At 66.5% G+C, this 112,460-nt stretch carries 104 protein-coding genes, 1 tRNA gene and 2 riboswitches (2 of these 107 only partly in view); of the genes, 71 read left to right on the forward strand and 34 right to left on the reverse strand.

Annotated features, from left to right (window positions below):
• From MA09_RS04845 to MA09_RS23590, 5 genes are all read left to right on the forward strand, one after another.
• Positions 1 to 868: the 3' end of a CHASE domain-containing protein gene (locus MA09_RS04845; protein ID WP_051933180.1), read on the forward strand. Its footprint begins 2,186 nt before the window's first position; 868 of the gene's 3,054 nt are visible here — the last part of the coding sequence; the start codon falls outside the window, past its left edge; its stop codon occupies positions 866 to 868.
• Positions 869 to 973: 105 nt separating this feature from the next.
• Positions 974 to 4,429, forward strand: coding sequence for an exodeoxyribonuclease V subunit gamma (gene recC / locus MA09_RS04850; protein WP_036245875.1), 3,456 nt, complete (start codon positions 974 to 976; stop codon positions 4,427 to 4,429).
• Positions 4,426 to 8,091: an exodeoxyribonuclease V subunit beta gene (recB, locus tag MA09_RS04855; protein WP_036245878.1), complete on the forward strand. Its 3,666-nt coding sequence runs from the start codon at positions 4,426 to 4,428 to the stop codon at positions 8,089 to 8,091. Before recC ends, recB begins: the two co-directional genes overlap by 4 nt.
• Before the next feature lie 4 nt (positions 8,092 to 8,095).
• Complete coding sequence (recD, locus tag MA09_RS04860; RefSeq protein WP_036245879.1) at positions 8,096 to 10,066, forward strand: exodeoxyribonuclease V subunit alpha; 1,971 nt, start codon at positions 8,096 to 8,098, stop codon at positions 10,064 to 10,066.
• Between the two features lie 264 nt (positions 10,067 to 10,330).
• On the forward strand, positions 10,331 to 11,446 hold the full coding sequence (locus MA09_RS23590; protein ID WP_051933181.1) for an RDD family protein: 1,116 nt from the start codon (positions 10,331 to 10,333) through the stop codon (positions 11,444 to 11,446).
• Positions 11,447 to 11,518: 72 nt separating this feature from the next.
• Here MA09_RS23590 and MA09_RS04870 read toward each other — a convergent pair whose 3' ends face one another.
• Positions 11,519 to 12,460, reverse strand: a complete 942-nt coding sequence (locus MA09_RS04870; RefSeq protein WP_036245880.1) for a serine hydrolase — start codon at positions 12,458 to 12,460, stop codon at positions 11,519 to 11,521.
• Between the two features lie 334 nt (positions 12,461 to 12,794).
• Positions 12,795 to 13,814 (reverse strand): sulfate ABC transporter substrate-binding protein, encoded by a 1,020-nt coding sequence (locus tag MA09_RS04875; RefSeq protein WP_036245882.1) that lies wholly within the window; start codon positions 13,812 to 13,814, stop codon positions 12,795 to 12,797.
• A gap of 228 nt (positions 13,815 to 14,042) precedes the next feature.
• Between MA09_RS04875 and MA09_RS04880 the strand changes: the two genes are divergently transcribed.
• The 4 genes from MA09_RS04880 to MA09_RS04895 all read left to right on the forward strand — a co-directional run bounded on the left by MA09_RS04880 (position 14,043) and on the right by MA09_RS04895 (position 16,278).
• The gene (locus MA09_RS04880; protein ID WP_036245883.1) at positions 14,043 to 14,579 is read left to right on the forward strand and encodes a GNAT family N-acetyltransferase; all 537 of its coding nucleotides are present in this window, start codon (positions 14,043 to 14,045) and stop codon (positions 14,577 to 14,579) included.
• A gap of 170 nt (positions 14,580 to 14,749) precedes the next feature.
• Entirely contained in the window at positions 14,750 to 15,385 is a 636-nt protein-coding gene (locus tag MA09_RS04885; protein WP_036245885.1) for a DUF882 domain-containing protein, read from the forward strand.
• Between the two features lie 144 nt (positions 15,386 to 15,529).
• Positions 15,530 to 15,814 (forward strand): DUF378 domain-containing protein, encoded by a 285-nt coding sequence (locus MA09_RS04890; protein ID WP_229440562.1) that lies wholly within the window; start codon positions 15,530 to 15,532, stop codon positions 15,812 to 15,814.
• 5 nt (positions 15,815 to 15,819) lie between these two features.
• The gene (locus tag MA09_RS04895) at positions 15,820 to 16,278 is read left to right on the forward strand and encodes a metallophosphoesterase family protein (RefSeq protein ID WP_036245887.1); all 459 of its coding nucleotides are present in this window, start codon (positions 15,820 to 15,822) and stop codon (positions 16,276 to 16,278) included.
• A 64-nt stretch (positions 16,279 to 16,342) separates the two neighbouring features.
• On the opposite strand, the gene MA09_RS04900 is transcribed toward MA09_RS04895, so the two are convergent.
• Positions 16,343 to 18,070 carry a glycoside hydrolase family 16 protein gene (locus MA09_RS04900; protein ID WP_051933182.1) on the reverse strand — a complete coding sequence of 576 codons (1,728 nt, stop codon included), beginning with the start codon at positions 18,068 to 18,070 and terminating at the stop codon, positions 16,343 to 16,345.
• Here MA09_RS04900 and MA09_RS04905 point away from each other — a divergent pair.
• The 4 genes from MA09_RS04905 to MA09_RS04920 all read left to right on the forward strand — a co-directional run bounded on the left by MA09_RS04905 (position 18,049) and on the right by MA09_RS04920 (position 20,765).
• Positions 18,049 to 18,741 (forward strand): bifunctional 2-polyprenyl-6-hydroxyphenol methylase/3-demethylubiquinol 3-O-methyltransferase UbiG, encoded by a 693-nt coding sequence (locus MA09_RS04905; RefSeq protein WP_036246164.1) that lies wholly within the window; start codon positions 18,049 to 18,051, stop codon positions 18,739 to 18,741. The genes MA09_RS04900 and MA09_RS04905 overlap by 22 nt on opposite strands.
• Before the next feature lie 33 nt (positions 18,742 to 18,774).
• Positions 18,775 to 19,179 (forward strand): hypothetical protein, encoded by a 405-nt coding sequence (locus MA09_RS04910; protein ID WP_036245888.1) that lies wholly within the window; start codon positions 18,775 to 18,777, stop codon positions 19,177 to 19,179.
• Positions 19,180 to 19,273: 94 nt separating this feature from the next.
• A complete protein-coding gene (locus tag MA09_RS04915; RefSeq protein WP_036245889.1) occupies positions 19,274 to 20,083 on the forward strand; it encodes a transporter substrate-binding domain-containing protein in 810 nt (269 codons plus the stop codon).
• 16 nt (positions 20,084 to 20,099) lie between these two features.
• Complete coding sequence (locus MA09_RS04920; protein WP_036245891.1) at positions 20,100 to 20,765, forward strand: amino acid ABC transporter permease; 666 nt, start codon at positions 20,100 to 20,102, stop codon at positions 20,763 to 20,765.
• A gap of 13 nt (positions 20,766 to 20,778) precedes the next feature.
• Here the strand turns inward: MA09_RS04920 and MA09_RS04925 are convergent, their stop codons facing one another.
• The 5 genes from MA09_RS04925 to MA09_RS04945 form a co-directional block, all read right to left on the reverse strand.
• Positions 20,779 to 21,201: a hypothetical protein gene (locus MA09_RS04925; protein WP_036245892.1), complete on the reverse strand. Its 423-nt coding sequence runs from the start codon at positions 21,199 to 21,201 to the stop codon at positions 20,779 to 20,781.
• 232 nt (positions 21,202 to 21,433) lie between these two features.
• Positions 21,434 to 21,700: a hypothetical protein gene (locus tag MA09_RS25010; RefSeq protein ID WP_036245893.1), complete on the reverse strand. Its 267-nt coding sequence runs from the start codon at positions 21,698 to 21,700 to the stop codon at positions 21,434 to 21,436.
• Between the two features lie 125 nt (positions 21,701 to 21,825).
• A complete protein-coding gene (locus MA09_RS04935; protein ID WP_036245894.1) occupies positions 21,826 to 22,014 on the reverse strand; it encodes a hypothetical protein in 189 nt (62 codons plus the stop codon).
• An 83-nt stretch (positions 22,015 to 22,097) separates the two neighbouring features.
• Complete coding sequence (locus MA09_RS04940; RefSeq protein ID WP_036245896.1) at positions 22,098 to 23,045, reverse strand: alpha/beta hydrolase; 948 nt, start codon at positions 23,043 to 23,045, stop codon at positions 22,098 to 22,100.
• A gap of 10 nt (positions 23,046 to 23,055) precedes the next feature.
• A complete protein-coding gene (locus MA09_RS04945) occupies positions 23,056 to 24,732 on the reverse strand; it encodes an electron transfer flavoprotein-ubiquinone oxidoreductase (RefSeq protein WP_200883031.1) in 1,677 nt (558 codons plus the stop codon).
• Positions 24,733 to 24,899: 167 nt separating this feature from the next.
• Between MA09_RS04945 and MA09_RS04950 the strand changes: the two genes are divergently transcribed.
• The 23 genes from MA09_RS04950 (at position 24,900) to MA09_RS05060 (ending at position 44,419) form a co-directional block, all read left to right on the forward strand.
• Positions 24,900 to 25,676, forward strand: coding sequence for an SDR family oxidoreductase (locus tag MA09_RS04950; RefSeq protein ID WP_036245901.1), 777 nt, complete (start codon positions 24,900 to 24,902; stop codon positions 25,674 to 25,676).
• A 75-nt stretch (positions 25,677 to 25,751) separates the two neighbouring features.
• The gene (locus MA09_RS04955; RefSeq protein WP_373887836.1) at positions 25,752 to 26,153 is read left to right on the forward strand and encodes an acyl-CoA thioesterase; all 402 of its coding nucleotides are present in this window, start codon (positions 25,752 to 25,754) and stop codon (positions 26,151 to 26,153) included.
• Positions 26,154 to 26,530: 377 nt separating this feature from the next.
• Positions 26,531 to 27,280: a beta-ketoacyl synthase chain length factor gene (locus MA09_RS04960; RefSeq protein ID WP_036245904.1), complete on the forward strand. Its 750-nt coding sequence runs from the start codon at positions 26,531 to 26,533 to the stop codon at positions 27,278 to 27,280.
• Entirely contained in the window at positions 27,270 to 28,043 is a 774-nt protein-coding gene (locus tag MA09_RS04965) for a 1-acyl-sn-glycerol-3-phosphate acyltransferase (protein ID WP_036245905.1), read from the forward strand. The genes MA09_RS04960 and MA09_RS04965 overlap by 11 nt, the downstream gene beginning before the upstream one ends.
• On the forward strand, positions 28,036 to 28,290 hold the full coding sequence (locus MA09_RS04970; RefSeq protein WP_036245906.1) for a phosphopantetheine-binding protein: 255 nt from the start codon (positions 28,036 to 28,038) through the stop codon (positions 28,288 to 28,290). The genes MA09_RS04965 and MA09_RS04970 overlap by 8 nt, the downstream gene beginning before the upstream one ends.
• A gap of 31 nt (positions 28,291 to 28,321) precedes the next feature.
• The gene (locus MA09_RS04975) at positions 28,322 to 28,576 is read left to right on the forward strand and encodes an acyl carrier protein (RefSeq protein ID WP_051933206.1); all 255 of its coding nucleotides are present in this window, start codon (positions 28,322 to 28,324) and stop codon (positions 28,574 to 28,576) included.
• Between the two features lie 4 nt (positions 28,577 to 28,580).
• Complete coding sequence (locus MA09_RS04980; protein ID WP_036245908.1) at positions 28,581 to 29,126, forward strand: membrane protein; 546 nt, start codon at positions 28,581 to 28,583, stop codon at positions 29,124 to 29,126.
• Positions 29,119 to 30,825, forward strand: coding sequence for an AMP-binding protein (locus MA09_RS04985; protein ID WP_036245910.1), 1,707 nt, complete (start codon positions 29,119 to 29,121; stop codon positions 30,823 to 30,825). The genes MA09_RS04980 and MA09_RS04985 overlap by 8 nt, the downstream gene beginning before the upstream one ends.
• The gene (locus MA09_RS04990) at positions 30,819 to 31,895 is read left to right on the forward strand and encodes a class I SAM-dependent methyltransferase (RefSeq protein WP_036245912.1); all 1,077 of its coding nucleotides are present in this window, start codon (positions 30,819 to 30,821) and stop codon (positions 31,893 to 31,895) included. The genes MA09_RS04985 and MA09_RS04990 overlap by 7 nt, the downstream gene beginning before the upstream one ends.
• 1 nt (position 31,896) lies before the next feature.
• A complete protein-coding gene (locus tag MA09_RS04995; RefSeq protein ID WP_036245914.1) occupies positions 31,897 to 32,652 on the forward strand; it encodes a glycosyltransferase family 2 protein in 756 nt (251 codons plus the stop codon).
• Positions 32,652 to 33,599, forward strand: a complete 948-nt coding sequence (locus tag MA09_RS05000) for an acyltransferase (protein WP_036246166.1) — start codon at positions 32,652 to 32,654, stop codon at positions 33,597 to 33,599. Before MA09_RS04995 ends, MA09_RS05000 begins: the two co-directional genes overlap by 1 nt.
• The gene (gene hutH, locus MA09_RS05005; RefSeq protein ID WP_036245915.1) at positions 33,586 to 35,145 is read left to right on the forward strand and encodes a histidine ammonia-lyase; all 1,560 of its coding nucleotides are present in this window, start codon (positions 33,586 to 33,588) and stop codon (positions 35,143 to 35,145) included. Before MA09_RS05000 ends, hutH begins: the two co-directional genes overlap by 14 nt.
• On the forward strand, positions 35,138 to 35,572 hold the full coding sequence (locus MA09_RS05010; protein ID WP_036245916.1) for a thioesterase family protein: 435 nt from the start codon (positions 35,138 to 35,140) through the stop codon (positions 35,570 to 35,572). The genes hutH and MA09_RS05010 overlap by 8 nt, the downstream gene beginning before the upstream one ends.
• Complete coding sequence (locus MA09_RS05015) at positions 35,569 to 36,171, forward strand: outer membrane lipoprotein carrier protein LolA (protein WP_036245917.1); 603 nt, start codon at positions 35,569 to 35,571, stop codon at positions 36,169 to 36,171. The genes MA09_RS05010 and MA09_RS05015 overlap by 4 nt, the downstream gene beginning before the upstream one ends.
• The gene (locus MA09_RS05020) at positions 36,168 to 38,534 is read left to right on the forward strand and encodes an MMPL family transporter (RefSeq protein WP_036245918.1); all 2,367 of its coding nucleotides are present in this window, start codon (positions 36,168 to 36,170) and stop codon (positions 38,532 to 38,534) included. Before MA09_RS05015 ends, MA09_RS05020 begins: the two co-directional genes overlap by 4 nt.
• Complete coding sequence (locus MA09_RS05025) at positions 38,512 to 39,063, forward strand: DUF3261 domain-containing protein (RefSeq protein ID WP_036245920.1); 552 nt, start codon at positions 38,512 to 38,514, stop codon at positions 39,061 to 39,063. The genes MA09_RS05020 and MA09_RS05025 overlap by 23 nt, the downstream gene beginning before the upstream one ends.
• 1 nt (position 39,064) lies before the next feature.
• The gene (locus tag MA09_RS05030; RefSeq protein ID WP_036245922.1) at positions 39,065 to 40,252 is read left to right on the forward strand and encodes a beta-ketoacyl-ACP synthase; all 1,188 of its coding nucleotides are present in this window, start codon (positions 39,065 to 39,067) and stop codon (positions 40,250 to 40,252) included.
• Positions 40,249 to 40,734, forward strand: coding sequence for a hotdog family protein (locus MA09_RS05035; RefSeq protein ID WP_036245924.1), 486 nt, complete (start codon positions 40,249 to 40,251; stop codon positions 40,732 to 40,734). Before MA09_RS05030 ends, MA09_RS05035 begins: the two co-directional genes overlap by 4 nt.
• Positions 40,731 to 41,465, forward strand: a complete 735-nt coding sequence (gene fabG / locus MA09_RS05040; RefSeq protein ID WP_036245925.1) for a 3-oxoacyl-ACP reductase FabG — start codon at positions 40,731 to 40,733, stop codon at positions 41,463 to 41,465. The genes MA09_RS05035 and fabG overlap by 4 nt, the downstream gene beginning before the upstream one ends.
• A complete protein-coding gene (locus tag MA09_RS05045) occupies positions 41,462 to 42,706 on the forward strand; it encodes a beta-ketoacyl-ACP synthase (protein WP_036245926.1) in 1,245 nt (414 codons plus the stop codon). Before fabG ends, MA09_RS05045 begins: the two co-directional genes overlap by 4 nt.
• An 11-nt stretch (positions 42,707 to 42,717) precedes the next feature.
• Positions 42,718 to 43,317, forward strand: coding sequence for a hypothetical protein (locus MA09_RS05050; protein ID WP_051933184.1), 600 nt, complete (start codon positions 42,718 to 42,720; stop codon positions 43,315 to 43,317).
• Between the two features lie 30 nt (positions 43,318 to 43,347).
• Positions 43,348 to 43,794, forward strand: coding sequence for a heavy metal-binding domain-containing protein (locus MA09_RS05055; RefSeq protein ID WP_036245927.1), 447 nt, complete (start codon positions 43,348 to 43,350; stop codon positions 43,792 to 43,794).
• A 31-nt stretch (positions 43,795 to 43,825) separates the two neighbouring features.
• Entirely contained in the window at positions 43,826 to 44,419 is a 594-nt protein-coding gene (locus MA09_RS05060) for a 4'-phosphopantetheinyl transferase superfamily protein (RefSeq protein WP_229440564.1), read from the forward strand.
• Between the two features lie 10 nt (positions 44,420 to 44,429).
• Here MA09_RS05060 and MA09_RS05065 read toward each other — a convergent pair whose 3' ends face one another.
• Positions 44,430 to 45,026, reverse strand: a complete 597-nt coding sequence (locus MA09_RS05065) for a LuxR C-terminal-related transcriptional regulator (protein WP_051933186.1) — start codon at positions 45,024 to 45,026, stop codon at positions 44,430 to 44,432.
• 114 nt (positions 45,027 to 45,140) lie between these two features.
• Between MA09_RS05065 and MA09_RS05070 the strand changes: the two genes are divergently transcribed.
• Together MA09_RS05070 and MA09_RS05075 are read left to right on the forward strand one after the other, a co-directional pair.
• Positions 45,141 to 45,839 (forward strand): CoA transferase subunit A, encoded by a 699-nt coding sequence (locus MA09_RS05070; RefSeq protein WP_036206847.1) that lies wholly within the window; start codon positions 45,141 to 45,143, stop codon positions 45,837 to 45,839.
• Between the two features lie 20 nt (positions 45,840 to 45,859).
• The gene (locus MA09_RS05075; RefSeq protein WP_081897427.1) at positions 45,860 to 46,510 is read left to right on the forward strand and encodes a 3-oxoacid CoA-transferase subunit B; all 651 of its coding nucleotides are present in this window, start codon (positions 45,860 to 45,862) and stop codon (positions 46,508 to 46,510) included.
• A 162-nt stretch (positions 46,511 to 46,672) separates the two neighbouring features.
• Here the strand turns inward: MA09_RS05075 and MA09_RS05080 are convergent, their stop codons facing one another.
• The 7 genes from MA09_RS05080 to MA09_RS05105 form a co-directional block, all read right to left on the reverse strand.
• Positions 46,673 to 47,929, reverse strand: a complete 1,257-nt coding sequence (locus MA09_RS05080; RefSeq protein WP_036245930.1) for a TonB family protein — start codon at positions 47,927 to 47,929, stop codon at positions 46,673 to 46,675.
• Positions 47,926 to 48,345, reverse strand: a complete 420-nt coding sequence (locus MA09_RS05085; protein WP_051933187.1) for a BlaI/MecI/CopY family transcriptional regulator — start codon at positions 48,343 to 48,345, stop codon at positions 47,926 to 47,928. The genes MA09_RS05080 and MA09_RS05085 overlap by 4 nt, the downstream gene beginning before the upstream one ends.
• Positions 48,346 to 48,495: 150 nt before the next feature.
• Complete coding sequence (locus MA09_RS05090; protein WP_036245931.1) at positions 48,496 to 49,818, reverse strand: dicarboxylate/amino acid:cation symporter; 1,323 nt, start codon at positions 49,816 to 49,818, stop codon at positions 48,496 to 48,498.
• A gap of 200 nt (positions 49,819 to 50,018) precedes the next feature.
• Complete coding sequence (locus MA09_RS25220; RefSeq protein ID WP_307183170.1) at positions 50,019 to 50,225, reverse strand: amidohydrolase family protein; 207 nt, start codon at positions 50,223 to 50,225, stop codon at positions 50,019 to 50,021.
• A complete protein-coding gene (locus MA09_RS05095) occupies positions 50,126 to 50,602 on the reverse strand; it encodes a hypothetical protein (RefSeq protein WP_036245932.1) in 477 nt (158 codons plus the stop codon). Before MA09_RS05095 ends, MA09_RS25220 begins: the two co-directional genes overlap by 100 nt.
• A gap of 178 nt (positions 50,603 to 50,780) precedes the next feature.
• On the reverse strand, positions 50,781 to 51,161 hold the full coding sequence (locus MA09_RS05100) for a hypothetical protein (protein ID WP_036245933.1): 381 nt from the start codon (positions 51,159 to 51,161) through the stop codon (positions 50,781 to 50,783).
• 8 nt (positions 51,162 to 51,169) lie between these two features.
• A complete protein-coding gene (locus MA09_RS05105) occupies positions 51,170 to 51,964 on the reverse strand; it encodes a 3-hydroxybutyrate dehydrogenase (RefSeq protein ID WP_036245934.1) in 795 nt (264 codons plus the stop codon).
• Between the two features lie 138 nt (positions 51,965 to 52,102).
• Between MA09_RS05105 and MA09_RS05110 the strand changes: the two genes are divergently transcribed.
• The 7 genes from MA09_RS05110 to MA09_RS05140 all read left to right on the forward strand — a co-directional run bounded on the left by MA09_RS05110 (position 52,103) and on the right by MA09_RS05140 (position 59,963).
• Positions 52,103 to 52,984: an alpha/beta fold hydrolase gene (locus MA09_RS05110; protein ID WP_036245935.1), complete on the forward strand. Its 882-nt coding sequence runs from the start codon at positions 52,103 to 52,105 to the stop codon at positions 52,982 to 52,984.
• A 31-nt stretch (positions 52,985 to 53,015) separates the two neighbouring features.
• Positions 53,016 to 53,366 carry a RidA family protein gene (locus MA09_RS05115; protein WP_036245938.1) on the forward strand — a complete coding sequence of 117 codons (351 nt, stop codon included), beginning with the start codon at positions 53,016 to 53,018 and terminating at the stop codon, positions 53,364 to 53,366.
• A gap of 20 nt (positions 53,367 to 53,386) precedes the next feature.
• Positions 53,387 to 55,627 carry a bifunctional (p)ppGpp synthetase/guanosine-3',5'-bis(diphosphate) 3'-pyrophosphohydrolase gene (locus MA09_RS05120; protein ID WP_036245940.1) on the forward strand — a complete coding sequence of 747 codons (2,241 nt, stop codon included), beginning with the start codon at positions 53,387 to 53,389 and terminating at the stop codon, positions 55,625 to 55,627.
• Between the two features lie 78 nt (positions 55,628 to 55,705).
• Complete coding sequence (locus tag MA09_RS05125) at positions 55,706 to 56,512, forward strand: ABC transporter permease (RefSeq protein WP_036246172.1); 807 nt, start codon at positions 55,706 to 55,708, stop codon at positions 56,510 to 56,512.
• Positions 56,513 to 56,545: 33 nt separating this feature from the next.
• Positions 56,546 to 57,478, forward strand: coding sequence for an MlaD family protein (locus tag MA09_RS05130; protein ID WP_036245941.1), 933 nt, complete (start codon positions 56,546 to 56,548; stop codon positions 57,476 to 57,478).
• On the forward strand, positions 57,475 to 58,107 hold the full coding sequence (locus tag MA09_RS05135) for a hypothetical protein (RefSeq protein WP_036245943.1): 633 nt from the start codon (positions 57,475 to 57,477) through the stop codon (positions 58,105 to 58,107). The genes MA09_RS05130 and MA09_RS05135 overlap by 4 nt, the downstream gene beginning before the upstream one ends.
• Positions 58,108 to 58,205: 98 nt before the next feature.
• Positions 58,206 to 59,963, forward strand: coding sequence for a galactose oxidase early set domain-containing protein (locus MA09_RS05140; protein ID WP_229440566.1), 1,758 nt, complete (start codon positions 58,206 to 58,208; stop codon positions 59,961 to 59,963).
• A 12-nt stretch (positions 59,964 to 59,975) separates the two neighbouring features.
• Here the strand turns inward: MA09_RS05140 and MA09_RS05145 are convergent, their stop codons facing one another.
• Positions 59,976 to 60,929, reverse strand: coding sequence for an NAD(P)/FAD-dependent oxidoreductase (locus MA09_RS05145; protein ID WP_036245944.1), 954 nt, complete (start codon positions 60,927 to 60,929; stop codon positions 59,976 to 59,978).
• Positions 60,930 to 61,032: 103 nt separating this feature from the next.
• Positions 61,033 to 61,962 (reverse strand): cation diffusion facilitator family transporter, encoded by a 930-nt coding sequence (locus tag MA09_RS05150; protein WP_036245946.1) that lies wholly within the window; start codon positions 61,960 to 61,962, stop codon positions 61,033 to 61,035.
• Between the two features lie 132 nt (positions 61,963 to 62,094).
• Here MA09_RS05150 and MA09_RS05155 point away from each other — a divergent pair.
• From MA09_RS05155 to MA09_RS05205, 11 genes are all read left to right on the forward strand, one after another.
• Positions 62,095 to 62,171, forward strand: a tRNA-Val gene (locus tag MA09_RS05155).
• Between the two features lie 262 nt (positions 62,172 to 62,433).
• Positions 62,434 to 64,344 carry a threonine--tRNA ligase gene (gene thrS / locus MA09_RS05160; protein ID WP_036246174.1) on the forward strand — a complete coding sequence of 637 codons (1,911 nt, stop codon included), beginning with the start codon at positions 62,434 to 62,436 and terminating at the stop codon, positions 64,342 to 64,344.
• Positions 64,345 to 64,392: 48 nt separating this feature from the next.
• Entirely contained in the window at positions 64,393 to 64,914 is a 522-nt protein-coding gene (gene infC / locus MA09_RS05165; protein ID WP_081897428.1) for a translation initiation factor IF-3, read from the forward strand.
• A gap of 303 nt (positions 64,915 to 65,217) precedes the next feature.
• Positions 65,218 to 65,415 (forward strand): 50S ribosomal protein L35, encoded by a 198-nt coding sequence (gene rpmI, locus MA09_RS05170; protein ID WP_026354218.1) that lies wholly within the window; start codon positions 65,218 to 65,220, stop codon positions 65,413 to 65,415.
• 30 nt (positions 65,416 to 65,445) lie between these two features.
• A complete protein-coding gene (gene rplT, locus MA09_RS05175) occupies positions 65,446 to 65,805 on the forward strand; it encodes a 50S ribosomal protein L20 (protein ID WP_027865360.1) in 360 nt (119 codons plus the stop codon).
• A 129-nt stretch (positions 65,806 to 65,934) separates the two neighbouring features.
• Positions 65,935 to 66,966: a phenylalanine--tRNA ligase subunit alpha gene (gene pheS, locus MA09_RS05180; protein ID WP_036245949.1), complete on the forward strand. Its 1,032-nt coding sequence runs from the start codon at positions 65,935 to 65,937 to the stop codon at positions 66,964 to 66,966.
• 69 nt (positions 66,967 to 67,035) lie between these two features.
• Positions 67,036 to 69,462, forward strand: a complete 2,427-nt coding sequence (pheT, locus tag MA09_RS05185; RefSeq protein ID WP_036245950.1) for a phenylalanine--tRNA ligase subunit beta — start codon at positions 67,036 to 67,038, stop codon at positions 69,460 to 69,462.
• A gap of 157 nt (positions 69,463 to 69,619) precedes the next feature.
• The gene (locus tag MA09_RS05190) at positions 69,620 to 69,964 is read left to right on the forward strand and encodes an integration host factor subunit alpha (protein ID WP_036246175.1); all 345 of its coding nucleotides are present in this window, start codon (positions 69,620 to 69,622) and stop codon (positions 69,962 to 69,964) included.
• A 13-nt stretch (positions 69,965 to 69,977) separates the two neighbouring features.
• Positions 69,978 to 70,385 (forward strand): MerR family transcriptional regulator, encoded by a 408-nt coding sequence (locus tag MA09_RS05195; protein ID WP_036245951.1) that lies wholly within the window; start codon positions 69,978 to 69,980, stop codon positions 70,383 to 70,385.
• A 263-nt stretch (positions 70,386 to 70,648) separates the two neighbouring features.
• A complete protein-coding gene (locus tag MA09_RS05200) occupies positions 70,649 to 71,281 on the forward strand; it encodes a response regulator transcription factor (RefSeq protein WP_027865355.1) in 633 nt (210 codons plus the stop codon).
• A gap of 315 nt (positions 71,282 to 71,596) precedes the next feature.
• Positions 71,597 to 73,120, forward strand: a complete 1,524-nt coding sequence (locus MA09_RS05205; RefSeq protein WP_081897429.1) for a CHASE3 domain-containing protein — start codon at positions 71,597 to 71,599, stop codon at positions 73,118 to 73,120.
• A gap of 67 nt (positions 73,121 to 73,187) precedes the next feature.
• On the opposite strand, the gene MA09_RS05210 is transcribed toward MA09_RS05205, so the two are convergent.
• On the reverse strand, positions 73,188 to 73,988 hold the full coding sequence (locus MA09_RS05210) for a Crp/Fnr family transcriptional regulator (RefSeq protein WP_036245952.1): 801 nt from the start codon (positions 73,986 to 73,988) through the stop codon (positions 73,188 to 73,190).
• A 269-nt stretch (positions 73,989 to 74,257) separates the two neighbouring features.
• On the opposite strand from MA09_RS05210, the gene MA09_RS05215 reads away from it, so the two are divergent.
• Both MA09_RS05215 and MA09_RS05220 read left to right on the forward strand, forming a co-directional pair.
• The gene (locus MA09_RS05215; RefSeq protein ID WP_036245955.1) at positions 74,258 to 74,941 is read left to right on the forward strand and encodes a response regulator transcription factor; all 684 of its coding nucleotides are present in this window, start codon (positions 74,258 to 74,260) and stop codon (positions 74,939 to 74,941) included.
• A gap of 18 nt (positions 74,942 to 74,959) precedes the next feature.
• A complete protein-coding gene (locus MA09_RS05220) occupies positions 74,960 to 76,321 on the forward strand; it encodes a sensor histidine kinase (protein WP_036245957.1) in 1,362 nt (453 codons plus the stop codon).
• Positions 76,322 to 76,426: 105 nt separating this feature from the next.
• Here MA09_RS05220 and MA09_RS23595 read toward each other — a convergent pair whose 3' ends face one another.
• The 7 genes from MA09_RS23595 to MA09_RS25225 form a co-directional block, all read right to left on the reverse strand.
• Positions 76,427 to 76,846 (reverse strand): hypothetical protein, encoded by a 420-nt coding sequence (locus MA09_RS23595; RefSeq protein WP_152594568.1) that lies wholly within the window; start codon positions 76,844 to 76,846, stop codon positions 76,427 to 76,429.
• A gap of 90 nt (positions 76,847 to 76,936) precedes the next feature.
• Positions 76,937 to 80,260 (reverse strand): pilus assembly protein, encoded by a 3,324-nt coding sequence (locus MA09_RS23600; RefSeq protein ID WP_051933189.1) that lies wholly within the window; start codon positions 80,258 to 80,260, stop codon positions 76,937 to 76,939.
• A 31-nt stretch (positions 80,261 to 80,291) separates the two neighbouring features.
• Positions 80,292 to 80,867 carry a PilX N-terminal domain-containing pilus assembly protein gene (locus MA09_RS05235; protein ID WP_036245958.1) on the reverse strand — a complete coding sequence of 192 codons (576 nt, stop codon included), beginning with the start codon at positions 80,865 to 80,867 and terminating at the stop codon, positions 80,292 to 80,294.
• Positions 80,864 to 81,934 (reverse strand): PilW family protein, encoded by a 1,071-nt coding sequence (locus MA09_RS05240; RefSeq protein ID WP_036245959.1) that lies wholly within the window; start codon positions 81,932 to 81,934, stop codon positions 80,864 to 80,866. The genes MA09_RS05235 and MA09_RS05240 overlap by 4 nt, the downstream gene beginning before the upstream one ends.
• 29 nt (positions 81,935 to 81,963) lie before the next feature.
• Positions 81,964 to 82,563 carry a type IV pilus modification protein PilV gene (locus tag MA09_RS05245; protein WP_229440567.1) on the reverse strand — a complete coding sequence of 200 codons (600 nt, stop codon included), beginning with the start codon at positions 82,561 to 82,563 and terminating at the stop codon, positions 81,964 to 81,966.
• A 4-nt stretch (positions 82,564 to 82,567) separates the two neighbouring features.
• On the reverse strand, positions 82,568 to 83,029 hold the full coding sequence (locus MA09_RS05250; RefSeq protein WP_036245961.1) for a GspH/FimT family pseudopilin: 462 nt from the start codon (positions 83,027 to 83,029) through the stop codon (positions 82,568 to 82,570).
• Positions 83,023 to 83,424, reverse strand: a complete 402-nt coding sequence (locus MA09_RS25225; protein WP_036245963.1) for a type IV pilin protein — start codon at positions 83,422 to 83,424, stop codon at positions 83,023 to 83,025. Before MA09_RS25225 ends, MA09_RS05250 begins: the two co-directional genes overlap by 7 nt.
• Before the next feature lie 231 nt (positions 83,425 to 83,655).
• Between MA09_RS25225 and MA09_RS05260 the strand changes: the two genes are divergently transcribed.
• On the forward strand, positions 83,656 to 85,314 hold the full coding sequence (locus MA09_RS05260; protein ID WP_036246180.1) for a peptide chain release factor 3: 1,659 nt from the start codon (positions 83,656 to 83,658) through the stop codon (positions 85,312 to 85,314).
• Between the two features lie 72 nt (positions 85,315 to 85,386).
• On the opposite strand, the gene MA09_RS05265 is transcribed toward MA09_RS05260, so the two are convergent.
• A complete protein-coding gene (locus MA09_RS05265; RefSeq protein WP_036245966.1) occupies positions 85,387 to 86,088 on the reverse strand; it encodes an outer membrane beta-barrel protein in 702 nt (233 codons plus the stop codon).
• A 287-nt stretch (positions 86,089 to 86,375) separates the two neighbouring features.
• On the opposite strand from MA09_RS05265, the gene MA09_RS05270 reads away from it, so the two are divergent.
• On the forward strand, positions 86,376 to 88,058 hold the full coding sequence (locus MA09_RS05270; RefSeq protein WP_036245967.1) for a methyl-accepting chemotaxis protein: 1,683 nt from the start codon (positions 86,376 to 86,378) through the stop codon (positions 88,056 to 88,058).
• A gap of 25 nt (positions 88,059 to 88,083) precedes the next feature.
• Here MA09_RS05270 and gcvP read toward each other — a convergent pair whose 3' ends face one another.
• From gcvP to gcvT, 3 genes are all read right to left on the reverse strand, one after another.
• Positions 88,084 to 90,966 (reverse strand): aminomethyl-transferring glycine dehydrogenase, encoded by a 2,883-nt coding sequence (gene gcvP / locus MA09_RS05275; protein ID WP_036245969.1) that lies wholly within the window; start codon positions 90,964 to 90,966, stop codon positions 88,084 to 88,086.
• 129 nt (positions 90,967 to 91,095) lie between these two features.
• Positions 91,096 to 91,476, reverse strand: a complete 381-nt coding sequence (gene gcvH / locus MA09_RS05280) for a glycine cleavage system protein GcvH (protein WP_027865340.1) — start codon at positions 91,474 to 91,476, stop codon at positions 91,096 to 91,098.
• A gap of 157 nt (positions 91,477 to 91,633) precedes the next feature.
• On the reverse strand, positions 91,634 to 92,764 hold the full coding sequence (gcvT, locus tag MA09_RS05285; RefSeq protein ID WP_036245972.1) for a glycine cleavage system aminomethyltransferase GcvT: 1,131 nt from the start codon (positions 92,762 to 92,764) through the stop codon (positions 91,634 to 91,636).
• Positions 92,765 to 92,812: 48 nt separating this feature from the next.
• Positions 92,813 to 92,912, reverse strand: a riboswitch (glycine riboswitch).
• A gap of 19 nt (positions 92,913 to 92,931) precedes the next feature.
• Positions 92,932 to 93,017, reverse strand: a riboswitch (glycine riboswitch).
• A 166-nt stretch (positions 93,018 to 93,183) separates the two neighbouring features.
• On the opposite strand from gcvT, the gene MA09_RS05290 reads away from it, so the two are divergent.
• The gene (locus MA09_RS05290; protein WP_036245974.1) at positions 93,184 to 93,759 is read left to right on the forward strand and encodes an ATP-dependent Clp protease proteolytic subunit; all 576 of its coding nucleotides are present in this window, start codon (positions 93,184 to 93,186) and stop codon (positions 93,757 to 93,759) included.
• A 76-nt stretch (positions 93,760 to 93,835) separates the two neighbouring features.
• On the opposite strand, the gene MA09_RS05295 is transcribed toward MA09_RS05290, so the two are convergent.
• Positions 93,836 to 94,027 (reverse strand): hypothetical protein, encoded by a 192-nt coding sequence (locus MA09_RS05295; RefSeq protein WP_036245977.1) that lies wholly within the window; start codon positions 94,025 to 94,027, stop codon positions 93,836 to 93,838.
• Positions 94,028 to 94,316: 289 nt separating this feature from the next.
• On the opposite strand from MA09_RS05295, the gene MA09_RS05300 reads away from it, so the two are divergent.
• From MA09_RS05300 to MA09_RS05330, 7 genes are all read left to right on the forward strand, one after another.
• Positions 94,317 to 96,560, forward strand: a complete 2,244-nt coding sequence (locus MA09_RS05300; protein ID WP_036245978.1) for a DUF1631 family protein — start codon at positions 94,317 to 94,319, stop codon at positions 96,558 to 96,560.
• 131 nt (positions 96,561 to 96,691) lie between these two features.
• Positions 96,692 to 100,216 (forward strand): chromosome segregation protein SMC, encoded by a 3,525-nt coding sequence (gene smc / locus MA09_RS05305; RefSeq protein ID WP_036245980.1) that lies wholly within the window; start codon positions 96,692 to 96,694, stop codon positions 100,214 to 100,216.
• The gene (locus MA09_RS05310) at positions 100,213 to 101,409 is read left to right on the forward strand and encodes a cell division protein ZipA C-terminal FtsZ-binding domain-containing protein (protein ID WP_036245982.1); all 1,197 of its coding nucleotides are present in this window, start codon (positions 100,213 to 100,215) and stop codon (positions 101,407 to 101,409) included. Before smc ends, MA09_RS05310 begins: the two co-directional genes overlap by 4 nt.
• A 38-nt stretch (positions 101,410 to 101,447) precedes the next feature.
• On the forward strand, positions 101,448 to 103,754 hold the full coding sequence (gene ligA / locus MA09_RS05315; RefSeq protein WP_051933191.1) for an NAD-dependent DNA ligase LigA: 2,307 nt from the start codon (positions 101,448 to 101,450) through the stop codon (positions 103,752 to 103,754).
• 19 nt (positions 103,755 to 103,773) lie between these two features.
• The gene (gene galU / locus MA09_RS05320) at positions 103,774 to 104,667 is read left to right on the forward strand and encodes a UTP--glucose-1-phosphate uridylyltransferase GalU (protein WP_036245986.1); all 894 of its coding nucleotides are present in this window, start codon (positions 103,774 to 103,776) and stop codon (positions 104,665 to 104,667) included.
• Positions 104,664 to 105,206: a peptide deformylase gene (gene def / locus MA09_RS05325; RefSeq protein ID WP_036245988.1), complete on the forward strand. Its 543-nt coding sequence runs from the start codon at positions 104,664 to 104,666 to the stop codon at positions 105,204 to 105,206. The genes galU and def overlap by 4 nt, the downstream gene beginning before the upstream one ends.
• Positions 105,206 to 105,685 (forward strand): hypothetical protein, encoded by a 480-nt coding sequence (locus MA09_RS05330; protein WP_051933192.1) that lies wholly within the window; start codon positions 105,206 to 105,208, stop codon positions 105,683 to 105,685. Before def ends, MA09_RS05330 begins: the two co-directional genes overlap by 1 nt.
• A gap of 95 nt (positions 105,686 to 105,780) precedes the next feature.
• On the opposite strand, the gene MA09_RS05335 is transcribed toward MA09_RS05330, so the two are convergent.
• The gene (locus MA09_RS05335; RefSeq protein WP_036245992.1) at positions 105,781 to 107,550 is read right to left on the reverse strand and encodes a DUF885 family protein; all 1,770 of its coding nucleotides are present in this window, start codon (positions 107,548 to 107,550) and stop codon (positions 105,781 to 105,783) included.
• Positions 107,551 to 107,626: 76 nt separating this feature from the next.
• Here MA09_RS05335 and MA09_RS05340 point away from each other — a divergent pair, with 76 nt between their 5' ends.
• From MA09_RS05340 to MA09_RS05350, 3 genes are read left to right on the forward strand one after another with little or no spacing between them, the layout of a single operon-like run.
• Complete coding sequence (locus MA09_RS05340) at positions 107,627 to 108,187, forward strand: hypothetical protein (protein WP_229440568.1); 561 nt, start codon at positions 107,627 to 107,629, stop codon at positions 108,185 to 108,187.
• Positions 108,188 to 109,657, forward strand: a complete 1,470-nt coding sequence (locus MA09_RS05345) for an ATPase domain-containing protein (RefSeq protein ID WP_036245999.1) — start codon at positions 108,188 to 108,190, stop codon at positions 109,655 to 109,657.
• A 56-nt stretch (positions 109,658 to 109,713) separates the two neighbouring features.
• Positions 109,714 to 111,072, forward strand: coding sequence for an ATP-binding protein (locus tag MA09_RS05350; RefSeq protein WP_152594569.1), 1,359 nt, complete (start codon positions 109,714 to 109,716; stop codon positions 111,070 to 111,072).
• A 12-nt stretch (positions 111,073 to 111,084) separates the two neighbouring features.
• Here the strand turns inward: MA09_RS05350 and MA09_RS05355 are convergent, their stop codons facing one another.
• Both MA09_RS05355 and MA09_RS05360 read right to left on the reverse strand, forming a co-directional pair.
• Positions 111,085 to 112,296, reverse strand: a complete 1,212-nt coding sequence (locus MA09_RS05355; protein WP_036246001.1) for a pyridoxal phosphate-dependent aminotransferase — start codon at positions 112,294 to 112,296, stop codon at positions 111,085 to 111,087.
• 163 nt (positions 112,297 to 112,459) lie between these two features.
• Position 112,460, reverse strand: a 1-nt sliver of a protein-coding gene (locus tag MA09_RS05360; protein ID WP_229440569.1) for a peptide MFS transporter. Its footprint extends 1,514 nt past the window's final position; just 1 of its 1,515 coding nucleotides falls inside the window; the start codon falls outside the window, past its right edge; its stop codon straddles the right edge of the window (only 1 of its three bases is visible, at position 112,460).

Below are 112,460 nucleotides of genomic sequence, written 5' to 3' on the forward strand. Positions count from 1 at the left end.
GAACCTTGCCCTGGAAGAGGGGACCGCCGGAGGCAGTGCCGGCCTGGGTGCGGCGCCGCTGCCGGCGGCGGCGCGCGCCGCGCGCCTGGACGGTTGCACCGTGCTGCTGGTGGAGGACAACGAATTCAACCAGCAGGTCGGTCGCGAGCTCCTGCAGCAGGCCGGCGCCGAGGTGAGCGTGGCCGGCAACGGGCTCGAGGCGCTGGAGGCGATGCGGCGCCGGCGCTTCGACTGCGTCCTGATGGACGTGCAGATGCCGGTCATGGACGGACTGGAAGCGACGCGCCGCATCCGCCAGGATGCGCAGCTGCGCGACACCCTGGTGATCGCGATGACCGCCAATGCCGGGGTGGAAGACCGCGCGCGCTGCCTGCAGGCCGGCATGGACGAATTCCTGAGCAAGCCGGTGGTGCCCGAGCTGCTGGCCGCGACCATCGCGCGCTGCCTCGGCCGCAGCACGGCGGCGGCGCCCGCGCCGGTTCTCGACCCGGCGCCCGCTATCCACCTGGCGCCGGGTGCCGGCGCGGTCGATTTCGATACCCTGGCCGCCAGTTTCGGCGGCGACCGCGAACGGATGCGCACATTCGCCTTCCTGTTCGTGTCGACGGCGCGTGACGCGCTGGCCGAGATCGACGCGGCGCTGGAGCGTGGCGACATGGCGGCGGTGGCGGCAGTGGCGCACCGTGCCAAGTCGTCGGCGCGGACGGTTGGCGCCGGCGGCTTCGGCGCCCTGTGCGAGGAGATCGAGGGCCAGGCCGCGCGTCCGGCGCAGTCCAGGGCGCTGGCGGCGCGCCTGCGTGCCCAGCTGGCACGGGTCGAGCGCCAGGTCGCTGCCCGCCTCGGCGTGCGCGCCCAGGACCGCCAATAACGCTGTATTTTTGGACATTGTTAGAAGGCTACTGAGCCTCGCCAAGCCTTCCGTGAGGCGGCCAAAACGGGTATGCTTTGCCCCTTGAGCAACCCAACCGTTCCAATGTCCGCCCCGATCACCCCCGGCTTGTTAATTTTGCACGGCAACCAGATGGAATTGCTGCGCAGCGCCATGTTCGACTGGCTGCGCGGGCACCCGCTCGGGCCGCTGGAGCAGGAGATCATCCTGGTGCAGTCGAATGGGGTGGCCGAGTGGCTCAAGATCGCCCTGGCCGAGGAAATGGGCGTGTGCGCCGCCACCCGCGTGGCGCTGCCGGCGCGCTTCCTGTGGGAAGCCTACCGCGGCATGCTGGGGCGGGAGCGCGTGCCCACCCGTGCGCCTTTCGACAAGGACCCGCTCACCTGGCGCCTGATGCGCCTGCTGCCCGACCTGGTGCAGGACGCCAGCTACGCCCCGCTCATGCAATTCCTCGGTGACGGTTGCCCCGAGCGGCGCCTGCAGCTGGCCGAGCGCCTGGCGGACCTCTACGACCAGTACCAGGTCTACCGCGCCGACTGGCTGGCCGATTGGGAAGCCGGGCGCGACCAGCTGCGGCGCGCCGTCGGCGACCCGGTGCCGCTCGGTCCCGACCTGAAATGGCAGGCCTGCCTGTGGCGTGAAATCCACGCCAGCTTGCCCCAGGAGCAGCGCCTCAGCGGCCGCGCCAGCATCCACCAGCAGTTCCTGCACGCCGTCGAATCGGGGCGCGAGCCAGTGTCGCGCCTGCCGCGCCGTGTGATCCTGTTCGGCATGTCGACCCTGCCTTACCAGACCCTGCAGGCCATCGCGGCGCTGTCACGCCACACCCAGGTGCTGTTCGCGGTGCCGAACCCCTGCCGCTTCTACTGGGGCGACATCATCGAGGGACGCGAGCTGCTCAAGGCCGCACGCCGGCGTCAGCAGCCGCGCGACGGCGTGGAGCTGGCCAGCGTGCCGGTCGAGGAACTGCACCTGCACAGCCATCCGCTGCTGGCCAGCTGGGGCCGGCAGGGGCGCGACTTCGTGCGCATGCTCGACGAATTCGACCAGGGCGAAGGATCGCGCTACGCCCAGTTTGGTAACAGCCTGCGCGTCGACCTGTTCGACGAATCCGAGGGCGAAACCCTGCTGGAGCAGGTGCAGGCCGCGGTGCGCGACCTGCTGCCGCCCGGCGAGCATCCGCAGGTCCCGCCGCCGCGCGAAGACCGCTCTATCGAATTCCACATCACCCACAGCGTCCAGCGCGAAGTCGAGGTGCTGCACGACCAGCTGCTGTCCTGGTTCGCCCATGACCCGAGCCTGCGCCCGCGCGACGTGGTGGTGATGGTGCCCGACATCGACGTGTTCTCGGCGGCGATCCACGCAGTGTTCGACCAGCACCGCCGCAGCGACCCGCGCCACATCCCCTTCGAGATCGGCGACGTGCGCGACCGCAGCGTGAATCCGCTGCTGGTGGCGCTCGAATGGCTGCTGCGCCTGCCGCAGCAGCGCTGCCGCCAGAGCGAGGTGCGCGACCTGCTCGACGTCCCTGCCGTGGCGGGCCGTTTCGGCCTGGATGCCGAAGACCTGCCCATCCTGGGCCGCTGGATCGAGGGCTCGGGCGTACGCTGGGGCCTGGACCGCGAGCACCGCGCCGGGCTCGGCCTGGCCTCGGTGGGGGAACAGAACGCCTGGATCTTCGGCGTGCGCCGCATGCTGCTCGGCTATGCGAGCGGCGCGGGCGCCAGCTTTGGCGACATCGAACCCTATGCCGAGGTGGGCGGCCTGGATGCCGCGCTGGCCGGCTCGCTGGCCCAGTTCATCGAGAGCCTGCTCCATTGGCGCGCCGAGTTGGTGCAGTCGCGTACTCCGGCGGAGTGGGGCGAGGCGGCGCGCGGCCTGCTGGCTGCCTTCTTCCATCCCGGTGACGAGCAGGACCGCCTGACCCTGGCGCAGTTGAACGAAGCGCTGCAGTGCTGGCTCGAGACCGTCGACTCCGCAGAATTCAGCGACCCGGTGCCGCTGGCGGTGGTGCGCGAGTCCTGGCTCGCCCAGCTCGACCAGCCGACCCTGAACCACCAGTTCGTGTCGGGCGGCGTGACCTTCTGCACCCTGATGCCGATGCGCGCCGTGCCCTTCCGCGTGGTCTGCCTGCTCGGCATGAACGACGGCGATTTCCCGCGCCGCACCAGCCAGGCCGACTTCGACCTGCTGGCGCTGCCCGGCATGGCGCGCCCGGGCGACCGTTCGCGCCGCGACGACGACCGCTACCTGATGCTGGAAGCCCTGCTGTCGGCGCGCGACAAGCTGTACGTGAGCTGGGTCGGCCGCAACGTGCGCGACAACAGCGAGCAGCCGGCCTCGGTGCTGGTGGCCCAGCTGCGCGACTACCTGAAGAACGGCTGGAACCTCGACCTGTCGGAACGCACGGTCGAACATGCGCTGCAGCCCTTCAGCCGCCGCTATTTCGAGCGCGGCGGCCTGCTGACCTATGCCGGCGAATGGCGCACCGCCCACGGGCAGGGGGAGGCCGAGGCATCCGATGCGGTCGAGGCCTTGCCGCCCTACGAGATGGAACAGGGTTTCGTGCTCAAGCTGGGCGAGCTGGCGGCCTTCCTGCGCCAGCCGGCGCGCTACTTCTTCCGGCGCCGCCTGGGCGTGGTGTTCGCCGACGCCGCCGTCGTGGGCGAGGACGAGGAGCCGTTCTCGCTCGATGCGCTCGAGCGCTATTTCATCGAGGACCAGCTGCTCGACGACGGCGGACCGGCGGAAGGACATCATGGAACGAGTACTGCGGATGTACGGGCGGCCCTCAACGCCCGCGCCGAACGGCTGGTGCGCGAAGGGGTGCTGCCGATCGGCTTGATGGGGCGCCAGTGGCAACAGGAATTGGTCGACGACCTGGTGCCGGTGCGCACTGCCTGGCTGCAGCTGGGCGCGCGCTTTCCGCACAATGCACCGAAGCGCGCCGTGAGCCTGGGCCTGGACGGGGGACACAATGAGGGCGTGGTGCTGGACGACTGGATCGACCAGCTGCGCACCGACGGCGTCGAGACCGCCTGGTTGATGCAGGTGTCCTCGAAAGTGCTGGACCGGGAGGGGCGCCCCCGCGGCGACAAGCTGATCGGCGCCTGGCTGCGCCAGCTGGCGGCCGCCGCTGCCGGCGCGCCGGTGGCCGGCCACCTCGTGGCCCGCGACGCCATTCTCACCATGCCGGCCCTGAATCCGACGGAGGCGGCGGCCGCGCTGCACGACCTGGCGACGCTGTGGCGCACCAACCTCGACCGCCCGCTGGGCGTGGCCTGCAAGACCGCGTTGGCGCTGCTGCAGGAGGGCGCCGTCGAAGCAGATGCGCGCCTGGTCTACGACGGTAGCTATGAACTCTCCGGCGAAGTCGAGGAGCTGTGCCTGGCGCGCCTGTGGCCCGACTTTGCGGCCCTGGTGGCGGCCGGCGACTGGCCGCACGTGGCGCGCGACCTGTACGGCCCGCTGGCCGAGTGGCTGGAGACCAGTGTGCAGGTCGCGCCCTTGAACCCGGACGTGACGGGGGAGGCGGCATGAGCCAGTACCTCGAACCCCTGGTGTTCCCGCTGCACGGTTCGCGCCTGATCGAGGCTTCGGCCGGCACCGGCAAGACCTGGACCATCGCCGCGCTCTACCTGCGCCTGGTCCTCGGCCACGGAGGCGATGCCGCTTTCGCCCGCCCGCTGCTGCCGAGCGAGATCCTGGTGATGACCTTCACCCGCGCCGCCACGCGCGAGCTGGCCAACCGCGTGCGCGAGCGCCTGGTGGAAGCGGCCGCCTATTTCCGCGGCCAGCTGGATATCAATGATCCTTACCTGCGCGAGCTGGCGGATGCCTATCCGACGGAAGCCGAGCGCAGTGTCGCCGCGCACCGCCTGGTGCTGGCCGCCGAAACGATGGACGAGGCGGCGATCTTCACCATCGACGCCTGGTGCCAGCGCATGCTGCGCGAGCATGCTTTCGACTCCGGCAGCCTGTTCGACGAAGAACTGGTCAGCGACGAGCGTGCCCTGTTCGAGGACGCCGCCCACGATTACTGGCGCCAGCACATCTACCCCCTGGGCGCCAATGCGCTGGCGTCGGTGCGCGAATGCTGGAAGGACGTCGAGGCCCTGAAGAGCGGCGTGCGCGAGCTGGTGACGCGTACCCATCTGCTGGGAGAATGCGCCCCCGAAGCGCTCGGCACGCTGGTGGCGCGGGTGCAGGCGGCGCTGCGCGCCGAGCTGGCCGGCCTGAAGGAAGGCTGGGCAGCGCGCGCCGACGAGATGGAAAGCTGGATCGCCGGACACCGCGAGCGCAACCCGAAGTGTTTCAACGGCAACAAGATGCGCGCCGATTCCCTGGTCAAGTGGTTCGAGGCGCTGCGCGCCTGGGCCGATGACCCGGCGCGGGTGCTGCCCGACCTGAACGACACGGCCTGGCGCCGCCTGTGCCCGGACGGCATCGTCGACGCCTTCAGCAAGGACTTCGCTGCGGAGGTGCCGGCCTGCTTCGGCTTCACCGCGCCGCTGAAGGAAGCCCTGGCGCGCCTGCAGCCGCTGTCGCATGCGCTGCTTCGCCACGCCGCCAGCCACATTGCAGCCCGCATACGCGAGCTGAAGGCGCGCAACCGCCAGTTCGGCTTTGCCGACATGCTCGAGCGCCTGAAGGATGCGCTGGAGGGCCGGAATGGCAATGCGGGCCAGGCCCTGCGCCAGCGCATCGTGCAGCAGTTCCCGGTGGCGATGGTCGACGAATTCCAGGACACCTCCCCCGACCAGTACCGCATCTTCGACCTGCTGTACCGGGTGGCGGACAACGACCCGGAGCGGGGCCTGTTCCTGATCGGCGACCCGAAGCAGTCGATCTACGGCTTCCGCGGCGCCGACATCCACAGTTACCTGGCGGCCCGCCGCGCCACTGCGGGCCGCCACTACCAGCTGGGGGTCAACTACCGGTCCACGAGCCAGCTGGTGGAGGCGGTGAACCAGCTGTTCCGCCACGCCGAAGGAGATGGCGAGCATGCCGGCTACCCGGCGGGCGCCTTCCGCTTCCGCCGCGGCGAGGACAATCCGCTGCCCTTCGAACCGGTGCAGGCCAAGGGCCACCGCGAGCGCCTGGTCGGCGCCGATGGCCCGCAGCACGCGATGTCGGTGTGCTGCGCCGGCCCGATGAACCAGGAGGAGTACCGCGCGTACTTTGCCCACCACTGCGCCGAGCATATCGTGGGCCTGCTGGGCGACGAGCGCGTCGGCTTCTCGGACGGCGAGCGTTTCCGCCGCCTGATGCCGGCCGATATCGCCATCCTGGTGCGCGACCGGCGCGAAGCGAGCGCGGTGCGCCGCGCGCTGGTGGAGCGCAAGGTGGCGAGCGTCTATCTGTCCGACAAGGATTCGGTGGTCGAGAGCGAGGAAGCGGCCGACGTGCTGCGCTGGTTGTATGCGGTCGCCAATCCCCTCGACGGCGTGCTTGCGCGCGCTGCTTTCGCCACCCGCACCGCCGGCCTGCCGCTGGGCGAGCTGGCCAGGCTCTCGTCCGACGAAGTGGCCTGGGAAGCGCGCGTCGAGCAGCTGAAGAACCTGCACGGCGCCTGGCAGCGCCAGGGCGTGCTGGCGATGCTGCGCCGCTTCGTGCACGAGCTGGGCTTGCCGGCGCGCCTGCTGCGCCAGCCGGGCGGCGAGCGGCGCCTGACCAACCTGCTGCACCTGGCCGAGCTGCTGCAGGAAGCGAGCAGCCAGCTGGAAGGCGAGCAGGCCCTGATCCGCTGGCTTGCCGAGCAGCTCGAGGGCCTGGGCGAGGGTGGCGACGAACGCGTGCTGCGCCTGGAAAGCGATGCCGAGCTGGTGAAGGTGGTCACGGTCCACAAGTCGAAGGGCCTGGAATACCCGCTGGTCTACCTGCCGTTCGCGGTCAGCGCGCGCCGGACCGACCGCCGCAACCGCGCCTTCTTCGAGTTCGTCGACATGGACGGCTCGCGCCGCCTCGACCTGGCCATGGGCGAGGAGTCCTTGGCGGCGGTCGACCGCGCCCGCCTGGAGGAAGACCTGCGCCTGCTCTACGTCGCCCTGACCCGTGCACGCCATTACCTGTGGCTGGGCGCGGCGCCGGTCAGCGGCCGAAGCAAGAATGAGAACCGCCTGCACGAGTCGGCCCTCGGCTACCTGCTCGGCGGCGGCGAGAAGATCGAGGCCGAACTGCTGCGCGAGCGGCTGGAGCGCCTGCGTGGCGGCGTCGAGGGCATCGTGCTGCACGACCTCACGCAAGCGCAAGGGCAGGGGTTGGAAACGACGCTGCTGGCGCGCGAAGACGTGCGTCCGGACCTGCTGGCGGCCCCGCGCTATGAAGCTTCGTTCGAGCGTGACTGGTCGATCGGCTCCTTTACTTCGCTGGTGCGCCATGCCGTTGCAGTGGCTGCGCCACCGCCTGCGCCAATGCGCGCCCAGGAAGAAACCCTGCTCGAAGAAGCGCCGCAGGTCGTCACGCCGCCGCGCATCGAGGACGCCCCCTGGCACCGCTTCCCGCGCGGTTCGGTGCCGGGCAACTTCATGCACGAGCAGCTCGAATGGATGGCCCAGGAGGGCTTCCACCGCGCCGACGAGCCGGAATTCATGCTGCGACTTGGCCAGCGCATCGAGCGCGCCGGCTGGGGCAACCGCCTGGACGATGCCCTGGCCTGGCTGCACGCGGTCGTCACCACGACGCTGCCGCCTCTGGGGGCGGCCCTGGGCGACCTGCGGGATCCTGTACCCGAACTGGAATTCTGGTTCCCGAGCGAGCGCCTCGACGTGGTGCAGCTCGACCGCCTGTGCCGCGCGCGCATCATGAAGGGCCTGGACCGGCCGACCCTGCCGGAACGGACCCTGCACGGGATGCTCAAGGGCTTCGCCGACCTGGTATTCGAACACGACGGGCGCTACTGGGTGCTCGACTACAAGACCAATGCGCTGGGACCGGGCGACGCCGCCTATACCCAGGCCGCGATGGAACTGGGCATGGCGGACCACCGCTACGACATCCAGGCCACCATCTACATGCTGGCGCTGCACCGCTTGTTGAAGAGCCGCCTGGGCGATGCCTACGAGCCGCGCCGCCAGCTGGGCGGTGCCGTGTTCCTGTTCCTGCGCGGGATCGCGAACGGGGACACGCGCGGGTGCTGCGTGCTGGGTCCGGACCTGGAACTGCTGGGCGGACTGGAAGCATTGCTGGACAAGGGGGACTGAGGGCATGGCCAAGCATGAAGCGACGAAGTCGGAGGCGAACCTTGCGCTGCTGTGGAGCGAGTTGGCGCGCCTGAGCGAAACAGGCGAATTGCGGCGTCTGTCCTACGCTTTCGCCCGCTTCATCGCCTCGCTCGGGGCCGCAACGCCCCCGCTGGTGCTGGCCTCGAGCGTGCTGTCCGAACTGGAAGGGCAGGGGCACAGCTGCCTGCTCCTGTCCGACCTGGCCGCCGGCCCGGCAGCAATGCTCGGCTGGGAAGACGAGCAATGGAAGCTGCTGGCGCGCGCCGCCGGGCCCCTGCCCAGGACCGCCCAGGGCTGGGCCCAGCAGCTGGCAGCTTGCCAGCAGGTGTGGGACGTGAGCGCCTTCGACTACGACCAGCCGCTGGTGCTGGATGGCGACCGCCTCTACCTGCGCCGCTACTGGCGCGACGAGATGCTGGTGGCCCAGGCCGTGCGCGAGCGCGCGACCAAGCGCCGCGCGGTGAACGAGGAAGAAGTGCGCGGCTGGCTGGACATGCTGTTCGCCCAGCAAAACGAGCGGACGCTGGAGGGGCCGGATTGGCAGAAGCTGGCCTGCGCCATCGCCCTGCGCGGCTCGGTGGCCATCATCACCGGCGGCCCCGGCACGGGCAAGACCTATACCGTGGCGCGCCTGCTGGCGCTGCTGTTCGCTACCGCTCCGGAAGCCGGCAGCCAGCGCATCGCCCTGGCGGCGCCGACCGGCAAGGCGGCGGCGCGCCTGAAGCAGTCGATCGACAAGGCGCTGAACGAACTGGCCGACAAGGTGGGCTCGCAATTGCCGCTGCGCGAGCTGACGCTGCGCATGGGCGCCGCGCGCACCCTGCACAGCCTGCTGGGCGCGCGTCCCGATACCCGCGCCTTTGCACACCACCGCGGCAACCCGCTCGACGTCGACGTCCTGATCGTCGACGAAGCCTCGATGGTGCACCTGGAGATGATGGCTTCGCTGCTGGACGCGCTGCCGCCGACGGCCACCCTGATCCTGCTGGGCGACAAGGACCAACTGGCCTCGGTGGAGGCGGGCGCCGTGCTCGGCGACCTGTGCCACAACGCCGGCGCCGGCGGCTACACCGGTGCCACCTGCGACTACGTGCTCGCATCCAGCGGCGAGGTCTTGCCGGCGGAATTCCTGGGCGACGCCGGCGCGCTGGCCCAGCAGACCGTGATGCTACGCCACAGCCGCCGCTTCGGCGGCCCGATCGGCCAGCTGGCGCTGGCGGTGAACGCCGGCGACGCCGTGCGCGCCGAAGCGGTGCTGCGCGCGGGGGAGGCGGGCGTGCGCTGGATCGAGAATGCGCAACAGCAGCACGTGCTGCAGCTGGCGCAGTCCGGCTACGGTTCTTACCTCGACGTGTTGAATACCGGCCCCAAGGCCGGATTGAACACGGATCATGAAGAATGGGTGCGCCAGGTGCTGCAGCGTTTCGAATCGTTCCGCATCCTGTGCGCGGTGCGTGACGGCGAATGGGGCGTGGCCGGCCTGAACGAAGCGGTGGCCAGGCGCCTGGCCCAGGCGGGACTGCTGTGCCCGAACGGCGAATGGTATGTCGGCCGCCCCGTCATGGTGACCCGCAACGACTACGCTTCCTTCGTCTACAACGGCGACATCGGCCTCACGCTGCCCGACCCGGCGCGCCCCGGTACCCTGCGCGTGTACTTCCTCGAAGGCGACACCGTCCGCAGCGTACTGGCGACCCGCCTGCGCAATGTCGAGACGGCGTTTGCGATGACCGTCCACAAGTCGCAGGGTTCGGAATTCCGCCACACCGTGCTGGCGCTGCCGCGCGAGCGCGGCGCCGTCCTCACCCGCGAGCTGGTCTACACCGGCATCACGCGCGCCAGCGAGATGTTCACGCTGGTGTCGCCGCCGGGCGCCGTAATGGCCGAAGCGATCGCCCAGCGCACCCACCGCACCAGCGGCTTGCGCGGCATGATTGCACCGACCTCGCGCTGAGCCCGGATTCGGCGGCCAAGCGCTCGCTTGTGCCGTCAGTGTTGCCGCCAGCCCATGCAAGTGCTTCGTGTCGCGAGGCCGCGACTCCGGCTTTGACCGAGCCCAAGGATGGCGCGCGGCTGCCCGAGCTTCGTCGAACTCAACCGTGATTACGCGGTCTTACTCACGTACAAGAACAAAGACCCAGCCGCATTTATCGTGTAATTTTTCGTGTAACCACGCACCTTTTCTTCACTGAAGGCGTCAACCACGCCCGGCGCGATCATGCAGCCACTCGACCAGCAGACGATATTGTTCTGTTCCACGCCCGGCAGGGTGGCGCGCCCTCCTGCTGCTTGTTCCGACCTGCCCGCCTTCCCGCTGGCCGGCGCCTGGTCCCGCTGGTTCGCCCGCACCTTCGACGTCTGGTGGCAGAGCGCGCTGGTGGCGCTCGTGCTCGGCTACGGCATCAGTCTTGTCTCGCCAGCCTTCGTGCGCTGGTTGGAGACCCCCTTCGGCTGGAAGCTGTTCGGCCTGGCATGCATCCCCGGTGGCCTGCTGCTCGACGCGGCCCTGCAGGCGGTGGCGGGCAATACGCCGGGCAAGGCGCTGCTGGGCCTGCGTCTCATCACGCCCGACGGCCGCGCGCCCCGATTCGGCGAACTGGTCCGGCGCAACATGAAGATCTGGCGCGACGGTCTCGCGCTCGGCCTGCCGCTCATCAGCCTGGTCACCATGGCGCGCCAGGGCCTGCGGCTGCGCAAGGGTCTGCAGGCCAGCTACGACAAGAACGATTTCCTGGTCAGCGCGAGCCCCAAAGGCTGGCTGGCGAAAAGCGTGTTCGGGACCGCCTTCGCCGGCCTGTTTGGCGCCATCCTCATCCTGGACAGTATGGACCGGCAAGACAGCCGCGAGGCGAGCGCCATGCTGGAAGCGCCCTCCAGCGTCTGGACCAACCCGGCCACCGGACGGATGGCGCGCATCGGAGCGCAATGGAAACTCGAGGTCCGCGCAGGTGCCGACGGCACGGTGCAGCACCTGTTCACCCAGCACAGCGGCCACGCGACGGTACTGTTTGCCCACGAGCAGACGGGGGGCAGGGCCCTGCGCCAGGACGCCCAGGCGCTGGCCGACCGGCTGGCCGACCGCTTCGAACTGGCGGACAGTTACTTCGCCGAATTTCGCGGCCGGCCTTCCTGGGTCGGCAGGGGGCTGCACAAGAAGGGACCGGAGCGGGTGCAGTTGCGTATCGTCGAGGTCGACGGCAAGGCCTGGCGAGTAGTAGCGATGCAGTCTCCGCCGGCCGCCTATACCGACGACCTGGTGCAGGAGCTGAGCGGCGCGCTGTGGGACACCGTCACGCCGGCGCCCGGGCCGGAACTGGCCCAGCGCAGCCAGTGAACCTGTCCTCCAGAAAACAAAAGGGGCCCCGCGGCCCCTTTTACCTGTCTGCCCCTTGAGAGCGTGGGTCGATTACTTCTTGCGGCGCTTCGGCACCACCTTCACCTTGCCGCGCTTCTTGACCGCCTTGATCTTCCCCTTGCCGGCAGTCGCCTTGACGCTGGCACGGCTGGACGACGCCTTGTAGCGCGGTGCGCCGCTGGATGCCTTTGCCATGGAGACCGGCTCGTCGCCGGTGATGAAGCGGCGGATGTTCAGTGCATCCAGGATACGCGCCGACGAGGCGCTGGCGTTGAGCAGCACCATGGTGGCGTTCTTGCCGCCGGCCTTGATGTTCATGATCAGGCAGCGGCCCGCTTCCTGGATATAGCCGGTCTTCGACAGGCCGATGTCCCAGCCTTGCGCGCCGACAAGGCGGTTGGTGTTGCGGTATTCGACTTCACGGCCGTTGATGTTGATCAGTTCTTTCGACTCCGTGGACATGCGCGTGATCTCGGGATACTTGCTCGAGGCGGCTGCCATCTTGACCAGGTCGCCTGCGGTCGAGCGGTTGCGTGGCGACAGTCCGGTCGGCTCTTCGATCACGGTCTGCGTCATGCCCAGCGCCGCGATCTTCTGGCGCACCGCCAGCTTGAAGCCGGGCATACCGCCCGGATAGGTGCGCGCCAGCGCATGGGCCGCGCGGTTGTCCGAGGACATCAGGGCCAGTTGCAGCACGTCGCGGCGCGAAATCAGGGCGCCTACCGGCACGCGCGAGCTGCTGTGCTTGAAGGTATCGACGTCGCTGCGGTCGATCTCGATCAGCTCGTCCAGGTCCTGCCTGGCATCGAGCACGACCATCGCGGTCATCAGCTTGGTCAGCGAGGCGATCGGGGCGACGCGATCCGCATTCTTTTCCAGCAAAATCTTGCCGGTGTCATCTTCTACCACGAGCACCGATTGCGAGCCGAACGGCACGGCGAAAGCCGCAGCCGAAAACGACATCAATACGGTGGCGAACAATTTTTTTAACATTGTCGGGTTCAGGAATAGGTTGTGTTGACCGGGAGGCGCGGCCTTTGCTAGGCGCGCAGTCAACAAGCAATGAGTAATCTAGCCGTGGAGCAACTACAGCAATTGGAAGATAGCATCAAGCATGAGGCATGTCTATGGCACACAAGCAAAAATGACCTTGTGAACCGGAATTTAGTTGCAGTTTAACCCTCCAGTTAACACAGCGTCCATGACACAGACCAGAACCGCCACGTATTCCGGGCGGGTAAGCCTCTGCAAGGACGGATGCAGGAACGACAAAGCCCTGCGCGAGGCAGGGCTTCGGCACGATCCCGCAATGCGGGACGTGGTTGGCTTACTTCGGCTGGTAGATCTTGTCGAACTCGCCGCCGTCGTTGAAGTGGACTTCCTGGGCCTTGCGCCAGCCACCGAACAGCTCGTCCACGGTGAACAGCTGGATCGGCTTGTAGTTGGCTGCATACTTCTTCATCACTGCATCCGAACGCACACGCAGGTAGTGCTTGGCGCCGATTTCCTGTCCGGCCGGCGAGTACAGGAAGTTCAGGTAGGCCGTTGCTTCCTTGCGCTGGTTGCGGCGGTCGACCACCTTGTCGACCACGGCCACCGGCGACTCGGCCAGGATCGAGGTGCTCGGGTAGACCACCTCGAAGTTGTCGCCAAATTCCTTGCGCACCATGCTCACTTCGTTTTCGAAGGTCACCAGCACATCGCCGATCTGGCGCTGGGTGAAGGTGGTGGTCGCGGCGCGGCCGCCTGCATCGAGGATCGGCACGTTCTTGAAGATGCGGCCGACCAGGTCGCGCGCCTGCGCGTCGTTGCCGCCTTTCTTGAGCACCGAGCCCCAGGCCGCCAGGTAGGTATAACGGCCGTTGCCGGCGGTCTTCGGGTTCGGGATGATCACCTGCACGCCCGGGCGTGCCAGGTCTTCCCAGTTGGCGATCTTCTTCGGATTGCCCTTGCGCACCAGGTAGACCATGGTCGAGTAGTAGGGCGCCGCATTGTTCGGGAACTTCTTGGCCCAGTCCTTGACCACCAGGCCACGGTCGGCCAGCATGTCGATGTCGTTGGCCTGGTTCATGGTCACGACCGAGGCTTCCAGGCCGTCGGCGACCGCGCGCGCCTGCTTGCTCGAGCCGCCATGCGACTGCTTGATGGTAACAAGCTGGCCCGTCTGCTGCTTGTAGGCCGCGATGAAGGCCGGGTTGATGTCTTTGTACAGCTCGCGCGCCACGTCGTAGGAGACGTTCAGCAGCTCGGTCGTGGCGGCGCTGGCCGACAGCGGCAGCGCGGCGCCCAGCGACAGGGCGAGGATCAGGCGGCGGAGCGACGAAATGCGCGAGGAGGTCAGGGTCATATGGGCTGGTCTTTCAGAATCTTGTGGTGACAGGATGCATCATCCGCACATTCTTCAAAATACGGAACAATAGTTTTGTCATATGCTTAGTACTGCAGAGCAGGCCTTGCGCTGCCGCGGGGCGGATACGGATGACCGCAGCAAGGTCAGCGTCTTTCGGTGTATAGTCGTGCCCAGCCATTGCGCCACAAGCGCGGTCTGATCGTTTTTTATGCATAGTGATGTTTGATGTCCACGCGTTTTGACATTCGCAAGGCGGTACCCGGTGATGCTTCCGCCGCCTGCGCCCTGCTGCGCCGCTCGATCGAGATCGGTTGCAAGGCCGACCACCAGGACCAGCCGGCCGTGCTGGAAGCCTGGCTCGGCAACAAGACCGCAGCCAACGTCGCCACCTGGTTCTCCAACTCCAGCAACCACGCCCTGGTCGCCGAGCGGGTCGACGGCAACCGTGGCGAACTGCTGGGCCTGTGCCTGTTGACCCAAGCCGGCAAGCTTGCACTGTGCTATGTGTCGCCGGAAGCGCTGCGCAGCGGCGTCGGCCGCGCACTGATTGCCGCGGCCGAGGAACAGGCACGTGCCTGGAGCATCAAGAAACTGCACCTGCACAGCCCGGCGAGCGCCAGCGCCTTCTTCGAGGGCCAGGGCTATGTCAACGCCGGCAAGGACAAGTCCTGCTGGGGCCTCGAGTGCGACCTGCTGTGGAAGCAGCTCGATGCTGCCCGCGACGCCGGCGCCCGCAAACGCTTTTGCAACTGCAACGGCTGAGTACGCTGTGCAGGCTCGGTGCCTCCCACCCAATATCATTGCGCCTGGGCCCGGGCCGCGCGTGCCATCCGAGGCTTGCGCTCCCTGCAACAATCTTGACGAACTCTTCTTTTGTCCAGGGGAAGCTTGCGATATAGTAGGCGCCTCGATTCTGGCTGAGTTCGTTTGCTATGGCTTCACGTAGAAATTTCCTGCAACAAAGTGCCCGGCTGTGCGCCTTGGGCGCCCTCGGTTCCCCAATGCTTGCCCCGGGCACAGCCGTCGCCCAGGCCACCGACCTGGAACCGCCGCCCGACCTGTTCGACGCCCAGTTGCTCGACATCGATTTCTGGATCAAGCCGCGTACCCTGTCGCTGGTGCGCCCGCAGAGCGGTGAGCGCGCCAAGGTGCTGTACTGGAAGGATGGCGAAGTCATCGATTCCGCCTACCAGGAACTGTGCCATATCCTGCGCGACGTGAACGGCCGCGCGTCGATGCCGATCGACCCCAAGCTGTTCGAAATCCTGTGGGGCACCCAGGCCTTCATCGCCCGCTACGGCATGACCCAGCCGCTCGAGATCCTGTCCGGCTACCGTACCGAGGCATCGAACAAACGCCTGGTCGAGGAGGGCGTCCCGGCCGCGCGCAAGTCCCTGCACACGGTCGGCAAGGCGGCCGACATCCGCATCGCCAGCCTGAACGAGGAAGTGCTGGGAGGCCTGATCCGCAGCTTCCGCCAGGGCGGCGTCGGCTACTACTACCGTTCCGGCCCGAAAGGCGGCTGGATCCACGCCGATACCGGACTCAACCGCACCTGGAAGGGCTGATTCCGCCCTTTCCGCTACGCGCCTCGCGTGGCGCGTATCCGTGCGAACGCACCATCGAACTTCAGCTAATATGGGTCGTCATTGGCCAGGGCGGCCGCCCTGGTCTATCGGTGTCGCTTTTCCAAGGAGGCAATGATGGCAACGATGAACACTCCAACGATGGACCGCAGGACGATGGGCGAACGGCGCACTTCGATGCGTACGCATGGGCGTTCCGCCATGTCCGCACTCGACTACCTGGCGATGGCGCTCCTGATCATCGGCGGCCTGAACTGGGCGATGGTCGGCCTGTTCGACGTCGACATGGTCGCCACCATCTTCGGCCCGGGCAGCCCGGCGACCCGCATCGTCTACGTGGTCGTGGGCCTGGCGGCGCTGTACTCGATCTACACCACTGCCAAGATGGCAGGCAGCAAGCGTTCGACCTGAGCGGCATGCGCGTCGGGCTGATTTCCGACACGCACGGGTTGCTGCGCCCGGAGGCGCTCGACTTCCTCCGGGGCAGCGACCATATCATCCATGCCGGGGACATCACCGGTCCCGACATCCTTCCTCCGCTGGCGGCGATCGCGCCGCTGACCGTCGTGCGCGGCAACAACGACCGCGGCGCCTGGGCCCGCGACATCCCCGAGACCGCAGTCCTGCGGCTGGGACCTGTCGCGATCTACGTCATCCACGACCTCAAGGAATTGCCGCTCGATCCGGCGCGCGAGGGCGTGCGCGTCGTCGTCTCCGGCCATTCGCACAAGCCGGCGAGGAGCGAACGTGGCGGCGTGTTGTACGTGAACCCGGGCAGTGCGGGGCGCCGGCGTTTCACGCTGCCGATCTCGGTCGGCGAACTGCTGGTCGACGGCGACCGGGTCACGGCCCGCCTGGTGACGCTCGACGTGTAGTAAAAAACTCCCGGGCTGCGCCATGTGGCCCGGGAAAACCTCGCTTGAACCCCTTACTTCATCCTCATTTCATCGTGTAGCTCTGCCACGCAGTATCCACCGCGTAGTTCCGCGCCGTATCCCAGTAGGTGAAGTTGTAGCGCACCACGTCACCGATCTTCAGGCCGCCGGCGATGTAGGTGTTGGTGCTGCCGTCCAAGCGCATGCGCACGTTCTGCTGGGCGCCGTTGTTGACGGTGTAGTGGACGTCCGCCCAGCTGCCGGTATTGGTGTTGAACTGCAGCGTCGTGCTTGATGGCTGGTTGACCCAGGTCGGGCCGGTCGGCGTGGTCGGGGGCGGGGTGGTGGTCCCCGCATCCCAGACGATGTCGTCGATCGCGAACTGGAAGCTCGAGGCCGGCAAGCGATTCGAATCGCTCGATATCATGAACATGTCGAGCAGCGACTGCGCCGCCACCTTGCTGCCCAGCAGGGTCGACACCGGAATCGATGCCTGGGCCCACTCGCCATTGCGCACCAGCCCGTGGGTCGTGGTGTTGGCCGGGAAGTTGACCCAGTTCTGGTTGGTGTAGGTGTCGCCCACGCCGATGTTGAAGGAGACATTGGCCGGGATCTTGATGCGGAAGCGCAGCGTTCCGTTGCGATAGTTCGACAGGTCGCGTGCCTGGCGCGCCTGCACGCCGCCGCCGAACCACTGTCCCGGCGCCGTGTAGTTCCAGGCGATCACGTTGCTGCCCTCGTATGGCGCGGTATTGCCGGCGCCTGTCGAGGCGCCGTTCCACAGGAAGATGTCGGAGCTGGTGCCGGCCACCAGCTTGCTGTTCACTGCCGTACTGTCGGTGAAGACGCCGAACTTGCCGGCCACCTCCGGCACGGTCTGGTTCCCGAGCTTGACCTGGCCCTTGCCGTCCATCTGGTAGACGCGCACATAGTCGACGTACATGGTGCCCGGCAGCGGAGCCGTGACCTGGCCGGGGTGGGCAGCATCGGTGAAGTTGCCGCCGACGGCGAGGTTCAACAGCAGGTAGAAGGGCGCCTGCAGGGCGGTCGAGTTGACCGGCAGCGGCGCGTCGTACATGTTGCGCTCGACACCATTGTCGACGGTCGTGAAGCGCATCTGGCTCTCGTCCCAGTACAGGCGGTAGGTGACGAAGCGGTTCGCCAGCGAGGTGCTCGGGATGTACCAGTTCCTGGTCTGCCACGCGGTCGAGGCGGCGCAGCTTTCGTTGCCCGGCACGCAGGCGGCCTGCTGGTAGGTGATGACGTTCGAGCCGGTGAAGTGGTTGGCGGAAGGCGCACCCGAGGCGGCGCGGCTTGATGCCTTGTGGCCCATCTCCATGATGTCGATTTCACCGTTGCGCGGCCAGGTCTGCGGACTCACGCCCAGCATCCAGGCGGCGGGCCACAGGCCGGTGGCGACGTTCGGCGTGGCCATGCGCACTTCGATCATACCGTACTGGACCTGCACCTTGCCCTTGGTGTCGACCTTTCCGGAGGTGAAGACCTTGCTGCCCACGGTCTGCGATCGCGCCCGGATCGCCAGCGCACGGGTGCCGGACTCGAAGGGCACGTTGACGATCGAGAGGTTGTTGGGGCTATAGTACTGCAGCTCGGCATTGCCGTAGCCGCACAGGTTGATCTGGCAGCCGTTACCGTCCGAAGCGGTCCACACGCCCGTGTTCAGGCTGGTGCCGTTGAGCGGGCCTTGATCTTTCGCAAACCCCTGCGACGCGCTCGTCTGGGCGATAATGCGGCGAACCGAGGAGCCCCATGCCAGCACAGTCCGACGCATCGATCATCGATTCCTGGTCGCGCAACGCCGATCCCTGGACCGCCGCCGTGCGGGGCGGCGAGATCGCATCGCGCGTCTTGGTGACGAACGCCGCGATCGTGGAGGCAGTCAGGGCGTACGCGCCGCGCACCGGCCTCGACCTCGGTTGCGGAGAAGGCTGGCTGGTGCGCGCCCTCCCCGAGGTATCGATGGTCGGCGTCGACGCGGTCGCCGGCCTGGTCGAGCGGGCGAGGGCGGCCGGTGGCGGCGAGTTCCGGCAGCTGAGCTACGAAGAGGTCGCCGCCGGCGCCCTGCAGCTGGCCGTGGACGTGGCAGTCTGCAACTTCTCCCTGATCGGCGACGAGGCCGTGCGCGGCCTGTTCCGCGCCGCGCCGACCTACCTGCGGCCGGGCGGGCACCTGGTCGTGCAGACCGTCCACCCGCTGATGGCATGCGGTGACGCACCCTATTCCGACGGCTGGCGCGACGGCAGCTGGGCCGGCTTCAGCAGCGCCTTCGCCGATGCCGCGCCCTGGTACTTCCGTACGGTCTCGAGTTGGCTGGCCCTGTTCGAAGAGCACGGCCTGCGCGTGGTCGAGATGCGCGAGCCGCTCCACCCCCGCAGCGGCAAGCCTGCCTCGCTGATCCTGGCCGGCCGGCGGGATGAAGGCAGGCAGGCAGGAATCCCGTAAAATGCGGGCTCGTTCCGCTTTTGCCTGCATTACATGAACCTGCCACCCGATACGCCGCAGCCGCGCTTCCGCCCCCGTCCCTGGACCGCCCTGGAAACCCCGCAGGACGTCGAACTCTGGATCGACGAGCACAACCGCGCCCTGCAGGAACTGGTGAAGCCGACCGAAAGCGGCGTCGGCATCTGCTTCACGCTGGCCGAAGGCGGCGACGTCTATATGCAGACCACCGGCGATGCCGTGATCCTCGACGTCGAAGCGGAGGCCGACTGGATCGCACCCTTGATCGTGGCCGCCACCGGCGCCGAGCCGCCGCGCGGCCAGGTCTGGGTACTCCCGGACGACAAACTGGTGCAGCTGATCCTCGGCCTCTCCACGCTGGTCGCCAGCACCACCCTCGTGGTCGGCCATCCCTTCGGATCGCGCGGCCGCAGGTTCTGAGGACCGACCGGCCCCACAATGCTTCCCGCCGGCACAGCTTTGGGGTAAAGTCGGCGGATTATAAAGTCAGCTCAACCTGGACGGAGACGATTTGATGGGCAAGCATTCGCATTTCGTGGCACGCCGTGCCGTACTCGGCCTGGCGCTCGTGGCGTCGCTGTCGGCCCTCGCGCCGGCCCACGCCGCCGACCTGCTCACGGAGACGAAGGCGCGCGGCACCCTGCGCATCGCCATGGAAGGCACCTACCCGCCCTTCAACTTCAAGGACCCGAAGACCGGACAGCTCTCCGGCTACGACGTCGACGTCGCGCGCCTGGTCGCGGGCAAGCTGGGCTTGAAACCGGAATTCGTCACCACCGAATGGGCCGCCATCCTGGCCGGCCTCGCGGCCGGCAAGTACGACGTCATCGTCAGCCAGGTGGGCATCACGGCCAAGCGCGAGCAGGCTTTCGATTTCTCGCGTCCGTATACCTACTCCTTTCCCCAGCTCATCGTGCGCAAGAATGACCGCGCCATCTATACCACCCTGAATGACCTCAAGGGCAAGAAGGTCGGGGTGGGGCAGGGCAGCGTGTTCGAGCAGCAGGTCAAGGCGGTCACGGGCGTCGAGGTGAAAAGCTATCCTGCTGCGCCGGAGAACCTGCAGGACCTGGCCTTCGGGCGTATCGACGCGGCGCTCAACGACAGCCTGATGGTGGCTTACCTGCTGAAGCATTCGCCGCTGCCGATCAAGGCCGGCGCCCGGGTCGGCGCGCCCGAGCGCATGGGCATCCCCTTCCGCAAGGGTAATCCCCAGTTCAAGGCCGCGGTGGACAAGATCCTGGCGGACGCTGCGGCCGACGGCACCCTGAAGGCGATGTCGCTCACCTGGTTCGGCACCGACGCCAGCCGCCCGGCCCAGTAAAGGCGTGCCCCTCGACATGGTGGACCTGATCGCGCTGCTGCGCGAAGCGGCGCCGACCCTGCTCACGGGTGCGAGTTACACCCTGTTGTTTGCAGTGGCATCGATGATGGGCGGGCTGGCGATCGGCGTGCCGGTGGCGCTGATGCGCATTGCGCCCTGGGCCGTCGTGCGCCTGCCGGCGAGCCTGTACGTGAGCCTCATGCGCGGCACGCCGCTCCTGGTGCAGATCTTCGTCATCTATTACGGCTTGCCGAGTGTCGGTATCGAATTCACGCCGGTGACGGCGGGCGTGCTGGCGCTGTCGCTGAACGCGGGTGCCTACCTGTCCGAGAGCCTGCGCGGGGCGATCCGCGCCGTCAGCGAAGGGCAGTGGCGCGCGAGCTTCAGCCTGGGACTGGGTTACTGGCAGACCCTGCACCATATCATCATGCCGCAAGCGCTGCGTATTGCTGTGCCCTCGATGAGCAACACGCTCATCAGCCTGATCAAGGATACTTCGCTGGTGTCGGTGATCACCATGACCGAGCTGATGCTGGCAACCAAGGAAGTGATCGCGGTGACCTTCCAGCCGCTGCCGCTGTACATCGCGGCGGCCTGCATCTACTGGGCATTGAGCCTGTTCTTCGAGGCGATCCAGCGCCGCGCGGAGCGGCGTCTGAACAGAGCACATGTGACGCGCTGAACGCGAGCAGCGCTTAGCGCTTGCCTTGCTGGCCGCCGCCCTCGTTGCCGCCGCCCTGGTCGTTTTGCTGGTTGAAGGCCTCGGCTGCCTGCTGGGCGCTTTCGTTCTGGTTCTGGCCGCTCAAGTCGTCCAGTGCCGGGGTGCCGCCGGAGGCGTGCTGGCCGCTTCCCTGCTGGCCGGACTGCTGGCTGCCGCCTCCCTCCGACTGCATGCTGCCCTGGTCGATGCTGCCCATCTGCTGTTGTCCCGCCTCCTGCTGGCCGGCCTGCTGTCCATCCTGGCCCTGCGCGACGTCCTGCTGCTGGCCGGATTGCTGGCTGCCCTGGTCGCCCGACTGCTGGCCCTGGCCATTGGTGGCCGCCAGGTCCTTCAGCGGATCATTGACGGTATTGTCCGGCGTGGATTGCTTCTGCTCGTTTTGTTGATTGCCACTCATGTTCGTCTCCTCGATGTGGGAAGTGAGAACATCATCTTAGTCTTCCTGGTGGTAGCCGCAAGCGGCATCCGTACGGTGCGGGCGCAGGAGCGGTCGGACGCGGTCGCCGTGCGGAAACACCAAGCAAAAGCAGGGCGCAAAGAAGACGCGCACCGCGGCAAGCCAGGCTCGCGTCGGTGCGCGTCGTGCGAGGTAAGGGACGCTGCTGCGCCCGGGTTGAACGATTGCGGTGTTACTGGCTTCCTTGTCCCGACTGCTTGTTACCTGCTTGCTGCTGGTCCTGCTGTTGTCCCGCCTGCTGGCTGCCGCCCTGAACCGATTGCTGGTTGCCCTGCAGTTGGTCGGACTGCATGCTGTCCTGCTGCTGCCCCGGATGCATGTTGCTCGACTGTTGCATGCCACCCTGGGCAATCTCGCCGCTCGCGGTGTTGATGGTGAGGTCGTCCACGTCATCGTCGTGGCGCGGCCCCTTGATACCATGTCCTTTGTTTTCACCCATGCCAAGCTCCTTGTGAGAGTGTCGATGGCTCGATGATAGACCTCTCGCAGGCAGGGACAATCGGAATCGGGAAGGGGCTGTCGTAGGACAGCCCGTACAAAGTCATCCGTAGAAAAGGGAAGGGGCTAGCGTGTGTCCTGCTGTTGCGACTGCTCGCCGGACTGTTGCGAGTCCTGGTTCCGGTCGGACTGCGGCTTGCCTGGCCGGCTGCGCTCCAGCCGTTCGCGCTGGCGGTCGACGTCGAAGTCGTCCAGTTGCACGTCGGTCAGGCTCCTCCCGGTAGGATTCGCGTCGTTCACCTTGTTGTCAGCCATGACAGCCTCCTTGCGTCAGATGTGGTGGAAGCCCCATCTTAGGCCGATTGTCCTGGGAGGGGCGCTCGGGCGCCCTGGCGTGCTTAACGGCTGTTCGGCGCGATGCCGAGCCCGCGGAGGAACTCGCGCGCCGCTTCGTAGGCCGCGACCTGCTGCTCGGCCGGGAAACCGCCATGTCCACCACCCTTCACGGTGTACAGCACGTTCTTCACGCCGGCCTTGTCGAGCGCCGTCTTGAGGCGCACGCCATGGGCGTACGGCACCAGCGGATCGGCGTCGCCATGGATCGTGAACACGGGTGGCCCGCCCGGGCGTACGTAGCTCAGTGGCGACAGCGCACGCGCCAGCTGCTCGCGCCCCTGCATGCTGCCGAACCAGGCCACCGCATAGGAGCGCACGTTCGGTCCCTGCAGCATCTCGGCGACGTCGGTGATCCCGAACCAGTTGACCACGGCGGCCACCTTCGGCGCCGGGTTCTGATACGGTCCAGCCCAGGTGACCCCATTCGCCGCACACTGGTTGGTGAAGGACGAATCCGATGGGATCATCGCCGTGGTGAGCGCCAGGTGGCCGCCCGCCGACTGCCCGGTGGTGACCACCTTCGCCAGGTCGAAGTTGTACTTCTTCGCATTGCGTCCCACCCACTGCAGCGCGCACAGCGTGTCCTCGACCGCGGCGGGGGCCGGCGCGGTATCGGCCAGCCGGTAGCTCACGTTCACCACCGCAAAGCCCATCTGCACCCAGGGCAGCGCCGCCATGGCGGAGCCTTCGCGGTTGCCGGCCACCCAGCCGCCGCCGTGGAAGCGCAGCACCACCGGCTGCGGCGGACCGCTGCGGTCGTCGGGGAGGAAGACGTCGAGCTTGAGCTCCTGCCCGCTCGCCTTCAGGTAGGTGACGTTGGCATCGATCCCGTGCAGATGATCGAGCATGACCGCCGTACGGAAGCCTTCGTCGCTAGCTGCGGCGGCGAACGGCACGGCGAGCGCACAGCCGAACAGGGCGGCGCGCAGACGCGAAGCCAGGTTTCGCATTCCGGCCCTCTTACATGTTCGGGTAGTTCGGGCCGCCGCCGCCTTCCGGCGTCACCCAGACGATGTTCTGGGTCGGATCCTTGATGTCGCAGGTCTTGCAGTGCACGCAGTTCTGCGCGTTGATCTGCAGGCGGTCCTTGCCGTCGTCGTTCTTGACGTACTCATACACGCCCGCCGGGCAGTAGCGCTGCTCGGGACCCGCGTACTTGGCCAGGTTGACGTCCACCGGGATGCTCGGGTTCTTCAGCGTCAGGTGGATCGGCTGGTCTTCGGCATGGTTGGTGTTCGAGATGAACACCGAGGACAGGCGATCGAAGGTCAGCTTGCCGTCCGGCTTCGGATACGCGATCGGCTGGAACTGCGAGGCAGGGCGCAACGCTTCGTGGTCGGCATGCTTGTGGTGCAGCGTCCAGGGCGCCTTGCCGCGGAAGACCATCTGGTCGATGCCGGTCATGATGGTGCCGATGTACAGACCCTTGCTCATCCATGGCTTGAAGTTGCGGGCGACGTGCAGCTCTTCGTGCAGCCAGGACTGTTCGAAAGCCGCAGGATAGGACACCAGTTCGTCGTGCTGGCGGCCTTCGCCGAGCGCGGCAAACGCGCTTTCCGCGGCCAGCATGCCGGTCTTGATCGCGGCATGGCTGCCCTTGATGCGGCTGGTGTTCAGGAAGCCGGCGTCGCAGCCGATCAGGGCGCCCCCCGGGAACACGGTCTTCGGCAGGGACTGCAGGCCGCCTGCGGTGATGGCGCGCGCGCCATACGAGATGCGCTTGCCGCCTTCGAAGAAGTGACGGATCGCCGGATGCGTTTTGTAGCGCTGGAATTCCTCGTAAGGCGACAGGTAGGGGTTCTGGTAGGCCAGGCCCACCACGAAGCCCACCGCCACCTGGTTGTTCTCCAGGTGGTACAGGAAGGAGCCGCCGTAGGTGCTGTTATCCAGCGGCCAGCCGGCGGTGTGGATCACCAGGCCCGGCTTGTGCTTGCTGGGATCGATCTCCCACAGTTCCTTGATGCCGATGCCGTAGGTCTGCGGGTCCTTGCCCTTGTTCAGGTCATATTTGGCCATCAGCTGCCTGCCGAGGTGGCCGCGCGAGCCTTCCGCGAACAGGGTGTACTTGGCGTGCAGCTCCATGCCCAGCTGGAAGTCCGACCCCGGCTCGCCGTCGCGCTTGACGCCCATGTTGCCGGTGGCGACACCCTTGACCGAGCCGTCGTCGTTGTACAGCACTTCGGCGGCCGGGAAGCCCGGGAAGATCTCGACGCCCAGGCTTTCCGCCTGCTGGCCCAGCCAGCGCACCACGTTGGCCAGCGAGATCACATAGTTGCCGTGGTTGGTCAGCATCTTCGGGACCATGAAGTTCGGGGTCCTGATCGCCTTGGCCTCGGTGAGGAACAGCACCTGGTCCTCGGTGACCGGGGTGTGCAGCGGCGCGCCTTTTTCCTTCCAGTCCGGGATCAGCTCGTTCAGGGCGATCGGGTCCATGACCGCGCCGGACAGGATGTGGGCCCCCAGCTCGCCGCCTTTCTCGAGCACGCAGACCGAGACCTCTTGTCCCTTTTCTGCCGCCAGCTGCTTGAGGCGGATCGCCGCCGACAGGCCCGCCGGGCCGCCGCCGACGATGACCACGTCGTACTCCATCGCTTCACGCGGTCCGTATTGTTCGAGGATGTTGGTTGGCTCAGTCATATGGTTATTTTAATAAGAATGAAAAATTTAAGCACGAGTGTGCGCTTTTTTGCCGCCGATTGCAACGTTGGGCGCCATTTTACGGACATTATTAGATGCGGCAATCTAATACTGATGATTTGTGTAATCATGGTGCCTTCACAACCGGACTGGGGAAGGGGAGCCGCGTGGGCATCGAAGTCAATTACGAAGGAAAAATCGCCATGGTCACCGGCGCGTCGAGCGGCCTTGGTGCGCGTTTCGCGAAGGCGCTGGCCGGGGCCGGGGCGCAGGTGGTGCTGGCGTCGCGCCGGGTCGAGCGGCTCAAGGAGCTGCGCGCCGAGATCGAGGCCGACGGCGGCGCCGCGCACGTGGTGCGGCTGGACGTCACCGACCTGGGGTCGATCAAGGCGGCCATCGCGCACGCCGAGACCGAGGCAGGCCCGATCGATATCCTGGTGAACAATTCGGGCGTCTCGAATACCCAGCGCCTGCTCGACGTCACCGAGGACGACTACAACTACATCATGGACACCAACCTGCGCGGCGCCTTTTTTGTTGCGCAGCAGGCGGCCAAGCGCATGATCCAGCGCGTCAAGGGCGACCCGCGCAAGCAGCACCGCATCGTCAACATCGCCTCGGTGGCGGGCCTGCGGGTGCTGCCGCAGATCGGCGTGTACTGCATGAGCAAAGCCGGCGTGGTGCAGATGACCAAGGCGATGGCCGTGGAGTGGGGCAAGTACGGCATCAACGTCAACGCCATCTGCCCCGGCTACATCGCCACCGAGATGAACGAGGACTACTTCGACAGCGAGCAGGGACGCAAGCTGATCGACATGCTGCCCCGCAAGCGCACGGGCAGGCCGGAAGACCTCGACGGGCTCCTGCTGCTGCTGGCGGCGGACGAGGCCCATTTCATCAACGGCGCCGTGATCACGGCCGACGACGGCATGACGGCGCAGTAAGCAGTACAGGTTCAGCAACAAGCAATCAAGGAAGCAATGAGCAACAAGCAGTTCGTGCCTCGCTTAGTCCATACAATGCGCATGCCCATCCGTTGGGGCGACATGGATGCGATGGGTCACGTCGACGACACCGTCTATTTCCGCTACATCGAATCGGCCCGCATCGCGTGGCTGGAACAAGGCGGGGCGCTGCCGGACCCGGCCGCGTCGACCGAGGGGCCGGTCATCGTCAATGCCTACTGCAGTTTTCTGAAGCAGCTGACCTATCCGGGCGAGATCGAAGTCAGCACCTACGTCGGCCTCCCGGGGCGCTCCAGCATCGAAGTCACGCACGAGATCCGGCTGGTCGGCCCGGACGGCCAGGCCGGCGCCTTGCACGCCGAGGGCGGCGCCAAGGTCGTGTGGATCGACTTCAAGGCAGAGAAATCTAGGCCGCTGCCGGATCGCCTGAGGGCACTGCTGCCACCGGCAGAATAGTGCCGTAGTTGCAATAGCACGAAAGTCCCGGTGCAAGGCCGGGATCCACAGGCAGCAGTCGGATGAATACGCTGCTTCCAAGCGCCCATGCGGCGGGGCGATTCGTGTAGTCCAGCTCCTACATTTTATTTTCTGTTGAGCTCGCTCACGGACAGGGCAATTTCTGGGATTGTCGTGACATTCCGAGAGATTTCCCCCTGCCGTCCTGTGGCATCATCGCCGCCTCGTCGATTTTTGGTCACAAAACCAGTGTGGGAGCTGTTGCAAATCAGTCGAGATTTGTAAGACCGGTCCTACGGAAGAAAATCGAGCGATTATAATTTCCATTCAATTTTCCAGAGCGCAAGATCGTGCGCTTCACATCTTTAGAGCGAGTCATGGTCGAGTCAGAGGTCGTATTTTCCATCGCGCGTCATGCCGCGTGGGCGCCCGGCCTGGGCAGCTCGCAACGTTGGGCGGAGTGGGCGTGCGCGCCCTGGACCCTGGTCCCGGGCGAGGAACCGAAGGTGGCCGCAATGCCGGCCATGCTGCGCCGCCGTGCCGGCTTCCTGGGCCGCATGGCGCTGGAAGTGGCCTTCGAGTGCCTGGGCGAGCGGCGCGACGTGCCGACCGTGTTCTGCTCGCGTCATGGAGAGGTGGCGCGAGCGGTGGAACTGCTCGGCGACCTCGCCCACGGCGAGCCCCTGTCCCCGACTGCCTTCGGCCTGGCCGTGCATAACGCCAGCGCCGGCCTGTTCTCGATCGCGCGCAGCGACCGCGCCAACCACGTGGCCCTGGCTGCCGGCAGTGCCACCATCGAACATGCGGTCATCGACGCCTGCGGCCAGCTCGCGGATGGCGCCCCGATGGTGCTGCTGGTCGCCTGCGACACCGTGCTGCCCGAGCCCCTGCGCCAGTTCGAGGACTGCGACGAGCAGCCCTTCGCTTTCGCCTGGGTCATGGTGTCCGCCGGCGCGGGTCCGGACACGCTGCGCCTTTCCTGGCGCGCCCGCGGCGATCATGCAGATGCCGGGGCCTCGCGCCTGCCCGGTGGGCTCGACCTGCTGCGTTTCCAGCATGGCACCCAGGCCTCCCTAGTGCGCGACGCCGGCGGCAAGCGCTGGACCTGGAGCCGCCATGCTGGCTAGACTCGACCATGCCTGGCGCGTGCTCGCCACGGGCCTGAGTTTCGCCTTGTTCGGCATCGGCGGCCTGTTCCTGCGCGTGATCGCATTTCCGCTGCTGGCCCTGTGCATCCGCGCTCCGGAAGCGCGCAAGCGCGCCGCCCGCGCGACGATCCGTGCCAGCTTCCGCGCTTTCGTGGGCATCATGCGCGGGCTCGGCGTGCTGCGCTATGAAGTGCGCGGGCTAGACAAGCTCGAGCGCAAGGGCCAGCTGATCCTGGCGAATCACCCAACCCTGATCGATACCGTGTTCCTGATCGCCTTCGTGCCGAATGCCGACTGCATCGTCAAGGGCGCACTGTGGAACAACCCGTTCACGCGCGGCCCGGTGCGCGCTGCCGGCTACATCTGCAACGACCGCGGCCCCGAGCTGATCGACGACTGCATCGCTTCGCTACGCGCGGGCGGCAACCTGATCATTTTCCCGGAAGGGACCCGCTCCCCGCGCAGCGGCACGCCAGAACTCAAGCGCGGCGCGGCGAACGTCGCGGTGCGCGGCGCGCGTCCGATCACGCCGGTGCTCATCCGCTGCGAACCGCCGACCCTGGGCAAGGGCGACAAATGGTGGCACGTCCCGCCGCGCCAGGCGCATTTCCGGATCGAGGTCCGGGACGACATCGGCGTGGACAGCTATCGGAGCGACGACATGAGCGAGGTCGTGGCCGCCCGCCGCCTCACCAAATACCTGCAACAGTTCTTTATGAAAGAAGGCCAGCACCATGCTTGAACAGGAAGTGAAAGCACTGATCATCGACGTCCTGCAGCTCGAGGACCTCACTCCGGAAGACATCGACAGCGAAGCACCGCTGTTCGTGGAGGGCCTGGGGCTCGACTCGATCGACGCGCTCGAGATCGGCGTGGCGCTGCAGAAGCGCTACGGCATCACCCTGGCGGCCGAGTCCCAGGAAACCCGCCGCCATTTCGCCTCGGTGCGCGCACTGGCCGCGATGATCGAAACGAACCGCAAAAAGTAAGGAAGGAATGGCCATGGTAAGCATCAACGACATGAACCGCGACGAACTGTTCACCTGGGTCGCCGACCTGCTGGCGGAGATGTTCGAGCTCGACCGCGCCTCCCTGAGCCCGGCGTCCAACCTGTACGCCGACCTCGACATCGACAGCATCGACGCCGTCGACCTGGCCGTGAAGCTCAAGCAGATGACCGGCAAGCGCCTGCAGCCGGAAGTGTTCAAGACCATCCGCACCATCGAGGACGTGGTGGTCGCGCTCGCCGGCCTGGCCGAAGAGCAGGCGGCCTGACCCGGTGTTCTGGAACGTCCTGGCCGCCGCGTTGACGCTGGCCTATCCTCTGGCGATCTGGCTCGGCCAAGATAGCGTCGAACCGCGCTGGCTGGCGGGACTGCTGCTGCTGGCGGCGGCAACGCGCGTGCCGATGATGCGGGGGAGCAGCGCGGCGCGCTGGACCGCGGGCGGCGCCCTGGTGCTGGTGGCGCTGGCCGTGGCGTCGAACGCCGTGCTGCCGCTCAAGCTTTACCCGGTACTGGTCAATGGCGCGCTGCTGGCCGTCTTCGGCGCCAGCCTGGTGTCCGGCATGCCGGTGGCCGAGCGCCTGGCGCGCCTGCGCGAGCCTGTCCTGCCCCCGGAAGGCGTCGCCTATACGCGGCGCGTGACCCTGGCCTGGTGCGTGTTCTTCGTCTTGAACGGCGCGCTTGCCCTGGGCACTGCGCTGTTCGCAACCGACGCGGTCTGGTCGCTGTACAACGGCGTGATCGCCTACATCCTGATGGCTCTGATGTTCGGCGGGGAATACCTGCTGCGCATGCGTTTCAAGCGGCTGCACCATGCCTGATTTGTTCTACTCGATCGCCACCCGCTCTCCCGAGGCCTTGGCCGGCTGGCGCGACGGCAAGCCCGTCATGCATCGCGCGCTGCTGGCGCGCGTGCGCGCCTGGACTGCGCTCGGCCATCGTACGCCCGCCACACAGGTGGCGCTGTACCACGAGGACAGCCTCGAGTTCGCAGGCAGCCTGCTGGGTGCCTGGCTGTCGGGGAAGACCGTGTGGCTCGGCGCCGACGTCCTGTCCGCCACCTGCACGGCGCTCGACGCCCGGGTCGGTGCCTTCTGGGGCCAGTTTCCGGCGCAGCATGCGCCACAGTCTCCCGGCATCGGCGACGACTGGCAGGGCGAATGGGCGCCGCCGGCGCCGGACTTTCCCGCGCTGGTCGTGTTCACCTCGGGCAGCACCGGCGCGCCGGTGCCGATTCCGAAGCGTCTGTCGCAGCTGACCAGCGAAATCGCGGCGCTGGAAGTCCAGTTCGGGTATGGCCTGGGGGCCGCCGCCATCGTCTCGACCGTCTCGCACCAGCACATCTACGGCCTGCTGTTCCGTGTCCTGTGGCCGTTGGCCCAGGGCCGTCCCGTGCACGCGGCGCGTCACGAATTCCCCGAAACCCTGGCGCCGGCGCTGGCCGAGCGACCCTGCGTGCTGCTGGCAAGCCCGGCCCACCTGAAACGCCTGCCGGAGCACCTCGACTGGCGCGGCGCGGTGCGCCAGCTGCGCGCCGTGTTCTCGTCCGGCGGCATGCTCGAGCAGGAGGCCTCGGAGCATGCCGGCGCGCTGCTGGGGCAGGCGCCGATCGAAGTCTACGGCAGCTCGGAGACCGGCGGCGTTGCCTGGCGCCGGCGCCCTCTGGGGGAAGTCTGGCAAGCGCTGCCGGGGGTACAGTGGCGCCTCGGCGCCGATGGCCTGCTCGAAGTGCAGTCGGACCATGCCGGCCCGGATGGCTGGCAGCGTCTGGCCGACCGCGCCGAAGCCGGCCGCGGCGGCTTCCTGCTGCGCGGACGCGCCGACCGTATCGTCAAGATCGAGGAAAAGCGGATCTCGCTCGACGCCATCGAGGCCGCGCTGCTCGCCGGCGGCCTGGCGAGCGAAGCCAGGGTGGTGCCGGTGCCCGCGCCGGGGCGCCAGGTGCTGGCCGCCTTCGTCGTGCCCAGCGAAGCAGGGCAGGCGGTGCTTGGCGGGGAGGGGCGCAGTGCCCTCAGCCGGCGCCTGCGCACGCTGCTCGCCGACGGCATCGAGGCGGTCGCCCTGCCGCGCCGTTGGCGCTATCTGGACCACATGCCGGTGAATGCGCAGGGAAAGACCACCCAGGCGGCCCTGCTGGCCCTGCTGGACGAGCGTCCGCGCTACCCGCAATTGCGCCTGGTGGAGCAGGCGCAGGAACAGGCTGCTTCACGCGTACTGCTGGAACTGCGCGTGCCGGCAAACCTGCTGTACTTCGACGGCCACTTCAGCGTCGCCCCGGTGCTGCCGGGCGTGGTGCAGGTGGACTGGGCGATCCATTATGGCCGCCAGTATTTCGGCCTCGGACCTTCCTTCGGCGGCATCCATGCGCTCAAGTTCCAGCAGATGATCCGGCCGGAACAGCCGGTACGGCTGGAATTGGTGCACGACAGTGCCAAGGGCCAGCTCCAGTTCCGCTACTTCTCGGACGCCGGCGCCCATGCCAGCGGCCGCATCCTTCTGACCCAGACCCGAGCATGCTGAACAAAAAATTCTCGCCGCAGCGCCAGAGCGCTTTCGACGCCCGCTTCGAAGCCCAGAAGATCGCATTTGCCCCAGTCGTGTTCCAGTGCGTGCGCTTCGCCTGGAAGCGCGGCATGCTGCAGGCGATCGCGGATGCCGGCGGTACCGGCCTGACGGTGGAGCAGCTCGCGGCCGAAGGCCGCTGGACGCCCTACGTGCTGAAGGTGGTGCTGGAGACATGCCTGTCCGCCGGGGTCGTGTACCTGGAGGAGGGGCGCTATGTGCTGGACAAGACCGGCTTCGTCATCCTGACCGACCCGATCACCCAGGTGAACATCGACTTCAACCACGACGTCTGCTACCAGGCGCTGTTCGAGCTCGAACACACGCTGGACGCCGAAAAGCCGCTCGGCCTGAAGGTGTTCGGCGACTGGCCGACGCTGTACCAGGGCTTGTCGCAGCTGCCCGAACCGGCGCGCACCAGCTGGCTCGCCTTCGACCACTATTACTCCGACACCTCCTTTCCGGAGATCATGCCGGACGTGTTCGCGAGCGCGCCGCGCCGCCTGATGGACATCGGCGCCAATACCGGTAAGTTCAGCCTGGCCGCGCTGGCGGCCAACGAGCGCGTCGTCCTGCACCTGGTCGACCTGCCGGGCCAGCTGGCGGTGGCCGAGGAAAACCTGCGCCGGGCCGGCCTGCGCGAGCGCGCCAGCCTGCACCCTACGGACCTGCTCGACGAGGGCGCCGCACTGCCGGGCGACATGGACCTGGTCTGGATGAGCCAGTTCCTGAGCTGTTTCTCGGAAAGGGCGATCGCCGGCATCTTCCGGCGCGTGGCCGAGGCGCTGGCGCCGCGCGGCCAGGTGCTGGTGCTCGACACCTTCTGGGACCGCCAGCGCTACGACATCGCCGCCTATTGCCTGATCAATACCTCGCCATACTTCAATGTCATGGCAAGCGGCAACAGCAAGGTGTACGAAAGTGCGGACTATATCCGCCTGGCCGAGACCGCGGGATTGAGGCTGGTCACCGCGCGCGACGGCATCGGCTACTGCCATTCGCTGCTGCGCTTCGAGAAGGCGGCATGACGTGAAGTCCGCCGTATTCCAACCCTGCGTCGTCATCCCGGTCTACAACCACGAGCACGCCATCGCCAAGGTACTGGACGGCGTGCTTGCCCACGGGCTGCCCTGTATCCTGGTGGACGACGGCTCCTCGCCGGCCTGCGCCGCCGTGCTCGATGCCTTGGCCGCAGCGCACCGCGACCGCGTGGTGCTGGAGCGCCATGCCGTCAACCAGGGCAAGGGCGGGGCGGTCCTGAGCGGCTTCAGGCGCGCCGCGCGCGACGGCTACAGCCACGTGCTGCAGGTCGACGCCGATGGCCAGCACAGCGTTGCCGACATCCCGCGCTTTCTCGAGGCCGCACGTGCCCGGCCGCAGGCGGTGGTCGCCGGCTGCCCGATGTACGACGAGTCGGTGCCGGCGCTGCGCCTGTATGCGCGCTACCTGACCCACGTGTGGGTCTGGATCAATACGCTGTCGCTGGCGATCCGCGATTCGATGTGCGGCTTCCGCGTCTATCCGGTGGCGCCCGTGCTGGCGCTGGCCGCGCGCCGCCGCCTCGGGCTGCGCATGAATTTCGACATCGAGATCCTGGTGCGCCTGTACTGGGACGGCGTGGAGATCGTCAACCTGCCCACGCGGGTCGGCTACCCGGAAGACGGGGTGTCGCACTTCAAGGCCTGGACCGACAACTTCCTGATCACGCGCCTGCACGTGGCCCTGTTCTTCGGCATGCTGCCGCGCATTCCTGCGCTGCTGGTCCGCTCCCGGCGCACGAGATGATGCAGGCGAGCCCTCCCACCGACACCCGCCACTGGGCGGCCATCAACGAAGCGAGCTTCGTGGCCGGCATGCGCCTGCTGTTCTGGGTCTGCCGGGTGTTCGGCCGCTGGCCCTTTCGCGTGCTGCTGGTGCCTGTGCTGTTCTGGTACGTGGCAAGCCAGGGCCGTGCGCGCCGTGTTTCCGGCGACTACCTGCGCCGCATCGGCCTGCCTGCCGGTTTCTTCGGCGTGCTGCGCCATTTCCAGGCGTTTGCCGAGTCCATCCTCGACAAGATGCTGCTCTGGGGTGGCCTGTTCGATTTTTCGCGCGTGCAGGTGGTCGGGGCCGAGCCGCTCTGGCAGCGCATCCGCGAAGGCAAGGGCGCACTGCTGGTCTGCGCCCACCTCGGCAACCTGGACCTGTGCCGCGCGCTGTCGCTGCGTACCCCGGGCTTGAGGATCACGGTGCTGGTGCACACGCGCCACGCCCAGGCCTTCAACAACATGCTGGCCAAACTCGATCCGCGCAGCCAGCTCAACCTGATGCAGGTGACCGAGATGACGCCGGCAATGGCGATGCAACTGTCCGAGCGCATCGGGCGGGGTGAGTTCGTCGTTATCGCCGGTGACCGCGTGCCCGTGTCGAGCGCCGGGCGTGTGGCATGCGCGCCTTTCCTGGGCCAGCCGGCCGCGTTCCCCGTCGGTCCCTACGTGATGGCCTCGGTGCTCGGCTGCCCACTGTACACCATGTTTGCCACCCGCGAAGGTGAAGGCTATGCGCTCCGGTTCGAACGCCTGCGCGAGCAGGTGCGCCTGCCGCGGCGCGGGCGCGACGCGCTGCTTGCCGAACTCGTGGGCGAGTACGCTGCGCGCCTCGAACACCACGCCCGCCGCTCGCCCCTCGAGTGGTTCAACTTCTACGATTTTTGGCATCTACCCGATTCGGAACGTCCCCATGCAGCTCACTGACCTCAAGACTCCCCGGCGCACCGTGCGCTTCGACCGCGAGCGCCTGGCGCTGGAAGACATCGTCGCCATCGCGCGCGGCGCGGCACGCCCCGCACTGTCGGATGACCCGCAATTTCGCGCCGCGATCACGAAAGGCGCCGATTTCCTCGACCGCCTGCTGCGCGAGGACGGCACCATCTACGGCGTCACCACGGGCTACGGCGACTCCTGCACGGTGGCGGTGCCGCTCGACCTGGTGACCGAGCTGCCGCACCACCTTTACACCTACCACGGTTGCGGCCTTGGCGCATACCTGGATCCGACGCAGACCCGCGCCGTGATGGCGGCGCGCCTGGCTTCGCTGTCGAAAGGCTTCTCTGGGGTGAGCGTCGGCCTGCTGGAACAGATCGTGCGCCTGTTCGACGCCGGCCTGCTGCCGCTCATCCCGAGCGAGGGATCGGTTGGCGCCAGCGGCGACCTCACCCCGCTGTCCTACCTGGCGGCAGTGCTGTGCGGCGAGCGCGAAGTGCTGCGCGACGGCGTGCCGGTTGCGGCGGCGCAGGCGCTGCGTGATGCTGGCATCACGCCGCTGCGCCTGCGGCCGAAGGAAGGGCTGGCGATCATGAACGGCACCGCCGTCATGACCGGCCTGGCCTGCCTGGCCTGGGACCGCGCCGACTACCTCGCGCGCCTGGTCACCCGCATCACCGCGCTGGCCTCGTTTGCGCTGGACGGCAACGACCACCATTTCGACGAGACCCTGTTCTCGGTCAAGCCGCACGCTGGCATGCAGGGGGTGGCAAGCTGGCTGCGCCAGGACCTGGAGTATGCCGGCCAACTGGAACGCAACGGCAAGCGCCTGCAGGACCGCTACTCGATCCGTTGCGCCCCGCACGTGATCGGCGTGCTGGCTGACGCGCTGCCGTTTTTCCGTACCGCGATCGAGAATGAACTGAACAGCGCCAACGACAACCCGATCATCGACGCCGAGGGCGAACGCGTGCTGCATGGCGGCCATTTCTACGGCGGCCACATCGCCTTCGCGATGGACGGCATGAAGAATGCCGTGGCGAACCTGGCCGACCTGCTCGACCGCCAGATGGCGCTGCTGGTGGATGCGCGCTACAACGCCGGCCTGCCCGCCAACCTGTCCGGGATGCAGGGCCGGCGTGCCGCGATCAGCCACGGTCTGAAGGCGCTGCAGATCAGCGCCTCGGCCTGGACTGCCGAAGCCCTCAAGCTCACGATGCCGGCCTCGGTGTTCTCGCGCTCGACTGAATGCCACAACCAGGACAAGGTCAGCATGGGCACGATCGCCGCGCGCGACTGCCTGCGGGTGCTGGAGCTGACCGAGCAGGTCGCAGCAAGCCTCCTGATCACGGTGCGCCAGGGCGTGTGGCTGCGCCAGCGCGTGGACCCGGCCAAGCCGCTGCCGGCGCCGCTGGCGCGCATGCTCGCGCTGCTCGGCCAGGACGTGGCGCCGGTAGAAGAGGACCGCCGCCTCGACCCGGACCTGAAGCTCCTGCTGGGCCGTATCCGCGACCAGGCCTGGAGCCTGTATGCGTAGAGTGAAGGCGCCCAGCCGATGGTGGGCCGAGGTCGAGCACCAGGTGCAGTTCTTCGACCTCGACCCGATGCAGATCGTCTGGCACGGCAACTACGTCAAGTACCTCGAGGTGGCGCGCTGCGCGCTGCTCGACAGCATCGGCTACAACTACGAGCAGATGCGCGACTCGGGCTATATGTGGCCGATCATCGAGATGAACCTGCGCTACGCCGGTCCCGCCGCCTTCGGCCAGCGCCTGCTGCTGCGCGCCGAGATCGTCGAGTGGGAGAACCGCCTGCGTATCGACTACGTCATCAGCGACGCGGAAAGCGGCAGGCGCCTCAACAAGGCCACCACCACCCAGGTCGCGGTCGACCTCAAGTCCGGCGAGATGTGCTTCGTCTCGCCGGCCATCCTGTTCGAGAAGCTCGGAGTGAATGCAACGTGAAACGCATCCTGGCATCCCTGATCCTTGCCGCCGCCGGCGCATGCGCCCAGGCGGCAGCCCCGCTCGCCCAGATCCAGTCCATGTTGGCCAAGCCGGAGCAGCTGTGCGGACGTTTCGAGCAGACCAAGCAGCTGGCCGGCATGAAGAAGCCGCTGGTCTCCAGCGGACGCTTCTGCGTCGTCGCCGGCAAGGGCGTGCTGTGGCGCACCCTGAAACCTTTCCCGAACACGCTGCGCCTGAAGCGCGACGAGATCGTCCATATGCAGGGTTCCCGGGTCTCGATGCGCCTCGAGGCCAGCCAGGAGCCGACCGTGCGCACGATCAACGGCGTACTGTTCGCGCTGCTGGGCGGCGACCTGGGCCAGCTGGAAAGCCTGTTCGAAGTGGACGGCAGCGTGGCGGGCGACTCCTGGCGCGTTGCGCTAAAGGCGCGCAATCCCGCGGTGGTGCGCACCGTTGGGGCGATCTCGCTCGAAGGCGGCGCCTACGTGCGCAGCATCCGCATGGTCGACGAGGGCGGTGACCGTACCGAAATCGTCTTCAGCGAGCTGAAGACCGGCGCCCAGGCCGTCCTGCCTGAAGAAACGGCCTTGATGTGAACGCGCAGCGCCGCCTCGCCCTTGTCTGGGCACTGATCGTCTGCCTGCTGGTCGGGCACAATGCCTGGCTGTGGCTGGGCAAGCGCATCGTGCCCGGTACCGATATCCTGGCCCTGCTGCCGGCGGACGAGCGCGACCCGGTGCTGCAGCAATCCTTCAGCCATATGGTCGACAGCGCCCAGCAGCGCGTGGTGGTGCTGGTCGGCGCCGCGAAATGGGATGAAGCCGTGCGCGCCGCCCACGCGTATCGGTCCGCGCTGGCGCCGCATGCCGGCCTCCTGGCGCCGGATGCCCCGGGCGAAGAAGCACAGGCGGGCTGGCTGGCGAGCCTGCTGCCGCATGCGACCCTGCTGGTAGGAGGCGCCGACGAAGGTCGATTACGCGAGCAGCCACCCCGCTTCTGGGTCGACAAGGCACTGGCCGGCTTGTACAGCGCCTTCTCAGGCCCCAGGCTGGGCGCTTTCCGCGACGACCCCTTCGGCCTGTTCGCCGGCTGGGCGCAGGAGCGCGCCGGCGAAACCCCGGTGCGACCGCGCGACGGCCAGCTGTTCGTGGCAGGCGAGGGACGTGAATACGTGCTGCTGACCTACACCTTGCATGAGCCGGCATTCTCGCTGGCGGCGCAGGAGGCGGTGGTGCCGCTGCTGGAGCGCGCCACGCTTGAAGCGCGCCGTGCCGTGCCCGCAGTGGAAGTGATCAAGGCCGGCGTCGTGCTGCACGCGGCGGCGGCCGGCCGCCAGGCCAGCCGCGAGATCCGCACCATCGGCGTCGGCTCGATGATCGGCATCGTCCTGCTCACCTGGCTGACCTTTCGCTCGGTCAAACCGATCGCGCTTACCCTGACGGCAATCGGCATCGGCTTCCTGGGCGCGCTGTCGGCGTGCTGGCTGCTGTTCGGCCAAATCCATCTGCTGACGCTCGTGTTCGGCGCCAGCCTGATCGGCGTGGCCCAGGACTACGGCATCTATTTTCTTTGTCACCGCCTGGGAGCCGATCGGGCGCTCGATTCCCAACGCCTGATGCGGCGCCTGCTGCCCGGCCTCGGCCTGACCCTGCTGGCGGCCGTGATCGGCTACATGGGCCTGGCGCTGACGCCGTTCCCGGGCCTGCGCCACATGGCGGTGTTCTCCGGCCTGGGCCTGGTGTTCGCCTGGCTTACCGTGGTGTGCTGGTTCCCGGCGCTGGTCCACGGCCGCAGCCTGCGCTCCGGATGGCTGGCGGGGCGCTACCGCGGCATGGTGGCGCGCTGGCCGCGCGCGTCGAGCGGCATCGTGTCGCTGCTGGTGGTAGCGCTGCTGGGCGGCTTTGCGGTGCTGGGCTGCGCGCGCCTGCAGGTCAACGACGACATCCGCTCGCTGCAATCCTCGCCGCCCGAACTGGTACGCGACCAGATCAGGCTGGGCAAGCTGCTCGACGCCCCGAGCCCGGTGCAATACTACCTGGTGCGCGGCGCGACCAGCGAAGACGTCTTGCAGCGGGAGGAAGCGCTCAAGCGCCGCCTCGACCCGCTGGTGACCCAGGGCGACATCGCCGGTTACCAGGCACTGTCGAACTGGGTGCCGTCCAGCCAGGCCCAGGCCGCGCGCCTGAAGCTGGTCGAGGACCAGCTGCTGGGCGCGCACGGCGCGCTGGCGGTGCTGGCGCAGGAGATCGGCGAAGACCCGTCCTGGACTGCGGCCACGGCCACCCACCTGCGCGCCCTCGCTGCACCGATGACGCTCAATGCCTTTCTGCAGACGCCGGCCAGCGAACCCTGGCGCCACCTGTGGCTGGGCGAGGTGGAAGGAGTCCATGCAAGCATCGTCGGTCTGCGCGGTATGCGCTATGCGTCGATCCCGGCGCTCGCACAGGCGGCCGAGGGGCTGGAGGGCGTGCAGTGGGTCGACAAGGTCGGCGGCATCTCCGCGCTGCTGGGGCGCTACCGCGCCGACATGGGCTGGGTGGTGCTGGGCGCGTACGCGGTGGTGTTTACGGTGCTGCTGCCGCGCTACCGCGGCCGCACCTGGCGCGTGCTGGCCCCGACCGCGGCCGCTACCGTGCTGACCCTGGCGCTGCTGGGCTTTGCCGGCCAGAGCCTGCAGCTGTTCCACGTGCTGGCCCTGATGCTGCTGTTGGGGGTAGGCGTCGACTACGGCATCTTCCTGCAGGAAGAGTCGGAACACGACGCGGACGCGCCCTGGCTGGCCGTGGGCCTGTCGGCGGCCAGCACCATCCTGTCCTTCGGCCTGCTGGCCCTGAGCGGCACGCCGGCGCTGCAGGCTTTCGGCCTAACCATGCTGGCCGGGACCGCGCTGGTCTGGCTGGTCGCTCCCTGCTTCATCGTGACAAAGGAAGAAATCGATGCGTCGCCTGTCCTGGTTTAAACGCGGCGCCATCATGTGCGCCCTGATGCTTACGGCTTGCGCGGCGACGCCGCCCGCGCCCGCGCGCCTCGGCCTGCGCCTGGCGCCGTCCGCGCTGGGCGAGACCATCAGCCTGCAGCAGCACTTGAGCGTCGAGCGCGACGGCAAGACCAATGACCTCGACGCCGCCCTCGAGGTGGATGCCAGTCGCATCAGCCTGGTCGGCCTGGCGCTCGGCATGCGGGTGCTGAGCCTGGACTTCGACGGCCGCGAGCTGAGCGAATGGCGCCATCCGATGCTCCCAAGCCAGGTGCGCGCCGCCGACGTGCTCGAGGACCTGCAGCTGACCCTGTGGCCGGTGGACCGGATCGCCGAGGCCTTGCCCAGCGGCTGGCAGATCGAGGAGCAGGGCCTGCGCCGCACGCTGCGCCGCGAGGGCGTAGTGGTGGCGACCATCGATTACAGCGGCACGCCGCGCTGGCACGGCACCGCCGTGCTGGACAACCTGCGCTACAAATACCGGCTGACCGTGGTGTCGGCCAGCGAATGAGATGACTACCCTGTACCTGAACGAATGCGCACTGGTCTGCGCACTGGGCGACGACCTGGCCATGGTCCGGCGCCGCCTCTTGCTCGATGCCGAAAGCGGCCTCGAACTGTCGGACGCCTGCTCGCCGGGCCGGTTGCTGCCGCTCGGCCGCGTCAAGACCGCCTTGCCACCCCTCGACCACCTGCCGCTGCCCTTGCGCAGTCGTAACAACGGGCTGGCGCTGGCCGCACTGGTCCGGATCCGTCCGGCGGTGGAGAGTGCCATCGCCCGCTACGGCGCCCACCGCGTCGGAGTCATCGTCGGCACCAGCACCTCGGGCGTGGGCGAGACCGAAGCGGCGCTGGCGGCGAAACATGCGACGGACGCGTTGCCGGCCGGCTTCCACTACGGCCAGCAGGAGATGGGTTCGCCGGCCGAGCTGCTGGCGCGCGAACTGGGCGCCCTTGGGCCGGCCTACGTGCATTCGAGCGCCTGTTCGTCGAGCGCCAAGGCGCTGGCCAGCGCCGCGCGCCTGATCCGCATGGACCTGTGCGACGCCGTCCTGGCCGGCGGAGTGGATACCCTGTGCGGTTTCACCGTGGCCGGTTTCGGCGCGCTGGAATCGGTCAGCAGCGTGCCCTGCAATCCCCTCGGCGCGAGCCGCAATGGCATCAACATCGGGGAGGGCGCCGCGCTCTTCCTGATCACCCGCGAGCCGGCCGCGGTGGCGCTGTGCGGCTGGGGCGAGTCCTCCGACGGCTACCACATGTCGGCGCCCGATCCGGAAGGCGGCGGCGCCCGCATCGCCATGCGCGAAGCCCTCGCGCGCGCCGGGATCAAACCGGACCAGGTGGACTACATCAACCTGCACGGCACCGCTACCGTCCAGAACGATGCCATGGAATCGCGCGCGGTGGAAGCGCTGTTCGGCGCCGGGGTCGCCGTCAGCTCGACCAAGCCTTTTACCGGCCACACGCTGGGCGCGGCCGGCGCCGTCGAGGCGGCATTCTGCTGGCTCGCGATGCAGGACGATAACCCGGAAGGGCTGCTGCCGCCGCACCTGTGGGGCGGCGATCCGGATCCGGCCTTGCCGCGACTGAACGTGGCGGAGAAGGGCGCGCGCCTGGGCCGCCCGATACGCCATGCGCTCAGCAATTCCTTCGCGTTCGGCGGTTCCAACGCGAGCCTAGTGTTCGGGAGGGTGCGATGAATCAGATGGTCCAGCCGAAGCGGTTGCTCCGGCCCGACATCCACAGCCTGGTGCCGCACGGCGGCGCCATGTCGCTGCTCGGCCGCTTTGTGGAAGCCGATGCCGAGACACTCACCGCCGAGGTCGACATCACCCCTGAGAGCATGTTCTGCGCCGACGGCCAGGTGGGCGCCTGGGTTGGGGTCGAGTACATGGCGCAGGCGGTGGCCGCCCATGCCGGCTGGTGCGCGCGGCAGCGCGGCGAGCCGGTGCGGGTCGGCTTCCTGCTCGGCGCGCGCAAGTATGCCTGCAGCGTGCCTGCTTTCCCGGTCGGCCGCGTGCTGCGGATCCACGTTCGCCACGCCCTGCAGGGCGAGAACGGCCTGGGTGCATTCGACTGCCGCATCGAAGACGCCGGCAGCGGCATGGAAGTGGCCACGGCCACCATTACCGTGTTCCAGCCCGATCATGTTGAAGAGTTCTTGCAACGGAGTTCCGTATGAGGTGTATCCAGAAAAGCGTGCTGGTGACGGGTTCGTCGCGCGGCATCGGCAAAGCCATCGCGCTGCGTATCGCGCGCGACGGCTACGGGGTGGTCGTGCACTGCCGTAGCCGGCGCGACGAGGCCGACGCCGTCGCCGCGCAAATCATCGAAGCGGGCGGGGCGGCGCGCGTGCTCCAGTTCGATATCGGCGAGCGCGAAGCGACGGCCGCCGCCCTCGCGGCCGACATCGAGCAGCACGGCTGCTATTATGGCGTGGTCTGCAACGCCGGCGTGGCGCGCGATACTGCCTTCCCGGCGATGACGGGCGAGGAATGGGACCAGGTACTGGGCACCAACCTGGACGGCTTCTTCAACGTCCTCAACCCGCTGGTGATGCCGATGGTCCAGCGCCGCAAGCCGGGCCGCATCGTCACCGTGGCGTCGGTCTCCGGCCTGGTCGGCAACCGCGGGCAGGTGAACTACAGCGCGGCCAAGGCCGGCATCATCGGCGCCACCAAGGCGCTGGCGCTGGAACTGGCCAAGCGCGACATCACCGTCAACTGCGTTGCGCCCGGCCTGATCGAGACCGAGATGATCGCCGACGTGCCGATGGAAGAGGCGCTGAAACTGGTGCCGGCGCGCCGCGTCGGCCGTCCGGAAGAAGTGGCGGCGGCGGTCAGCTACCTGATGTCCGAGGACGCAGGCTACGTCACCCGCCAGGTCCTCTCCGTGAACGGAGGCCTGGCATGAGGGGTAATACGAAACGGCGCGTCGTCGTCACGGGCATGGGCGGCATCAGCCCGCTCGGCAACGACTGGACCGCCATCCGCGCCCGCCTGGGCGATTACCGCAACGCCGTCGTGCGCATGGACGACTGGTCCAGCTACGAGGGCCTGAACACCCAGCTCGGTGCGCCGGCCGCGCCTTTCGAGCTCTCAAACCGCTACGACCGCAAGTCCACCCGCAGCATGGGCCGCGTGGCGCTGCTGGCGACCCGCGCCACCGAGCTGGCCCTGCAGGACGCCGGCCTGCTCGAGCATCCGCTGCTCAAGAGCGGGCAGATGGGCGTGTCCTTCGGCTCCTCGGCCGGCACCACCAGCGCGATCGGCGATTTCGGCCGCATGATCGAGGAGCGCACCACGCGCGGCATCAACGCGACTACCTACATCAAGATGATGGCCCATACGGCGCCGGTGAACATCGGCGTGTTCTTCGGCCTGACGGGACGAGTGATCACCACCTCGTCGGCCTGCACCTCGGGCAGTCAGGGCATCGGCTACGCCTTTGAGGCAATCCAGAGCGGCAAGCAGCTGGCGATGATCGCCGGCGGCGCCGAGGAGCTGTGCGCCACCGAGGCCGCGGTGTTCGACACCCTGTTCGCCACCAGCGTGCGCAACGACAGCCCGCAGGCTACCCCGTCGCCCTTCGATCGCAAGCGCGACGGCCTGGTGATCGGCGAGGGCGCCGGCTGCCTGATCCTGGAAGAGCGCGAGCATGCCCTGGCACGCGGCGCCGCCGTCTACGCGGAGCTGGTGGGCTTCGGCACCAATAGCGACGGCAGCCACGTGACCCAGCCGAACTCCGCCACCATGGGCCAGGCGATGGCGCTGGCGCTCGACGATGCCGGCCTTGCGCCGGAAGCGATCGGCTACGTCAACGCGCACGGCACTGCAACCCAGCAGGGCGACGTGGCCGAGACCCGGGCGACGTCCTCTTTGTTCGGCAGCCGCGTGCCGTTCAGCTCCCTCAAGAGCTACATGGGCCATACCCTCGGCGCCTGCGGCGCGCTGGAAGCCTGGATCAGCATCGAGATGATGCGCGAAGGCTGGTTCGCGCCGACCCTGAACCTGAACGAAGTCGATCCGGAATGCGGATCGCTGGACTACATCCGCGGCGAAGGGCGCCGGCTCGACTGCGAGTACGTCATGTCGAACAATTTCGCTTTTGGCGGCATCAACACGTCGCTGATTTTCAAACGGCACCGTCCCTGACAGGAGAAAACATGAACAAAGACATAAACAAGCAGCGCCGTGTATTGCTGGCCGTCTCGATCGCCGCCGTCCTTCCCTTGATGAGTGCCTGCGCCACCAGGATCAAGGCCTCGACTTCCCACAATCCGGCGCCGAGCGAGGCCTTCTCGTCCTATGGCCGGATCGTCCTCAAACCGGTGGCGTTCGCGCCGGGCTACAAGGGCGACCCGGGCGCGCTGGCGAAGATCGCGGGCAACCTCGACAAGAACCTGGGCGCGTCGGTACAGCAGTGGAACCGCGCGCGCGACAACGGCCGCACCCTGACGATCGAGCCGATCGTCGAGGAGATGTCGTTCAAGAGCAGCACCAAGCGCGTGTTTCTCGGGCCGCTGGCCGGCAGTTCGGGCGTGCTGTTACGCGTGAGCTTCCGTGACCAGTCGGGCAAGGTCATCGCGACGCCGGAGTTCTTCCAGCGCGCCAGCGCCATGAGCGGCGGCTTCACCCTGGGCGCGCAGGACAACCTGATGCTGACCCGCGTCTCGAAGCTGGCCAGCGACTACATCATCGCGAACTACAGCAAGGCGGTCGGCGGACCGACCGGCGCCGACGCCGCCGCGATCGCCGCGAACTGAAGGCTTTCAACCACCAAGAGGGATAAGAAAATGAAGAAACTGCTCCTGACGATCGCCGTGAGCGCGGCCGCCATCTCCGCCATCGCCCCCGCCCAGGCGCGCGACACCAAGCACATGCTGCCGATCGCCAACGCCATGGCCGCCAACGATGCCAAGAACCGCCTCGGGGACACCGTGCAGTTCTACTTCGGCGACCAGAAGACCCCGCCCATCCTCGAGCGCCTCGGCACGGACAAGACCAGCCAGAAGACCAACTCCTTCGGCAAGTCGGCCGAAACCGCCTGCAACTGGGCCTTCCTGTCGGCCATGCTGCGCCTGCAGGAGCGCGCACGCGAACTGGGCGCGAACGCCGTCGTCAACATCGTCAGCAACTACAAGAACGTGGAACATGCGAGCGCGACCGAGTTCGAATGCCACGACGGGGCGATGATGACCGGCGTCGCGCTCAAGGGCGAGTTCGTCAAGATCAAGCAGTAACACCGGCATGGCGGCAGCGTGCGGCACCCTCGTGTGGCTGACGGAGACGGGTACATTACCGGACGACGCGCTCGCCGCTCACGTGTCCTGGCTGGGCGAGGGCGAACGGCGGCGCCATACGGGGTTCGTACGCGCCGAGCGGCGCCGCCAGTTCCTGGCCGGACGGGTCCTGCTGCGGCTGGCGCTGGGCCGCTTGCTCGGCGTCGCGCCGGCCGGGATCCTGCTGCACGAACGGCCGGGCCAGGCGCCTGTGTTGACGTCTCCGACTGCTTCCGCGGTCGGGTTCAGCATCTCGCACACCGGTCCCTGGGTCGCCTGCGCCGCCAGCACGGAGACGGCGCTCGGGCTCGACATCGAGCGGATCGATCCGCAGCGCGACTTGCTGGCGCTGGCGGAGCAGGCATTCGGGCCGGACGAGGTCGAGCGCTTGCGCGCCCATGGCACGCAAGAACGTTTGCCTCTTTTCTATCGCATGTGGTGCGAGCAGGAAGCCCGCATCAAGCTCGGCGCGCCTGTCGGCGCCATGGTCGCTTTCGAACGTGCAGGCTTGTCGGGGGCACTGGCGTGCGCCGCGACGCTGGCGGCGATGCCGGAGATCGAGTTCGTCAGCCTGGATTCTCCCTGACTGCCTGCGCTCAGCGCGCCCCCACCAGCTTGTGCACCAGCTCCGACGAGGTCGAGGCCGCAAATTTGCGCATCAGGCTGGCCCGGTGCATCTCCACCGTACGCGGGCTCAGGTCGGTCTCGCGCGCAATCATCTTGCTGGTCTTGCCTTCGACCAGCAGGGCGGCGATCTCCCGCTCTCTCGGGGTGAGCTCGGCCGACACCGGCCGCTTCTCGCTCACATCCTCGAAGGTCCAGACGCCCGCACCCAAGGGTTGCGCCGGATCGAGCGCGCGTCCGGTCACGTGGCACCAGAACAGCTCGCCGTCCGCGCGGCGCATGATGCGCTCGTCCGAATAGCGTCCCTTGGCGTTCATGATCGGCACGATACGGTCGCCGGTGCGCAGGAACTCGTCCATGGTCGGGTAGAGTACGCTGAAGGACTGGCCGTTCAAGTCCCCCTCGGCGTAGCCGAACATCGCCGCCAGCGCCCGGTTGCAGGACTGGATCACGCGGTCGGACGACACGCACATCCCCACCGGCGCATGCTGGAATATCATCTCGTAATCGATGGAAGCGATTGGCGGCGCGGCTGGCTTCACTTGACTTGGATCGACTGCTCGGCTCATGGACGGGGCGGCCCGTATTTCTACGGTATTGTTATTCAGTACAGCGTATTTTATGCTGAGACTCTACTCTGTAGTACAGAAGAGCTTTTCGCTTAACCTATAAAAGGGACGGGTATGAACAAAGTGTATCCTGATGCGAAGTCGGCGCTCGCCGGCATCGTTGCAGACGGCCAGACCATCGCCGTGGGCGGCTTCGGCCTGTGCGGCATTCCGGAAGCGCTGATCGCAGCGCTGCGCGATTCCGGCGTCAAGAACCTGACGGCCATTTCGAACAATGCGGGCGTGGACGGTTTCGGCCTGGGCCAGCTGCTGGAAACCCGCCAGATCAAGAAGATGATCTCATCCTATGTCGGCGAAAACAAGGAGTTCGCACGCCAGTTCCTGGCCGGCGAACTCGAACTCGAATTCACCCCGCAGGGCACGCTGGCCGAGAAGCTGCGCGCCGGTGGCGCCGGCATCCCGGCATTCTACACCAAGACCGGCTACGGCACCATCGTCGCCGAGGGCAAGGAAACCCGCGAGTTCGACGGCGAGCACTACGTGATGGAGCGTTCGCTGCTGCCCGACGTCTCATTGGTGAAGGCCTGGAAGGCCGACAAGGCAGGCAATCTTCTGTACCGCAAGACCGCGCGCAACTTCAATCCGAACGTCGCTACCGCCGGCAAGATCTGCATCGTGGAAGTCGAGGAGCTGGTCGAGATCGGCGAGATCGATCCGGACCAGGTACACACCCCGAGCATCTTCGTGCACCGCATCGTCCACAACCCGACGCCGGAAAAGCGCATCGAACAGCGCACCGTGCGCGCCAACTAAAGAATCACCGGAGACAGAACATGGCTTGGACTCGTGATGAAATGGCCGCGCGCGCGGCGAAGGAACTGCAGGACGGTTTCTATGTGAACCTGGGCATCGGCCTGCCGACCCTGATGGCGAACTACGTCCCGAACGATATCGAGGTCTTCCTGCAGTCGGAAAACGGCTTGCTGGGCATCGGCCCCTTCCCGACGGAAGAGGAGGTCGACGCCGACCTGATCAACGCCGGCAAGCAGACCGTGACGGCGCTGCCCGGCGCCGCCTACTTCAGCTCGGCCGATTCCTTCGGCATGATCCGCGGCGGCAAGATCAACCTGGCGATCCTGGGCGCGATGCAGGTGTCCGAGCGCGGCGACCTGGCCAACTGGATGATTCCGGGCAAAATGGTCAAGGGCATGGGCGGCGCGATGGACCTGGTGGCCGGCGTCAAGCGCGTGGTGGTCGTGATGGAGCACGTCGCCACCGCCAAGGACGGCACCACTTCGCACAAGATCCTGAAGAAGTGCGACCTGCCGCTGACCGGCGTGGGCGTGGTGGACCGCATCATCACCGACCTGGGCGTCATGGACGTCCTTGAGACCGGCCTCAAGCTGGTGGAGCTGGCGCCGGGCGTGACCAAGGAGCAGGTGCTGAGCGCGACCGGCTGCGAGCTGGACGTGTCGGCGGTGTAAGGCAAACGGGCGGCTTGCGCCGCCCGTCGACAGGCAGGCCCGGCCGCGCGAGCGCCCGGGCTTGTTTTCAATCCGGCTTTGGCAAAAAAAACCGCTGCGACGGCGTCCCGTCCAGCGGCTCCGATCCAGGCCCGCAACCTTGCGGGCCTTCGCCTTGTTTCCCTACTCGAGCGTCCAGACGTACTGCACGGCGGTCCAGGCCTCGACCGGCTTGCCTTTGGAGGTGGCCGGCTTGAAACGGCATTTTGTCAAGGCAGTGTGCGCGGATTCGTCGAGCGCCACATGGCCGGACGATTTCGTGACTTTCGAGTCCTTCACCGTGCCGTCCTTGGCAACCAGGAAGCCGAGGGTGACGGTGCCGGTATGCTGCTGCTTGATCGACTCCGCCGGGTACTCGGGCCTCTTGCAGGTTTCGAAGTTGGCGATGGCCTCGGTATCCTTCGTGGCCGGCTTGGTGGGTGCCGCGTGGGCGAAGCTTGCGGCGCCTATGACCAGTCCCAGTACGGGTATGGCCGCCTTCCAGTTCAACGCTTGCGTATCGGGACGAACCAGTCGTTTGATGCGTGACATAAGATCTCCTCCGTTGGCCGCCTGGGCCAGGTGGTGGGTTGAGAACTGGAGTTTTTCCAGTTCGGATAGGGCCAGGGCCAGGCGCCGCGGTTCGCCCAGTTGCCGTGCCGCGAAATCATCGGCGATCTGTTCCCGTTCGACGCGGATGCGTCCCGAGATCCACCAGACCGCCGGGTGGTAGAAGAGCAGGGTCTCGACCAGGTTCTGGCCGAGGTTGACGAGGTAGTCGTGGCGCTTGATGTGGGCCAGTTCGTGGGCCAGCAGCGCTTCCAGCAGGTGGGCGGGCATGCCCGACACCAACGATGCCGGCACCAGCACGACGGGGCGCCACCAGCCGGCCGTGACCGGGCTGCCGAGCCGTTCCACGACGCGCAGGCGCACCGTACGGCCGACGCCGAACGCTGCCGCCATGTGTTCGATGCGCGCCTGCCAGGCCGGATCGGCGCGTTCGTGTGCGGCGGCGCGGCCGATCCACAGCAATCCCGCAACCATGCGCAGGGCCATCGCGGCGGCGCACACGGCCCAGGTGCCCACGATCCAGCCCAACTGGTCGGCGAGCAGGGCGCCCCAGCCCTCGTCGACGGGCGAGTCGGCCACCAGTCCGGCGGCGAACAGCACCATCGCGTCGCCGCCGGAGCCACTGCCGTCATGCAGGCGCAGCGCGAGTTCAAGGGCAGGCCAGGCCAGGCACAGGAACAGGCCGGTACAGGCGACCAGGTAGCGCGACTCGGGCCGCGCGTTGCGCAGCACGGTCAAGAGCACGGCGGTGGCGCAGCCGATCAGGGCTCCCTGCCACAGGAAGTGGACCAGGGTCCAGCCGACGCTGGCGACGATGTCGGCGGCGCTCATTTCTTCGCTCCTGGTTTGTCCTCCGGCTGGTCCGCAGGTTTGTCTTCCTTGAGGAGCTCTTCGATCTCTTCCCGTTCCTTCCTGGAGATGCCGGTCTTGAGCGCGGCGAGCACCAAGGCCTTGGCCGAACCGGCGAAGGCGCGCTGCATCAGATCCTTCAACAGATTGGTCTCGACCGAGTCCTGGGCGTGGGCCGGTGCATAGACGTGCGAGCGTTCGCTTTCGTCGCGCACCAGCAGGCCCTTGCCGTGCATGATCTGCATCAGGCGCAGCACGGTGGCGTAGGTGACGTCCGGCTTGGTTTTCTGCATTTCCTGGTGCACCTGCTTGGCGGTGCCGGAGGCCATCGGCCACAGGACTTGCAGGAGTTCGAGTTCGGCCGGAGTCGGCTTGGGGGTATCGGGTTTGCGCGGCATGAGCGTCCTCATTGGTTGATGAGGCCTAGAATAGTCTGTCTAGACACGAGTGTCTACAGTTTTCTGCGACCGCGCCTGCTTTATGCCGGCAGGGTAGGCGCGAAAAAAAACCGCGTCGGGAGACGCGGTTCGGGGTTGGCGCAGCTCGGTTCAGGCTGCTTTTGCCGCCACCGGCACTGGTACCGGTACCGGCTCCAGGTCCTTCTCGCCTTCGACAGGCACCCGGCCGTTCAGGACGTCGTCCATGCGCTGGGTGTCGAGTTCCTTCTCCCACTTCGACACCACCACGGTGGCCACGCCGTTGCCGACGAAGTTGGTCAGCGCGCGGGCTTCGCTCATGAAGCGGTCGATGCCCAGGATCAGGGCCATGCCGGCCACCGGGATGGTCGGGACCACGGCGAGGGTCGCGGCCAGGGTGATGAAGCCGGCGCCGGTGATGCCCGATGCGCCCTTCGAGGTCAGCATCGCCACCGCCAGGATCGTCAGTTCCTGCATCAGGGTCAGCTCGGTGTTGGTCGCCTGGGCCACGAACAGGGCCGCCATCGTCATGTAGATGTTGGTGCCGTCGAGGTTGAACGAGTAGCCGGTCGGGACCACCAGGCCGACCACGGGCTTGGAGCAGCCGAGGCGTTCCAGCTTGCGCATCAGGGCGGGCAAGGCGCTTTCCGACGAGCTGGTGCCGAGCACGATCAGCAGTTCTTCCTTGATGTACTTGATGAAGCGGAAGATCGAGAAGCCGGTGATCTTGGCGATGAAGCCCAGCACCACGACTACGAACAGGAAGCAGGTCAGGTAGAACGAGCCCATCAGCTTGGCCAGCGGCAGCAGCGAATCCAGGCCGTATTTACCGATGGTAAAGGCCATCGCACCGAAGGCGCCGATCGGAGCGACCTTCATGATGATGTTCACCACGCCGAAGATCACGTGCGAGAAGTCCTCGATGAACTTCGTCACAGGACGGCCGCGCTCGCCCATCATCGACAGCGCGAAGCCGAACAGCAGCGCGATCAGCAGCACCTGCAGGATGTCGCCCTTGGCGAAGGCATCGACGAAAGTGGTCGGGATGATGTTCATCACGAAGTCGATGGTGCTCTGGTTCTGGGCCTTGGACGTGTACTGGGCGATCGAGGAAGCGTCGAGCTGGCTGGCATCGACATTGAAGCCGGCGCCCGGCTTGAGCCAGTTGGCGACCACCAGGCCGATGGCCAGGGCGAAGGTCGAAACGACTTCGAAGTAGATCAGGGCCTTGCCGCCGACGCGGCCGATCTTCTTCATGTCCTGCATGCCGGCGATACCGGCGACGACGGTACAGAAGATCACCGGAGCGATGATCATCTTGATGAGTTTGATGAAGCCGTCTCCCAAGGGCTTCATCTTCGCACCCAGTTCAGGGTAGAACACCCCCAGCAGCACGCCAAGCACGATGGCGAACAGCACCTGGACATACAGGACTTTATAGAATGGCTTTTTCATGGCAAGGCTTCATGGAGAAGTTTGTGGTGTTGCCATCATCGTGGAAGCGTGCCGCCTTATCTATTGTGGATATCCGCAGGCCTTATATCTTGTGCGCGGATATGTTGATCCTGTATCGGGTGATATTTCTGGAACGCCCCCCTCTCGCCACTCGCCTTCGAACCCCCGGCGAAGCCGGTAATAATGTGACCTTCAGGGGATCACTGCCTGAACACTTTCCCAGCTTTCATCACGAACGTCACCTTCGACGCGGCGTCCTTGGTCGGATACCCATCGACCGCCACTATATCCGCCAGCATCCCCGCCTTCAGCTGGCCAAGGTCCTTCGAATGCCCGAGAATCTCTGCCGCCAGCACGGTCGCCGAGCGCATCGCCTCCATCGGCGACATTCCGAGCGTACCATCCATTCCCGTTCGCGTGCATTGGTCCCGTGCGCGAACACACCCACGTCGCTGCCGTTGCCGATCGTGACCCCCAGCCTGTGCGCCAGTTGGAAGGCGCGGTGCGCCTGCTGCATGGCAGGCGTCGGCACACCGCCACGCACATGCTTCTGGAAGTATTCGCCGGTCGCCGGCTGTGCGCCGTAAGGGATCTCCATGTCCGGGCGGTAGCTCTTCTCGGCCGGGCCGTAGCTGTAGCTGGCCACGATGGCCTTGGTGGCGATGAACAGGCGCGGGCCTGGCGCCACGCCTTCGTCGATGGTGCGCTTGATGCCGACGTCGGCGTAGTCCGCGCCTTCGGTGCCGAGGTCGCGCAGGGTGGTAAAGCAGCCTTCCTTGCGCACGTCCGCTTCCTGACGAGCGCTGCTGGTCGTTTTGCTTGTTTGCTGCGCTCATCTGCATAGTGGCCCGGCGACGCCTGCAGCGACGACGCCCCAGCAACTGGCCCTTTAACGACAGCGGGCCGTCGGGAGCCCGGTCACGCGCTCCAGCACGCGGAATGCTGTTCCGCCAGGATCGGCATCAACCCTCCAGGTCCCCCAGCGACTGCTCGATCCCCAGCTGCACGTCGCGCAGAAATGCACCACCCTGCTCGGACAGCGCAATCCCCGGCACAGCCAGCTCCACCAGGCACACCAGCGCCTGCCGGAACCAGTCCATGTCGGTACCCATCAGGGGCAGGGCGTGGGCGTCGTTCAGGTAGTGCACCGCCCGCGTCAACAGATTCGGATCGCGCCCGGCGCGCGCCACGCCGGGTGCAAAATCGACCACTTCGCGGAAGAAGCGGTCCGCCAGCGTCTCCAGGATGTCGTTCGAGACCTGCGGCTGGCCGGCGGCGAGTACGACGCGGGCCAGCTCGAGGCAGGCATCCCGCAGTGCCTGTTCGTCGAGACGCTGTGTCATGTCGTCCTTTACTGTGCGGCCCAGCCGCCGTCCATGTTCCAGGCCACGCCGCGCACCTGGTCGGCGGCAGGCGAGCAGAAGAACACCGCCAGCGCGCCCAGTTCCGCCGGGGTCACGAACTCGCCCGAAGGCTGTTTTTCGGCCAGCAGCGCCTTCTTGGCCTGCTCGTTGGAGAGGCCGTCGCGCGCGGCGCGGTCGTCCACCTGCTTCTGCACCAGCGGGGTCAGCACCCAGCCCGGGCAGATCGCGTTGCAAGTCACGCCGGTCGCCGCCAGCTCGAGCGCCGTCACCTTGGTGAAGCCCACCAGGCCGTGCTTGGCCGCGACGTAGGCCGACTTCCCGGCCGAGCCCACCAGGCCGTGTACCGAAGCCAGGTTGATGACGCGGCCCCAATTCTTCTGCTTCATGCCCGGCAAGGCCAGGCGGGTGGTGTGAAAGGCCGAGGTCAGGTTAATGGCGATGATCGCGTCCCACTTCTCGGGCGGGAACGCGTCCACGGTGGCCACGTGCTGGATGCCGGCATTGTTGACCAGGATGTCGACGCCGCCGAACTTGTCGGTGGCGAATTTCATCATCGCCTCGATTTCAAGCGGCTTGCTCATGTCGGCGTTGTGGTAGGCCGTCTGCACGCCGAACTCGGCGCCGACCTCCAGGTAGAGCTTCTCGATCTGCTGGGCGTCGCCGAAGCCGTTGAACACGATGTTGGCGCCCTGTTCCGCCAGCGAGCGGGCGATACCCAGGCCGATGCCCGAGGTCGATCCGGTGACGAGTGCCGTTTTGCCGCTGAGCATATTGGATTTCATTGCGTCCTCTAGTTTTGTGGGTGAGTTTGTAGGCGAGCGGGTTGCTTCCTCAGAATTGGTAGAATTCTAATGGCAATGCCAAGTAAAATGGCGCGTTGCAAAAGGAAACCGGTCAATATTGTCATGACGGAGTGCGGGATGAGCGAAGCCAGATTAAAAAGCGTGCAGTGCAGTTCGCCCGCCGGCCTGCACCGCATGGCCTACAAGGAGTGGGGCGACCCGCTCAACCCCAAGGTGCTGGTCTGCGTGCACGGCGTTACCCGGGTGGCCGACGACTTCGACCACCTGGCGCGCGCCCTGTGCGACGAATACCGTGTGGTCTGCCCGGACGTGGTCGGCCGCGGCAGATCGAGCCGCCTGCGCGATCCAGAGTACTACACGGTGCCGCAGTATGTCGCCGACATGGTCACGCTGATCGCCCGCGTCACCCAGGACGATTCACTTGGGGTGCACTGGTTCGGCACCTCGATGGGCGGCCTGATCGGCATGATGCTGGCCTCGCTCGAGGACTCGCCGGTGCGCCGGCTGGTCATCAACGATATCGGTCCGGTGCTGGACGGGGGCGCGATCGCCCGCATCGGCGAGTACATCGGGCAGGACATCCGCTTCCCCGACTTCGAGACCGGCGCGGCCTATGTGAAAGCCGTGTCGATGTCCTTCGGTCCGCATACCGACGAGGAATGGCACAAGCTGGCGAACGACGTGCTGCGCCAGGAGCCGAGCGGCCAGTGGGTGCGCCACTACGACCTCGGCCTGGCCCAGCCCTTCCGCGCCATCACGCCTGAGCGCGCGGCCGGCGACGAAGCGCAGCTGTGGTCGGCCTGGGATGCGATCCGCTGCCCGACCCTGTTGGTGCGCGGCGAGCAGTCCGACCTGCTGTCGCGCGACACGGCCCTTGAAATGTGCACGCGCGGGCCGAAACCGCGGCTGGTCGAGATCCCGGGCGTGGGCCATGCGCCCACCTTCGTGCGGCTTGAGCAGATCGCGATTGCACGAGAATTTTTAGTCGGCGAAGCCTGAGGCTTCCGCCAAGTTTTATAAGAAAGTAGCTATGGAAATCAAACGTCACCACGTAGGCAAGCGCCTGTCCGAAATCGCCATCCACAACGGCACCATCTACCTGGCCGGCCAGATCGCCGAAGACACCACCCAGGGCATCGAAGGCCAGATGCGCGAGGTGCTGGGCCACGTCGACCGCCTGCTGAACGAAGCCGGCAGCGACAAGTCCTGCATCCTGATGTGCCAGATCTTTATCTCGGACATGGCCCATTTCGCCGGCATGAACAGCGTCTGGGACGAGTGGGTGCCGCAGGGCCACACCCCGCCGCGCGCCACCGTCGAGGCCAAGCTGGCCAATCCCGCATGCCTGGTCGAGGTCTGCATCACCGCCGCACTGCGCTGATACGGAACCCCACGAGCGAGATGGTATCCAGCGTTTTACTCGGTGACGCCAGCACCCGGCTGGCTCAGGGACTCGGCGTGGAAGACTGCGCACGGGTCCAGACGGCGCTCGACTACGCCAGCAGCATGTATGGCGAGCGCACGGCCGGCACGGGCCAGAACGCGTTCGAGTTCTCGCTCGGCGTGGCCGGGACGCTGTCGGTCCTGCGGACCGACGCCGAGACCCGCATCGCCGGCCTGCTGTTCGAGCTGGCGATGATGGACCCGGCGGTGGCCGGCTCGCTCGAGGAACGCTTCGGCAAGGAAGTATCAAGCCTGGTCCAGGGCGTGTACCAGCTGATCCGCCTGCGCGACCTCACGGCCGGCAAAGAACAGATTGGCAGTGGGAAGAACGCCGCCCAGCAGGCCGCCGCCCAGGTCGAGACCCTGCGCAAGATGCTGCTGGCGATGGCCTCGGACATGCGCGTGGTGCTGATGCGCCTGGCCTCCTGCGCCGCGACCTTGCGCTATTTCGCCGAGCAGAAGCGCTTCGACGAGGTCACCCGCGCCTATGGCCGCGAGGTGCTCGACTTCTATGCGCCGCTGGCCAACCGGCTCGGCGTCTGGCAGCTCAAGTGGGAGCTGGAGGACCTGTCCTTCCGCTTCATCGAGCCGGATACCTACAAGCAGATCGCCAGGATGCTCGAAGAGAAGCGCATGCAGCGCGAAGGCTTCGTGCAGTCTTCGATCGACCGCCTGGAAAAGGAGCTGCGCGACGCCGGCATCAAGGCCGAGGTGTCGGGGCGGCCGAAACACATTTTCAGCATCTGGAACAAGATGCGCGGCAAGGAGCTCGATTTCTCCTCGCTGTACGACGTGCGCGCCTTCCGCGTGATCGTGGAAGACGTCAAGACCTGCTATACGGTGCTCGGCATCGTCCACAACATCTGGACGCCGATCCCGAAGGAATTCGACGACTACATCTCGCGCCCCAAGCCGAACGGCTACCAGTCGCTGCACACGGTCGTCACCGCCGAGGACGGGCGGCCGCTCGAAGTGCAGATCCGCACCCAGGAGATGCACAACTTCGCCGAGTACGGCATCGCCGCGCACTGGCGCTACAAGGAAGAGGGCGGGTCGAACTTCAAGAGCCAGAAGTACGACGAGAAGATCGCCTGGCTGCGCCAGCTGCTGGCCTGGAAGAGCGACGTGGCCGACGTGGTCGCCGGCCAGGAAGACCTGCAGAAGGAATGGGTCGAGAAGCTCAAGGCCGCCACCCTGGACGACCGCATCTTCGTCCTGACCCCGCAGGCGCGCGTGCTGGAACTGCCGCAGGGCGCGACCCCGATCGATTTCGCCTATCACCTGCACAGCGAGGTCGGGCACCGCTGCCGCGGCGCCAAGATCGACGGCGTGATGGTGCCGCTCAACACGCCGCTGAAGAACGGCCAGACCTGCGAGATCATCACCGCCAAGGGCCCGGCGGGCAGCGCGGGACCGTCGCGCGACTGGCTCAGCCCGGGCTATACGGTCAGCAGCCGTACGCGCTCCAAGATCCGCGCGTGGTTCCATGCGCAGGAGCAGGCCGAGACCCTGGCGCAGGGGCGCGCGCTGGTCGAAAAATCGCTGCAGCGCGAGGGCAAGACGGCGGTCAATCTGGAAGCGCTGGCGCACAAGCTGGGTTTCGCCAAGGTCGACGAGCTGTTCATCCAGGTCGGCAAGGAGAAGTTCAGCCTGCGCCACGTGGAGGCGGCCCTGCATGACGAAGTGGACGCACCGCCCCTGGTCGACGAGGCGGTGGTCAACAAGAGCCGCGCCTCGAGCGTGGAGCAGGGCGCCAAGTCGGGCGTGCTGGTGGTCGGCACCGAAGGCCTGATGACCATGCTGGCCAAGTGCTGCAAGCCGGCGCCGCCAGACCCGATCTGCGGTTTCGTCACGCGCGGCAAGGGTGTCTCGATCCACCGCCTGAGCTGCAAGAACTTCGCCGAGATGCGCGCCAAGGCGCCGGAACGGGTGATCCAGACCGAGTGGGGCTCGGCCGGGCTGGAGACGGTGTATCCGGTCGACCTGTTCATCCTCGCCATGGACCGCCAGGGCCTGCTGCGCGATATCTCGGACGTGTTCATGCGCGAGAAGATCAATGTGATCGGCGTGAACACGCAAAGCAGCAAGGGCCAGGCGCGCATGGTGTTTACGGCCGAGATCGGCTCGACCGCACAGCTGAACAAGGCGCTGGGAGCGATCGCGGAGGTAAAGGGCGTGATGGAGGCGCGCCGCCAATGAGGGCGTGGGCGGTGCCGTCGGTATCGATTTGATTCAAAAACCGAGCATATCCATAAAAATTTGTATCATATCGACACCATGCGCCGAACCCTCCACCTCTATGCGAACCCGCGCCTGTGGGGCCTCGCTGTCGCCCGCTACCTGCGCAGCTGGTGGTACATGGTGCACCTGGGCGCGATCGCCGTCGTGATGGCCCTGTCTCCCTCGACCTATAACCGGGCCAACCGCCTGGCGGCCGCGCGCCACATCTACGCCAGCACCTGGCAGGTGCTCCCCGGATTCTCCCTGGCCTCGGCCCTGATCAGCCTGGTCATCATCCGCATCGTGCTGGTCACGGCCAAGAGCTACGGACTGTCGCACTTCGCGCTCGAAATGGTGGTGCGGGTGCTGGTCCTCGAGCTGATTCCCCTGTCTGCCGCGATGTTCGTCGCCCTGCGCGCCAGCATGGCCTTCGACGCTTCGGCCCTCGGGCTGGCGCGTGCCGGCCTGTCGCGGCAGGCCGCGAACGACGAAGCCCTGCGCCGGATGCGCCGCGACATGGTGCCGCAGCTGCTGGCCAACTCGGTGGCCGTGACGAGCCTGGCCATGGTCACCAGCACCATCGTGCTGGTGCTGGCCTACCTGAACGTGTATGGCCTGCTGCCCTGGGGGATCGAGGATTACACCCGTACCGTCGGCCGCGTGTTCTCGCCCACGGTGACGATCGGCTTCGTGCTCAAGACCGTGTTCTTCGGCCTGGCCGTGGCCCTGATCCCGACCGCCGCCATCCTCGAGCTGCAGCGCTATCCGCGCCGCGTCAGTTCCACCGTGCAGCCGGGCGCGCTGCGCCTGCTGTTCGTGCTGCTGGTGATCGAGGCCGCCTCGCTTGCCCTGAAATACATCTAAGTACATCTAACCATCGGATAAACCCAGAACACCATGACCGAACCCTTGCCGGACGAACCGAAACACGTCGAACTCAAGGCGATGATCCTGCTGGTGGCGATCGGCATCCTGGTCGTCTCCTTCATCGGCTACGTGATGCACGCGCGCGGCGTGTTCGAGCCGACCCAGCGCCTGGTCCTGGAAACCGACGATTCCTCGGGCGTCATCCCCGGCATGGACATGACTTTCGCCGGCTTCCCGATCGGGCGCGTCAGCCAGGTCGAGCTCTCGCCCGAGGGCAAGGTGCGCATTCTTGTGGACGTGCAGAGCAAGGACGCCAAGTGGCTGCGCACCTCGAGCGTGTTTACGCTGGAGTCGAGCATCGTCGGCGAAACCCGCCTGCGCGCCTTCACCGGCCTGCTGAACGATCCGCCGCTGCCGCCCGGCGCGGTGCGCTCGGTCCTGCGCGGCGACGTCTCCGCCGAGATCCCGCGCATGGTCGCCACCGCGCGCTCGCTGCTCGAGAACCTGGAAAGCATGACCTCCGTCGGCTCGGACATCAACGCCAGCCTGGCCAACATCAACACCCTCACCGAGCGCATGTCGGGGCCGGCCGGCGTACTGGGCGGCGTGATGGGCGGCGACGCCGAAGCGCGCAAGCTGCGCGAAGCGCTGGACCGCATCAACTCCCTGCTGGGCAAGACCGAGCAGCGCGTCTACGGCAAGGACGGGGTCATGGACGATGCCCAGGCCGCCGTGCGCCAGCTGCACGTGGTGCTGACCGACGCCTCCGCCACGCTCAGGAAGGTGGATGCGGTGCTGGTCGAGGCCCAGGCCGTCGGCGCCAATGCGCGCGTGGCCACCCAGGACCTGGGCGCGCTGCGCGGCGAAGTCGACGCCAGCCTGCGCAAGGTGAACCGCCTGGTGGACGAGATCAACCGCAAGTGGCCTTTCGCCCGCAGCAACCAGGAGATCAAGCTGCCATGAGAATTCCAGCCTTCCTCGCGGTCGCCTTGCTTGCAGCCTGCGCCAGTAAACCCCTGCCGCCCGACTGGCAGGCCGATGCCAAGGGCGCCCTCGACGGTTCGGTCGATGACTACCTCAAGGGCCACACGGCAGCCGCCGATGCGGGATTCCGTACCGCGCGGCTGGCGACCACCGCCACCGGCCGGCCCGACTACGTGGCCCAGGTCGAGCTGGTGCGCTGCGCCGCCCGTGTGGCCAGCCTCGACTTCGACGACTGCCCCGGCTATGCGGCGCTGGCGGGCGAAGCCACGCCGGAACAGCGCGCCTACGCCGACTATCTCTACGGCCGTTGGCAGGGCCTGGATGCGGCCCGGTTGCCCGAGCAGCACCGTCCCGTGCTCGCCACGGGGCAGGTCTCAGGGGTGGCCGATCCGCTGGCGCGCCTGGTTGCCGCCGGGGCCGCCTTCAAGGCCGGGCGCATCACGCCGGGAGGCATCACGCAAGCGATCGACACCGCGTCGAGCCAGGGCTGGCGCCGTCCATTGCTGGCCTGGCTCGACGTGCAGGCGCAGCGGGCCGAAGCGGCAGGCGATGCGCAGGAAGTCCAGCGCATCCGGCGCCGCATTGCGCTGGCCTCCGGACAGGGCTAGGATGGTCCGCAGTGCAGCGCAACCGGGTTGCGCATGACGCTGCTGCGTGGCCCGAGCTGGCTGTTCCTACCATCTGGAAGGAAACAGGAGCCACGATCATGTCAAGTTTTACCAGGTCTTCACTCTGCTGGCTTGCGGCGGGCCCGACTGCAGTGGCGCTTACTGCGGGACTGCCCGCATGGGCGCAGCATGCCGCCGGCAATCACCACGGCCACGAGGCGGCAGCCGCCGCATCCGACAACGCCTGCAACAACCCCTCGGTTGAGGCGGCACTGAGAAACAAGGAAGCAGCGCTGCTGGGCGCCCGCCATGCCGATGAGCATGCACGGGCGCGCAGCCGCAAATGCCGCGTCGCGGCCGGCCGCGACAGCGTCGGAAAGCCCGATCCGGCGACGCTGGCCAAGGCCAGGTCGCAGCCTGCCAGCGCGGTCGGGCAGTGGAGCGCGCCGATCCGGGTGCCGGTCGTCGGGGTGACGGCCGTGCTGCTCCATACCGGCAAGGTGCTGTTCTGGTCCTACGACCCGGCCAGCTACTACGTGGTCAGCCAGTCCAACCGGGGCGTGGCCTACTTGTGGGATCCGGCGACGCACACGGGCCAGTCGATCGCGCCGCCCGAGAATATCTGGTGCGGCGGCCAGACCATCCTTGCCGACGGCCGCGTCTATGTGGCGGGCGGCAACCTGCGCTACCCGGACCCGCACGCGCCGTCCGGCACGACCGGCTGGCAGGGCGCCTTTACCAGTTACACCTTCAATCCCGCCAACAACCGCTGGGTCGCCCAGCCGAACATGTCGGTGGGACGCTGGTATCCGACCACCACCAAGCTGGTCGACAACCGTGTCGTAATCACCAGCGGCTTCGACCAGACCGGCAGCAACACGCTCACGCCCAAGGTAAGCCTGTTCACGCCGCATGCCGATCCGAACGGGGTGGGCACGATGAGCGAAATCAGCCCGCACGATCCTAGCGGCTTCTATCCTTTCCAGTTCGTACTGCCCGACGGCCAGATGCTGCAGGCCGGTCCGGGCTCGGGCAATTCGTATCTCTTGCAGCCGGGTGCATGGACCTGGAACAGGTATCCGACCCTCCTGGCGGCCCACTTCGGTTACGGCAACGGCATTTCGTACACCGATGCGTCGGGGACGACGCTCAGGCAAACGGTAATGCTTGCCGGCGGCACCCAGGGATCGGCCGTCACCAGCGACAACGAATACATGGATGGCTTCAACCCGGCTGCCGGATGGCGCAAGTTCCCGAACTGGCTGCATGCGCGCCGCAACGGCCACACCGTGATCCTGGCCGACGGCACGCTGTTCACGATGGGAGGCAATGCCAGCGGCGCCGACCTGTATGACCAACCGGTGTTCCACGCCGAGCTCTACGCCCGCCAGCCGACCGACGTGGGCGGCAGCTGGGCCGCCGCCGCACCGCACACCATCCAGGCCGCCTACCATTCGAGCGGGATTTTGCTGCCGGACGGGCGCGTACTGCTCACCTCCGACGACCTCGGCCCGGCCGCGCACAACCAGGTCCAGATCTACTCTCCGCCTTACCTGTTCAAGAGCCAGCGGCCACGCATCACCAATGCGCCCGCCACCGTGGCGCCCGGGCAGACCTTCACGCTCGGCACCGATACCGGCAATATTTCCGCGGTCATGCTGATTGCGCCCGGGGCGACCACGCACGCCAATGACATGCACCAACGCGCCGTGCGGCTCCGGCAGAACGGGAAAGGCAGCAGCCTGAGCGTGACGCTGCCTGCGCAAGCCGGCCTGATTCCGCCAGGCTACTACATGCTGTTTGCGGTCGACGGCAAGGGCGTGCCGTCGGTGGCGCGCTTCGTGCGGGTGACCTAGGCGGCCAAGGCCTCACGCGACCGGCGCCAGCGCCGGCCGCAGCGCCCAGGGCAGCATGTTGTGGATGGTCGTGGCGGCCAGCGCAGCCTGTCCGGTCGCCACCGCGATCTGGTTCAGCCCGTGGGTGACGTCGCCCACCGCGAACAGCCCCGCGACGGAGGTGCGGCAGTGGTCGTCCACCAGCAGCTTGGCGCACTCCACGGTTTCGGCGCCTAGGCTTTTCGCCAGGTCGGAGCGCGCGTTCTCGCCCAGCATCGGGTAGAACACGTCGCAAGGGTAGTCCTCGCCATCCTTGGTGTGCAGGATCGGCTTCATGTCCTCGCTCATCGTCACGCCGACCAGCGGCGACTCGATCAGGCGCACCCCCGCAGCGGCCAGGCGCTGGCGATCCTCGTCGTTCAGCGCCGATTCCGGCCCGCGCTCGAACAGCAGCACGTCGGCGCTGAAGGTGCGCATGAACAGGGCGTGGCCGACCGGGTTGGCCTCGGAGGTCACCACGCCGATGCGCTTGTCGATCACGTCCCAGCCGTCGCACACCGGGCACAGGCGCACCGCGCCGCAGCGCACCGCCTCGTCCCAGCGCTCGATCGGCATGCCGGCATCGGCCACGCCGGTGGCCAGCAGGACCGTCAGTGCGCGGATCTGGCAGGGCTCGCCGCCATCGAGCGGCACATAGTCGCCAATGAAGACGCCGTCTTCCAGCCGCAGGTCGCGGATCTCGCCCTGCATCACGCTGCCGCCGTAGTTGGCCAATTGGGCGCGCAGGTTCTCGAGGAGCTGCACGCCGTTGATCCCTTCGGTAAAGCCGGGATAGTTGTGCGAGACGGGAATCCACGAGAGGCGGCTGTTGCCTTTGTCGACCAGGGCGATGTGCCGGGTGAAGCGGCGCAGGTAGATACCTGCGGTCAGGCCCGCCGGGCCGCCGCCGATGATGAGGGTGTCGAATACGGTGGTTGAACAGTCCATGGGCCGATTATGCTGATCCGGCACCGCCCCGGATATCAGCGTGCGGGCCTGCCGCGGGTAAGAGGCCGCTTACAACAAGAGCGGCCAGGCAACTAGTCCGTCATCAGAGCGACTTGCCGCCGGCGGCTTCCGGCTGCAGCGTCACGTGGTCGATCCCGTGCTTGGCGCGCAGCATGGCGCGCACGTCCGCCAGCACGGCCGGCCAGCGCTCGAGGCTGACGATTTCCAGGTGGCCGATCAGAGCGGGGTGGCCGGGCGACATGTCCCACACGTGCAGGTCGTGGACGTCGAGCACGCCGTCGACCGCCTTCAGGTCGGCGCCGACTTCCAGGTAGTCGATCTCGTGCGGCACGCCTTCCATCAGGAAGTGATAGGACTCGCGCAGGATGCCGCTCGTCGAACGCAGGATCAGGAGCGCCACGAAGATCGACAGGATCGGGTCGACAGGTACCCAGCCGGTGAAGTAAATGATGGCGCCGGAGGCGATCGCGGCGATCGAGCCGAGCAGGTCGCCCATCACGTTCACCAGGGCCGCGCGGGTGTTGATGCTCGTGTTGTCGCGCGACAGCACCCAGGCGACCAGCAGGTTGATGCCGGCGCCGATCGCGGCCACGACCAGCACCACGCCGCCCCGCACCGGTTCGGGGTGCAGCAGGCGCTGCACGGCTTCCCAAGCGATCCACGCTACCAGCGCCAGCAAGGCCAGGCTGTTCACGAAAGCGGCCAGCGCCTCCGCACGCACGAAGCCGAAGGAGTGGCGCGAAGAGGGCGGGCGCTTGGCGATGGCCTGGGCCAGCAACGCCAGGCCCAGCGCGGCGGCGTCGGTCACCATGTGTCCGGCGTCCGAGATCAGTGCCAGCGAATTCGAGATGAAGCCGGTGACGACCTCGACGGCCGCGAACAGCAGGGTCAGGCCGAGCGCCACCGACAGGGTGGCCTGGCTGCGCCCCTCGATGACGTGGGCGTGGCGGGCGTCGCCGTCGAGGTGGGCATGCAGGTGTTCGGACGCGGGTTCGGCTTGCTCGGCAGTCATCGTGGACGTGGTGATTTGAACAAGCTTCCAGTGTAAAGCAATGGCGATCGCCGGTGCGAACGGGCTCGCCAGGAAACTTTTACTGGAACAAGGCTTGCTTAACCCGGGGGCGCTCCTTATAATGGCGGCATCGGGCGGTTAGTTCAGCTGGTTAGAATACTTGGTCGACATCCAAGGGGTCGCAGATTCGAATTCTGCACCGCCCACCAGAACATCTCAGATGAGTGCGGGGAACCACGGTTTTCCGCTCTTGTCGTCAGTAAGAGCGAGAAAGGCATAATCGGTTATGACACCGCGAACTACAACCTGGTTGTGGGGGAATCGCTAGACGCGGTACGGTGGCCTTTTGCTTGAGGAAACTCGACAACACTGAAGAAAACGCGCCTGGTGCGCGTTTTTTTTCGTCCCGAATTTTTCAGTTTCAAGTTTATCAATCTTAGCGGGCGCGCGTGGCGCCGATTGGAGATCAGCATGTTGAACGTACGACTTCCGGACGGCTCCAGCCGTCAATTCGAAGGCCCGGTGACGGTCGCCCAGGTGGCCCAGAACATCGCGCCGAGCCTGGCCAAGGCCGCGCTCGCCGGCAAGGTCAACGGCAAGGTGGTCGACACCTCCTTCCTGATCGAGGATGACGCCGACCTGGCGATCGTCACCGACCGCGACCCGGACGGCCTGGAGGTCATCCGCCACTCGACCGCCCACCTGCTGGCCCACGCCGTCAAGGAGCTGTTCCCGGAAGCGCAGGTCACGATCGGCCCGGTCATCGAGAACGGCTTCTACTATGACTTCTCGTACAAGCGCCCGTTCACCCCGGACGACCTGGCGGCGATCGAAAAGAAGATGCAGGAACTGGCCAAGAAGGACCAGCCGGTCACCCGCAAGGTGCTGCCGCGCGACGAGGCAGTCAGCTATTTCAAGTCGATCGGCGAAGACTACAAGGCCGAGATCATCGCCTCGATCCCTGCCAATGAAGACGTGTCGCTGTACGAACAGGGCGGTTTCACCGACCTGTGCCGCGGCCCGCACGTGCCCTCGACCGGCAAGCTGAAGGTCTTCAAGCTGATGAAGCTGGCCGGCGCCTACTGGCGCGGCGATTCGAAGAACGAGATGCTGCAGCGCGTCTACGGCACTGCCTGGACCAAGAAGGAAGACCAGGAGCAGTACCTGCACATGCTGGAAGAGGCCGAGAAGCGCGACCACAGGAAGCTCGGCAAGCAGCTGGACTTCTTCCACTTCCAGGACGAGGCCCCGGGCCTGATCTTCTGGCATCCGAAGGGCTGGACCATCTGGCAGCAGGTCGAGCAATACATGCGCAAGACCTACCAGGCCACCGGCTACAACGAAGTCAAGGCGCCGCAGATCATCGACGTGTCGCTGTGGCAGAAGACCGGCCACTGGGACAACTATCGTGAAAACATGTTCACGACCGAGTCGGAAAGCCGCACCTATGCGCTCAAGCCGATGAACTGCCCGGGCCACGTGCAGATCTATAACGCCGGCCTGCGTTCCTACCGCGATCTGCCGCTGCGCTACGGCGAGTTCGGCCAGTGCCACCGTAACGAGTCCTCGGGCGCGCTGCACGGCCTGATGCGCGTGCGCGGCTTCACCCAGGACGATGGCCACGTGTTCTGCACCGAAGAGCAGATTGCGCCGGAAGTGGTGGCCTTCCACGCCCAGGCGATGAAGGTCTACGAGGACTTCGGTTTTGAAAACATCGACGTCAAGATCGCCCTGCGCCCGGAAAACCGCATCGGTTCGGACGAGGTGTGGGACCAGGCCGAAGAAGCCCTGCGCTCCGCCCTGCGCAACTGCGGCGTCGCATGGACCGAGCTGCCGGGCGAGGGCGCTTTCTACGGCCCGAAGATCGAGTACCACCTGAAGGACAGCCTCGGCCGTCCGTGGCAGGTCGGCACCATGCAGGTCGACTTCTCGATGCCGGGCCGCCTGGGCGCCGAGTACGTTGCGGAAGACAACACCCGCAAGGTGCCGGTGATGCTGCACCGCGCGATCGTCGGCTCGATGGAGCGCTTCATCGGCATCCTGATCGAGAACTACGCCGGCGCATTGCCGCTGTGGTTGGCGCCGGTCCAGGTCGCGGTCTTGAATATTTCGGATGCGCAAGCAGATTACGTCAAGCAGGTCGAGGCAAAGCTGCGGGCGGCTGGGCTGCGTGTTCACGCTGATTTGCGGAACGAGAAGATTACTTATAAAATTCGCGAGCATTCTGTCCAAAAACTGCCTTATATTCTGGTTGTTGGCGATAAAGAACGTGAAGCAAATACCGTGGCCGTGCGTGCCCGCGGCAATGTCGACCTCGGCGTGATGCCGGTCGACGCGCTCGTGGAGCGCCTGGTGGGCGAAGTCGCCGCCAAGGCGAAGTAAGATTGACACCAAGCGCCGGCTTACTTTCATACTTTCAAAGGAAACAACATAGCTACTGACAAACAGCATCGCATCAACGGCGAAATCACCTATCCCGAAATGCGCCTCAATGGTGTGGAGAACGAACCGCTGGGCATCGTGAGCCTGGCGGAGGCGTTCCGCCTGGCCGAGGAAAAGAACGTCGACCTGGTGGAAATCGCGCCGAACGCGAGCCCACCGGTCTGCCGCCTGATGGACTACGGCAAGTTCAAGTACTCCGAGCAGAAGAAGGCGCACGAAGCCAAGCTGAAGCAGAAGATCATCCAGGTCAAGGAAGTCAAGTTCCGTCCGGGTACCGATGAAGGCGACTACAGCATCAAACTGCGCAACCTCATCAAGTTCCTGGAGGACGGCGACAAGACCAAGATCACGCTGCGTTTCCGCGGTCGTGAAATGGCGCACCAGGACATCGGCATGCGCATGCTCGAGCGCCTGCGCGGCGACCTGGAAGAATTCGGCCAGGTCGAGCAGTTCCCGAAGCTCGAAGGTCGCCAGATGATCATGGTGGTTGCGCCGAAGAAGAAGAAGTAATTCTTCTGACGTCAGGATTGCCGGGCCGGGTCCGGGTGCCAGCGCAGGCTGCATCCGGCCCGGCCTGCGTTCGTTTGTGTGTTTTATGCCGGATTGCATCGTCTCCCGGCAAAAGCATTTCCCATCCCAAGCATTCTGCGCAAACCTGTGCTATCATCCGCGGTTCCTGTTTTTAACAAGCAGGTTGTAGTCGGCAGGTAGTGGCGTCGGCTGCAAGACAAGTGAAAGCAGGCATCCAAGAGCGGCGTTGCCGCCACCTGCAATCCTGTCGTATAGAGGCTGTCCGTAACAGGGCAGAATACTATGCCAAAAATGAAAACCAAAAGCTCCGCGAAAAAGCGTTTTCGCGTGCGTCCGGGTGGTACCGTCAAGTCGGGTATGGCGTTCAAGCGTCACATCCTGACCAAGAAGACCACCAAAAACAAGCGTCAACTGCGCGGCACCCGTAACATCAATGCGTCGGACGTGACCAGCGTCTACCGCATGATGCCTTCCGCTTAATCTCACTAATCAACTACAAAGGGAGCTACTATGCCTCGAGTAAAACGTGGGGTTACTGCACGTGCCCGTCACAAGAAGGTCCTTGAACTTGCTAAAGGCTACCGCGGCCGTCGCAGCAAGGTATTCCGTATTGCCAAGCAAGCAGTCATGCGCGCCGGCCAGTACGCCTACCGCGACCGTCGTAACAAGAAGCGCGTCTTCCGCGCCCTGTGGATCACCCGTATCAACGCAGCATCGCGTTCGCACGGCATGACCTACAGCGCCTTCATGAACGGCCTGAAGAAGTCCGGGATTGAACTGGACCGTAAAGTCCTGGCCGACATGGCAGTGCACGACAAGCCGGCATTCGCCGCGATTGTCACCGCCGCCAAGGCCAAGCTGGCTGCCTAATCAGTCAGTCTGCTAGCAAGACCAGCGCTCCCGGCAGCGGGAGCGCAAAAAGAGCGGGGCACGGTTGCAGAACCTGTGCCCCGTTTTTGATTGTGGCTCCTGCCACTACCCAAACAGGAAAAGAACAAGATGCAATCGCTGGAAGATCTCGCGCTGTCACAACTGGTGACTTCGGCCCAGGCTGACTTCACCGCCGCCGCGGACGCCGCCGCGCTCGAAAACGCCAAAGCCAGATACCTGGGCAAGACCGGCCAGGTCACCGACCTGATGAAGGGCCTGGGCAAGCTCGACCCGGAACAGCGCAAGGCGCAGGGCGCCCTGATCAACGCCGCCAAAGAAAAAATCGAACAGGCCTTGACCGCCCGCCGCGACGCCCTGGCCAATGCCCAGTTGGAAGCGCGCCTGAACCTGGAAGCCATCGACGTGACCCTGCCGGGCCGCGGCCGCTCGAAGGGCGGCATCCACCCGGTGATGCGCACCTGGGAGCGCGTCGAGCAGATCTTCCGCTCGATCGGCTTCGACGTGGCAGACGGCCCCGAGATCGAAACCGACTGGCATTGCTTCACCGCGCTGAACAGCCCGGAAAACCATCCGGCCCGTTCGATGCAGGACACCTTCTACATCGAGGGCAAGGACAGCACCGGCAAACCGCTGCTGCTGCGCACCCACACCAGCCCGATGCAGGTGCGCTATGCACGCACCCACACCCCGCCGATCAAGGTGATCGCGCCGGGCCGTACCTACCGCGTCGACAGCGACGCCACCCACTCGCCGATGTTCCACCAGGTCGAAGGCCTGTGGATCGGCGAGAACATCAGCTTCGCCGACCTCAAGGGCGTGTACCTGAATTTCGTGAAGGCCTTCTTCGAGACCGACGACCTGCAGGTGCGCTTCCGCCCGTCCTACTTCCCGTTCACCGAACCCTCGGCCGAGATCGACATCGCCTTCGGCTCCGGTCCGCTCAAGGGCCGCTGGCTGGAGGTGTCGGGCGCCGGCCAGGTGCATCCGACCGTCGTGCGCAACTTCGGCCTGGATCCGGAGCGCTTCATCGGTTTCGCGTTCGGCTCCGGCCTCGAGCGCCTGACCATGCTGCGTTACGGCATCAACGACCTGCGCCTGTTCTACGAAGGCGACCTGCGATTCCTGAAGCAGTTCAATTAATACGCACGTCGATTCAGTACGAGCAGTAATACATCCAGATAAGTCACGCGCTTACAAGGCAAAAAGAATATGCAATTCTCCGAAAACTGGCTCCGCTCCATGGTCGATCCGAAGATGACCTCTAGCGAACTGTCCCACCTGCTGACGATGTCCGGCCTGGAAGTCGAAGAGGTCGAAGCCGTCGCGCCGCCGTTCTCGAACGTGGTGGTGGCCGAAGTGAAGGAAGTGGCCAAGCACCCGAACGCCGACCGCCTGAACGTCTGCCAGGTGGACGTGGGCACCGGCGAGCTCCTGAACATCGTCTGCGGCGCGCCGAACGTGCGTGCGGGCATGAAGGCGATCTGCGCCAAGGCCGGCGCCGTGCTGCCGCCGGGCCTTGATGGCAAGCCGTTCGAAATCAAGGTCGGCAAGCTGCGCGGCGTCGAGTCGCAGGGCATGATGTGCTCGGCCAAGGAACTGAAGATCTCGGAAGAGGGCAGCGGCCTGATGGAACTGCCGGCAGACGCACCGGTCGGCACCAGCATCCGCGACTACCTCGGCCTGGACGACCTGAAGTTCACCATCAAGCTGACCCCGAACAAGGCGGACTGCCTGTCGGTGCTGGGCGTGGCGCGGGAAGTAGCAGCCCTGACTGGCACCCCGCTGCACGTGCCGACCACCAAGCAGGTCGCGGTCAACCTGAATGAGACCTTGCCGGTGAGGATCTCGGCCCCGGACCTGTGCGGCCGCTTCTCGGGGCGCGTCATCCGCGGCTTGAACGCGCGCGCCGCCACCCCGGAGTGGATGGTCCAGCGCCTCGAACGCAGCGGCCAGCGTTCGGTGTCGGCCCTGGTCGACATCTCGAACTACGTGATGCTCGAAGTCGGCCGTCCCTCGCACGTGTTTGACCTGGCCAAGATCCACGGCGGTTTGGATATCCGCTGGGGCAAGAAAGGCGAGACCCTCAAACTCCTGAACGGCAATACCATCGAGGTCGACGAGTGGGTCGGCGTGATCGCTGACGACAAGGAAATCGAATCGCTGGCCGGCATCATGGGCGGCGACTCCACCGCCGTCACGCTGGACACCACCGACATCTACCTGGAAGCCGCCTTCTGGTGGCCGAACGCCATCCAGGGCCGCGCCCGCAAGTACAATTTCTCCACCGACGCGGCCTACCGCTTCGAGCGCGGCGTCGACTATGCGACCACCGTCGAGCATATCGAACGCATTACCGCCCTGATCGTCGAGATCTGCGGCACTGCCGAGACGAAAGTCGGCCCGGTCGACGACCAGGCAGTGAACCTGCCCCAGCCGAAGTCGGTCGCCATGCGCACGGCGCGCGCCGCCAAGGTGATCGGCGTGCCCTTGAGCGACGAGGTGGTGGCCGACATCTTTACCCGCTTGCAGCTGCCGTTCACGTTTGACGCCGGCGTGTTCCAGGTGACCTCGCCCTCGTACCGCTTCGACATCGAGATCGAAGAAGACCTGATCGAGGAAGTGGCGCGCGTGTACGGCTTCGAGAACATCCCGGCCAACCCGCCGGTCGCGGCAAGCAGCATGCTGATCGCGCCCGAAAACACCCGCTCGCTGTTCGCGATCCGCCACCAGCTGGCCGACCTGGGTTACCAGGAAACCGTCAACATGAGCTTCGTCGAGGCCCAGTGGGAACAGGATTTCGCGGCGAACGGCGATCCGATCCGTCTGCAGAATCCGATCGCCAGCCAGATGAGCGTGATGCGCTCGAGCCTGGTGGGCAGCCTGGTGGCCAACGTGCGCTACAACGTCAACCGCAAGGCCGGCCGCGTGCGCGTGTTCGAAGTGGGCGCGGTCTTCAAGCGCAATCCGGAAGTCCGGGACGGCCCGCTGTCGGTGGCCGGTTTCGACCAGCCCAAGCGCGTCGCCGCCATCGCCTACGGCCCGTTTGTCGACGAGCAGTGGGGCGAGAAGACCCGCGCCGTGGACTTCTTCGACGTCAAGGCCGACCTGGAAAGCCTGTTCGCTCCGGCGGCCCTCCGCTTCGTGAAGGGCGAGCATCCGGCACTGCACCCGGGCCGCAGCGCTTTTGTGGAACTCGACGGCAAGCAAATCGGTTTCATCGGCGAGCTGCATCCGCGCTGGCTGCAGAAGTACGACCTACCCCAGGCGCCGGTCCTGTTCGAGGTCGATGCCGACGCGCTGCGCCAGCGTGCCGTGCCGGCCTACACCGAGATTTCCAAGTTCCCGGGCGCGACCCGCGACCTGGCGCTGGTGGTGAAGCAGGGCGTCCCGGCCCAGGAAGTGCTCGATGCCTTCCAGGCCGAGATCGCTGCCAATCCGGGTGGAAAGATCGTGCAAGCCGTTGTTTTGTTTGATGAATACCGCGGCAAGGGCCTGGAGACGGATGAAAAAAGCCTTGCTTTCCGCTTTGGCTTGCAAGATACTCAATCGACGCTGCAGGACGACGCGGTGGATGCCATCATGGCGGCCGTGGCCCGTGCGGCACAAGAAAAAGTCGGCGCAAAGCTGCGTGCATGATGTGCTGTATCGGGGCGCTTCGTTGAAGCGCCTCACATCGTTCCAAAACATCGTTTCTTGAAGGTAGGGCTTCAAAATTAATAACAACGACGTTGATTCGGCCGTGTTCCAGGAAGCGCTGGCGGCCGATCTGCATCGCGCGACGCAAGTTGCGCGGATGCGGAAGGAAGCAGAGAAGGACCTGCCGACCCTGACCAAGGCCGAGCTGGCCGAGCTGCTGTTCGAGCAGGTCGGCCTGAACAAGCGCGAAGCCAAGGACATGGTCGAGACCTTCTTCGACGAGATCCGCAACGCGCTCGAGCGCGGCGAGGCCGTCAAGCTGTCGGGCTTCGGCAACTTCCAGTTGCGCGACAAGCCGCAGCGGCCGGGCCGCAACCCGAAAACCGGGGAAGAGATCCCCATCACGGCGCGCCGCGTCGTAACTTTCCACGCCAGCCAGAAGCTCAAGGGAATGGTCGAGGAGACTAATCCGCCGGGTAACTCGCTGGCCCGTGCCGCCTGAGCAAACTACGTAGATGAGCGAACGACCGAACAAGCCTGAACCCGTTGTGCTGCCGCCGATCCCGGCGAAGCGCTATTTCACGATCGGTGAAGTCAGCGATTTGTGCGGCGTCAAACCTCACGTGCTGCGCTACTGGGAGCAGGAATTTACCCAGCTAAAGCCGGTCAAACGCCGAGGTAACCGTCGTTATTATCAGCACCACGAAGTCCTGCTGATCCGCCGCATCCGCGAGCTGCTCTACGAGCAGGGCTTCACCATCAGCGGTGCGCGCAATCGCCTCGACGGTCGCGGCCATGACATGGCCAGTGCAAACGAAGCCGAGCTGCCGCCAGCGGCGCCTGCCGTCGATATCGAGATGGTTCGGGCCGAGTTGCTGGACATCCTCGCGCTCCTGAAGCACGGCAGCAGCAGCGTCGCCTGAGCGCTTGGGCGCGGTGCGCCGGCCGCCGTGCCGTTTCCAGTGCTGGGAGGCCCGATGCATCTACAATCATCAAATCTATTGAATAGCCCATTGCGCGGTCGTGTTTATACATGTCGCGCATAACTCAGCAAGTGTGTGCCTTGATGCCATGCGCCGTAGTGATAGAATGTCACCTGCGGTCATGCTGATATCAACGCATGCAAGCCGGGGCGTGTGTACGGACCTGGCACTTTCCTGACCAAGGGAAAATTTAAGGGAAGACAATGATACGCGTTGCCATTTGTGACGATCACCAAATAGTTCGAGCAGGGTTCAAGCAGATTTTCTCGTCGTCCGGCGAGTTCGAAGTTGTTGCCGAAGGCGCCACCGGCCGCGAGGCCCTTGATATCGCCCGCCGCGAGATCTGCGACGTGCTTCTGCTCGACATCGCCATGCCGGACCAGAGCGGCATCGATATCCTGCGCACCATCCGCCAGGGTCAACCCAACCTGCCGGTGCTGATCCTGTCCGGTTATCCGGCGCAGCAGTACGCGCTCAACCTGTTCAAGATGGGCGCCAATGGCTACCTGAACAAGGAATGCGAAGCCGACGAGCTCAAGACCGCGGTGCGCACCGTGTACCAGGGCCGCCGTTACGTGAGCTCGACCGTGGGTGAACTGCTCGCGCAGAGTTTCGACCGCGATCCGAATACGGCCCTGCACACCGAGCTCTCGGACCGCGAGTTCCAGGTCTTCCTGCGCCTGGCCAAGGGGGCCACCGTATCGGACATCGGCAATGCGCTGTCGCTGTCGATCAAGACCGTGTCCACCTACCGTACCCGCATCATGGAAAAGATGGGACTGCAGTCGAACAGCGACCTGACCTACTACGCCATGAAGAACAACCTGCTCGACTAAGCTTGCTCCTGACGCGCCGGCCTGCCGGTGCGTCTTCTCCTGCCGCGTTCGCCATCCCCTCCGGCTGATATTTCCAGCCAACACTTGTTTCCAAACGTTACAAAAATTTTCGGGTCATGCAACATTTGTATTGCATACCGCTGCGTCCTCACGCACACTTGCACCTGTCGGCCACCCAGCATTTTGTACTCCTTATTTGACCTACTAACAAGGGTGGCACCGCGTAACGTTCGTTACCGCACGGTCCGCACTGCATTGTCGAGCTAACGCGACTATAATCGGCCCGGACGGCATCGGTTGCGCGAAAGGAAGCCCATGTACTTTTCCACCGCCTTCGATGGCAAGCGGCTGCGCGGCCTGCCGCTCTCCAAGACCCTGTTGTGCGTGGCCTGTGTCGTCATCCTGGTCATCAACGCGGTCTTCCTGATCCGCAACCTCGACGACCTGCGTTCCGCGAACGCCCTGCAGGCCCAGACTGCCCGCGTGTCCGACGAACTCCAATACCTGAATCTCCTGGTCACCGATGCCGAGAGCGGCCTGCGCGGTTATTTCCTGTCTGGCTCGGAAGTCAACCTCGGTCCACTGCACGCAGCGCCCCAGCAGCTCGACAACCAGTTGCGCGCGCTGAGCGTGCTTTTGTCCGACAATCCCTCGCAAACGAAGAACCTGGCCCAGCTGCGCAGCCTGGTCCAGCGCAAGCTCGGCCTGATGCACCAGTCGCTCGAGGTCTACCGGCGGGGCGGGCTGGTCGACATCGTCGCGATTTCCGCCGCTAACGACGAGCGCGGCGAGATGGACGAGATCCGGCTGCAGGTCGTGATCATGACGCGCGAGCAGAACGAACTGCTGGCCAGCCGCACCGCCGCATTCTATGAACAGTCGCGCCGCACGGTGCTGCTCGGGGTGGGCATCAACGCCGTCGCCATCCTGGTGATCCTGCTGTTCCACAGCCTGGTACAGCGCAGCTTCGGCCTGCGTCTGGAAGCCGAGCGCGCGCTGCAGCAGACCAACGACAGCCTGGAAGCCGTCGTGGCCGAGCGCACCGAACAGCTGTCGGTGCTGTCGCGCCACCTGATCCGGGTCTCGGAAGAAGAAAAGTCGCGCCTCGCGCGCGAACTGCATGACGAGATGGGCGCCAACCTGACGGCCATCGGCATGGACATGACGACGGTGAGCGAGCAGCTCAAGGGCTCTCATCCGGAACTGGTATCGATGCTGGGCCGGGCGCGCAAGACCCTGGTCGACACCGTCCAGCTCAAGCGCCGCATCATCGAGAACCTGCGCCCGAGCCTGCTCGACAACATGGGGCTGTCGGCCGCGCTGCAGAGCTATTGCGCCGACTATGCGCGCGTGACGGCGCTCGAGTGCGACGCCCTCATCGACGACGAAGCCGACCGCGCCGGCCCGATGCAGGCGATCGCGCTGTTCCGCATCACCCAGGAAGCCTTGAACAACGTCGCCAAGTATGCCCGGGCGCGCACCGTGATCGTGAACCTGACGCGCGAGCCGGACGGCTGGGAGCTGGAAATCACGGACGACGGCATCGGCATCCCGCTTGACGCGATGGCCAAGTCCAAGTCGCACGGGCTGCTGGGCATGCGCGAGCGCGCCTTGCTGCTGGGCGGGAGCCTGAAGGTGGGACGCGGCGTGAATGGCGTCGGCACCTGTGTGCGGGCCTGGATCCCGACAGCGGCGCCGGGTGGCGAGGGCCCGGCCCAGGCCGCACCGGGTGTCGATACCGTGGAAACGACAACGCCGTCCCTGTTGAACGGGACGGCGTCGAATGTGCCGGAAACTACTTCAAAAGCGGCGCCCGACGGGGCGCCGGTCAACCCCTAGCGGCCAACAATTCGGTGATGGCCGCGTTGCTGCGCCTTGCCCTCGGAGTTTTGTCAGGCGCGATTGTTTAGCGCGCCACGTCGCTCAGCAGACGGTCGTATTCCGACTTGGCGACCTTGTAGCATTCGCCGGCATATTCTTCCAGGCCCGCGCGGTCGAGGACGGTGATGTTGCCGCGGCGGTACTGGATCAGGCCTTCGTCCTGCAGCTTGCCGGCAGCGGCGGTGATGCTTTCGCGTCGCACGCCGAGCATGATCGAGATGAGTTCCTGGGTCACCTTGAGCTCGTTGCTGGCCGAACGGTCCAGGCGGTCGAGCAGCCAGCGGCATAGTTTCTGTTCGATCGAGCTGTGGCGGCCGCCGACGGCGTTCTGCGCCATCTGGGCGAACAGGGCGTTGGTGTAGCGCATCAGCAGCTGGGGCAGGGCGCCGCCGCGGTTGAAGGCTTCACGCAGGTACTGGGTTTTCAGGCGATAGCCGTAGCCGGCGCTCTGGACCACGGCGCTGCAGGTGGCGCGTTCGCCCATGAACAGCGACACGCCGACGGCGCCTTCGTGGCCGACCACCGCGATCTCGGTGGTGGCGCCGTCTTCCATCACATACAGCAGCGACACGATTGCCGTGGTCGGAAAATACACGTATTCCAATTTGCTGCCATACTCAAACAACTCTTTGCCAAATGGCAGCGGGACAAGTTCCAGGTGCTCGAACAGGGTTTCCAGGTCTTGGCGGGGCAGGGCGCCGAGCAGTTCGTTCTGCTGGGTGCCGCTGTAGCTGACAACGGGGCGGGACGCGGCTTTCACAGTCTCACTCGTGGCTGGGATCTTGTGTTGCGCTTTCTGCGTACCACCAAGCTGAGCGTTGTTCATTTTATGTCCTCTTATCTCTAACGTGTATCGGTTTGCGATTGCCTGAGGTCTTGTTTTCGTTTCCTCATCGCGATGTGTGAACAATAAAGCTATAGTCTGTTGGCGAACATAAGACTGGCAGTCGCACCTGTGTAGGCTTGCCGCATCCGGTTTTGTAAGTCCAGTCCTACTGGAGAGATGTCGTTCTGACATCTTATTTTCTTCTGTTGGGGAAACGTTTTTGCTGCGGTTTCGCGCATAATGTGGCTTTCTTTTCCCCTGACGCGACGATGCCCCTGCCCCTGCTGCTGGTCGAAGACGACGCCGTGCTGGCTGATGGGCTGGTGCGTACCTTGCAGGCCCAGGACATGCAGGTCGAACTGCTGCGCGACGGGCTCGCCGCCGATGCCCGCCTGCAGGGCGGCCAGCCGGCAGCGCAGTTGGCTGTCATCGTGCTGGACATCGGCCTGCCCGGCATCGACGGCTTCGAAGTGCTGCGCCGCCTGCGCGCCCGCGGCGCCTGCACCCCTGTGCTGCTGCTCACCGCCCGCGACGCCGTCGAAGACCGCGTGCGCGGGCTGGAAAGCGGCGCCGACGATTACCTGGTCAAGCCCTTTGCCACCGCCGAACTGGTGGCGCGCATCCGCGTTTTGGCGCGGCGCTTCGCCCCGCCCCCCAGCCAGCTCGGGCTGGGCCTGCTCAGCCTCGACGGCGCAACCCGCCGCGCCCGCGTAGGCGAGCGCGTGCTGGAGGTGTCGGCGCGCGAATGGGGCGTGCTCGAGTACCTGCTGCAGAACGCCGGCCGGGTGGTGTCGAAGCAGCAGATCATCGACGCCATCGCCCCCTGGGGCGACGACCTGACCCTCAATGCGGTCGAGGTCTATGTCTCGCGCCTGCGCCTGAAAATCGAGGGGGCGGGGGTGGCGATCCGCACCATCCGTGGGTTCGGCTACCTGCTCGAAGCAGGCGGCTGAGCTGCCAATGAACCGTCCATGAGCAGCATCCGCCTGCGCTTGCTGAAGTGGCTGGTCGCGCCCATCCTCGTCTTTAACCTGCTGGCCGCCAGCCTCACCTACCTGCTGGCCTGGACCCCGGCCCAGCGCGCCTTCGACCAGGGCCTGCTGGACGCCGCTACCGGCCTGGCCACGCGCCTGCGTTCCGGCGGCGCGGCCGTCCACCCGCCTGCCGACCTACCTGCAGCGGCCCGCGTGCTGGGGGCCGGATCGCCGGACGCCAGCTGGTTCGTGGTGCGCGACGCCGAAGGCCGGACGCTGGCCGGCGATCCTGCCTTTCCCCGGCGCACCGGCGATGAACCGGTACGCGATGACCGCATGCACGGTCAAGCGGTGAGGGTGGCCAGCCTGCTGGTGCCCGGAAGCGGCGGCCCCGTCGAGGTCGGGGTGGCGCGCACGCTGAGCCAGCGCCAGCAGGTCCGTTCCGCCATCGTGCGCGCGCTGGTGCTGCTCGAGGTGGTATTCAGCCTGTCCCTGGTGGGACTGGTCTGGTTCTCGGTCGGCAACGGCCTGGCGCCGCTGGGGCGCCTGCGCGCCCGGCTGGATGCGCGCGGCAGCCACGACCTGGCGCCGCTCGTTGATGACGGCATGCCGCGCGAGCTGCTCCCCGTAGTGAACGCCTTCAACGCACTGCTGGAGCGCATCGCTGCCGGCGCCAAGGCCCAGGACGACTTCCGCGCGAACGTCGCGCACCAGTTGCGCACGCCCCTGGCCGGGCTGCGCCTGCAGCTGGAATGGCTGGCCGACCGCCACCGTGGCGATCCCGAGACGCTGCGCACCGTCGAGCAGCTGCTGCAGGCCAACGAACGCATGATCCGCCAGGCCAACCAGCTGTTGTCGCTCGAACGCGCCGGGCCCGACCGCTTCCAACGGGTGCAGCTCGCGCCACTCGACCTGTCGGGCATCGTGGCCGAGTCGATCCAGGCCTTTGTCGAGCGGGCCCTGCGCAAGGACATCGACCTCGGCTTCGAGCTGGAACCCGCTCCGGTCGCCGGCGAGCACCACATGCTGCGCGACCTGGTCGACAACCTGGTGGACAACGCCTTGCGTTATACGCCGGCACACGGCACGGTGACCGTGCGCTGCCGGGCGACGCCGGCAGGGGCGCTGTTCGAGGTCGAGGATTCGGGGCCCGGCATCCCGCCCGAAAAGCGGGCGCAGGTGTTCCAACGTTTCGTGCGGCTCGACCAGCACAGCCAGGGCTCGGGCCTCGGCCTGGCCATCGTGCGCGAGATCGCCGCCGCCCACCGTGCGCGCGTGGAACTCGGGGATGGAACGAACGGACGCGGACTGCGGGTCGCAGTCTGCTTCCCGGAGCACGAACCGCCTCGGCGCGCCTGACACGGCCCCTTCTTGCCGCGAGAGCGGCAAGGCCCCGCACTGCGCCATTCCGGACGTCTACCAAGGGGCCAGGATCGGACGCGGTCGTCGGACGTGCAGCTCGACTCAAGCGGCCAGTTGCAAGCCGTTCTCCTCGCACCAGTGCCGCAAGGCGGTACGGGTCGCTTCTTCGTGAAAACGCTCCCAGGTTTCGCCCGCGCCGCGCTGTTCCAGCAAGCGGGCGAAGCCTTCGGTGTCCCTGTCACGGAACAGGTCGCGAACAGTATCCTGGTCGTCGGCCAGGTGGGTGGCCGCAAAGCGCAGCACGAGCCCGTCTCCGATGCCGAGCGTGCCAGCGGGCGGAACCGGCACATAACGCTCGTCGCCGCCGGATGCCGACGGCATTGGCGCCTCCTCGTCCATGTACTCCTCGTTCAAGAGGTGGATCATGCCTGTTTCGCGCGACACCAGGGCCGTGACGGTGCCGCCGCCATCCTCGACCATCATGGCCGCCCCTTCGAGCTCATCCAGATTCACTGTTGGCATGGCTAATCCCTTGCGAGTAGGAGAACGCAAACAGTATGAAGCGCCTGGGCGCGACAGGCGCGCACGCTTGGCAGCGACAGTCCCTTGATCTCAGTCCGCGCCCGAGGTATAGCTGTAGCTGCGCTTGCGCCGCGAGCTGATGTTCGGGCGGATCTTTTGCGGGGCGATCGCCACGCTCGCGCCCGCGCTGCGCTGTACCGCCCCGATCACGACCGTGGTCGCCTGTGGCTTGCCGTTGACCAGGACCGGCACGCCGGTCGCCAGTACCGGGGAGGGCGGCAGGCCGCCGCCCACGAAGGGCGAGGAACGCTCGCCGCCGCAGGTGCCGTTCACGCCGATCGCGCCCGAGCCGTTCAGCAGGTTGACCCAGTAGCCGCGCGCTTCGCCAAGGGTGGTGGAGCAGGTGCCGGCCAGCGGCGGGATCGGGCGGTTGGTGCTGAAGGTCACCATGCCGCCGGCAATCAGCGCCGAGGTCACGACCTGCTCGCCCTGGCCGTTCCCGTTCAGGTCCATGAACCAGCCCTTCAGGGTACTGCCAGGCACGATCGCAGCATTCGAGCAGGTGTTGCGGGCGCTCGTGCTGTAGTCCTCCAGCCGGTCCAGGTCGGCCGGACTGGCGCCCAGCCCGGTCGCCAGCGTGTCCTTGTACACGTAGAAGCGGTTGGTGACGTCCTTGTACGGATACTGGCTGGCCAGCGGGTGTTCGCGGTCGCCGCTGCCGATCGCCACATAGACATGGTCCTGGGCCGCCAGCAGGGCCGGCGCGAACAGGAACTTGCGCCCGCCGCCGCTCGTCTCCGCCACCTTGCGGCTGGTCCAGGAAGCGCTCGCCAGCGCGATGCGGCTGGCGTCCATGAAGTCGACCCGGTACAGGCCGCCCCGGGTGTCGGCCGCATAGGCGTAGTCGGGCATGGCGTCGTTGTCGATGTCCACCATCGCGACGTCGGCCGCCACCGAATGCGCGGTCGGGAAGCTGCGCACGATCGCGCCGGTCTCCGCGTCGAGGATGTAGATCACGCCGCCCTTGGCGCCCGTGCAGCTTGGCGCCTTGCTGTCGGCATCTTCGCAGCTGTCGTAGCCGCCGCCCACGACGAGGACCGGGCTGGCGCCGTTCTTATACCCTTTGATGAAGGCCACGCTCGGGGTGGACCAGGTCTGGCCGATGCCCGACATGCCGGCGGTGCAGCCGGTGTCGTTGCCCAGGTTGGGGCAGCCGGCCTTCCACATGAATGCCGGGTTCAGGGGCTTGCTGACGTCGAGGGCGTAGATCATGCGTCCGCCGCGGCGCATCGTCGGAAAGATCCACACTTTCGAGCTGTCGGCATTCTGGTAGACGCCGGTCGAACCGTCGAAGAAATAGTCCTTCCGGGTAGGCGCGATGTCCTGGTCCGGCATGCCCGGATAGGCGACCAGCGGCGTGTTGCTCATCAGGCGCGACAGGCGCGGGAAGAACTCGGGCGCCACGAAAGCCCAGTGCTCGACGCCGGTGTCCGCATCCATGGCGCGCAGGGTGCCGTCGTTGGCGCCGTAGAACACGGTCACGCCGAACTTCTTGCTGTCGACCTGCTTGCCGCCGTAGTTGATGGGCAGGGGACGTGAATGGATCACGTCGCCGTGGATCGAGGGGCGGGTGGTGCTGGCGCCGACGGTGCCTTTCTCGCCCGTGACGTCCTCGCCGCGGATGAACCTGACCAGGTCGGCCGCCATGCCGCTGTTGGCACTGGTGAGATCGGCCAGCCCGGCTGGCGTATGGGTCAGCACCTTGCGGTTGACCGCCTGGGTGCCCGCCCCATTGCCCTCGCGCAGGACTTGCGCGGCCGCGCCTTTTTCCACGAAGGGCCCGTCAGGCAGGTCGGAAAAGGCGTTGAACGCGCTGGTGTCGCAGGTGCCGAGCGGCGCCGGGTCGATACCCAGGCCCTCCCAGTAATTCTTGCTGTCCTTGGTCCAGTAGCTGGCCGCACAGGGCGTCACGAAACCGGTCACGGTATTCACCGCCACCTTGCCGTTGACGTCGCCGAGGTCGATATTGCCGTTGTTGTCGATCAACTGGTAACGCTTGAGGTTGCCGAACCAGCGCGGCTTGGCCTTCTTGTCGGGACGGAACATGCCGATGAAGACCTGGTTTTCGTTCTGCGAACGGTTGGTGGCGTTCACCGGCAGGCTGGTCGAGGCGAAGGTGCTGTTGACGGCCTGGATCTCGATCAGGATGTTCTTCAGCGCATCGACGATGGCATCCTCGTTCTTCGCCAGGAAGTACTTGCCGCCGCCGGCGCGCGCCATGCTCAGCAGGAGCGCGGTGTGCACCGCGTTCGGCTGGGCGTTGTGCACGTCGATCGTGTAGGTCGTCACGTTCGGGCGAATGCTGCCGCTCGGCATGGCAATGCCGCGGTCGTGCAGCAGGCGCGCCCATTCGTCGGCATTGCGCGGACCGGTGTCGGTGCTGAAGGTGCCGGTCGGGACATTGTCGATTTCGATGTCGGTGGCCACCACGTTGTAGCGGCTGTTGCCGGCGGTGCAGACGCCGGCACCGCTGGGGACCGCAGTGCCGAGCTTGCAACCCTCGGTGTAGCCTTCGCAAACGGAAGCGAAGGAGGGCAGCGCGGATTCCGCCGCGGCCGGGCTGCCGTAGCAGGCGCTGGTCGTGCCCACGGTCGTGGAGGTGCTCACGCTCTTGGTGCTGAAGTTCGGCAGGCCGAGCTGGGTGACGGGCTGGCCGTTGAGCGTGTTCAGCAGGGCAGTGTTGGCGGACGTATCCGCGGCTGGGCCGCTGGCATTCGGGTTGCCGATGAAAATGACGAAGCTCTTGCCGCACAGGTTGTCGGACGTAAGCGGCGACTTGAAGCGCGAGTAGGGGGTGGTGTAGCCGTTCTTGTCGGCCTTGCTTGCGAGTACTGCACTCGGGGAGTAGGCGTTGGCGCCGGCGAAGTAATTGTAGACGTCGTACATCAGGTTGCCGTACGGCGTGTGCGAGTTGCGCTTCTCGTCCGGACTGTTGATGTTGTTGTAGATCGTGGTCAGCTGGGTGCTGATCGCACTCCGGTTGGCCGCGTCCATCGGCTGGATCGCATAACGCACGAAGCCGCCGTCGTCGTTGGCGTTGCCGCCGGTGACGAACTCCATCAGGCCCAGGCTTACCGAGCCGTCGAGTTCGGCCACCACGCGCTTGATCGCGTTCACTTCCGACTGGCCCTGTGTGACGCCGCCCGGCCATTTCTGGTTCTGGCGCGCCCAGTTCGAGGTGTTGTCGAGCACGATGAGGATGCGCGGATTGAGCTTGGCGCCGGCGGAAGCGCCAGTGAAGATGTCGATGTCGTCGGCGCCCACCGGCAGCGGCAGGAGGGCCAGCGAGCTGGACAAACCCAGGGCCAGGCGCAGGATGGCCGGACGGGAAAAGAGGCGCGGGGTGCGGAACATGGTGAATCCTTCTCGGCTGCTCAGGTGTGGCTCAGGTGGTCGGACAATTGTTGGTGACGTCGTCGCGCGCCACGCGCACGGCCACGCCCTGGGTGACCGTGACCTGGGCCTCGGTCTCGACGTCGGTCGCCTCCGCGCTGATTTCCCAGATACTGTCGGCGCAGGCGGAGTTGCCGTCGACGGCGCCGGCCACGCCGAAGCTCTGCGAGCTGCCCATGCTGCACACTTGGTCTTCGGCCTTGGCCAGGTCGAGCGCGGTGTTCTTGATCACCGGCGCCTTCACGCATTTCGGGCTCGGTGCGATCTTCACGCGCACGTCGTCCTTGCCGTCGCCGTTGGTGTCGACGCAGCGCTGGTTGTCTGCGCCGCAGGGGGAGGCCAGCACATGCTTCGGCGTGACGGTGAAGCGGGTGTTGCTGATCACTTCCTCGATGGTTTCGCGGGCTGCGGCGGCGGCCTCGTCGCGCTGCTGCATGTTGCTGACGACCTGCAGATTCGACTTGCCGACATTGAAGGTGGTCAGCGCGACCAGGGTCAGCAGCACCAGCAGGATCAGGGCGGTGATCAGGGTGACGCCGCGCTCGCGGCGGTGTATGGCGTTTGTCATGGCAGCCTCCTGCCGGCCGGGTTGGGCAGCGCCACCTGCGTCTGGAAGACGTGGCGCTTGTAGGCGTCCCTGGCGGCGTCGACGGTGTGCGGATCGCCGTCGGCATCCAAACCCAGGACGTAGCTCTTGCGGTCGACGTGACCGGGGCTGGCCTGGGTATTGCGCGCCAGCACGTGGATGCGCACCGCGACCGCGGTGCGCCAGTTGGCCACCGCGCAGGCGGCATCGGCGCAGCCGGCGGCAGTGGCGGGGTCGGCCGTGGTGATATCCGCCACGCCGTCCTTGGCCAGGTCCAGGCCGTATTCGACCTGCAGGTCCTCGATGCCTTCGGCCAGCGGCACCACGGTGCTCCAGGTCGGGGCCTGGCCGGTGCTGCCGAGTTCGAGGCGCTTGAGGGTGGGGATGCCGTCGCCGGCGCGGTTGTTGTTGGCCACGTAATAGATATGGGTCTGGTATCGGCGCACGGCGGCCAGGGTGCCGCTGCCGGCGACCGGGCTGCAGTCGCGCTGGTGCCGGTTCAGGTTGACCTCCGACAGGCTGAGGGCGTAGAAGTCGGCGACGCTGGGCGAATCGAGTTCGCTCGCGTTGTTGCAGAGCGAGGCCTGGAAGAAGGGGCCTCCGTCCGAGCGCGGCGCGCAGTTGCCCACGCCTGCGATGCAGGTGGCCGTGCGACGAACCACCAGCACGTCGGTGTGCGGGCGCACGTCGCTCAGGCAGGCGGGCAGGTCGGCGCCATTGTCCAGTCCCTGCACCGGCAGCACGAGGCCGGCTTTCAGTTCGTCCAGATTGGCGGCGCACAGGGCCGGCAGGGCAGGGGGACTGGGCAGGACGGTGGGATCGAATTCCGCGTAGTAGCCGGCATTGCGCAGGTCGACGCCCAGCACGTCGATTGCGTAGCGGCCATTCTCGACCTGGCGGTGCGACTGCTCGATTTCCTGCTGGACGCGGGTGTTCTTGACGAACATCGTGGACAGGCCGGCCAGGATGGCCAGGCCGATGGCGGATGCGATCATCAGCTCGGCCAGCGAAAAGCCGCGGGCGCGGCGCAGGGAAGGGATGGGGCGCATGGTGTTTTCCTGTGCTCTGCTGTGCGCGCTTAGCTGCAGCCCGGCAGGCCGATGGCGACGCGTGCCGACACGGTGCGGCGGTGGGTGTCCGGGCCGTACTGGTCCTTGCCGCAGGCTTGCGCCGGGGCCTTGGTAGGGTGCATGCCTTGCCAGGCCACGGTGACGAGATAGACGGCCGGGGTGCAGACGCCGGGGGCATCGTTCTGGTCGCGCACCAGCTCGATGCAGCCGCGCGCACCCTGCATGGCGCCGGCATTGTTGGCGCCGTGCTGTTCGGCCGCGCCCTTCAGGGCGGCGTTCCATTCGCACAGGTCGCGATCCTTGCCGGCTGCCGCGGCGGCGCAGTTCGTGCCCAGCGTGCTGTTGGTGCCGAGCGGCGAGGGCGTGACATAGGCGGCGGCGGCGGCGCCGTTGGCGGACAGTCGGGCCTGCATGTCCTGCAGCAGCACGGCCGCCTGAGCGCGCTGGTAGGATTCGATGGTGCCGACATGGGCCTTGGCCTGGAAGGCCGCCAGGCCGAGCAGGCCGAAGGCGAGCACGACCATCGTGATCAGGACTTCGACCAGGCCCACGCCGCGTGCGCGGACCAGGCTGGCGAAAGGAAGTGATGGAGGCAGCGATGGTTTCATGGCATCAGCAGGCGGAGTTGGTCTGGTTGGGACGCCCGGAGAGGTCGACCATGACGCAGCGCAGCTCGCCGCCGCTCTTGCCGGTGATCTGGAAGGACGGCAGGGTCGCGCCCTTGACGCGGCCGTTGGCCTGGTAGGTGACGCGCTCGGGGCCCGTGATGCTGGCGACCTGCACCGCAGGGTGGCTGTGCAGCAGGCGGCCGGCGTTGCCCGCTGCCGCGATGCCCCAGCCGGCCGGCCAGCCGCCGGCGGCAGGCGCCAGCGTGACCTCGGCGTTGCGCTTGATCGCTTCGCTGCGCGCCAGGCTCAAGGCGGTGTGCAGGTCGGTGCCGGCGCTGCGCGCGCGCATGGTGGCGACGAAGTTGCCATAGGCGGGCGCCGCGATCGCGCCCAGGATCGCCATGATGACCAGCACGGTCATCAGCTCGGGCAGGGTGAATCCGCGCTGGCGCCGTGGATCTACCATTTGCTGGCCGGCGTGCGCAAACCCGCCTGGTTGATGCTCAGTTCGCCATCCGGCAGTTGGGTGGAGCCGGGCCGGGGTTTGGCTGTGATCGTATAGCCCTGCGGCGGCCCTGGCACCAGGGTAATGTCGATCTCGTACTTGGCGGCTACCGAGCTTGGCGGGGTCACGCCCAGGTCGTCCGGGTTGTCGGCGTAGCTGCGGGTGTCGGCCATGAATTGCGCCTGGGCCTGGCTGAGTTCCATCAGGTAGGACTGGGCCGCGGCGCGATTGCTGCGTACGATGTACTGGTTGTACGAAGGCAGGGCGATCGCCGCCAGGATGCCGATGATGGCAACTGCCACCATGAGCTCGACAAGGGTGAAGCCGTGCAGGCGCCTGGAATTTGGGGAAATCATTATTTCCTCACGGAATGACAAATGTTGCCCAGTATAAACACCTAAGCTGTCAGTTTGCTGAATCGACGCTGACAAAATGCTGACAAACGGCGCCGATCAGCGCCGGGATGATGCGCGCCGTCCACACAAGCAGCCGTGTACCCGGTAAAATCGCCGGTTTTGCATCAATCCGAATTGGCCGAGACCATGTCTACCGATACCGCAGCACCCGGCACCGAGAACGCCGACGAAATGTCTACCGATTTGTCCTCTGACGTGAGCGCAGACGTAAGCACCAGTGCGGCAGGCAAGCCTGCCGCCGTGATCGCGCGCGAAGTCGCGCGGCGGCGCACCTTCGGCATCATTTCCCACCCCGACGCGGGTAAAACCACGCTCACCGAGAAGCTGCTGCTGTTCTCGGGCGCGATCCAGCTGGCCGGTACCGTCAAGGGCCGGAAGAGCGGCCGCCACGCGACCTCGGACTGGATGGACATCGAGAAGCAGCGCGGCATTTCGGTCGCGTCCTCGGTGATGCAGTTCGAATTCCGCGACCACGTGATCAACCTGCTCGACACCCCGGGCCACCAGGACTTCTCGGAAGACACCTACCGCGTGCTGACCGCAGTCGACTCGGCCCTGATGGTGATCGACGCCGCCAAGGGCGTGGAAGAGCAGACCATCAAGCTGCTCGACGTCTGCCGCATGCGCGACACCCCGATCGTCACCTTCATGAACAAGCTCGACCGCGAAACCCGCGACCCGCTCGAGCTGCTCGACGAAGTGGAATCCGTGCTGAAGATCGAGTGCGCCCCGGTGACCTGGCCGATCGGCATGGGCAAGAACTTCCGCGGCGTGTACCACCTGCTGAAGGACGAGATCATGCTGTTCAAGGCCGGCGAGGAAAAGGCCGACGGCGCCTTCGAGATCGTCAAGGGCATCGATAACCCGAAGCTGGCCGAGATGTTCCCGCTCGAGATCGAGCAGCTGAAGATGGAAGTGGAGCTGGTGCACGGCGCCTCGCACGTGTTCGACCTGGAGCGTTTCCTGTCGGGCGTGCAGACCCCGGTGTTCTTCGGTTCGGCAATCAACAACTTCGGCGTGCGCGAGATCCTGTCGGCCCTGGTCGACTGGGCGCCGGCGCCGCGCGGACGCGACGCCACCGTGCGCGCCGTCGAGCCGGTCGAGCCGAAGTTCTCCGGCTTCGTCTTCAAGATCCAGGCCAACATGGACCCGGCGCACCGCGACCGCATCGCCTTCCTGCGCGTGTGCTCGGGCCGTTTCGAGAAGGGCATGAAGGTCAAGCACCTGCGGCTGGGCAGAGAAGTGAAGTTGTCCTCGGTGGTGACCTTCATGGCCTCCAGCCGCGAGCAGGTCGAAGAAGCCTATGCCGGCGACATCATCGGCCTGCCGAACCACGGCAATATGCAGATCGGCGACAGCTTCTCCGAAGGCGAGATGCTGACCTTCACAGGCATCCCGTACTTTGCGCCGGACCTGTTCCGCACGGTGCGCATCCGCAACCCGCTGAAAGTGAAGCAGCTCCACAAGGGCCTGCAGCAGCTGGGCGAAGAGGGTGCGGTGCAGGTGTTCAAGCCGGTGCTGGGTTCGGACCTGATCCTGGGAGCGGTCGGCGTGCTGCAGTTCGAGGTCGTGGCCAGCCGCCTGTTGAACGAATACGGCGTCGATGCCGTGTTCGAGAGCAGCAGCATCAGCAGCGCGCGCTGGGTGTCGAGCGACGACAAGAAGGCCTTGTCCGACTTCGAGAACCAGCTCGGCCATCAGGTCGCCCATGACGCCGCCGGCAACCTGGCCTTCCTCGCCACCTCCGGGGTCAACCTGCGCCTGACCCAGGAACGCTGGCCGAAACTGACCTTCCACGCTACCCGCGAGCACGCGGCCAAGCTGGCCTGACGGCCCCCGCGCGGCGCTGGCGCCGCGCGGCTCTCCTGGCGTGCCGGCAAGCTGCCGGCGCGCCGATTCCCTTCAAAATCCGAATCCGACGCTCCCCCGCAGGCCGGTGGCGTTTGAATTGCTGCGGAAGTCGTTGGCGCTGCCGTTCATGATGACTTCGCCCTTGATCGTGGCCTTGTCGTTCAGCCTGTATTTCGCACCTAGCGCGCCATACGCGCCGGTGCCGGTCTCGCCCCCGAAGACGCCCGTGGACCTGCCGCCGGCCTGCGCTTCGGCCATTTGCGGTGTCACGAAACCATCGTTCTTCACGACGCTCTGTGCGACGCCGAGCTTGCCGTAGGCCGTCAAGCGGTCGGTCACAGGCACCGTGATCTTGGCCGCGAGGTAGGTCGTGAAACTCTTGGCGCCAAGCGCCCCGGCGCCGACGGCGGCATCCTGCGCGTTCTCCCGGGCATCGAACGGATTTGGTTTGTGAAAACCCTGGTCGCGCAGGTGCGAGTAACCCGTCTCCACCGACAGGTACTGGTTCAAGGCATAACCGATCACCAGCCTGGGATCGGTGCGAAAGCCTTGCGCCCTGAACAGGCGATCGTTGGGATTGGCAGTTTCGTTGCCTCCGTAGAGGGGCTGGTAGCGCTTGAAGCCCTCGGCAAGGGGGCCGTAACGTCCGCCCGGGTCCGCCGACAGGCGTGACGGCGGCGGGTCGGCCAGTTGCGCCTGCGCGCTGCCGATGGCGAGAAGTGCAGCTGCAAAAACGATGCCTTTGGCGTCCATCCTTATTCCTTTCCGTGATTCAGGCCGAGCGGAAGGATACAACGTGCAACGGGAGCAACTATATCAAAATAGTAAGTGATTGTTTCGCGATGCATATGTTTGTTGGTTCGATGGCGAAGATGGCGGCCGATCTGAGCGACCGCAAACCGGCACCAGATTGAAGCGCGTAGATTCATTGAATGCGCTTAGGAAATTGAAGACAACATCCGCGTTATTCTCAGGGAGGCATCATGCTGGTCCATCCGACTCCTTCCCAGTCCAACACTTCTTCGCGCGGCGCCTGAGCCATGCTGTCGCGACTGAAGATCGGCCCCAAGCTGCTGCTCGCGCCCGGTGTCGTCCTGCTGCTGCTGGTGCTGCTCTCGAGCGGCGCCTACTACGCGATGGTGAGGCAGCACCAGTCGCTGCAGTCCGTGGTCGGCCCGCGCGCGGTACAGATGCGCAGCGCCACCGAGCTCGTCGGGCAGGCCCAGCGCGTGCACGCAGACACCTACAAACTGCTCACCTGGCTCGGCAGCAGCTTCTCCCGGGCCCGCATCGAGCTCCTGATCGCCGACATCCGCCGCCAGCACGCCGCGATCGAGCGCGCCTTCGCCGAGCTGATGCAGCGAACCCCGGCCGACAGTGCCGAGCGGCGCTATATCGAGGAGGCAGCCCAGGCGCATCGGCTGTATGTGGGAGCGGCGCGCGAGGTGGTCGAACTGGCGCATGCCGACCAGACCATCGGCGCCAACGCGATGATCAAGCCCGAGGCCGCGTTTTCGGCGCTGGTCCAGCGCATGGGCATGCTGGCCAGGCTCGAGCGCGAGCTGTCCGAGGAAGCGTCGAATGATGCCGCGGCGGATTTCCGGCTCACGGCCGGGCTGATGCCCTTCGTGGTCCTGCTGGCGGTCGGGGTGTCGCTGGCCATCACGATGGCCGTACGGCGCGCGCTGCTGCTGGAAATCCGCAGCATCGGCGCGGCGGCGCGGGGGCTGGCGAGCGGCGACCTGACGGTGGGCGACCGGGTCTATGGCGACGACGAGATCGGCGAGACCTCGCGCGCCCTCGACGCCGGCATCCGCAACCTGAACGGCACCCTGCGTACGGTGCTGGAGTCCGCGCGCACCATCGGCAGCGCCTCGCGCGACCTCAGCCTGGGCAACCTGAGCATGCACAGCCGGGCCGTGTTCCGCAGCCGTTCGCTGGAGGACACGGCAGCCAGCATGCAGCAGCTGGCCGAAACCGCGACGGTCACCGCCACCAGCGCGCTGGCTGCGAACCGGCTGGCGCAGTCGGCGTCCGCCCGCGCACGCGAGGGCGGCCAGGGTGTCGAGCACATCGTGGCTACCATGGCCAGGGTGAAGGAGGGCGCCGCCCGGGCGGCCGAGGTGGCGGCGGCAATCGATGCCTTTGCCGGCGAAGCCGGGGCCCTGGCGCTGAATGCGGCATTGAGCGCGGCGCGCGGCGGCACCCATGACGACGATTTCGCCGACGCCGCCAACGCGGTGCGGGCGCTGGCGCAGCGCGCGGCGGGCGCGGCACGTGAGGTGCGCGAGCTGGCGGCGCGCTCGGTGGCCGAGATCGAAGGCTGCTCGGCCTGGGCGGTGCAGGCCGGCACCGGCGTCAAGGAGGCGGCCGGCGCAGCGCGCGAGATGGAGGACGTGCTGGGGCGGATTGGCAGCATGAGCGCGGGCCAGGCCGGCAGCCTGGCCGAGGTCAACCAGGCGATCGTGCGGATGGACGAGGTCACCCAGCAGAACTGCGCGCTGGTCGAGGAAGCCGCGGCGGCCGCCCGCACCCTGCAGATGCAGGCGCTGGCGCTGTCGCGCACGGTGGCAGCCTTCCACCTCGGCGAGCCGGAGGAGGCGGCGCCGCAGCCGGAGAGCGCCGCGCCGCCGCCAAAAGAAAACGGCGTCCCCCGGGATCTCCCCAGGGAACGCCGCCGTCAGGAGCGGTCGCACTTGCGGCTCGCGTCGAGCCGCAAGTAGGTGGGCGGCATAGCCGCCCGCGCTACTACTCGTAGTCGCTGATCGGCGCGCAACCGCAGAACAGGTTACGGTCGCCGTAGACGTTGTCGGCACGGCCCACCGGCGGCCAGTACTTCTTCTTGCGCAGCGAAGCCACCGGGAAGGCCGCCACTTCGCGCGAGTAGGTATGGGCCCACTCGTCGGCGGTCACCACTTCCGCGGTGTGCGGGGCGCCCTTGAGCGGATTGTCCATCTTGTCGTACTCGCCGCGCTCGACCTTCACGATCTCGGCGTGGATGGTGATCATCGCTTCGATGAAACGGTCCAGTTCCGCCTTCGACTCCGACTCGGTCGGCTCGATCATCAGGGTGCCCGGCACCGGGAAGCTCATGGTCGGGGCGTGGAAGCCGAAGTCCATCAGGCGCTTGGCCACGTCTTCGTTCGAGATGCCGGTCTTGTCCTGCAGCGGGCGCAGGTCGATGATGCACTCGTGCGCGACCAGGCCGTCGTGACCGGTGTACAGCACCGGATAGTGCGGAGCCAGGCGGCGCGCGATGTAGTTGGCGTTCAGGATCGCCACTTCGGTCGCCGCGGTCAGGCCCGAGGCGCCCATCATCGCGATGTACATCCACGAGATCGGCAGGATCGAGGCCGAGCCGTAGGCCGCCGCGCTGACCGCGCCGATGCCCGCTTCGTTGCGCACGTAGCCGGTCGACAGCTGGTTCGGCAGGAACGGCGCCAGGTGGGCGCCGACGCCGATCGGGCCGACGCCCGGGCCGCCGCCGCCGTGCGGGATGCAGAAGGTCTTGTGCAGGTTCAGGTGGCTGACGTCGCCGCCGAAGGCGCCCGGCGCGGCCACGCCGACCATCGCATTCATGTTGGCGCCGTCGACATACACCTGGCCGCCGTGCTGGTGCACGATCTCGCACAGTTCGCGGATGCCTTCCTCGAACACGCCGTGGGTCGACGGATAGGTGACCATGACGCAGGCCAGGTCCTTGCTGTACTGCTCGGCCTTGGCCTTCAGGTCGGCCAGGTCGACGTTGCCGTTCTCGTCGCAGGCGGTGACCACGACCTTCATGCCGACCATGCTGGCCGACGCCGGGTTGGTGCCGTGTGCCGACGACGGGATCAGGCAGATGTTGCGGTGGCCTTCGCCGCGCGACTGGTGGTATTTCTGGATCACCAGCAGGCCCGCGTACTCACCCTGCGAGCCGGCGTTCGGCTGCAGCGAGATCGCGGCATAGCCGGTGGCGGCGCACAGCATCGCTTCCAGCTGGCCGATCATCTCGCGGTAGCCGACGGTCTGGTCTTCCGGCGCGAACGGGTGGATGTTCGAGAACTCCGGCCAGGTGACCGGGATCATCTCCGAGGTCGCGTTCAGCTTCATGGTGCACGAACCCAGCGGGATCATGGTGCGGTCCAGCGCCAGGTCCTTGTCCGCCAGCGAGCGCAGGTAGCGCAGCATTTCGTGCTCGGCGTGGTAGCGGTTGAAGGTCGGATGCGTGAGATACGCGGTGCTGCGCGCCAGTTCCGCCGGGAAGGCGTCGTCTTGGGCGTCGCTGTCCAGCGAATCGATGTCCACGGTCTTGCCATTGCCGAAGATCGAGAACAGTAGGGCCAGGTCGTCGCGGGTGGTGGTTTCGTCCAGCGACACGCCGACGTGGCCGTCGTCGATGCGGCGCAGGTTGATGCCGGCGGCTTCGGCGGCGGCGTGCAGCGCTTGCGCGTCGCCCTTGATGGTCAGGGTGTCGAAATACGTGGTGTTCAGCACCTCGACGCCGAGCGCCTTCAGGCCGGCCGCCAGGATGGCGGTCTGGCGGTGCACGCGTTGGGCGATGCGCTTCAGGCCCTGCGGGCCATGGTAGACCGCGTACATGCCGGCCATCACGGCCAGCAGCACCTGGGCGGTACAGATGTTGGAGGTCGCCTTTTCGCGGCGGATGTGCTGTTCGCGGGTCTGCAGCGCCAGGCGGTAGGCCTGGTTGCCCTGGGCATCGACGGTGACGCCGACCAGGCGGCCGGCCATCGAACGCTTGAACTCGTCGCGGGTGGCCAGGTAGCCGGCGTGCGGGCCACCGAAACCGAGCGGCACGCCGAAGCGCTGGCTGTTACCGACGACCACGTCCGCGCCCCAGGTGCCCGGTGCTTCCAGCACCGTCAGGGCCAGCAGGTCGGCGGCCACGACGACCATCGCGCCGGCAGCATGCAGGTGCTCACAAGCGGCGCGGTAGTCGCGCACTTCACCGTTCACCCCCGGGTATTGCAGCAGTACGCCGAAGCAAGTCTCTTCCAGTTTTTCGATGTCGCCGGCCGCGATCACGCGCACTTCGACGCCGATCGGCTCGGCGCGGGTACGCACCACTTCCAGGGTCTGCGGCAGCACGTCGTCGGCCACGTAGAAGACCTTGGATGCCGACTTGCCGACGCGCTGCAGCAGCGTCATGGCTTCGGCGGCGGCGGTGCCTTCATCCAGCATCGACGAGTTGGCGATGCCCATGCCGGTCAGGTCCGTGATCATCTGCTGGAAGTTCAGGATCGCTTCCAGGCGGCCCTGCGAGATCTCGGGCTGGTACGGGGTGTAGGCGGTGTACCAGGCCGGGTTCTCGAAGATGTTGCGCAGGATGACCTTTGGGGTGTGGGTGCCGTAGTAGCCCTGGCCGATCATCGACTTCATGACCTTGTTCTTCGAGGCGATTGCCTTCAGGGTCGCCAAGGCATCTTCCTCGCTGCGCGGTTCGACGAACGGGCCGAGGTCCATCGTGTCCTGGCGGCGGATGTTCGCAGGCACGACCGCGTCGATCAGGGCGGCGCGCGAGGCGTAGCCCAGGGTCGACAGCATGGCTGCCTGTTCGGATTCGGACGGGCCGATGTGGCGCGGGATGAACGAATCGCGCGCTTCGAGTTGGGTGAGGCTGATGCGGGTCATGGTCAGGTTCTGGAGAGGTCTGGCGCAGGGTGCGTGGATACGCTGGAGCGCCGGGGTAAAGGAGATCGGGTAGATCGGGATGAAACCGAAAAACAAAAGGTGCGCCCGAAGGCGCACCCGTAGGTCAGATTAGTTGCCGGTGGTTTTGCCGTAGGCGTCGGCATCCAGCAGCTTGTCGACCGCGCCGGCGTCGCTCGGGGCCAGCTTGAACAGCCAGGCGCCGTAGGCGTCCTGGTTGATCGAGTCCGGCGCGTCCGCGACCGACTGGTTCACGGCGGTGACGGTGCCCGACACCGGAGCGTAGATGTCGCTGGCGGCCTTGACCGACTCGACCACCGCGGCGTCGTCGCCGGCGGTGAATGCCTTGCCGACCTGCGGCAGTTCGACGAACACGATATCGCCCAGGGCGTCTTGTGCGTATTCGGTGATGCCGACGGTCAGGCTGCCGTCGGCCTCGCGGCGCACCCACTCGTGGGACTCGGTGTATTTCAGGTCGGTTGGAATGTTCATGTAAGGCTCCGGTAGAGGGTGAGGCGGGTAGTATAAACGGTTGTTCTATTGTTTAGAGCGTCCAACAAAACCCTCAGGGCAAGGCGCGTCGTCGAAGACAGTACGCCGGTACGGCGAGACGACGCAACGCCGCCATGAGGGGAATTGTTGGGCGCTCTCAGGCTGCGAGGACCTTGCCGTTACGCACGAACGGCAGCTTCACCACGCTGGCAGCCAGTTTCTTGTCGCGGATTTCCACGTGTACCGTGTCGCCGATGGCCACGTCCAGCGGCACGCGCGCCAGGGCGATCGCCTGCTGCATGCTCGGGCTGAAGGTGCCGCTGGTGATTTCACCCGCGTTGCCGGAGGCGGCGATGACCTTCTGGTGGGCGCGCAGGATGCCGCCTTTTTCACGCAGGATCAGGCCCACGAAGTTGGCCTGCTGGCCCTTGGCCTGCAACGCGCTCTTCCCGATGAAGTCGCGCTCCGAGACCAGGTCGATGGTCCAGCCCAGGCCGGCGTCCAGCGGATTGACATTGTCATCCATGTCCTGGCCGTACAGGTTCATGCCCGCTTCCAGGCGCAGGGTGTCGCGCGCGCCCAGGCCGGCCGGCTTGATGCCGGCGGCGGCGAAGGCATTCCACAGCGCTTCGACCTGGCTGCTTGATACGCCGATCTCGAAGCCGTCTTCGCCGGTGTAACCGGTGCGGGCCACCATCACTTCGCCGAACGGGGTGCCTGGTACGATCACGACGTTGAAGGGTTTCAGGGGTTCGGATGCGGCCTGGGTGGCCGGCAGCACCTGCCAGACCTTGGCGCGGGCGTTCGGGCCCTGCACGGCGATCAGGGCGATCGGATCCGCATTTTCTGCGCTTGCGTCGCGACGCTGGGTGATGGTGACGCCCGCGCCGGTGGCTTCGTTCTGTTGCGACATCCAGGCCACGTCCTTCTCGGCGGTCCCGGCGTTGACCACCAGGCGGAACCAGTCTTCGCTGAAGTAATAGACGATCAGGTCGTCGATCACGCCGCCTTCCCGATTGAGCATGCAGGAGTAGAGGGCCTTGCCCGGCACCTGCAGCTTGTCGACGTTGTTGGCCAGCAGGCCTCGTAGGTACGCGCGCACATTGGCGCCTTTCAGGTCCACGACGCACATGTGCGAAACGTCGAACATGCCGGCATCGGTACGGACGGCGTTGTGCTCTTCGATCTGGGAACCGTAGTTGACCGGCATGTCCCAGCCGCCGAAGTCGACCATCTTGGCTCCGAGGGAGCGGTGTGCGGAATTGAGCGGGGTCGCTTTGAGCGTCATGGTGTCCTCGGGCAGTGAATAGGGGTGCGTCGGCGCCTTTTGGCGCCTTGTATCCCCTCTGTCCTTGGTACCTGAGAGATAGCGGCATGGGCCGCCTGCCCCTTCGGTGGGCCCCGTGTGTGCGAGGCCGCTCTCCAGAGTGTGAGCCGGCCGCGCCTTGCGCTGCCGCTCCCTGACCAGTCCTTTTGCCTGAGAGTTTGTGGGTAGTGCCCCTTCGGCGGCAGGTAATTCTGCGCTCTCCCGGTCAAGACTGTGGAGGATATGCCAGCCTCCGCTTGGTGTCAACCAAAGGGGCGCTTCCGCAGGGGGGAGTGGCGCTTGCCAAAAAGAATTGCCGCGCACTATTGGTGCCCCCTTCGAGCGGGGCTGGGGGCGTGATTTGCTACACTTGTCTTACACACTTTGCAGTGGGAAAAACGATGAGCGAAGACAAAGCAAAGCAGCAGGCGGTCAATCAAAACAAGGAGGCCTGGTTCACATTGTCGGGCGACGTCAACAGCGACATGGTGCACCGTGTGTTCGAAGCGGTGTCGATGATGACCGACGATGGCATCGAGACTGCCCACGTGCTGGTGCAGTCGAACGGCGGCTATGTCAGCGACGGCCTGTGCCTGTATAACTTCCTGGCGAACTCGCCGATCAAGTTCGTCATGTACAACGGCGGGGCGGTGGCCTCGATTGCGGTCATCCTCTACCTGTCGGGCACCGAACGCTATTGCAGCGAGACGGCCCGCTTCATGGTGCACAAGTCGCACGCCACGGCCTCGCCCGGGTCACGGCCGGACGCCTTGAACATCATCGTCGAAGGCCTGCGCGCCGACGACGCGCGTACCGAATCGATCCTGCGCAAATGTATCGAGCTGACGCCCGAGCAGTGGGCCATCCACCAATATTCCGACCTGCACCTGAACTCTCGCGATGCCAAGGCCGCGGGACTGGTCAATGACGTCCGCGACTTCCGCCCGCCCAAGGGAGGCATGCTGCGCAATATCTGATAAAAGAAAAGCCCGCCGCAGCGTGCGACGGGCTTGACGACAGTGCAGTGAACGGCAGGCCGGGCCTGCCGCGCGATCAGCGCTTCTTGTCGTTCTTGTGGCTTTGACGTCCGGCTTCGGCGTGCTGCTCCGGGGTGCCGCCGCGGGTGCCGCCGCTGCCGCCCGAGCGCGAGCCCGAACCGGAACCCGACTGCTTGTTGCCGCCCTGGCGGCCTGCCTCGGCGTGCTGCTGCGAGCTGCCGCCTTGCTTCGATTTACCTTGAGCCATGATCGTTTCCTTTCAGAGTGGGAAAAATCGCCTGCTTGCCGAGCTGTGGGTCGATACCGCAGCGTTTCCGGTCGCGCCATCATGCGATTCGTACTGATGAACCGGTATCAGACCGCCGCCTGATTCAGTGTAGGACACGTACCGACGTCCTCAAGGCTTTATTTCTGGCCGCGTTGTCGTGGGATAGGGCAGTTCCGCCTGCATCAAGCCACATATGCATCTTTCCTATTGCCATGTGGAAATATTATGGCACAATGGGACGTATCGTTCCCTTCCACCTACGCAGGCCGTGAACACTGCCCAGACACCCGCCGTCCGCCAGGCCGCCAGCGCGCAGCAGGCGACGCTGGACGCGCTCGTCGCGATCGCGGCCGCGCGGGCCGCCGACGGGCTGGCGGACATGGTCCAGCGCATGACGGCCGCGCTGCTGGACATGACCAGTGCCGGAAACGATCCACAGGCGGCGGCACGCCGCATCCGGTCGGGCAAGCTCCTCAAGGACAATGCCTACGCCTTCGTACACCTGGCCTCGACCGGCATCGAGTTAGCCCTGCACAAGGAGGTGGCCCAGCTGGCTCCCGCGGCCAAGGGGGCCAGCCCTGCGCCCCTGACGCTGAGCCTGGTCCCGATGGAGGAGATGGACAGCCAACTGGCCTTTGCCGCCATCAGCCGGCCCTTCGACATCCAGCAGTCGGAACGCCTCGCCGGCCTGGGCGTACGCCTTGGCATGCTGCTGGGGCGCGAACTGGTGCGCGCCAATCACAATCCCTTTCGTCCCGACGTCTTCCTGCGCGCGCTGCAAGAGGCCTGGCGCGAGTTCGAGCCCGACGAGTCGGCGCACGCGCTGGTCATGCCGCTGCTACGTCCCGGCATCGTATTCGACCTCGGCCCCATCCTCGAGGCCCTGAACGACAGGCTCAAGCCTGCGCGCGTCCGCGAGGAGCGCTTTGCCAAGACCGACGACCGCGCTGCCGCCAGGGCCGCGCGGGCACGCCGCGACGCGGCCGTGTCCCGGCAGCTGCGCCAGCTGTTCGGCACGGCCGAGCAGCTCGCAAGCGCCGAGCTCGACATCCCCTTGATTCCGGACCTGCCGCACGGCAGCGGCGGCTGGCGCCCGAGCGCGGCGGCGGGCTTCGCCGGCGCCGTGCCTATACCCGGCGTCCATCTCGGCGCCCAGCCGGGGACAGTAGCTGCAGCGGGAACGGCAGCGCCGATTCCCGCGCCGCTGATCGAGGTGCTGGAAAAGCTGGCCGGCCCGCCCGCTTCCCGCCCCCGGGCAGGATTGGATGCCGGCCAGCACGAGCTGTTCTACCTGCCGCGCCTGAAGCAGAGCCTGCCCCGCGGCAGCCTGTCGCGCGGGGACGAGACCACGCTCGACCTGCTGTCGCGCATCTTCGAGACCGTGCTGCTCGACGATTCGATCCCGAAGGAGACCCGCGAGTTGATCGCCTTCCTGCAGGTGCCGGTGCTCAAAGCCGCGCTGAAGGACCGCAGCTTCTTCTTCGAAGAGGCGCACCCGGCGCGGCGCATGCTCGACCTGCTGTCGAGCGCCGGCTGGGAACGGCCTGCCGGCGCGGACGACCCGGTCTACCGGGCAATGCAGCGTGGCGTCGACAAGGTGCGCCATGGGGCGCAAACCGAAGCCTTCGCCGCGGCGGTGGCGGACCTGGAGGCCAGCCTCGCCGCGCGCGCCCAGCTGGAAGAGGCCGCGATCGCCGGCCCGATCGCGCAGGCGACCCGGCAGGAGAAACAGGCGGCCGCCGTCCGTTCGGCGAAGAGGGCGGTCTCCCTGCGCCTGGCCGGCGAGCAGGTGGTGGCGCTGGTCGGCACCTTCCTGGAGCAGCGCTGGACGCCGGTCCTGGCACTGGCCTATATCATCGAGGACAGCCGTCCGGGCGCGGTGGACAATGCCACCCGCACCATGGACGACCTGATCTGGAGCGTCAAGCCCAAGGCGACCCAGGAGCAGCGCAAGGCGCTGATCCAGCGCCTGCCGGGCCTGATCGCCGCCCTCAACAAGTGGCTCGATGCGATCAAGTGGCAGGACGCCGAGCGCTTGCAGTTCTTCGCCGCCCTTGCCGAGTGCCATGCGGCCATCGTGCGCGCCCCGATCGAGCTGTCCCCGGAGCGCCAGCTCGAGCTGGCAGTGGAGGCCGCCCAGCAGGACGCGCTGCGCCGCGTCGCCCAGGAGCAGGCCGGTGCCGCGGAAGAAGCGGCGCCTCGCGACCCGGCCAGCGCGGCCCTGGACAGCCTGGAGCGGGGCATGCGGGTCGAATTCAGCGGCGCGCTTGGTGCGCGCAAGGTCCGGCTAGCCTGGGTCAGCCCGCTGCGTACCTTGTTCATCTTTTCCGGCGCCAACCGCCAGGAAGCCTTCTCGCTGCCGGCCGAGCGCCTGGCCGAGGCGTTCCGCGCCGGCAGTATCCGCGTCCTCGCGGCCGAGGGCGTGGTCGGGCGCGTGCTGGGCGAGGCCGTCGGGCAGGGCGCCATGAACGATCCGGCGCGCGGGCCGATGGCCGCAGCGCGGGCCGGCTGACGCACCCCTCCGGCATCCAGCCGCACTTCCGGCCGCATTGCCTGGTTCGCAAGTCTTCTTCTTGGCCGAAAAGCAATCAACAGATGGTATGATTGGGCCTTTGACGACTCTCTAGCCCAAGCCGAAGCAACGTGCGCCTTTCCTCCATTAAATTGTCGGGATTTAAGTCTTTCGTCGATCCCACCAATTTCCAGGTGCCCGGCCAGCTCGTCGGCGTGGTCGGCCCGAACGGCTGCGGCAAGTCGAACATCATCGATGCCGTGCGCTGGGTGCTGGGCGAATCCAAGGCGTCCGAGCTGCGCGGCGAGTCGATGCAGGACGTGATCTTCAACGGGTCCACCTACCGCAAGCCGGCCGGGCGCGCCTCGGTCGAACTGGTATTCGACAACAGCGCGGGCAAGGCGGCGGGGCAGTGGGGCCAGTATGCCGAGATCGCTGTCAAGCGCACCCTCACGCGCGACGGCACCTCCACCTACTATATCAACGGCCAGCCGGTGCGCCGGCGCGACATCCAGGACATCTTCCTCGGCACCGGCCTGGGTCCGCGCGCCTACGCCATCATCGGGCAGGGCATGATCGCCCGCATCATCGAGTCGCGTCCGGAAGAGCTGCGTGTCTTCCTCGAGGAAGCCGCCGGCGTCTCCAAGTACAAGGAACGCCGGCGCGAGACCGAGAACCGGCTGTCGGACACGCGCGAGAATCTGCTGCGGGTCGAGGACATCCTGCGCGAACTGAACGCCAACCTGGAAAAGCTCGAGGCGCAGGCGGCGGTGGCGAACCGCTTCCACCAGCTGCAGGCCGACCAGGAGGAAAAGCAGAAGCTGCTCTGGCTGCTGCGCAAGAACGAAGCCAAGGCCGAGCAGCTGCGCTTCTTCCGCGAGGTGGAAGAGGCCCAGACCGCGCTGGAGGCACAGACCGCCAAGCTGCGCAACGTCGAGCTCGAGCTGGAAAACATGCGCCAGGCGCACTTTTCCATCGGCGACCGCCTGCACACGGCGCAGGGCGCCCTGTACCAGACCAATTCCGAGATCGGCAGCCTGGAAGCCCAGATCAAGTTCGTGGTCGAGTCGCGCACCCGCCTGCAGAACCAGCTCGGCACCCTCGGCGCCCAACGTGACCAGTGGTTGGCGCAGCGCCAGGAATACGAGGAGCAGCTGGCGGAGGCCGAGATCATGCTGGAAGAACTCGGCGCGCGCGCCGAAGGCGCCCAGATCGCGGTGGAGGCGCACGGCGAGCGGGTGCCGGAACTCGAAGCCGCCTGGCGCCAGGCCCAGGAACGCGCGAACGAATCGCGCGCCCGCATCATGCAGGTCCAGCAGCGCATCGAGCTGGCCAGCGCCCACCAGCGCAACGCGGCCAATATCCTCGGCAGCCTGGCCGCGCGGCGCGAACGCCTGCAGCAGGAGCGCAACGGCCTGAACCTGCCGGACAGCGCTACCCTCGACAACCTGCGCCTGCAGCTCGAGGAAAAGCAGCTGGCGCTGGAAGAGCAGACCATGCTGCTCGACGAGGCCACGTCGCGCCAGGAAGCGGTCGAGCAGGAGCGCAAGGAGGCGCACGCCCGGGTCCAGCAGGAGTCCGGCGCAAGCGCCCAGCTGGAAGCCCGCCTGGCGGCCCTGCGCCAGGTGCAGGACCGGGTCCAGACCCAGGGCAAGGTCCAGCCCTGGCTGGAGAAGCACGAGCTGTCCGGTCTGCCGCGCCTGTGGCAGAAGCTCGACATCGAGGAAGGCTGGGAGACCGCGCTGGAAGCCGTGCTGCGCGAGCGCTCGGCCTCACTGGAGCTGTCGAACCTGGACTGGGCCAAGGCCTTCTTCGTCGACGCGCCGCCGGCCCGCCTGGCTCTGTATTCGCCGGCGCCGGGGGCGCCCGCTCCAAGTGACGTCCCCGGCCTGAGACCCTTCGCCAGCCTGCTGCGCCTGAACGACCCCGGCGTGCGCGGGGTGCTGAACGACTGGCTGCATCACGTCTACGTGGCCCAGGATGCCGCCGCGGCGTTTGCCGATCGCGGCCGCCTGCCGCAGGGCGGCTGCTTCGTGACCCGCCAGGGCCACCTGGTCACGCCGTCGAGCGTGCGCTTCCATGCGCCGGATGCAGAGCAGGACGGCATGCTGGCGCGCCAGCACGAGATCGACAACATCGGCAAACAGCTGCGCGCCCAGGCCCTGCTTCTGGACGAGGCGAAGAGCCGCGCCACCCGCGCCGATGCGGCGGTCAGCGAGCTGGCGCGCCGGCTGCAGGATGCGCGCCAGCGGGTCGGCAGCCTGACGCGCGAAGTGCATGCGCTGCAGATCGAGGTGCTGAAACAGAGCGAGATCGAAGCCCGTTTCAACCAGCGCAGCGGCCAGATCGCCGCCGACCTGCTTGAAATCGCGGCCCAGGAAGCCGAGCAGCGCCAGGCCGCTGCGGAAGCCGAGCAGGAATTCGAGCAGCTCGACATGGAGCTGGCCGAGCTGCAGGGCAGCCACGAGGACGGCCAGACCGCCTTCATCGAGAAAGAGCAGGCGCTGGCGGACGCGCGCCAGAAACTGCGCGACCTGGAACGTCGTGCGCAGGAGGCGCAGTTCGCCGAGCGTTCGCAGCGCAGCAAGATCGAGGAGCTGCGCCGCAATATCGCTACCGCCTCCAGCCAGGCCGAGCAGGTCTCGGCCAGCCTGGGCGCCGGCCGTCTGGAACTGGAAGCGCTGGAAGCGGGCACCGCCCACGAGGGCCTGCAGGAGCTGCTCGAGCGCCGCTCTACCCAGGAGCGCGCGCTGGCCGATGCGCGCCATGAGCTCGACCAGATTACCCAGCAGCTGCGCCAGCTCGAGGAAATGCGCATGGGGAACGAGCGCAGCCTGCAGCCGCAGCGCGACCGCATCACCGAGCTGCAACTGAAAGAGCAGGCCGCGCGCCTGAACCAGGAACAGTTCGCCGAAGCCCTGGCCACCACCGGGGCGATCGAATCCGAACTGCTTGAGAAGCTCACGCCCGACATGAAGCCGCAATACCTGCAGGGCGAAGTCACGCGCCTGACCAATGCGATCGGCGCCCTCGGGGCGGTGAATCTGGCGGCGGTGGACGAACTCGCGCAGGCAACCGAGCGCAAGCGCTATCTCGACTCGCAGAACAATGACCTGCAGGAAGCGATCAATACGCTGGAAGACGCGATCCACCGCATCGACCGCGAGACCCGCGACCTGCTGCAGGACACCTTCGATCGCGTGAACACCCACTTCTCGGAACTGTTCCCGATCCTGTTCGGCGGTGGCCAGGCCAAGCTGGTGATGACCGGCGACGAGATCCTGGACTCCGGCGTGCAGGTAATGGCCCAGCCGCCGGGCAAGAAGAACGCGACCATCCACCTGCTGTCGGGCGGGGAAAAGGCGCTCACCGCGACCGCGCTGGTGTTCTCGATGTTCCGCCTGAACCCGGCGCCGTTCTGCCTGTTGGATGAGGTCGACGCGCCGCTGGACGACGCCAATACCGAGCGCTTCTGCCGCATGGTCAAGCGCATGTCGGACCATACCCAATTCCTCTTCATCTCGCACAACAAGATCGCGATGGAGATGGCCAACCAACTGATCGGTGTGACGATGCAGGAGCAGGGCGTATCGCGCATCGTGGCGGTGGACATGGAGTCCGCCGCGAATTTCGCTACTGAGGCACAAGCAGCATGACTGATTTACAAATGACCCTGATCGCAGCGGGCGGCGTGTTTGTCGCCGGCGTCATCTCTTATAACAAGTGGCAGGAGTACAAGGCCCGCAAGAGCGTCGAGCGCGCGTTCGCATCGGATCATGACGATGTCCTGATGCGCAGCGGCGAAACCCCGCTCGAGGGCAGCCCGGTCGAGCGCCAGGAGCCGGTGCTCGACCTCGGTGCCGAGTCTTCCCTCGCACCGCTTGCGCCGCTGGATGTCGAACCCGGCGAAACGAAGCTGGACGGCGCCGCGCACGTGGCCGCGCCTGCGGCGGCGCCCGTGGAGCCCAACGCGGCAAGTGTCCCGCGCACCCCGACCACGATCGCCTCGCTGACTCCGGCCGCGCTGCCGCCGGACGTCCCGCCCGCCGAACTGGCCGAGAGCCTGGTCGACCCGCTGATCGACTGCATCGTCCCGCTGAACTTCGAAGGCGCCCTGCGCGGCGACAAGATCCTGCCGTCGCTGTCGAAGCTGAGGCGCGTCGGCAACAAGCCGATCCACTACGTCGGTTTCGCCGTCAGCGGCGACTGGGAGCCGATCGTCCACGGCGGCGTCTATACCAAGCTGCAGGCGGGCGTGCAGATGGCCACCCGCACCACGGCCCTGAACGAGATCGAATACTCGGAACTCGTTACCCGTCTGCGCGCCGTGGCCGATGAAATCGGCGCCGAGCCGGAAGTGCCGGACATGATCGAGGTGATGAGCGAGGCGCGCACGCTGCACCGCTTCGTGGCCGGCCACGACGCCCAGCTGGGCGTGAACCTGGCGGCCAACGGCGCCCCCTGGGCGATCTCCACCCTGATCCAGGCCCTGGAAAACCAGGGTTTCGACGTGCGTCCGGACGGCAAGTTCTCGATGTCCGATGGGGCGGGCGGCGTGCTGTTCACGCTGTCGACCAACGTCACCCTGGGCGCCGACACCACCTCGCGCCTGACCCTGCTGCTGGACGTGCCCTGCGTGGCGCCAGGCCGCGACGGCTTCGGCGCCATGGTCAAGTGCGCCAAGGAGCTCACCATGCGCCTGGACGCCACCATTGTCGACGACTTCGAGCAGCCGCTCTCGGATGCGGCCCTGGAAGAGATCAAGGGCCAGGTTGCCGAGTTTTACCAGGAGATGGAAGCTTCCGACATCCCGGCCGGCTCCACCCGCGCGCTGCGCCTGTTCGTCTGAGGTCCGGCGTGACTGTCCCACAGGAGGTCCAGGACCGCATGGCGTGGCTGGTCGAAGAACTCAACCGCCACATCTACAACTATCACGTGCTCGACGCGCCGACCATCCCGGACGCCGAGTACGACCGCCTGTTCAAGGAACTGCAGGAGCTGGAAAGCGCCTGGCCGCAGGCGGTCAAGAACGATTCGCCGACTTCGCGCGTCGGGGCCGCGCCCATCCCCGAATTCAGCCAGGTCACGCACTCGGTGCCGATGCTCTCGCTGAACAACGGCTTCACGGATGAGGACGTCGAGAACTTCGACCGCCGCGTGCGCGAAGGCCTGGAAGCGAGACAGGTGGCCTACTCGGCCGAACTGAAGTTCGACGGCCTGGCGATCAGCCTGCGCTACGAGAACGGCGTGTTCGTGCAGGCCGCCACGCGCGGCGACGGCTACACCGGCGAAGACGTGACGGCCAATATCCGCACCGTCAGGGTGATCCCGCTGCGCCTGCACGGCGACGAGGTGCCGGCCGTGCTCGAAGTACGCGGCGAAGTGCTGATGTTCAAGGACGACTTCGCGCGCCTGAATCAGCGCCAGCGCGACGCCGGCTCGAGGGAATTCGCCAACCCACGCAACGCAGCCGCCGGCAGCCTGCGCCAGCTGGACGCGCGCATCACGGCCCAGAGGAAGCTGCGCTTCTTTGCCTACGGCATCGGGCGCCTGGAAGGCGCCGAGCTGCCCGAATCGCATTCGGCGGTGCTTGACTGGTTCGACCGCCTCGGCCTGCCGGTGTCCAAAGAGCGCGCGGTGGTCAGCGGCTGCGAAGGCCTGCTCGACTACTACCGCAGCATCGGCGAGCGCCGTGCCAGCCTGCCGTACGAGATCGACGGGGTGGTGTACAAGGTCGACCGCGTGGCCGACCAGGCCCAGCTCGGTTTCGTGTCGCGCGCGCCGCGCTTTGCGCTGGCCCATAAATTCCCGGCCGAGGAAGCATTGACCGTCGTCTCGGCGATCGACGTGCAGGTGGGCCGCACCGGCGCCATCACGCCGGTGGCGCGCCTTGTTCCCGTGTCGGTGGGCGGCGTCACCGTCACCAATGCCACCCTGCACAACGAGGACGAGGTGCTGCGCAAGGACGTGCGCGTGGGCGACAGCGTGATCGTGCGCCGCGCCGGCGACGTGATTCCCGAAGTGTTGTCCGTGGTGCTGGAACGCCGCCCGAGCCCGGCGCCAGCGCCGTACAGGCTGCCGGAAACCTGTCCGGTGTGCGGCTCGCACGTGGTGCGCGAGGAGGGCGAGGCAGTGGCGCGCTGCACCGGCGGACTGACCTGCGCCGCCCAGCGCAAGGAATCGATCCGCCATTTTGCGGGCCGCCGCATGATGGACATCGAAGGCCTGGGCGACCGCTATATCGACAGCCTGGTTGAGTCCAACCTGATCCACGGCGTGGCCGACCTGTACAAGCTCACGCTCGACGACCTGCTCAAGATGAAACGGCTGGCCGACGAGCGCGACGGCACCACGCCCGAGACTGTGAAGCAAGGCAAGGTCGCCACCAAGTGGGCAGATAACCTGCTCGCTGCGATCGCTGCCAGCAAGAATCCACCATTGGAACGCCTGCTGTTCGCGCTCGGCATCCGCCACGTGGGCGAATCGACCGCCAAGACCCTGGCCGACTGGCTCGGACGCTTCGACCTGGTGCGCCAGGCCCCGGCCGCGCTGCTGCGCGTGCTGCCCGACATCGGCGGCACGGTGGCCGAAGCCATCGCCGAATTCTTCGCAGAAGAGAAGAACCAGCGCGAGATCGACGCGTTGCTGGCCGCCGGCGTGACGCCGCAGGGCGAGCATCCGCCCCGCGCCCAGCTGCGCGAAAAGCTGGAAGAAGTGAACCTGCTGGCGGCGCTCGGCATCCCCAAGCTGACCGAGCCGCGGGCGCGCCAGCTCTTGGGCGCCGGCCAGACGCTCGACTCGCTGGCGCACCTGAACGTGTTCGGTGTGTTTGGCCTGCCGGCTGGTGTCGCGGCCGCGCTGGAAGAATGGATGGTGGAGCCTGGCCACCGCGAGCAGCTCGCCGCGCTGGCGAGGCTCCGTGCGGAACTGCTGGCCCAGCTGCCCGTCGAGGCGGCCGCCGAAGGCCACCTCGTCGGCAAGACCTTCGTGCTGACCGGAACCCTGCCGACCATGAGCCGCGACGCCGCGGGCGCGCTGATCGAGCAGGCCGGCGGCAAGGTCTCCGGCTCGGTATCGAAGAAAACCTCCTACGTGGTCGCAGGTGCGGAGGCGGGCAGCAAGCTCGCCAAGGCGGAAGAACTCGGCGTTCCCATCCTTGACGAAGCAGGCCTGCTGGCGCTGCTCAATTCCTGATCGAGTGAAAGAGAAAAACATGAGCCTGATTCGCAAAGCAGTCTTTCCTGTCGCCGGCCTCGGCAGCCGCTTCCTTCCCGCCACCAAGGCGCAGCCGAAGGAGATGCTGCCGATCGTGGACAAGCCGCTGATCCAGTATGCCGTGGAAGAAGCCGTGGCCGCGGGCATCACCGAACTGGTCTTCATCACCGGCCGCAACAAGCGCGCCATCGAGGACCATTTCGACAAGGCCTACGAGCTCGAATCGGTGCTGGAAGCGGCGGGCAAGGAGGCCCTCCTCGAGACGGTGCGCGGCGTCATCCCGAAGAACGTCAACTGCATCTATATCCGCCAGTCGGCGCCGCTGGGCCTGGGACATGCGGTCCTGTGCGCCCGCCCGGTGGTGGGCAACGAGCCCTTCGCCGTGCTGCTGGCGGACGACTTCATGGATACCGATGCCGGCAAGAAGCCTGTGCTGGCCCAGATGACCGACCTGTACGCCTACGAGCGCTCCAGCATCCTGGCGGTGCAGGACGTCCCGCGCGAGAACACGCGCCAGTACGGCATCGTCAGCGCATCGAGCTACCGACCGAACCTGGAACTGGTCTCGGGCATCGTCGAGAAGCCTGCGCCGGACGTGGCGCCGTCCACGCTGGCGGTGGTCGGCCGCTACGTGCTGTCGGGCTCGATCTTCGAGTACCTCGAGAACCTCGGCACCGGCGCCGGTGGCGAAATCCAGCTCACCGACGGCATCGCCGCGCTGATGCAGGCCGAGCGCGTGCTGGCCTATCGCTACGACGGCCAGCGCTACGATTGCGGTTCCAAGCTCGGCTACCTGGAAGCGACCGCCGCGATCGGCCTGAAGCATCCGGAGACCGCCGCCGGCTTCCGCGCCCATCTCGCATCGCTGTGCGAGCGGGGCCTGCTGCCGTGAGCGTCCGCCCCATCCTGCGCATGGGTGACCCGCGCCTGCTGCGCGTGGCCGAACCCCTGGGTGACCTCGAGTTCGACACGCCCGAGCTGCACGCACTGGTCCGTGACATGTTCGAGACCATGCATGCCGCCAACGGCGCCGGCCTGGCGGCGCCGCAGATCGGCGTCAACCTGCAGCTGGTGATCTTCGGCTTCGGGAAAAACCAGCGCTACCCGGATGCGCCGCCGGTGCCGGAGACGGTGCTGATCAATCCGGTGCTGACGCCCCTGTCGGAAGAGATGGAGGAGGGCTTCGAGGGTTGCCTGTCGGTACCTGGCCTGCGCGGCAGCGTGCCGCGTTACACCAAGTTGCACTACGAAGGTGTCGACCAGTATGGCAAACGGATCGTGCGCGACGCCGAAGGCTTCCATGCGCGCGTGGTGCAGCACGAGGTGGACCACCTGCACGGCATCCTGTACCCCATGCGCATCCGCGATTTTTCCCGCTTCGGCTTCACCGAAGTGATGTTCCCCGATCTCGATCCAAAGGCCGACGACTGATGCGTTCCCTCGTTTTTCCGCTGCTGGTGCTGGTGGCTCCTTTGGTGCAAGCCGAGGATCTTTTCACGAAGATCGATGCGACGCCGATGAGCGAAGTCTGGCTCGACACCGGCTTCGCCACCGCCCACTTCGACAGCGACAAGGACCTGAACGGCGCCAACAAGGGACTGGGGGCGGAGTACCGCTTCAACGGCGCCACGTCCGCCACCGTCGGACGCTTCTACAACAGCGACCGGCAGTGGTCGAACTATGCGGGGGTGATCTGGCAGCCCTACGCGCTGGGACCGGTGCGCGTGGGGCTGGCGATCGCGGCCTTCGACGGTTATCCGAAGATGCGCGACGGCGGGTGGTTCCCGGCGGCGATTCCGACGCTGACCTATGAGTACCAGCGTGTCGGCTTGAATGTCGGGATCATTCCGTCGTACAAGGACCGCCTGTACGGCGGGGTGTCGTTCCAGCTCAAGTTCAAGCTGTTGTAGGGTGGGCAGGTCTCCTGCCCACGCGGCGATCGCAACGGGCTGCGTCGCCGCGCCGGATGATCTCGCTGCAAACGATCACCGCGTGGGCGGGGTAATTACGACTCTTTCGGATACGGCGACTTCCCCCCATCCGCAATGAACGCATCGATCCGCTGTTGCAGCACCGGCAGCGGCACCGATCCCAGCTGCAGCACGGTGTCGTGGAAGTTGCGGATGTCGAACTTCGGCCCCAACGCCTTCTCCGCCCGCGCGCGCGCCTCCTGGATCGCCATCTGCCCCAGGTAGTAGGACAGCGCCTGCCCCGGCCACGAGATGTAGCGGTCCACTTCGGTCTCGACCTCATGCCTGGCCAGCGCCGTGTTCTCCATCAGGTAGGCCTGGGCCTGCTCGCGCGTCCAGCCCTTGGCGTGGATGCCGGTGTCGACCACCAGGCGCGATGCGCGCCAGGCCTGGTAGCTCAGCATGCCGAAGTGTTCATAGGGCGTCTCGTAGATGCCCATCTCCACGCCCAGGCGTTCCGAGTACAGGGCCCAGCCTTCGCCGAAGGCCGAGATGTAGGCGCGGCGGAAGTTCGGCACGCCTTGCTGCTCCAGCGCGACCGGCATCTGGAAGGCATGTCCCGGCGCCGACTCGTGCAGCGTCAGCGCCGGCAGGCTGTACAGCGCACGTGCCGGCAGATTGTAGGTGTTGACCCAGTACGAACCGGGACCGCCGCGGCCGGCGGTGTAGAAGGGCGCCTGGTCGTCCGGCACCGGCAGGATTGCGAAGCGGCGGCGCGGCAGGTAGCCGAAGTACTGGTCGGCCTTGGCATCGAATTTCTTGGCGGTCCACGCCGCATGCATCAGCAGCTCCTTCGGCGTCTTGGCATAGAACTGCGGATCGGTGCGCAGGAAGGCCAGGAAGGCCGGCAGGTCCCCCTTGAAGTCCGCCTTCTTCATGGTCTCATGCATCTCGGCGCGGATCTTCGCCATTTCCGCCAGACCGATCGCGTGGATCTGCTCGGCCGTTAAATTGGTCGTGGTGTACTCGACGATCTTCGACTGGTAATAGGCCTTCCCGCCAGGCATGCTCTCGGCGGCGAGCGTGGTGCGGGCCTTCGGCACGTATTCGTTGCGGAAGAAGTCCAGTACCTTCGCGTAGGCCGGCTGCACGCCGTCGCGGATGATCGTCGCGGCCTGGGTCCGCAGTGCTTCCTGCTCGGCGCTTGGCACCGAGCCCGGGAAGTTCTTGAAGGGCGTGAAGAACACCGTTTCCTGCGGCGTCTTCGCGTCGGCGATCGAGACGAGCGCCACGTCGCGGCCCCTGAGCGTCACCTGCGGCGGCGTGAAGCCGCGCGCCATGCCAGCGCGCATGTTGGCGGTCTCCTGCGCGAAATACCCGGGGAGGGCGGCCAGCTGCTTCAGGTAGTTGCGGTAATCCTCGAGGGTCTTGAACGGGCGGCGCGGCGTGAAGGTGACGTCGGTCCAGAAAGCGCTGTCGGCATTGACCGGCTGCTCATATTCGCGGAAGCGCTGGGCGTCGAGCAGGGCGGCGATCTGGGCGCGGTAGACCGCGAAGTCGACGCGCTGGCCATGGGACAATTCGCCCGGCCTGATGCCGTCGAGTTCCTTCAGGACGCCTTCCCAGTACACGCGCCGCGCTTCCTGCGCCGGCGCATCGACGCGGGCCAACTCGGCGCTGACGCCGTGGTCGTCGTCAGCCCTGGCCAGGCGTTCCGAGACGCGCCACTTCCACTCTTTGGTGTAGATTGTCTTAAAACGCGCGTCAGCGCTCGAGGCAGTCGCAGAAACGGCACCGGCAGGGGCAGCCGCCAGACTCAGCAGTACACAGGCCGTCGTCAGGACGGCGCCCAGATTTTTTTCCATGGATATCCCAAAAGAAGAGCATGTTGCTCGGCGATATGCATCTTAGCGGGTCAGCGACAGATTGGCACGATTGGAAATGTTTCAGAAAGATACTTGGTTAACTTATCAATTTGCCGAATTGACACGCTATAATGCCCGCTGCACCGGGAGCCAGCCACGGCGTCCCCTGTCGCGGACGCGCGCCGGTCCCGCAGACCCAGACTTCCACCAGCGGCAATCATTGTTGAACGACGAAGACATGACGAATAGCACGGGCGCACCCGAACCGGCCGCTGGAAACGGCGCGCTGGTACAGCCGTGGCGGACGATCGCAACGCAGCTCTGCCCGCTCATCGGAGAAAGCGGTTTTTGTGCCTTGTTCGGCCGGGCCGTCCACGTGATCGGTCCCGATCACGCCTGGCTTGCTCCCCAGCAGTCCTGCCGTTCCCCGGCGCAGCTGTTCAGTATGCTGGAAGAACGGATGGCCCTGGCCGAACCGGAGCGCGCCGCGGCGGCTAGCGACGCCTTGTTGCGGACTTTCACCCAATTACTTGCCGCACTCATCGGGGAGAGGCTGACGCAGCAGTTGCTCGCATCGGCCACCATCGCCGGCCATACGCCGGCAGGCCAGCAGAAGAATGCACAGGAGCAGAAATAAATGAGCGACAAAGTAACCCTGGGAAAATTGGCTACCGGTGTGCCGGGGCTCGATGTTCTCCTGGGCGGTGGGTTGAACGAGTTTTCGTTCAACCTGATCACCGGAGCTCCCGGATGTGGCAAGACCACGATGGCCCACCAGATGATGTTTTCGCTGGCCAGCCAGGAGCGTCGCGCGCTGTTCTTTACGGTGCTGGGCGAGCCGCCGCTGAAGATGTTGCGCTACCAGCAGCAGTATTCTTTCTTCGATATGGAGAAGGTGGGGACCTGCATCCGCTACGTCAACCTGGCCTCGGACCTGCGCGCCGGCGACTTCAACGGCGTGCTCGAACGCATTACGCGGGAGGTCGAGGATTTTGCGCCGAGCCTGGTGTTCGTGGATTCCTTCCGCTCGGTCATCCAGACGGCCCGCAACGGCAACGAGGGCATGAGCGACCTGCAGCATTTCGTCCAGGAACTCGGTACCCGCATGACGAGCTGGATGGCAACCACCTTTCTCATCGGCGAGTACCAGCATGCCGATATCGAAGCCAATCCGATCATGACGGTCGCCGACGGCATGATCATGCTCAGCCAGTTCCATGAGCGCCATGCGGTGGTGCGCAAGATCCGTATCGTCAAGATGCGCGGGCAGGCGCACATGGCCGGTTCGCACACCTTCCGGATGACCGGCGACGGCCTGCGCATCTATCCGCGCTTGTTGCCGCCGCTGTCGGAAGACCGGCTGCAGGGAACCCCACTCGATCGGGATCCGGCCCGCATCCCGACCGGCACGCCGGGACTCGACGACCTGCTCTACGGCGGCCTCCCCCAGGGCCATTCGCTGCTCGCCATCGGACCGACCGGGTGCGGGAAGACCATCATGGGCACGCGCTTCCTGCAGGCCGGGGCCCGCGAGGGCGAACACGGCATCCTGATGTGCTTCGAGAAAGGCACGGCGCGCCTGCGCAACGCCGAGCTCGCGGAGATGGTCCGGGCAGGCCACGTCAGCGTGGTCGAGAGCCGCATGATCGACCTGACCCTGGAAGAGCTGGAAGACGAGCTCCTGATGGCCATCGACCGCACCGGCGCGCGCCGCGTCGTCATCGACTCGCTGTCCGAAGTCACCCTGTACCTGGCGCCGGAATGCACGCGCGACCTGCGCGAAGGCGTGTTCCGGATGCTGACCAGCCTCGCGAGGCGCGGGGTGTCGGTGCTGGTCACGGTAGGCCTGGACGAGCAGGTGACCAACATGAACTACACCCGTCCCGACATGGCCTACATCACCGACGCCATCGTCGGGATGCGCTATGCCGAAGTGGACGGCCAGGTGCGCAAGTACATCGCGGTGGTCAAGGTGCGCGGCAGCGGCCATAGCAGCGATGTCCGTGAATACCGGATCACGGACGAGGGGATCGAGATCGACCCGATCGCGGCGCCGGTCAACGGGGTGCTGTTCGGCGGCACCGACCGCGTGAACTACGGCGAATAAGGTATGACATGGGAACGTATGATGAATCGACTGCCGGCTCTGAGCAACGTTCCCTGATGGGTGACGAGAACAGTCACGGGGGCAGCCCTGGCAGCGTTCTGCGCGAGCAGGAACTGCATCACCGTATCGCCGTGCTCGAAGCCGAGCTGTCACATGCGCGCATCCTGGCGCGCGACCGCGAGCGCCTCGAAGAGCAGGTCAACCAGCTGCGCGAAGCCAACGAACACCTGGTCATGGCCACGGTCAGCGCGCAGTCGCTGCGCGACCTGGCCGAGGCCACCAACCGCCGCCAGACCGAATTCCTCGCCATGCTGGCGCATGAGCTGCGCAACCCGCTGGCGCCGCTGAGCATGTCGGCCAGCCTGCTGCAAAGCTTGGGCAGCGGGTCGGCTCATGGCGGCCGGCTCGCCCATGTAGCGGGCGTCGTGCGGCGCCAGGTCGACCAGATGGCGCACCTGCTCGACGACCTGCTCGATGCCGCCCGCATCAGCAGCGGCAAGATCACGCTCCACGTCCGACCGCTGGCGCTGGCCGGGGCGCTCGACCAGGCCGTCGAAACGGTCGCCGGCCGCATCCGCGAACGCGGCCAGTCGCTGACGGTCGAGCTGCCGGAGGAGCAGATGATCATCGAAGGCGACCCGGTGCGCCTGACCCAGGTCTTCGCCAACCTGCTCGGCAATGCCTCCAAGTACACCGGCCACGGGGGGCGCATCGTGCTGCGCGCCTGGCGCGCGGGCGAGGAAGTCGTGGTCCAGGTGAGCGACAACGGCGCCGGCATCGCGCCCGAGATGCTGCCCCAGGTCTTCGACCTGTTCATGCAGGGCCCGCGTTCGCTGGCCCGTTCGGAAGGGGGGCTCGGTATCGGCCTGAACGTGGTGCGCAACCTGGTCGGCATGCACGGCGGCAGCGTGATGGCCGACAGCGCCGGGGAAGGACAGGGCAGCACCTTCACGGTGCGCCTGCCGCTGTCGGGCGCGAAGGCGCAGGTCGCCGAGATCCCCGTTGGCCCAAGCGCGGCCGAAGGCGCCTTCCGTATCCTGCTGGTCGAAGACAACGTCGATGCCTGCGATACCCTGCGGACGCTGCTGGAGCTGGCCGGGCACGAGGTCGCCATCGCCTACGATGGCCAGGCGGGCCTGGAGAAGGCGCAGGCGCGCGACTATGACGTCGTGATCTGCGACATCGGGCTGCCTGGCATCGATGGGCTGGAAATCATCGAGCGCCTGCGGCATGTGCGGGGGACGGACGCGGATGCCAAGCGCCCGTTCGCGATCGCGCTGTCGGGCTACGGCCAGGGCGAAGACCGCGAGCGCGCGCTCGACGCCGGCTTCGACCGCTACCTGGTCAAGCCGGCCGCGCCGGACACCCTGCTGGAACTGGTAGGCGAGGCGCGCGAGACCTTGCAGGGCGGCTGATCCACCCCTGGCTCAGGACCGCAAGATGCGTTCGAGGCGACCCACTGCTTCCTCGATGCGTTCCAGGCGCGTGGCGTACGAGAAGCGCACGTGCCTTGCGGGCGCGGCAAAACCGAAATCATCCCCCGGCACGATCGCCACATGCGCGTCGCGCAGCACCGACCACGCAAAGGCGGTGCTGTCGCCGGCGTGCCGGTGCGGAAGGGCGCTGATGTCCGCGTACACGTAAAAGGCGCCGTCCGGCATCACCGGCACCTGGAAACCGAGTTCGCGCAGCCCGGGAACGAGATAATCGCGGCGGCGCTGGAATTCGCCCCGGCGTTCTTCGTAGATGCCGAGCGCTTCGGGCGTGAAGCAGGCCAGGGCTGCCTGCTGGGCCACGGTCGGGGCGCAGATGAACAGGTTCTGCGCCAGTTTCTCGAACGTGGACACCAGCGCATCGGGCACCACCAGCCAGCCCAGGCGCCAGCCGGTCATGCTGAAGTATTTCGAGAAGCTGTTGACGGTGATGACGTCCGGGTCGAGCGCCAGGCTGCTTACCGGCTTGTGGTCGTACGACAATCCCTGGTAGATCTCGTCGATGATGGCGAAGCCGCCGCGGGCGCGGACGGCGGCAAGCATCTCGCGCAACTGCTCGGGCGTCATCGAGGTGCCGGTCGGGTTCGAGGGCGAAGCGACCAGCACGCCGCGCGAGCGTTCGCCCCAGTGTTCGTTGACGTGGGCAGCACTGAGCTGGTAACGGTCTTCGCTGGACGCGGGCACCAGTACCGGCTTGCCGCCGAAGGCAGAGACGAAGTGGCGGTTGCAGGGGTAGCAGGGGTCCGGCATCAGGACCTCGTCGCCGTCGGCCACCAGTGCGGCGCAGGCCAGCAGCAGGCCGGCGGAAGCACCTGCGGTCACCACGATGCGGCGCGGGTCGATGTCGAGGCCGTGGACCGCCGCGTAGTGGCCGGCGATCGCTTCACGCAGCTCGCGCAGGCCGAGCGAATCGGTGTACTGGGTCACGCCGCCCTTGATGGCTTCCATGGCCGCATGGGCGACGATGTCGGGGGCGGTGAAATCGGGTTCGCCGACGCTCATGCTGATGACGTCGACGCCGCTGCGCTTCATTTCGCCGGCGGCTTTCACCATTTCCATGACGCGGAATGGTTCGATGGCGTGGACGCGCTGGGCGACCTGGAGCGCGCGCAGGGTGTGGGAATCGGGTAAGTTTAGAGCTGACATGCTGGAATCCGTGAAGGCTGATTCGCAATGATACCGTAGGGTGGGCGGGTTTCCCGCCCACGCGCTCAAATCAGGCTGGAGCAGCCTGTGCGCTTGTTCAACCGGTACCTATCGCCGCGTGGGCAGGAGACCTGCCCACCCTACGGGTTCGCGCGTGCCCGGAT

It is taken from the genome of Massilia sp. BSC265 (assembly GCF_000740675.1).
GTDB lineage: Bacteria > Pseudomonadota > Gammaproteobacteria > Burkholderiales > Burkholderiaceae_D > Telluria.

What these genes read in the sequence shown, in the direction of transcription:
- recC (WP_036245875.1), top strand. Translation starts at nt 974, where the DNA reads ATGTCCGCCCCGATCACCCCCGGCTTGTTAATTTTGCACGGCAACCAG.
- recB (WP_036245878.1), top strand. Translation starts at nt 4,426, where the DNA reads ATGAGCCAGTACCTCGAACCCCTGGTGTTCCCGCTGCACGGTTCGCGC.
- recD (WP_036245879.1), top strand. Translation starts at nt 8,096, where the DNA reads ATGGCCAAGCATGAAGCGACGAAGTCGGAGGCGAACCTTGCGCTGCTG.
- MA09_RS23590 (WP_051933181.1), top strand. Translation starts at nt 10,331, where the DNA reads ATGCAGCCACTCGACCAGCAGACGATATTGTTCTGTTCCACGCCCGGC.
- MA09_RS04870 (WP_036245880.1), bottom strand. Translation starts at nt 12,460, where the DNA reads ATGTTAAAAAAATTGTTCGCCACCGTATTGATGTCGTTTTCGGCTGCG.
- MA09_RS04875 (WP_036245882.1), bottom strand. Translation starts at nt 13,814, where the DNA reads ATGACCCTGACCTCCTCGCGCATTTCGTCGCTCCGCCGCCTGATCCTC.
- MA09_RS04880 (WP_036245883.1), top strand. Translation starts at nt 14,043, where the DNA reads ATGTCCACGCGTTTTGACATTCGCAAGGCGGTACCCGGTGATGCTTCC.
- MA09_RS04885 (WP_036245885.1), top strand. Translation starts at nt 14,750, where the DNA reads ATGGCTTCACGTAGAAATTTCCTGCAACAAAGTGCCCGGCTGTGCGCC.
- MA09_RS04890 (WP_229440562.1), top strand. Translation starts at nt 15,530, where the DNA reads ATGAACACTCCAACGATGGACCGCAGGACGATGGGCGAACGGCGCACT.
- MA09_RS04895 (WP_036245887.1), top strand. Translation starts at nt 15,820, where the DNA reads ATGCGCGTCGGGCTGATTTCCGACACGCACGGGTTGCTGCGCCCGGAG.
- MA09_RS04905 (WP_036246164.1), top strand. Translation starts at nt 18,049, where the DNA reads ATGCCAGCACAGTCCGACGCATCGATCATCGATTCCTGGTCGCGCAAC.
- MA09_RS04900 (WP_051933182.1), bottom strand. Translation starts at nt 18,070, where the DNA reads ATGCGTCGGACTGTGCTGGCATGGGGCTCCTCGGTTCGCCGCATTATC.
- MA09_RS04910 (WP_036245888.1), top strand. Translation starts at nt 18,775, where the DNA reads ATGAACCTGCCACCCGATACGCCGCAGCCGCGCTTCCGCCCCCGTCCC.
- MA09_RS04915 (WP_036245889.1), top strand. Translation starts at nt 19,274, where the DNA reads ATGGGCAAGCATTCGCATTTCGTGGCACGCCGTGCCGTACTCGGCCTG.
- MA09_RS04920 (WP_036245891.1), top strand. Translation starts at nt 20,100, where the DNA reads ATGGTGGACCTGATCGCGCTGCTGCGCGAAGCGGCGCCGACCCTGCTC.
- MA09_RS04925 (WP_036245892.1), bottom strand. Translation starts at nt 21,201, where the DNA reads ATGAGTGGCAATCAACAAAACGAGCAGAAGCAATCCACGCCGGACAAT.
- MA09_RS25010 (WP_036245893.1), bottom strand. Translation starts at nt 21,700, where the DNA reads ATGGGTGAAAACAAAGGACATGGTATCAAGGGGCCGCGCCACGACGAT.
- MA09_RS04935 (WP_036245894.1), bottom strand. Translation starts at nt 22,014, where the DNA reads ATGGCTGACAACAAGGTGAACGACGCGAATCCTACCGGGAGGAGCCTG.
- MA09_RS04940 (WP_036245896.1), bottom strand. Translation starts at nt 23,045, where the DNA reads ATGCGAAACCTGGCTTCGCGTCTGCGCGCCGCCCTGTTCGGCTGTGCG.
- MA09_RS04945 (WP_200883031.1), bottom strand. Translation starts at nt 24,732, where the DNA reads ATGACTGAGCCAACCAACATCCTCGAACAATACGGACCGCGTGAAGCG.
- MA09_RS04955 (WP_373887836.1), top strand. Translation starts at nt 25,752, where the DNA reads ATGCGCATGCCCATCCGTTGGGGCGACATGGATGCGATGGGTCACGTC.
- MA09_RS04960 (WP_036245904.1), top strand. Translation starts at nt 26,531, where the DNA reads ATGGTCGAGTCAGAGGTCGTATTTTCCATCGCGCGTCATGCCGCGTGG.
- MA09_RS04965 (WP_036245905.1), top strand. Translation starts at nt 27,270, where the DNA reads ATGCTGGCTAGACTCGACCATGCCTGGCGCGTGCTCGCCACGGGCCTG.
- MA09_RS04970 (WP_036245906.1), top strand. Translation starts at nt 28,036, where the DNA reads ATGCTTGAACAGGAAGTGAAAGCACTGATCATCGACGTCCTGCAGCTC.
- MA09_RS04975 (WP_051933206.1), top strand. Translation starts at nt 28,322, where the DNA reads ATGAACCGCGACGAACTGTTCACCTGGGTCGCCGACCTGCTGGCGGAG.
- MA09_RS04985 (WP_036245910.1), top strand. Translation starts at nt 29,119, where the DNA reads ATGCCTGATTTGTTCTACTCGATCGCCACCCGCTCTCCCGAGGCCTTG.
- MA09_RS04990 (WP_036245912.1), top strand. Translation starts at nt 30,819, where the DNA reads ATGCTGAACAAAAAATTCTCGCCGCAGCGCCAGAGCGCTTTCGACGCC.
- MA09_RS05000 (WP_036246166.1), top strand. Translation starts at nt 32,652, where the DNA reads ATGCAGGCGAGCCCTCCCACCGACACCCGCCACTGGGCGGCCATCAAC.
- hutH (WP_036245915.1), top strand. Translation starts at nt 33,586, where the DNA reads ATGCAGCTCACTGACCTCAAGACTCCCCGGCGCACCGTGCGCTTCGAC.
- MA09_RS05010 (WP_036245916.1), top strand. Translation starts at nt 35,138, where the DNA reads ATGCGTAGAGTGAAGGCGCCCAGCCGATGGTGGGCCGAGGTCGAGCAC.
- MA09_RS05025 (WP_036245920.1), top strand. Translation starts at nt 38,512, where the DNA reads ATGCGTCGCCTGTCCTGGTTTAAACGCGGCGCCATCATGTGCGCCCTG.
- MA09_RS05030 (WP_036245922.1), top strand. Translation starts at nt 39,065, where the DNA reads ATGACTACCCTGTACCTGAACGAATGCGCACTGGTCTGCGCACTGGGC.
- MA09_RS05035 (WP_036245924.1), top strand. Translation starts at nt 40,249, where the DNA reads ATGAATCAGATGGTCCAGCCGAAGCGGTTGCTCCGGCCCGACATCCAC.
- fabG (WP_036245925.1), top strand. Translation starts at nt 40,731, where the DNA reads ATGAGGTGTATCCAGAAAAGCGTGCTGGTGACGGGTTCGTCGCGCGGC.
- MA09_RS05045 (WP_036245926.1), top strand. Translation starts at nt 41,462, where the DNA reads ATGAGGGGTAATACGAAACGGCGCGTCGTCGTCACGGGCATGGGCGGC.
- MA09_RS05050 (WP_051933184.1), top strand. Translation starts at nt 42,718, where the DNA reads ATGAACAAAGACATAAACAAGCAGCGCCGTGTATTGCTGGCCGTCTCG.
- MA09_RS05055 (WP_036245927.1), top strand. Translation starts at nt 43,348, where the DNA reads ATGAAGAAACTGCTCCTGACGATCGCCGTGAGCGCGGCCGCCATCTCC.
- MA09_RS05065 (WP_051933186.1), bottom strand. Translation starts at nt 45,026, where the DNA reads ATGAGCCGAGCAGTCGATCCAAGTCAAGTGAAGCCAGCCGCGCCGCCA.
- MA09_RS05070 (WP_036206847.1), top strand. Translation starts at nt 45,141, where the DNA reads ATGAACAAAGTGTATCCTGATGCGAAGTCGGCGCTCGCCGGCATCGTT.
- MA09_RS05075 (WP_081897427.1), top strand. Translation starts at nt 45,860, where the DNA reads ATGGCTTGGACTCGTGATGAAATGGCCGCGCGCGCGGCGAAGGAACTG.
- MA09_RS05080 (WP_036245930.1), bottom strand. Translation starts at nt 47,929, where the DNA reads ATGAGCGCCGCCGACATCGTCGCCAGCGTCGGCTGGACCCTGGTCCAC.
- MA09_RS05085 (WP_051933187.1), bottom strand. Translation starts at nt 48,345, where the DNA reads ATGCCGCGCAAACCCGATACCCCCAAGCCGACTCCGGCCGAACTCGAA.
- MA09_RS05090 (WP_036245931.1), bottom strand. Translation starts at nt 49,818, where the DNA reads ATGAAAAAGCCATTCTATAAAGTCCTGTATGTCCAGGTGCTGTTCGCC.
- MA09_RS25220 (WP_307183170.1), bottom strand. Translation starts at nt 50,225, where the DNA reads ATGGATGGTACGCTCGGAATGTCGCCGATGGAGGCGATGCGCTCGGCG.
- MA09_RS05100 (WP_036245933.1), bottom strand. Translation starts at nt 51,161, where the DNA reads ATGACACAGCGTCTCGACGAACAGGCACTGCGGGATGCCTGCCTCGAG.
- MA09_RS05105 (WP_036245934.1), bottom strand. Translation starts at nt 51,964, where the DNA reads ATGAAATCCAATATGCTCAGCGGCAAAACGGCACTCGTCACCGGATCG.
- MA09_RS05110 (WP_036245935.1), top strand. Translation starts at nt 52,103, where the DNA reads ATGAGCGAAGCCAGATTAAAAAGCGTGCAGTGCAGTTCGCCCGCCGGC.
- MA09_RS05115 (WP_036245938.1), top strand. Translation starts at nt 53,016, where the DNA reads ATGGAAATCAAACGTCACCACGTAGGCAAGCGCCTGTCCGAAATCGCC.
- MA09_RS05120 (WP_036245940.1), top strand. Translation starts at nt 53,387, where the DNA reads ATGGTATCCAGCGTTTTACTCGGTGACGCCAGCACCCGGCTGGCTCAG.
- MA09_RS05125 (WP_036246172.1), top strand. Translation starts at nt 55,706, where the DNA reads ATGCGCCGAACCCTCCACCTCTATGCGAACCCGCGCCTGTGGGGCCTC.
- MA09_RS05130 (WP_036245941.1), top strand. Translation starts at nt 56,546, where the DNA reads ATGACCGAACCCTTGCCGGACGAACCGAAACACGTCGAACTCAAGGCG.
- MA09_RS05135 (WP_036245943.1), top strand. Translation starts at nt 57,475, where the DNA reads ATGAGAATTCCAGCCTTCCTCGCGGTCGCCTTGCTTGCAGCCTGCGCC.
- MA09_RS05140 (WP_229440566.1), top strand. Translation starts at nt 58,206, where the DNA reads ATGTCAAGTTTTACCAGGTCTTCACTCTGCTGGCTTGCGGCGGGCCCG.
- MA09_RS05145 (WP_036245944.1), bottom strand. Translation starts at nt 60,929, where the DNA reads ATGGACTGTTCAACCACCGTATTCGACACCCTCATCATCGGCGGCGGC.
- MA09_RS05150 (WP_036245946.1), bottom strand. Translation starts at nt 61,962, where the DNA reads ATGACTGCCGAGCAAGCCGAACCCGCGTCCGAACACCTGCATGCCCAC.
- thrS (WP_036246174.1), top strand. Translation starts at nt 62,434, where the DNA reads ATGTTGAACGTACGACTTCCGGACGGCTCCAGCCGTCAATTCGAAGGC.
- rpmI (WP_026354218.1), top strand. Translation starts at nt 65,218, where the DNA reads ATGCCAAAAATGAAAACCAAAAGCTCCGCGAAAAAGCGTTTTCGCGTG.
- rplT (WP_027865360.1), top strand. Translation starts at nt 65,446, where the DNA reads ATGCCTCGAGTAAAACGTGGGGTTACTGCACGTGCCCGTCACAAGAAG.
- pheS (WP_036245949.1), top strand. Translation starts at nt 65,935, where the DNA reads ATGCAATCGCTGGAAGATCTCGCGCTGTCACAACTGGTGACTTCGGCC.
- pheT (WP_036245950.1), top strand. Translation starts at nt 67,036, where the DNA reads ATGCAATTCTCCGAAAACTGGCTCCGCTCCATGGTCGATCCGAAGATG.
- MA09_RS05190 (WP_036246175.1), top strand. Translation starts at nt 69,620, where the DNA reads ATGCGGAAGGAAGCAGAGAAGGACCTGCCGACCCTGACCAAGGCCGAG.
- MA09_RS05195 (WP_036245951.1), top strand. Translation starts at nt 69,978, where the DNA reads ATGAGCGAACGACCGAACAAGCCTGAACCCGTTGTGCTGCCGCCGATC.
- MA09_RS05200 (WP_027865355.1), top strand. Translation starts at nt 70,649, where the DNA reads ATGATACGCGTTGCCATTTGTGACGATCACCAAATAGTTCGAGCAGGG.
- MA09_RS05205 (WP_081897429.1), top strand. Translation starts at nt 71,597, where the DNA reads ATGTACTTTTCCACCGCCTTCGATGGCAAGCGGCTGCGCGGCCTGCCG.
- MA09_RS05210 (WP_036245952.1), bottom strand. Translation starts at nt 73,988, where the DNA reads ATGAACAACGCTCAGCTTGGTGGTACGCAGAAAGCGCAACACAAGATC.
- MA09_RS05215 (WP_036245955.1), top strand. Translation starts at nt 74,258, where the DNA reads ATGCCCCTGCCCCTGCTGCTGGTCGAAGACGACGCCGTGCTGGCTGAT.
- MA09_RS05220 (WP_036245957.1), top strand. Translation starts at nt 74,960, where the DNA reads ATGAGCAGCATCCGCCTGCGCTTGCTGAAGTGGCTGGTCGCGCCCATC.
- MA09_RS23595 (WP_152594568.1), bottom strand. Translation starts at nt 76,846, where the DNA reads ATGCCAACAGTGAATCTGGATGAGCTCGAAGGGGCGGCCATGATGGTC.
- MA09_RS23600 (WP_051933189.1), bottom strand. Translation starts at nt 80,260, where the DNA reads ATGTTCCGCACCCCGCGCCTCTTTTCCCGTCCGGCCATCCTGCGCCTG.
- MA09_RS05235 (WP_036245958.1), bottom strand. Translation starts at nt 80,867, where the DNA reads ATGACAAACGCCATACACCGCCGCGAGCGCGGCGTCACCCTGATCACC.
- MA09_RS05240 (WP_036245959.1), bottom strand. Translation starts at nt 81,934, where the DNA reads ATGCGCCCCATCCCTTCCCTGCGCCGCGCCCGCGGCTTTTCGCTGGCC.
- MA09_RS05245 (WP_229440567.1), bottom strand. Translation starts at nt 82,563, where the DNA reads ATGAAACCATCGCTGCCTCCATCACTTCCTTTCGCCAGCCTGGTCCGC.
- MA09_RS05250 (WP_036245961.1), bottom strand. Translation starts at nt 83,029, where the DNA reads ATGGTAGATCCACGGCGCCAGCGCGGATTCACCCTGCCCGAGCTGATG.
- MA09_RS25225 (WP_036245963.1), bottom strand. Translation starts at nt 83,424, where the DNA reads ATGATTTCCCCAAATTCCAGGCGCCTGCACGGCTTCACCCTTGTCGAG.
- MA09_RS05260 (WP_036246180.1), top strand. Translation starts at nt 83,656, where the DNA reads ATGTCTACCGATTTGTCCTCTGACGTGAGCGCAGACGTAAGCACCAGT.
- MA09_RS05265 (WP_036245966.1), bottom strand. Translation starts at nt 86,088, where the DNA reads ATGGACGCCAAAGGCATCGTTTTTGCAGCTGCACTTCTCGCCATCGGC.
- MA09_RS05270 (WP_036245967.1), top strand. Translation starts at nt 86,376, where the DNA reads ATGCTGTCGCGACTGAAGATCGGCCCCAAGCTGCTGCTCGCGCCCGGT.
- gcvP (WP_036245969.1), bottom strand. Translation starts at nt 90,966, where the DNA reads ATGACCCGCATCAGCCTCACCCAACTCGAAGCGCGCGATTCGTTCATC.
- gcvH (WP_027865340.1), bottom strand. Translation starts at nt 91,476, where the DNA reads ATGAACATTCCAACCGACCTGAAATACACCGAGTCCCACGAGTGGGTG.
- gcvT (WP_036245972.1), bottom strand. Translation starts at nt 92,764, where the DNA reads ATGACGCTCAAAGCGACCCCGCTCAATTCCGCACACCGCTCCCTCGGA.
- MA09_RS05290 (WP_036245974.1), top strand. Translation starts at nt 93,184, where the DNA reads ATGAGCGAAGACAAAGCAAAGCAGCAGGCGGTCAATCAAAACAAGGAG.
- MA09_RS05295 (WP_036245977.1), bottom strand. Translation starts at nt 94,027, where the DNA reads ATGGCTCAAGGTAAATCGAAGCAAGGCGGCAGCTCGCAGCAGCACGCC.
- MA09_RS05310 (WP_036245982.1), top strand. Translation starts at nt 100,213, where the DNA reads ATGACTGATTTACAAATGACCCTGATCGCAGCGGGCGGCGTGTTTGTC.
- ligA (WP_051933191.1), top strand. Translation starts at nt 101,448, where the DNA reads ATGGCGTGGCTGGTCGAAGAACTCAACCGCCACATCTACAACTATCAC.
- galU (WP_036245986.1), top strand. Translation starts at nt 103,774, where the DNA reads ATGAGCCTGATTCGCAAAGCAGTCTTTCCTGTCGCCGGCCTCGGCAGC.
- MA09_RS05330 (WP_051933192.1), top strand. Translation starts at nt 105,206, where the DNA reads ATGCGTTCCCTCGTTTTTCCGCTGCTGGTGCTGGTGGCTCCTTTGGTG.
- MA09_RS05335 (WP_036245992.1), bottom strand. Translation starts at nt 107,550, where the DNA reads ATGGAAAAAAATCTGGGCGCCGTCCTGACGACGGCCTGTGTACTGCTG.
- MA09_RS05340 (WP_229440568.1), top strand. Translation starts at nt 107,627, where the DNA reads ATGTTTCAGAAAGATACTTGGTTAACTTATCAATTTGCCGAATTGACA.
- MA09_RS05345 (WP_036245999.1), top strand. Translation starts at nt 108,188, where the DNA reads ATGAGCGACAAAGTAACCCTGGGAAAATTGGCTACCGGTGTGCCGGGG.
- MA09_RS05350 (WP_152594569.1), top strand. Translation starts at nt 109,714, where the DNA reads ATGGGTGACGAGAACAGTCACGGGGGCAGCCCTGGCAGCGTTCTGCGC.
- MA09_RS05355 (WP_036246001.1), bottom strand. Translation starts at nt 112,296, where the DNA reads ATGTCAGCTCTAAACTTACCCGATTCCCACACCCTGCGCGCGCTCCAG.